Below are 115,343 nucleotides of genomic sequence, written 5' to 3'. Positions count from 1 at the left end.
CAACGCCTTGAGCACCGCAAATTCACCGGTAGTGAGCATGTGCACTTCGTCGCCGCGTTTGAGCTCGCGGGTCGCCAGGGACAGTTCGTAGTCACCGAAGGTCACGCTTTCGTCTTCGCTGCCCGGGGCGCCCGGCACCGGTGCCGCCTGACGACGCAGAACCGCTTTGACCCGAGCCATCAGCTCGTCCGGGTTGAACGGCTTGGCCAGGTAATCGTCGGCGCCCAGTTCCAGGCCCTTGATGCGGCTCAGCTCATCGCCCTTGGCGGTCAGCATGATGATTGGAATCTGGTTGTTCGCGGTGCGCAGGCGGCGGCAAGCGGTCAAGCCGTCTTCGCCGGGCAGCATCAGGTCGAGGACGACCAGGTTGAACACTTCACGCGCCAGCAGGCGATCCATTTGTTCCGTGTTCGGTACGGCGCGGGCGCGGTAGCCCTTGCTGACGAAAAAACGTTCCAGCAGGCTGCTCAGCCCTGGATCGTCATCAACAATAAGAATTTTTTCGCCTTCAGCAATGTTTGCAGTGCTGCTCATTAGATGCTCCTTTGATCTCGGCGCGCATTATGGCGTAGCTGCCGTTATACGCACCGTGTGCATTGTTAGCAGATTTTTCCTTGATCGCCAGAAATCCGGCCTTTATGCCTACAGCCTGCGATGCCCCCGAATGACAGAACGCTGGTTATAATGCGCGGCCTTTTGTGTCAGGCAACGTCTGATCATTTCTGTAGATGGCCGTTTTTTATTTTCACGGCACAGGCAGTAATTGTTCGATTTCACGGGTCAACGGGATACCTGTTGATCCAGGTAGCGGCGCAGGCCAGGCCGCTCAACCAGACTCGCCGAGCCCCTATCTCTGCGCCTGCGAGCCTGCTTTCACAATTTGTCAGGTGGTTTTATGGACAGCATCAACAGCCGCATCGCCGAGGAACTCGGCGTACGCCCACAACAGGTCGAAGCGGCCGTCGCGCTACTCGATGAAGGCTCTACCGTTCCCTTCATCGCCCGCTACCGGAAAGAAGTGACCGGCAGCCTCGATGACATCCAGTTGCGTCATCTGGAAGAGCGTCTGCGCTACCTGCGAGAACTCGACGAACGGCGCATCAGCATCCTTGCCAGCATCCAGGAACAAGGCAAGCTGACCCCGCAACTTGAACGCGACATCAAGCTCGCCGACACCAAAACCCGCCTCGAAGACTTGTACCTGCCGTACAAGCAGAAGCGCCGCACCAAGGGCCAGATCGCCCTGGAAGCCGGCCTCGGCGAGCTGGCCGACGGCCTGTTCAACGACCCGACCCTGACGCCAGACGCTGAAGCCGCGCGCTTCGTCGATGCCGAAAAAGGCGTGGCCGATGTGAAGGCAGCCCTCGAAGGCGCCAAGTACATCCTGATGGAACGCTTTGCCGAAGACGCCGGCCTGCTGGACAAGCTGCGCAGCTACCTCAAGCAGGAAGCCACCCTCAGCGCCCGCGTCATCGCCGGCAAAGAAGAGGAAGGCGCCAAGTTCCGCGACTACTTCGAACACGATGAACCGCTCAAAAGCATGCCGTCGCACCGCGCGCTGGCGATTTTCCGTGGCCGCAACGAAGGCATTCTGAGTTCGGCGCTGAAAGTCGGCGACGAACTGCCGGGCGCCATGCACCCATGCGAAGGCATGATCGGCCAGCAATTCGGCATCCAGAACCAGAACCGCGCCGCCGACAAATGGCTGGGCGAAGTGGTGCGCTGGACCTGGAAGGTCAAGCTCTACACCCACCTCGAAACCGACCTGCTGGGCGAACTGCGCGACGGCGCAGAAACCGAAGCGATCAACGTGTTCGCCCATAACCTGCACGACTTGCTGCTGTCGGCGCCGGCGGGTCCGCGCGCCACATTGGGTCTCGACCCGGGCTTGCGTACCGGTTGCAAGGTGGCCGTGGTCGATTCCACCGGCAAGCTGCTGGATCACGCCACGGTTTACCCGCACGTACCGCACAACAAATGGGACCAGACCATCGCGATTCTGGCGGCCCTGTGCGCCAAGCATGCCGTGGACCTGATCGCCATCGGCAACGGCACCGCCAGCCGTGAAACCGACAAGCTGGCCGCAGAACTGATCAAAAAATACCCAGCCATGAAGATGACCAAAGTCATGGTCTCCGAGGCCGGCGCATCGGTGTACTCGGCGTCGGAACTGGCCTCCAAGGAATTCCCGGACCTCGACGTATCGATCCGTGGCGCGGTATCGATTGCCCGTCGTTTGCAGGATCCGCTGGCCGAGCTGGTGAAGATCGATCCGAAATCCATCGGCGTCGGCCAGTACCAGCACGACGTGTCGCAGCTGAAACTGGCACGCGGCCTGGACGCGGTGGTCGAGGACTGCGTGAACGCCGTCGGCGTCGACGTCAACACTGCTTCCGTGGCGCTGCTGGCGCGCATCTCCGGCCTCAACGCGACCCTGGCGCAGAACATCGTCAGCCACCGCGATGAGCACGGCGCGTTCAAAACCCGTGCGGCGTTGAAGAAAGTCGCGCGTCTGGGTGAAAAAACCTTTGAACAGGCTGCGGGTTTCCTGCGTGTAATGAATGGCGACAACCCGCTGGATTCGTCCGCGGTTCACCCGGAAGCCTATCCGCTGGTGCAGCGCATTGCTGCTGAGACCGACCGCGACATTCGCTCGCTGATCGGCGACGCCAGCTTCCTCAAGCGTCTTGATCCGAAAAAGTACACCGACGAAACCTTCGGTCTGCCAACGGTCACCGACATCCTGCAAGAGCTGGAAAAACCTGGCCGCGATCCGCGTCCCGAGTTCAAGACTGCCGAGTTCCAGGAAGGCGTCGAAGACCTCAAGGACCTGGAGCTGGGGATGATCCTCGAAGGCGTGGTGACCAACGTGACCAACTTCGGTGCTTTCGTCGACATCGGCGTGCATCAGGACGGTTTGGTGCATATCTCTGCGCTTTCGGAGAAATTCATCAAGGATCCGCGTGAAGCGGTGAAGGCCGGTGACGTGGTGAAAGTGAAGGTCATGGAAGTCGACATCCCGCGCAAACGCGTTGGCCTGTCGATGCGCATGAGCGACACGCCGGGCGAGAAAATCGACGGTGCCCGTGGTGCACGTCCGGGTTCGGCGCCACGCCAGTCCCAGAACACCACACCGCGTAAAGAAACCACGGCGGCGGCCCCGGCCAACAACGCCATGGCTTCGCTGTTCGCCAATGCCAAGCAGTTGAAGAAACGCTGATGGAGATCCCGGCCGGGCTGACCGAAAGCGCTTTTTTCAAGTTGCTGGGGTGTCGCTTGCACAGTCTGGAGACCGGGGTGGCGCAAGTCGCCCTCGGGCTTGCGCCAGAGCTGCGCAATCGCGGCGGCAAGCTGCACGGCGGAGCCTTGTTCAGTCTGGTGGACATTGCCATGGGGCTGGCCTGTTCCAGCACCCATGGTTTTGACCAGCAGAGCGCGACCATCGAGTGCAAGATCAACTACATTCGCGCCGTCGCAGACGGTGAAGTGATGTGCACGGCGCGGGTGATCCACCCGGGCCGCCGCACGCTGGTGGTCGAAGCCGATGTGATGCAAGGCGACAAACTCGTCGCAAAAGCACAAGGCACGTTCGCTGTCCTGTAGATGAATGCCATCGATTTGAGTTAATTTCGGCGCAATGAATCCTGCGCCGGGATTTCCTGTGGGAGCGCCTGTGGCGAGGGGGCTTGCCCCCGTTTGAGTGCGTAGCACTCACAAAATCTTGAAAATCCAGAGATTTTGGGTCTGCTTCGCAGCCCAACGGGGGCAAGCCCCCTCGCCACAAGTTGCTCCCACAGGGGATTGCGCGGTTCTTACCGAATGGCATGAGGTCTGTGCTGCTCAAAAACCAGGCGAAAACGCCAGTTTCAACTTCACCCTTGTAGACCGTCTTGCCCACCCCCATATTGGGGCGACTGACGCGTGAAGGAATCCAACTTGAGCGAACTTCTCAACCGCCGCCTGGCTCTGCTCGGCGAGCGCGCTAACCTCTCTCTGCTCGAACAGTGCCTTCACGGCATCGAACGTGAATGCCTGCGCGTGACCGGCGAAGGTCGCCTGGCGCAAACGCCGCACCCGGAAGCATTGGGTTCCGCGCTGACCAACGAACAAATCACCACCGACTATTCCGAGTCGCTGCTGGAGTTCATCACGCCCGCCCTGCCCGACCCGGCGGATACGCTGGCGAGCCTGGACAAGATCCACCGTTTTGCCTACAGCAAGCTCGGCAACGAGTACCTGTGGAGTCCATCGATGCCGTGCCCTTTGCCGGCCGAGGAAGACATCCCGATTGCCTATTACGGCACCTCCAACATCGGTCAGCTCAAGTACGTCTACCGCAAGGGCCTGGCCCTGCGCTACGGCAAGACCATGCAGTGCATCGCCGGGATTCACTACAACTTTTCCTTGCCGGAAAAGCTCTGGCCGCTGCTCAAGGAAGCAGAAGGTTTTGTCGGCACCGACCGTGACTATCAGTCGTCGGCCTACATCGCGCTGATCCGTAACTTCCGCCGCTACAGCTGGCTGCTGATGTACCTGTTCGGTGCTTCGCCTGCGCTGGACGCCGGTTTCCTGCGCGGTCGTTCGCACCAGTTGGAACAACTGGACCCGGACACCTTGTACCTGCCGTACGCCACCAGCCTGCGCATGAGTGACCTGGGTTACCAGAGCAACGCCCAGGCCGGTTTGACGCCTTGCTACAACGATCTGGCCAGCTACACCGACAGCCTGCGCAAAGCGGTCGCCACGCCTTACCCGCCGTACGTCGAAATCGGCACGCATCAGGACGGTGAGTGGGTTCAGCTCAACACCAACATCCTGCAGATCGAAAACGAGTACTACTCCAACATCCGCCCGAAACGCGTGACCTACACCGGCGAACGGCCGATCCAGGCGCTGGTGGCTCGCGGCATTCAGTACGTCGAAGTGCGTTGCCTGGACATCAACCCGTTCCTGCCGATGGGCATCGATCTGCCGGAGTCGCGGTTCCTCGACGCATTCCTGCTGTATTGCGCGCTGAACGACAGCCCGCTGCTGACCAATACCTCGTGCGGCAACGCGACCTCGAACTTCCTCAGCGTGGTCAAGGAAGGTCGCCGTCCGGGCCTGCAACTGCAACGTGACGGTCATCCGGTGGACCTGAAAGAGTGGGCCAGCGAGTTGCTGGAGAAGATTGCACCCCTGGCGGCGATACTGGATCAGAGTCATGGCGGCGATGCGCATAGCAAGGCGCTGGATGCCCAACTGGCCAAGGTCAAGGATCCATCGCTGACACCATCGGCCCAGGTGCTGGCGGCGATGGCTGAGCACAAGGAGAGCTTTGCTCAGTTCTCCCTGCGTCAGAGCCAGGCGCATGCGGAGTTTTTCCGCAGTGAACCGCTTTCAAGCGAAGATCAGGCGAAATTTGAAGACCGGGCGCGTTCGTCGCTGGCCGAGCAGATTGAGCTGGAGCAGAACGAAGTCGGCGATTTCGATGTGTTTGTCGGGTCGTATCAGGCGAGCATTCTGGCCATTAGCAACTAACCTCAAGATCCACCCCTCACCCTAACCCTCCCGAAGCGTCGGACCGCCCCAAGGGGTAGAGGGGACTGACCGAGGCGTCTCACGTCATACATCGACCTGAAAGCCCGAGTCGAACTCAAGTTCCGAAAAGCATGAAGTTCGGCTCCCTCTCCCCTCTGGGGAGAGGGCTGGGGTGAGGGGTCGATCCACCTGACTGCACGCAATGCCAAAATATATGATCGTTCCCACGCTCTGAGTGGTAATGCCTCAAGGGACGCTCCGCGTCCAGGTGACGCGGAGCGTCACCGGCTGCATTCCCACGCAGAGCGTGGGAACGATCAGGGTACCTGCTTAGAATTTTCCGCTCATAAGCTCATTCTAAAAAGTTATTTATTTTCGGATTCTTAGATCATTTAGTCTTCTTTTCACGCCGGCTCTCGGTCGTCTGAAAAGGAGCTTCTCAATGAAACTGACTTTCCCCCTTCGCCTCCTGGCGGCCGCGTCTCTGGCTGCAGTGAGTTTCTTTGCCCAGGCGGCTGACGTCACCGTCGCCTACCAGACCACCGTAGACCCGGCGAAAGTCGCCCAGGCCGACGGCGCGTACGAGAAAGCCACCAACGCCAAGATCGACTGGCGCAAATTCGACAACGGCGCCGACATCATCGCCGCCATCGCTTCCGGCGACGTGCAAATCGGTTACCTCGGTTCCAGCCCCCTGACGGCGGCCATCACCCGCAAAGTCCCGGTAGAAACCTTCCTCATCGCCACGCAGATCGGCGCCGCTGAGGCTCTGGTTGTCCGTGACGGTTCCGGGATCAAAACCCCGCAGGACCTGATCGGCAAGAAAATCGCCGTGCCGTTCGTTTCCACCGGCCACTACAGCCTGCTGGCCGCGCTGAAGCACTGGAATATCGACCCCTCGAAAGTCACCGTCCTCAACCTCGCGCCGCCAGCCATTATTGCCGCGTGGAAACGCGGTGACATCGACGCCACCTACGTGTGGGACCCAGCCCTCGGAGTTGCCAAGGAAAACGGCAAAGTGCTGATCACCTCCGGCGAACTGGCCAAGTTCGGCGCGCCGACCTTCGATGCATGGATCGTGCGTAAAGACTTCGCCGAGAAGCACCCGGAAATCGTCACCGCGTTCGCCAAAGTGACCCTCGATGCCTACGCCGACTACCGCAAAGACCCAAAAGCCTGGCTCGCCAATCAATCCAACATCGACAAGCTGGTGAAACTCTCCGGCGCCAAGGCCAGCGACATTCCATTGCTGCTGCAAGGCAACGTCTTCCCGCTGGCGGCTGATCAGGTGATCACCCTCGGCGCGCCGACCACCAAGGCCATCACCGACACCGCCGCGTTCCTGAAAGAACAAGGCAAGGTTGAAGCCGTGCTGCCGGATTACGCCCCGTACGTCAGCGCCAAATACATCACCAACTGATCGGAGTTAATTGCGATGGCTTTGCTTCAGCTGGAGCGCATCAGCGCACAGTACCCAGGTAGCCCCGAACCGGTACTGGCGGATATTTCCCTGAGTCTTGGGCCCCAGCAATTGCTGGTCGCCCTCGGCCCGTCCGGCAGTGGCAAGACTTCGCTGTTGAACCTGATTGCCGGTTTCGTCGAGCCCAGCGCCGGGCGCATCACCCTCGATGGCGTCCCGGTCAGAGGTCCGAGCGCCGAACGCGGCGTGGTGTTTCAGGACGATGCCCTGCTGCCCTGGCAGGACGTGCTGGCCAACGTCGGTTTCGGTCTGGAATTGGCCGGTATTGCCCGGGAAAAACGTGAACTGCGCGCTCGGGAAATGCTCGCGTTAGTGGACCTTTCCGGCTTCGAAAACCGTCGGATCTGGCAACTCTCGGGCGGGCAGAAGCAACGTGTCGGCCTGGCCCGTGCCCTTGCTGCTGATCCGCGGGTTTTGCTGATGGACGAACCCTTCGGCGCCCTCGATGCCTTCACCCGCGAACAGATGCAGGAGTTGCTGCTGCAAGTCTGGCAGCGCACCGCAAAACCGGTATTTCTGATTACTCACGACATCGAAGAAGCGGTGTTTCTCGCCACGGACCTGATTCTGCTGGCGCCGAATCCAGGGCAAATCGTTGAGCGCCTGAGCCTGGATTTTGGTCAGCGTTACGCCGCCGGGGAGTCGGCTCGTTCGATCAAGTCAGACCCGCGCTTTATCGAAACCCGCGAACACGTGCTCGCCAAAGTGTTCTCCCAACGCAGCGCCGCCCAGCGGCAGGAGCGCGCATGAGCACCTATGAAATTCCCGCCGCGACGGTGAAACCGGGCTCGACGGTAATCCCGCTGCGTCGCAGTTTGAACACACGCTGGATCAGCGTGCTGACACTGGTCGCTCTCGTTGCCATTTGGTGGGCCGTCACCGCCACTGGAATGATCGAACCGCTGTTCCTGCCGCCACCGTCCGCGGTGCTGCAAAAAGGCTGGCTGCTGGTGACCACCGGCTACATGGATTCAACGTTGTGGCAGCACCTTGGCGCGAGCCTCAGCCGAATCGGTCTGGGCCTGGGCTTCGCGGTGCTGACCGCCGTGCCCGTTGGAATCGCCATCGGCCACAACCGCATTGCCCGCGGCGTTCTCGATCCGCTGATCGAGTTCTACCGCCCTATTCCACCGTTGGCTTATTTGCCGTTGATCGTGATCTGGTGCGGCATCGGTGAGCTGTCGAAAGTCTTGTTGATCTACCTGGCGATCTTCGCCCCGATCGCCATCGCTACGGCGACCGGCGTGCGTACCGTCGACCCGGCCAAATTGCGCGCGGCGCAGTCGTTGGGGGCGACCCGGGCGCAGTTGATTCGCCATGTGATTCTGCCGAGTGCGCTGCCGGATATTTTGACCGGTGTGCGTATTGGCTTGGGTGTGGGTTGGTCGACGCTGGTCGCCGCCGAATTGATCGCCGCCACCAGTGGTCTGGGTTTCATGGTGCAGTCGGCCGCGCAGTTCCTGGTCACCGATGTGGTGGTGCTGGGGATTCTGGTGATCGCGCTGATCGCCTTCGCCATGGAAATGGGCTTGCGCGCCCTGCAACGCAAACTGGTGCCGTGGCATGGCCAGGCGCACTAAAAAATCATCATGTGAAAAACCCTGTGGGAGCGAGACCGGCTTGCCGGCGATGGCGGCGTATCAGCCACAGCCATGTCGCCTGACACTCCGCTATCGCGAGCAGGCTCACTCCCACAAAAAGCTCGGCGCCCCGGATTAAAGAGAAGACCATGAGCAACCTGACCATCGTTCCCTTAAGCTATGCCCTCGGCGCGCAAATCAGCGGCGTCGACATCAGCCAACCGCTAAGCCTGGAACAGCGCGACGCCATCGAGCAGGCGCTGCTCAAACATCAAGTGTTGTTCTTCCGCGATCAGCCGATCACACCCCCGCAGCAAGCACGTTTCGCCGCCAATTTCGGCGACCTGCACATTCACCCGATCTACCCGAATGTGCCGGAACAACCCGAAGTGCTGATCCTAGATACAGCCGTCACCGACGTGCGCGACAACGCGATCTGGCACACCGACGTGACCTTCCTGCCGACCCCGGCTCTGGGCGCGGTACTCAGTGCCAAGTTGCTGCCGGAGTTCGGTGGCGACACGTTGTGGGCCAGCGGTATCGCGGCGTATGAAGCGCTGTCGACCCCGATGAAAACCTTGCTCGAAGGGCTGACCGCCACCCACGATTTCACCCGTTCGTTCCCGCTGGAGCGCTATGGCAACACGCCCGAAGCGCTGGCCCAGTGGGAAGAAGCGCGCAGGAAAAACCCGCCGCTGTCACACCCGGTGATTCGTACTCATCCAGTGAGCGGACGTCGGTCGTTGTTCGTCAATGAAGGCTTCACGTCGAAGATCAATGAGCTGTCGGAAACCGAAAGCGAGGTGATTCTGAAGTTTCTGTTTGCCCACGCGACACGGCCGGAATTTACCATTCGCTGGCGTTGGCAGAAGGACGACGTGGCGTTTTGGGATAACCGCGTGACGCAGCATTACGCCGTGGATGATTACCGGCCGGCGCGACGGGTGATGCAGCGGGCGACGGTGTTGGGGGATGTGCCGTTTTTCCGGTAATCCGATCACCCGATCGTTCCCACGCTCCGCGTGGGAATGCAGCCCGGGACGCTCCGCGCCCCATCAAGAGCCGAACGCGGAGCGTCCGTTGAGGCATTCCCACGCAGAGCGTGGGAACGATCAGTTAGAGGTCATTCAGCCGTCGAAGGCTTCTCCCAAAGATTGACCCCACCCTCTTGAGCAAACCGGTCAATCTCCGCCAGCTCTTCCACGCTGAAGCTCAAATTCTTCAACGCCCCGACGTTCTCGATAATCTGCTCCGGCCGGCTCGCACCAATCAACGCCGACGTCACACGCGGATCGCGTAACGTCCACGCCAAAGCCAACTGCGCCAGGCTCTGACCACGACGTTTGGCGATCTCATTCAGCGCACGCACATGAGCGATGTTGGCTTCGGACAGGTGCGCCGCCTGCAACGAACCACCTCCCGGACGATTGACCCGCGCGTCCGCCGGCACACCGTTGAGGTACTTGTCGGTCAACAACCCCTGAGCCAACGGCGTAAACGCAATCACGCCCGTACCGAGTTCGTCCGTCGTATCCAACAAGTCTTTTTCCACCCAACGATTGAGCAAGTTGTAAGCCGGCTGATGAATCAGCAACGGGACTTTCCACTCTTTCAGCAGCGCGGCCATTTCACGGGTTTTAACCCCCGAGTACGAGGAGATACCGATGTACAACGCCTTGCCCTGTTGCACCGCGGTGGCCAGTGCGCTGGCGGTTTCTTCCAGCGGCGTGTCCGGGTCGAAGCGGTGGGAATAGAAGATGTCCACGTAGTCCAGGCCCAGGCGCTGCAGGCTCTGATCAAGGCTGGCCAGCACGTATTTGCGCGAACCGCCGCCCTGGCCATAAGGGCCGGCCCACATGTCCCAACCGGCCTTGCTGGAGATGATCAGCTCGTCGCGATACGGCTTGAAGTCTTCACGCAGCAAACGACCGAAATTGATCTCGGCGCTGCCATACGGCGGGCCGTAGTTGTTGGCCAGGTCGAAATGGTTGATGCCAAGATCAAATGCGGTACGCAGCAACGAACGCTGGGTGTCGATCGGCGTGCTGTCGCCGAAGTTGTGCCACAGGCCCAGAGACAGCGCCGGCAGCACCAGCCCGCTGCGCCCCACGCGGCGGTAAGGGATGGAGTCGTAGCGGTTTTCGGCAGCGGTGTAGGTCATCGAATCCTCTCTTGTCTGTCTTGAAGTTGGTATCGACTGCTTCGCAAGTTGCCCAGCATACGCCCAGACAAACGCCGATAAACCTTGGACCCGAGAAAATGCTGAAACGTTTCACAACATTTAGGCCGACAACTCACGCAGGGCAGCAGCAGCCAAAAAGCCAGACCTTGAGCTGTACCGCTGATCCCGCCTGACTGTTTGATCGATACGCTCAAGCAACTGCTCAGGCAGTGTGGCATTGAAGCGCACCGACTTTCCGAAGTAAGGCGTGATATCAAATTCGACCACCCCCCACACGCCGCCCGCGTAATCAGGGTTATCAAGATGAGCGTCGATCTCATGCACCTGCGGCAGTGGATCGCCATCGGCCACCAAGCCTTCGTAGTGCAACGACAGCGCTTCCTTCACGTTTTCAAATGCCTGCGCAACAGTACCGCCTGCGGAGAAGCAACCCGGCACGTCCGGGATAATTACTCCGTATTCTGAGTCGGCATCCTTGTGCAGAACGACCGGGAATTTCATTTCGGTAAGTCCTTCCTGTGATGTGGCCCGCTCGGGGCTTTCGTATCCGGTGTCGGGTCTCATTTCAGACCCGCCTGTTTCAATATGCTGTTGATCGTTCCTTTTGGAAGATCCGAGTCCGGGTGCTTTATCGTCACCCTCCCTGGCTTGCATGGATGCTTGTACTGATGATGACTGCCTTTCACGGCCACCAGACACCAACCATCCTCCTCGATCATCCTGATCATTTCCCGACTTCGCATCACCTTCGTCCTTGTGGGCAGCATCTGCTGCGCACACTACGCGACGAAGCTCCACACCAATACACACCATACACACTCTGATAAATATTAGCCTATCGTGCAGAAGGCTGATTTCCTATAGACCAGCGGCTACTGAGCCCCCGCAAACACTTCCCCCAGCCAATCCACAAACACCCGAACCCGTGGCGACATGTGTCGGTTGTGCGGATACAACACCGAAACCGGCATCGGCGGTGGTGGCGTGTCGATCAGGACTTCCTGCACCAGGCCCAGGGAAATCTGCGTTTCCATTCGGTAATGCGGGCACTGGATCAGGCCCAGCCCGGCGATCGCCGATGCCGCATAAATTTCCGCGCCGAACACTGAAAGCGCCCCATCGATGGCGACTTCCTTCAGTTCGCCATCAACCATGAATTCGAAGGGGAATAACTTGGCAGTCGTGCGCGAGACGTAGTTAACGGCACGATGATGTTTGAGGTCGTCGAGGCTTTTCGGTTCGCCGTATTTGCGCAAATACGCGGGGCTGGCACAGGTGATTTGGCGCAAGTTGGCGACGCGACGGCCGATCAGCGCGGAGTCGCCCAAGGTGCCGGCGCGCAGCACGCAGTCGACGCCTTCGGCGATCAGGTCGACAAAGCGGTCGGCCTCGCTGATGGACAGTTCGATGTCCGGGTAGCGCGCCATGAACTGCGGCAACGCCGGGATGACGAAGTGCTTGGCCAGCGTGCCATGCACATCCACGCGCAACCGGCCCTTCGGTGCGACGCTACGGAATGCCAGTTCGGCTTCTTCCAGTTCCGCCAGCAGCTGCACGCAACGCAGGTAGTACGCCTCGCCGTCCAGCGTAGGCCGCACCTTGCGGGTGCTTCGCTCCAGTAAACGTGTACCGAGCCAGGCTTCGAATTGATTCAGCGTGTGGGTCAGCGTCGCCCGCGGCAGGTTCAGGTCGTCGGCCGCCCGCGTGAAGCTGCTGCGCTCGTAGATCCGCACGAAAACCTTCATCGCTTTGACTTGATCCACGTGGGTCTCCTGACGGTTGATTGTTGGCGATTATTGAACAGTCAAGGCAACTCTCGTGCATTTATCGGCCTGAGTAAACATGTGAATCTGGCTTCACCCCAAGCCATCCACTTCAAAGGATTCACCGCCATGACTACTCAGACTTCGAAAGTTGCCATCGTGACCGGCGCCTCCCGTGGCATCGGTGCAGTGATCGCCAAACAACTGGCCAAACAAGGTTTCGCCGTCGCCATCAACTACGCCAGCAGTGCCACCGAAGCTTCAAGACTGGTGGTCGAATTGCGTCAGGACGGCCACCAGGCCATAGCGATCAAGGCTGACGTGGCCAATGCCGACGACGTACGCCGGCTGTTCGACGAGACCGAAACGCAACTGGGCAAGGTCGATGTGCTGGTCAACAACGCCGGCATCCTCAAAGTCCTGCCGCTGGCGCAACACACGGATGAGCTGTTCGACCAGAACTTCAACATTCACGCTCGCGGCACGTTCAACACCCTGCGTGAAGCCGCCACTCGCCTGAACGCTGGTGGGCGGATCATCAACTTCTCCAGCAGCACCGTCGGCATGAACCTGCCGGGTTACGCGGTGTACATCGCCAGCAAAGCGGCGGTGGAATCCCTGACCCAGGTGTTCGCCAAGGAAATGCGCGGACGCAACATCACCGTCAACGCCGTCGCGCCGGGCCCGGTGGCGACCGACCTGTTCCTGCACGGCAAGAGCGAAGAGCAGATCCAGAATTTCGCCAAGATGGCCCCGCTGGAACGTCTGGCTCAGCCAGAAGACATCGCTCGCGTTGTGTCTTTCCTGGTCGGTCCTGATTCGGCGTGGGTCAACGGGCAAATCCTGCGCGTCAACGGTGGGTTGGTCTAAGGGCGGGCTCCACTCCACCGGGATGCCTGACCTATGCTCGATATGACGGTGGAGCTCTTCTCTTGATCGTTCCCACGCTCTGCGTGGGAATGCAGCCCGTGACGCTCCGCGTCACTGGACGCGGAGCGTCCCTTGAGGCGTTCCCACGCAGAGCGTGGGAACGATCATTTACTCAGGAGTACACACCCATGCACACCACGATCATCATCTCCTTCGGCCTGATCCTGCTGGCACTGATGCTGTTCATCGGCGAGAAAATCGGCTTCAGCCAACAGACACTGACTTACAGCTTCGTGGCCCTGTGGCTGGCGTTGACGTTGATCAACGGTGCCGTTGGTGTGGTCACGGCCGGCCAGTCACTGAGTACGGAACTGATGATCGGCACGGTGGTATTCAGTGTGCCGGTGGCGGCGCTGGTGCTGTTCATGGTGTTGAGCGCCGAGACCTGAAAAGGCCCGGCGCCACGGGTTCTCGATCAACGCACCAAATGCAGGAACTGCAGGTGCCGCTCGTACTGATCGAGGATGTCGTTGATGATCTGCTCCTTGCTGTAACCCACCAGATCGTAGTCCTGACTGCCCTCGCTCAAATGCACTTCGGCCCGATGATAACGACGGTTGTTGAGTTCCTTGGAACCCATACCGCCACGGGCGAAGGACGGTGTGAAGTAGCCGCGCATCTGCACCTGATAAATGAACGGACGCTCCTCGCCATGACCGATTTCCAGGCTGACGTTGTCGTTGGTCGGGTCCGGCTGAGTGACCACCTTCAAACCCTTCTCGACGAACACCGCCGAGACTTCTTCAATCGCCGGGCGCACCGCCGTATCGAGGAAGCGATAGACCTCATCCCGTGACGGGAAATGTACGGCCTGACTCAAACGCTGACGCCAGCCGCCACGCCGCGAGCCGGACACCGGGGCCAGCGAATGCAGTTGCGCGATCTGCTTCTGCGACTCCAGGTAGAACGCCTTGTGCAGCCCCCACATCATCAGCAGCAAGATCATCGAGAACGGCAACGAGGTCAGCACCACCGCTGACTTCAGCGCATCGATACTGCCGGAGAACAGCAGCGCACTGGTCACCAACGCGGTCATCGCGCCCCAGAACACCCGGAGCCATTTCGGCCCGTCTTCGTCGGGATTGCCGCCCTTGGCGGACAGTGTCGATAGCACCACGGTGCCGGAGTCGGCGGAGGTGACGAAGAACACGAAGCTGATGAACACCGTGACCGCGATCACGGTTTTGCTCCACGGGTAGGTTTCCAGCAGCAGGTAGAGAGTCATCGATGGGTTATCGATGGCCGACATGCCGAGGGCGCTCATGCCGTGGTTGAGGACTTGATCGATGGCGCTGTTGCCGAAGATCGACATCCACGCCAGGGTGAAGCCGAGCGGAATCAGCAGCACACCGAAGACGAATTCGCGGATGGTCCGGCCACGGGAAATCCGTGCGATGAACAGGCCCACGAACGGCGACCATGCGATCCACCAGGCCCAGTAGAACACCGTCCAGCCGCCCAGCCAGTCACTGGGTTTGTCGTAGGCGTAGAGGTCGAAACTCTTCATCGGCAAGGCGCCGAGGTAGTCGCCGATGTTCTGGATCAAGGTGTTGAGCAGGTGCTGAGTCGGGCCGGCGAACAACACGAACAGCAGCAGCGCGCAGGCCAGCAGCATGTTGATGTCGGACATCACGCGTACGCCTTTATCGACACCAGACACGGCAACGATGATCGCCGCGCCCATCATCAGCGTGATCAGGCCGACCTGAATCCATTGGGTGTGAGCGATGCCGAACAGGTAGTCCAGACCCGAGTTGAGGTGCAACACGCCAAAGCCCATGTCGGCACCAAGGCCGAACACCGTGGCGATGATGCCGAAGCCGTCCACCGCGTAACCGATCGGGCCGTTGATGCGTTTGCCGATCAGCGGATAGAGCGCCGAACGCAGGGCCAGCGGCAGGTTATGACGATAAGCGAAGTAGGCCAGCGCCATGCCGACGAAGGCGAACACGCCCCAGCCGTGCAGGCCCCAATGCAGAAACAGAATCTGCATCGCCTGACGCGCTGCATCCGCCGTGTTCGCGTCGCCTTGCGGCGGTTGCGCCAAATGGGTCAGCGGTTCGGACACGCAAAAGAAGAACAGCGTGATGCTGATCCCGGCGGCGAACAGCATGCCGGCCCAGGACAGGTAACTGAATTCGGGTTCGTCGTGGTCGGCACCGAGCTTGATCTTGCCGTAGCCGGACAAGGCGGTGACCACCACGAAGACCAGATACAGCGTCATTGCGAGCATGTAGTACCAGCCGACCGTGTTGGCCGCCCAGTTTTGCGCTTCCAGAAGCCAGGCGCCAGCCTGTTCAGGCATGGCGATGACGATGAGGCCGAACAGCAAAATGAACGTCGCCGAGAAGTAAAACACCGGCGGATTCATGCGGACCTGACCGCTGGCGGGGGTGGGCGATGCACTCATGAAAGGTGCACCTCAAGGGGGTGAAACAGGGCAATCAGTAACGGACTCGGCAAAGGCAAGCCTCCTGTTGTGAGCGGGCAGCAAACCGGCGGTTTAACTTGAATGAGCGTTCAAGTTAAACATGAATAGGGTGCTAAGGACTAATCGCAAGGCTCGGCGGTACTGTTCGTGCGCTAGCTCAAGGGTGGGTATGACGGGGGATTTGGAGGATTCGTTCAGTGAGAAATTAGCGGAATGCCAACATCTTGGTTCGCCTTGAAACCAATCGCGAGCAGGCTCACTCCTACAGTGGATTTGTGTCAGTCCACACCATTGCGAACACCATAAAAACCCTGTGGGAGCGAGCCTGCTCGCGATGAGGCCGGATCAGTCAGTCGAGATTCCGGATTTACTTCTGCGTCCCGTCATCATGCTGCAGATTCGCCTGAGTCAGGTTGCTCCCCGCCGGCACGCTGCGGGTCAGCCAGACATTGCCGCCAATGGTCGAGCCCTTGCCGATGGTGATCCGCCCCAGAATCGTCGCACCGGCATAGATCACCACGTCATCCTCGACAATCGGATGTCGCGGCTGCCCCTTCTGCAACTGACCGTCTTCATCCGCCGGGAAGCGCTTGGCGCCCAACGTCACGGCCTGATAAATCCGCACACGCTCGCCGATGATGGCGGTCTCGCCGATCACCACGCCCGTCCCGTGATCGATGAAGAAGCTGCGACCAATCTGCGCGCCAGGGTGAATGTCGATGCCGGTGGCCGAGTGGGCGATTTCCGCGCTGATACGTGCCAGCAGCGGCAATCCGGCGCGGTACAAATGATGGGCCAGGCGATGATGAATCACCGCCAGAATCCCCGGATAGCACAACAACACTTCATCGACGCTGCGAGCCGCCGGATCGCCGTGATAGGCCGCCAGCACGTCGGTGTCGAGCAGACTGCGCAGCCCCGGCAATGCGAGGGCGAAGTCCTGAATGATCTGAATCGTCTTGGCCTCGACCCCAGTGTCGGCCTGGGCACTGTGGCGAGCGGCGTAGCGCAGTTCGAGTCGCGCCTGAGCCAGCAACGCGTTCAACGCAACGTCCAGCGTGTGGCCGACGTAGAAGTCTTCACTTTCCTCGCGCAAATCCACCGGTCCCAGGCGCATCGGGAACAACGCGCCGCAGAGGGCTTCGAGAATCTCTGCCATGGCCGCTCGGGAAGGCAACTCGCGACCGCCCTGTTCGGTGCTGGCGCGGCCATTTTGTAGCCGCCACTGATCACGCGCCGTGCGCAGTTGACTGACGATGGTCTGCAGTTGCCAATGACTGGAACGCTCGCTCACGGTAAAAACTCCTCACGGGCGGCCGGACTGTCTGGCCGCGTTAACCGCGATTACTTTACGGCATGGTCTGGAAGCCGAATTAAGAACCGATTGTGCTGTGCTCAGCACTTTTTGGCATAAGGCCGATTGGCAGTTGCCCCGCTAAATAGGCGTGCCTATAGTCCTGTCATCTCCCTCCGCCAGTACGGACCCCATGATCAAACAACAGCTTGCCCGCTTTAATCGTCTCGACCTGCTCGGTCATCCCACTGCCCTGGAAAAACTCGAACGCCTGTCGGCCTGGTTGGGCCGCGATGTGTACGTCAAGCGTGATGACCTGACGCCGCTGGCGATGGGCGGCAACAAGCTGCGCAAACTCGAATACCTGGCGGCCGATGCACTGGCACAAGGCGCCGACACGTTGATCACCGCTGGCGCGCTTCAGTCCAACCACGTGCGCCAGACCGCCGCCATTGCGGCCAAGCTTGGCCTGGGCTGCGTAGCCCTGCTGGAAAACCCTCTCGGCACCGACGACGCTAACTATGTCGGTAACGGCAATCGACTGTTGCTGGACCTGTTCGACGCCAAGGTCGAACTGGTGGAAAACCTCGACAACGCCGACGAGCAATTACAGGCCCTGGCCGATCGCCTGCGCAACAACGGCAAGAAGCCGTATCTGGTGCCGATTGGTGGCTCCAACGCATTGGGCGCTTTGGGTTATGTGCGCGCCGGGCTGGAATTGGCCGAGCAGATCAAGGACACCGGGCTGACATTCGCGGCCGTGGTTTTGGCTTCGGGCAGTGCCGGGACCCATAGCGGTCTGGCGTTGGCGTTGAGTGAAGCACTGCCGGATTTGCCAGTGATTGGTGTCACGGTTTCTCGCAGCGACGAAGACCAGCGCCCGAAAGTCCAGGGCCTCGCCGAACGCACTGCCGAGTTGCTGGGCGTGAGCTTGCCAGCGAGTTTCAAGGTCGAGTTGTGGGACGAATATTTCGGCCCGCGCTACGGCGAACCGAATGCCGGGACGTTGGCCGCCGTGAAGCTGGTGGCGAGCCAGGAAGGTTTGCTGCTGGACCCGGTTTATACCGGCAAGGCCATGGCGGGTTTGCTCGATGGCATCGGCCGCCAGCGCTTCAATGACGGCCCGGTCATCTTCCTGCACACCGGCGGGGCGCCGGCACTGTTCGCCTACAAAGACTTTCTGTAAATGATCGTTCCCACGCTCTGCGTGGGAATGCCTCAAAGGACGCTCCGCGTCCAGTGAGGCGGAGCGTCACGGGCTGCATTCCCACGCAGAGCGTAGGAACGATCACTTAGCTTGAAAAGGAATAACAAACTTATTATTCATTATTTTCCAATCTAAAGGCGCCATCATATAGTCACGCCGCAGGCGAATTTGCAGCGAGACGCATACGATGCTTTAGGGCAGGATATCGCAGTCGTTCAAATCCCGAATTTGCCAACATTCCTAAAAGCGTCTTCATAAGAAAACACAGGGGCTTGTCATGAATTTTTCCGCATTACGTCGAAACCTGCTGGTTGGTTCGCTGGGCCTGGCGCTGAGCGCCGGTCTGCTGGGGCAAGCGGTTGCCGGTGAGCAGCTGCAAAAAATCAAAGACGCTGGCGTGATCAACGTGGGTCTGGAAGGCACTTACCCACCGTTCAGTTTCGTCGACGCCGACGGCAAGCTGACGGGCTTCGAAGTCGAGTTTTCCGAAGCCCTGGCCAAAGAGCTGGGCGTGAAGGTCAAACTGCAGCCGACCAAATGGGACGGCATCCTTGCAGCCCTGGAATCCAAGCGTCTGGACGCCGTGATCAACCAGGTGACCATCTCCGAAGAGCGCAAGAAGAAGTATGACTTCTCCGAGCCGTACACCGTTTCCGGGATTCAGGCGCTGACCCTGACCAAGAACAAAGACACCATCAAGACCGCTGCCGATCTGGCCGGCAAGAAAGTGGGCGTAGGCCTGGGCACCAACTACGAGCAATGGGTGAAAGAGAATGTGCCTAAGGCTGACATCCGCACCTACGAAGATGACCCGACCAAGTTCCAGGATCTGCGCGTTGGCCGCATCGACGCCATTCTGATCGACCGCCTCGCCGCACTGGAATACGCCAAGAAGGCCAAGGACACTGCCGCCGCCGGCGAAGCGTTCTCCCGCCAGGAAGCCGGTGTCGCCCTGCGCAAAGGCGAGCCAGAGCTGCTGGCCGCGGTGAACAAAGCCATCGACAAGCTGCGTGCCGACGGTACGCTGAAAAAGCTTTCGGAAAAATACTTCAGCGCTGACGTCACTAAATAATGGAAGAAGCTTTCCAACTCGCGCTGGATTCCGCGCCCTTCCTGTTGAAGGGCGCGTACTACACAGTGATCTTGAGCCTGGGCGGGATGTTCTTCGGCCTGGTGATGGGCTTCGGCCTGGCGTTGATGCGCCTGTCGCGCTTCAAACTGGTGAGCTGGATCGCCCGCATCTACGTGTCGTTCTTTCGCGGCACGCCGTTGCTGGTGCAACTGTTCGTGATCTATTACGGCTTGCCGCAATTGGGCATCGAACTTGATCCGCTGCCGGCGGCCCTGATCGGCTTCTCGCTGAACATGGCGGCCTATGCCTGCGAAATCCTCCGCGCCGCGATCAGCTCTATCGAGCGCGGCCAGTGGGAAGCCGCTGCGAGTATCGGCATGACCCGCGCGCAGACCCTGCGCCGGGCCATCCTGCCGCAAGCGATGCGCACAGCCCTGCCACCATTGGGCAACAGCTTCATTTCGCTTGTGAAGGACACCGCGCTGGCAGCCACTATTCAGGTGCCGGAACTGTTCCGTCAGGCGCAGCTGATTACCGCCCGTACCTTTGAAATTTTCACCATGTACCTTGCCGCCGCGCTGATCTACTGGGTTCTGGCCACGGTGCTTTCGCACCTGCAGAACCAGTTGGAAGCACGGGTCAATCGGCACGATCTGGAGTCCTGACCCAATGATTGTCGTGGAAAAACTGACAAAGCAGTTCAAGGGTCAAGTGGTGCTCAACGGCATCGATCTGCAAGTGAAGGAAGGTGAGGTGGTGGCGATCATCGGGCCTAGCGGCTCGGGAAAAACCACGTTCCTGCGCTGCCTGAATTTCCTGGAAGAACCCACCAGCGGCCGGATCAAGGTCGGTGACATCGAGATCGATGGCAGCCGTCCGCTGAACCAGCAGCAAGGCCTGGTGCGACGTTTGCGCCAGCACGTGGGTTTCGTGTTCCAGAACTTCAACCTGTTCCCTCATCGCACCGCCCTGGAAAACGTTATCGAAGGCCCGATCATCGTAAAGAAGATCCCGCACGCCGAAGCCGTTGCCCTGGGTAAAAAGCTGATGGCCAGGGTCGGCCTGGCGGGCAAGGAAGACGCGTACCCGCGACGCCTTTCCGGTGGTCAGCAACAGCGTGTGGCGATTGCCCGCGCACTGGCGATGGAGCCGGAAGTGATTCTGTTCGATGAGCCGACCTCAGCCCTCGACCCGGAGCTGGTGGGTGAAGTGCTGGCAACCATCCGTAGCCTCGCCGAAGAGCGACGCACCATGGTCATCGTCACCCACGAAATGGGCTTTGCCCGGGACGTGGCGAACCGCGTGGTGTTTTTCGACAAAGGTGTGATCGTCGAACAAGGCGAAGCCAAGGCCTTGTTTGCCAATCCGAAAGAAGAGCGGACGAAGCAGTTTTTGAGCAAGTTCCTGAATAACGCTCAGCACTGAAACATCGCCTCACTACTTGTTAACTTCCACGGATGGAAGTAACAACCACTCCCACCAACAAAACCCTCGATATATGCTCTTCGCTTATTCACCTCTTTGAACAATAGATAAATTTTTATAGCCGCAGGCGGTACATATATATCTCCTGCAACAGAATAACCTCGCTTAAAATCCAGCCAAGACCCGCACCCTCGCCGTACCGGGCTTCGCCGTCAGCACCCCGCCAAAAGCCCGTAGAACAAGGTCAAATTCGACAGCACGGTGCAGCTTATTAACTCCACCGCGTAGGATTTTTCTGAATAACGCTAGATCCAATACTTAACTAACAAACACTATTGACACCTATCCAAGCGCACTCTTATCTAGTCTCCAACAGGCATTTAACCTCGCACTCATTCACTCTTTAATTTCACACACAGTGAACAGTTTTGTTGCTCGGTAATTCACGCCTTTCGAACTTTCAGAAACGGACTTTCGCTGCAAGGCTTCAAGGAGAAACCCCATGACAAGCATTTCGAACAAACCCGAACTTGCGGCCCCGACCCTGGCGCAATCTCACAAGACCTGCATCAACATCACCTCGGCGGCGCACCTGCTGATCGAGGTGGCGCCCTACTCCGGCATGGACGAAGGCGACCTGATCGAACTGTTCTGGGATAACTGCTACGTGGCCTCCAGAGTGCTGACGGCTGACGATGTCGGCCAACCGGTCCAGCTGCGTGTGCCCGAGAGCTTCATCGCCAATGGCACCTCGCACGTTCACTACCGGGTCATGCAGATCGGGCAAGGGCCAACCCTTTCGGCCACCAGACGGGTGCAGATCAAACTCGACTGCCCCGGCGGCCAACCGTCGGCACTGTGCGGCGATGAAAACCAGAGTCTGGAGCCGGTGAACATCCCCGAGACCATTCGCCGTCAGGGCGTCAACCCGAACCAGATCAAGCGCGGTGTTCCGTTGACCATCGAGCCTTACCTGAACATGGCCGCCGACGACGAAATCACCTTGCGCTGGGGCGATGTGCGCATGGATCTGCCACGACTCAAGGCCGGCGATGTCGGTCAGCCGATCCAGGTCTGGGTGCCGCCGGCGATCATTCTCGAAGCCGGCGAAGACCTGCGGCTGGAAGTGACTTACTGCATCCTCGACCGGGTGGGTAACAACTCCCGCTGGGCACCACCGCGCAGGCTGAAGATCGGTTGCGCCAATCCCTATCTGCAGGTCCGGCCAAAAGAGATACTCATGGCCGCCGAACCCCGCAACCACTGAGATCCCATGTAGCAGCTGGCGAAGCCTGCGTTCGGCTGCGTAGCAGTCGTGAAATCAGACACTGCGGTCATTCAGTTAAACCGCGAGCTCAGGTTTGACGACTGCTACGCAGCCGAACGCAGGCTTCGCCAGCTGCTACATGAATCTGTGGCACCGCCTTCTATGCATATTCCTAAAAGTTAGTTTATTAATTTTTTATACACGCTTAGGGTATATGCACCGGACCACCGGACATTCTTGTTTTCGTTCGTCGCAACCCTCGCGGCGTTTTCATGAGATGTGAGGTAGGTATGGTCCGGAACACAATCACCCCAGTGCAGATCGCCAGGGCATTGCGTGCAGCCAAGGAGCGGCACTGATGTCCAGTCTGGCAGATGCAATCGTCCAGAGTGATCTGGACGTCGCCCCATTATTGTTGCCCGCGCAGGTCTTGCGTAACGACACACAAGCCATCAAGGCCGCCCATGAGCTGGCGCAAGTCGCCCGTCTGCAAGCAGCCAAACGCGACCAGCAGCGCAAGCTGCCGTGGTCGGAAATCGAACAGTTCACCCGCAGCGGCCTGGGCAGCATTTCTATCCCGCGTGATTACGGTGGCCCGCAGGTTTCGTTCGTCACGTTGGCCGACGTCTTCGCGATCATTTCCGCGGCCGACCCGGCACTGGGACAGATCCCGCAAAACCAGTTCGGCATTCTCAACCTGGTGCTTGGCAGCGCCACTGAATCGCAGAAAAAGCAGCTGTTCAAAAGCGTGCTCGACGGCTGGCGAATCGGTAATGGGGGACCAGAACGCGGCACCAAAAACACCCTTGAACTCAAGGCGCGAATCACCGCCAGCGGCGACGGCTTCGTCCTCAACGGGCAGAAGTTCTATTCCACCGGCGCCCTGTTCGCCCACTGGGTCGCCGTCAAGGCGCTGAACGACGACGGCAAGCAGGTTCTGGCCTTCGTTCGTCGCGGCACTCCGGGCCTGCGCATCGTGGATGACTGGTCGGGCTTCGGCCAACGCACCACCGCCAGCGGCACCATTTTGCTCAACAACGTGCAGGTCGACGCCGAGCTGGTGGTGGATAACTGGAAGATCAACGACAGCCCGAACATTCAGGGTGCCGTGTCGCAGTTGATTCAAGCCGCCATTGACGCCGGCATCGCCCGGGGCGCCATCGACGACGCTATCGAGTTCGTGAAAACCCGTGCACGGCCGTGGATCGACGCCAAGGTCGAACGGGCCAGCGACGATCTCTATGTGATCGCCGACATCGGCAAACTGAAAATCGAACTGCACGCCGCCGAAGCGCTGTTGCGCAAGGCCGGGCAAGTGCTCGATCAGGTCAATACCGCGCCACTCACCGCCGAGTCCGCTGCCCGCGCCTCGATTGCCGTGGCCGAAGCCAAAGTGCTGACCACCGAGATCTCGCTGCTGGCCAGCGAAAAGCTTTTCGAACTGGCCGGCAGCCGCGCCACCCTCGCCGAATTCAACCTCGACCGTCACTGGCGCAACGCCCGCGTGCACACGCTGCACGACCCGGTGCGCTGGAAATATCACGCCGTCGGCACCTATCACCTGAACGGCACGCTGCCCGCACGGCACTCCTGGATCTAACGACCAGAACACTTTTGACCAGATCTCTGGAGAAACACATGACCATTTCTCACCACGTCGCGGTCATCACCAGCGATGAGCAAGCCCTGATCGTCGCCAGTGACCTGGCCGAAGATTTCAAACGCGACAGCGCCCTGCGCGACTGCGAACGCCGTTTGCCATACCCGGAACTGGAAGTGTTTTCCCGTTCGGGTCTTTGGGGCATCAGCGTGCCAAAAGAATACGGCGGCGCCGGTGTTTCCAACGTCACCCTGGCCAAAGTGATTGCGCTGATCGCCCAGGCTGACGGCTCCCTGGGCCAGATCCCGCAGAACCACTTCTACGCGCTCGAAGTATTGCGGGTGAACGGCACCGATGAGCAGAAAAAACGCCTCTACGCAGAAGTATTGGCCGGCCAGCGCTTCGGCAATGCCCTCGCGGAACTGGGCACCAAAACCGCCCATGACCGCGTCACCAGCCTGACCCCTGATCGGCATGGAGAACGTGACGGCTATCGCATCAACGGCCGCAAGTTTTACGCCACGGGCGCGATTTATGCCCAGCGCATCCCGACGTCGGTCGTGGACGAAAACGGTGTTCAGCAACTCGCTTTCGTCCCTCGTCATGCCAAGGGTCTGACGGTCATCGACGACTGGAGCGGCTTTGGCCAGCGCACCACCGGCAGCGGTTCGGTGGTGTTTGAAGATGTTTACGTCGCCGCCGAAGACGTGATCCCGTTTCAAAGTGCGTTCGAACGCCCGACCACCGTCGGCCCGTTGGCGCAGATTCTTCATGCCGCCATCGACACCGGTATCGCCCGCGCCGCCTATGAAGATGCGCTGCATTTCGTGCGCACCAAGACCCGGCCGTGGATCGATTCCAGGAACGACAAAGCCACCGAGGACCCGCTGACCATCAAGAGCTTCGGCCACTTGAGCATTCGTCTGCACGCCGCCGAAGCCTTGCTGGAACGCTCCGGCGAATTCCTCGACAAGGCTCAGGCCGACACCAACGCCGAGACCGTCGCCGCCGCGTCGATTGCCGTCGCCGAAGCCCGCGCCATCAGCACCGAGATTTCCCTCGCCGCGGGCAGCACGCTGTTTGAACTGGCAGGCAGCCAGGCAACCTTGATTGAACACGGCCTGGATCGCCACTGGCGCAACGCCCGGGTGCACACCCTGCACGACCCGGTGCGCTGGAAGTATCACGCGGTCGGCAATTACTACCTCAATGATGAAAACCCGCCACTGCGGGGGACCATCTGATGGCCGATGCGAAAAAGAAGATCCTGCTCAACGCGTTCAACATGAACTGCATCGGGCACATCAACCATGGTCTGTGGACGCATCCTCGGGACACCTCCACTCAGTACAAAACCATCGAATACTGGACCGAACTGGCGCAATTGCTGGAGCGTGGACTGTTTGACGGTTTGTTCATCGCTGACATCGTCGGGGTTTACGACGTCTACCAAAACTCGGTGGATGTACCGCTCAAAGAATCAATCCAACTTCCGGTCAACGACCCGCTGCTGCTGGTTTCGGCCATGGCTGCGGTCACCAAAAACCTTGGCTTCGGCCTCACCGCCAACCTGACGTACGAACCGCCGTATCTGTTCGCCCGACGCATGTCCACGCTCGATCACCTGAGCCGTGGCCGGGTCGGCTGGAACATCGTCACCGGCTACCTCGACAGTGCCGCCAAAGCCATGGGTTTGAGCGAACAGGTGGAGCACGACCGTCGTTACGACCAGGCCGATGAATACCTGCAAGTGCTCTACAAACTCTGGGAAGGCAGCTGGGAAAACGGCGCGGTGCTTAACGATCCGCAACAGCGGATCTACGCGCAGCCCGAGAAAGTGCACAAGGTCGAGCACAAGGGCGAGTTCTATCAGGTCGAGGGTTATCACCTCTGCGAACCCTCGCCGCAGCGCACACCGGTGCTGTTCCAGGCCGGCAGTTCGGATCGCGGTTTGCTGTTCGCCGGGCGGCATGCCGAGTGCGTGTTCATCAGCGGCCAGAACAAACCGTCGACCAAGGTTCAAGTGGACAAGGTGCGCGCCAGTGCCGTCGAGGCCGGGCGCAACCCCGAGGACATCAAAGTGTTCATGGGGCTGAACGTGATAGTCGGCGCCACCGAAGCGCTGGCCTGGGCCAAGCACGCCGAGTACTTGAGCTACGCCAGCGCCGAGGCCGGCGTGGCGCATTTCTCGGCCTCCACCGGGATCGATTTTTCCGAGTACGACATCGATGAACCGATCCAGTACGTGAAGAGCAACGCGATCCAGTCCGCCACCAAGAACCTGCAAAACAACGACTGGACTCGCCGCAAATTACTCGAGCAACACGCCCTCGGTGGTCGCTACATCACCGTGGTGGGCTCGCCTGAGCAGGTCGCCGATGAGCTGGAATCGTGGATCGCCGAGACCGGGCTGGATGGCTTCAACCTGACGCGAATAGTCACGCCGGAGAGCTATGTGGATTTCATCGACCTGGTGATTCCGCAGTTGCAACGGCGCGGGTCGTACAAGACCGCTTACGACAGCGGCAGCCTGCGGGAAAAACTGTTTCACGCAGAGGCGCATTTGCCTGAGCAACATACCGGATCCCATTACCGACACTAACCCCCAACCCTGATCGTTCCCACGCTCTGCGTGGGAATGCAGCCAGTGACGCTCTGCGTCACCGCCGCAGGGACGCGGAGCGTCCCGGGAGGCATTCCCACGCGGAGCGTGGGAACGATCGCCTTAACTTGACTGGAAAACTCATCATGACCAGGAAACTTCTCTCCCACCCAGTCAAAGCACTGGCCCTGGCCCTCGGCCTTTTCAGCTCCGTCACATTCGCCGCCGACGCGCCGCTGAAAGTCGGCACCACCGCCGCTTTCGCCATTCCCCTGGAAGCCGCCGTCGAAGAAGCCAGGAAACAAGGCCTGCAAGTCGATCTGGTGGAGTTCAGCGACTGGATCGCGCCCAACGTCAGCCTCGCTGCCGGCGACATCGACGTGAACTACTTCCAGCACGTCCCGTTCCTGGAAAACGCCAAGGCCGCCGCCGGTTTTGACCTGGTGCCGTTCGCACCGGGAATCATCAACAACGTCGGCCTCTACTCGAAGAAATACAAAAGCTTCGACGAACTGCCGGAAGGCGCCAGCGTGGCGATCGCCAACGACCCGATCAACAGCGGTCGTGGCTTGCAACTGCTGGCCAAGGCCGGGCTGATCACCCTCAAACCGGGTGTCGGCTACAAGGCCACCGAAGAAGACATCATTGCCAATCCGAAGAAGATCAAAATCCTGCAGGTCGAAGCCGTGCAACTGGTACGCGCCTATGACGACGCCGATCTGGTCCAGGGCTACCCGGCCTACATCCGCTTGTCGAAGACCTTCGATGCCGGCTCCGCCCTGCTGTTCGACGGCCTGGATCACAAGGAATACGTGATTCAGTTCGTGATCCAGCCGAAAAGCAAAACCGACCCGCGCCTGATCAAATTCGTCGACGTCTACCAGCATTCGCCGGCCGTTCGTGCAGCGCTGGATAAAGCCCACGGCAAGCTCTACCAAGCCGGTTGGGAAAGCTGAATATGATGGCAGCCACGCAACTGCGACTGGAGATTCCAGAGCTCAAAAACGCTGAACAAACGGAACTGCACCCGAACCTGAACCGTGCTCACGTGCGCTTCATTGGCCTGGGCAAAACCTACAACGGTCAGCAAGGTCCGGTCGCCGCGCTGCACGGCATCGACCTGGCGATTCAACGCGGCGAGGTGTTCGGCATCATCGGTCGCAGCGGCGCCGGCAAGTCGTCGCTGATCCGCACCATCAACCGCCTGGAACAACCGAGCACGGGCCGCGTGCTGATCGATCAGGTCGATATCGGCGAGTTCGATGAAGACCGCCTGGTGGCGCTGCGTCGGCGCATCGGCATGATCTTCCAGCACTTCAACCTGATGTCGGCCAAGACGGTTTGGCAGAACGTCGAATTGCCGCTGAAAGTCGCCGGTGTGCCAAAGGAAAAACGCGAACAGAAAGTCCGCCAATTGCTGGAACTGGTAGGCCTGCAAGAGAAACACAAGGCTTACCCGGCGCAGCTGTCCGGTGGTCAGAAACAGCGCGTCGGCATCGCTCGCGCCTTGGTGCATGACCCGGCGATTCTGCTGTGCGACGAAGCCACTTCGGCACTGGACCCGGAAACCACCCAATCAATCCTCGGCCTGCTGCGCGAGATCAATCAGCGCCTGGGCCTGACGATCGTGCTGATCACCCACGAGATGGCGGTAATCCGCGATATCTGCGACCGAGTCGTGGTGCTGGAACACGGGCGAATCGTCGAACAAGGGCCGGTCTGGGAAGTCTTCGGCAACCCGCAGCACGAGGTCAGCAAAACCTTGCTGGCGCCGTTGCAACACGGTTTGCCGCAAGAACTGCAAAGCCGCTTGCAGGCACATCCACAGTCCTCGGACGCCGCTGTTGTGCTGCGTTTGCAGTTCACCGGCAGCGCCAGCGACGAGCCCGACCTGGCCGCGTTGTTCAGTGCCCTCGGCGGTCGCGTGCGCTTGCTGCAAGGTGGCGTGGAACGGATTCAGGGCCATGCTCTCGGGCAATTGCTGCTGGCGGTGACCGGTTCGTCCCTCGGCGCAGAGGAATTGCGTCAACGCGCCGGCAACTGGGCGCAACAGGTGGAGGTGCTGGGTTATGTGGTTTGATCGCTTGCTGCAAGGCTTCATCGACACCTTCCTGATGGTCGGCGTGTCGTCATTGATCGCACTGCTGGCGGGCATTCCGCTGGCGGTGATTCTGGTCACCAGCTCCAAGGGCGGGATCTACGAAGCACCTGCGCTGAACCGCGCGTTGGGCGCATTCGTGAACCTGTTCCGCTCGATTCCGTTTCTGATTTTGATGGTGGCGCTGATTCCGTTTACCCGGTTGATCGTCGGCACCACATACGGCGTTTGGGCGGCGGTGGTGCCGCTGACCATCGCCGCCACGCCTTTTTTTGCGCGCATTGCCGAAGTCAGTTTGCGGGAGGTGGACCACGGGTTGATCGAAGCGGCGCAGGCGATGGGTTGCCGGCGCTGGCATATCGTTTGGCATGTGTTGCTGCCTGAGGCGCTGCCGGGGATTGTCGGGGGTTTCACGATTACGTTGGTGACGATGATCAACTCGTCGGCCATGGCCGGGGCGATTGGTGCGGGTGGACTGGGGGACATCGCCTACCGGTACGGGTATCAGCGGTTTGATAGCCAGATCATGTTGACGGTGATTGTGTTGCTGGTGGTGTTGGTGGCGGTGATTCAGTTGGGCGGGGATCGGTTGGCTCGGGGGTTGAACAAGCGTTGAGTCTTGCTCAAGTCATTGGTTGTCAGCGATACCGCTTTCGCGAGCAAGCCCGCTCCCACAATGATCGCGTCGTACACAAATCTTGTGTTCACTGCAGGTCAACTGTGGGAGCGGGCTTGCTCGCGAATGGCTGCGAAGCAGTCACCGGCTTCATGGCGTATATTCGGCAAATCCCAATTGCCTGCGCAGCCGACCATGAAACAGACCCCCACCGACCTCGAGCAGATCACCTCCACCACCCTGGGCCATTACAACTCGGTGGCTGAAAGTTTTCGCGAAGGGACTCGCGATCATGATGTCAGCCAGAACATCGATGCGTTGCTGCGGCATATTCAGGGTGAGGCGCCGTTCGACATTCTCGATTTTGGCTGCGGGCCGGGTCGTGATTTGCAAACCTTCACGCGCATGGGCCATACCGCCGTCGGGCTTGATGGCTCGGAGAAGTTTGCGCAGATGGCCCTACAGGACAGCGGTTGTGAAGTCTGGCAGCAGGATTTCCTGAAGCTGGATTTGCCGGCCGAGCGCTTTGACGGGATCTTTGCCAATGCGGCACTGTTTCATATCCCGACTCAAGAGCTGCCCCGGGTGTTGAAGGCATTACACGGGGCTTTGAAACCGGGTGGTGTGTTGTTCAGCTCAAACCCTCGTGGCGAGAATCAGGAGGGCTGGAACGGGCCGCGTTATGGGGCGTACCACGATCTTGAGACATGGCAGCAATTGCTGACGGCGGCGGGGTTTGTGGAACTGGAGCATTACTACCGGCCGGCGGGGCTGCCGCGCGAGCAGCAGCCTTGGCTGGCGAGTGTCTGGCGTAAGCCGGCGTAGCCTGTCAGGACGCAAATCGCGAGCAGGTTCGCGACGGTTTTCTAACGTTGCACAGCGACTTGATAGGTTGTCACTCCCCCGTTCGCGTCAAACGCGGTGATGCTTCGATTGGCCAACTGTCGCCCATCAATCTCTCGTTCGCGCACATCAAAATTCGCCACCAGCCTGGTGCCATCGGCGAACGTTGTCTGCTGCACCTGACGATCCTCAGTCAGCCAACGGAAACCTGTCATCGCCTGAGTCGCCAGACGCTCATGCAGCGGGCGGAAGAACACATCCTGACGCGCAATCGCCGGTAACCGCTGCTTCAGCGTCGCCGCACTCAGGTGATACAGCGGCGGCACGTTGTAGAGCAATTGAGTCAGCTCATTCTCGGCGCGCACATTGCTCAACTTAAGGCTGTCGAACAGCCAATGATGGGTGGTGATCACCGAGCCATGGAACACCGCCTGATAAAGCGGCAAGCGTGTTTGCGGAGCAAAGTGAACCGTGCGGTAGGGTTCCTTGAGCGGCACGGTCTTGAAGAAAACCTGCGGCTGTTCATCAGGAAACCAGGGGCCAAGGTAATAGGGCGACTTCGGATTCTTGCTCATATCCGAATCACCCCAGCCGATCACCGGTGTCTGCATTCCATGGGCAAACAGTACCCCTTGGGCCATGGTGGCGTTGCCATCCTCGGAGCCGGTCGGTAGCTTCAACGTCTCGTTGACCCAGCGCGAGGCGTCGATGTTGCCTTCGGCATTTTGCACCTGAGTCATGGTCGCTCCCACACGGTAGCTGTCGAACAGCATGCCGGTGGCGTAGGCGTCCAGAAACCAGCTATTGAACCCGGCCTTGCTCTGTACAGCCTTGATGCGCGCCTCAAGCAATGGCCGAACACAACGCGGATCGGTGTAATGCCCCGATTGCTGAAACCCGCTTTTGAACGTCCCGGTTTCCAGCACGACCGCACATTCCTGATTGGCTCTGGAGCCCAGATGCGCAGTGGTCCAGTCCGGGTTTTCAGTGATGGTCAGCGCCGTCTCATAGGAATCATAGGGTGCCACCAGGTAACCTGCGGCAACGCCTTGACGCACCGTTTCAGGGTGCCAGAGACCACCTTCCCAACCCTCGCCAAGGCCTAACCATAATCGCGACAAGCCCGCAGCTTTCAGTTGTTCGATCGTCGTGAGTGACAAGGTATTGCCCCAGCGTTCCGGGGTTGCCGTCAAAGCATCGGAGAACGCCACTGCCAGCTCTGCACGTAAGACGCCGTAGCCGTCAGCCAGTTTTTGCATGTCCGGTTCGACCACAGACTGCCAGCCGCTGCGTGCCTTCTTGTTGAGCGCAGCATTGAGGCTGCGTAGCAACGTGATTTGCTGGTAACGATCAAGCGGTGGCTCAGCCCGGGCCAGCAACTGCGAGCTTTCAGCGTCAAAACTGGAACGTAACTCGCTGGCCAGCACGCCATTACCGCGCAACTCTTTCAGCAAAGCTGGCCAGCTTCGAACATCTTCCGGTCCGAGCAGGTCGCTACCCCACAGATAAACATGACTGGCGCCCAGGAGCTTTTTGGCTTCGGGAGTCTTCAGCAGTTTGTCGCTCAAGGTTTCGTATTGCCCGCTGTCGACCAACCATTTCCGATAGCGCCTGGCACCCGCCAACAGATCGACATCACCCAACGACAGCTTGAAAGTCAGCGGTGCATTGGGCTCAAGGGAGGTGAATTGATGATGGACAGTCAGAGCAAGGGTGTTGTTTTCGGCGCTGAAGATCAGGCGATTGTTATAAGGGTTGGTCATCAGCCAGTTCAGCGTGAAGCCACCGTGATCAACGCCCCACAGCGGCAAACTCAGGTCTTGGGTGGTATTGAACGCCCCCTGATCGAGCAGAAAAGTTTGCCACAGCGGATCACCGGCAGGCACGTAACGCCCCTCGGCCAGCGGCCAGATCAGCCCTTTTCCCATAGAACTGCCAGGCTGTTTCAGAAAGCTCAGCTCCCCGGAATCACGGGCGATGATGGACAGGGACAGGTCACGCTGATCGAGGGCGGCACTGAGCGTCCAGGCGCCGTCATCCCACTGCCAGTCCATGCGATTGGCGCTTTGCTTGAGGTTGCTGACCTTATACCCGGTAACGCCCGACGAGGCTTGCACTGGCGAATGTTGTGCGGGGGTGACGCGAATCGCCAGCGTGGCGGGATCGAGTTCGACACGCCACAGCGAATTTTCCAGCACATTGCCGGCCAGCGTCGGGGGTGAACACAACAGAGCGCCGAGCAACAGCACATAGCGCAGACAATAGGTCATCGGTGACATCGAAGCCCCTCCTCCATTTGAAAAGGGACCGTACAGCAACACACCGGCCATGTAAGTAGGACCGTTCCCAAACGTCACTCGGGAACGATCAACGCATAATTACTGCGCTTCTTTTTTCGGTTCGCGAATTTTGTACCAGGCCACATACAGCGCCGGTAAAAACAGCAACGTCAGCAATGTCGCAATAATAATCCCGCCAATCATCGCGTAGGCCATCGGCCCCCAGAACACTTCCCGGGCGATCGGAATCATCCCCAGGCTCGCTGCCGCTGCCGTCAGCAGAATCGGCCGGCGGCGATGCTCCGTGGCTTGCACCACCGCATCCCACGGTGCATGACCGTCCTTCTCCAGGGCATCGATCTGTGTCACCAGAATCACCGAGTTGCGGATGATGATGCCGATCAGCGCCAGAATCCCGAGGATCGCCACAAAGCCCATCGGCGTGCCCGTCGGGATCAGCGCCAGCACCACGCCGATCAAGCCGAGCGGCGCGACGCTGGCCACCAGGAACAGCTTCTGCACGCTGTGCAACTGGATCATCAGGAAGGTCGCCATCAAAAACAGCATCAACGGCACGACCTTGGCAATCGGCCCCTGGGCCTTGCCGCTTTCCTCGACGGTGCCGCCGGTGGCGACCTTGTAGCCCACCGGCAAACTGGCGGCGAATTTATCGATGTCGGGTTGGAGTTGTTTCACCAGGTCGGTCGGCTGAATCTCATCGCGCACCGCCGCCTTGATGGTGATGGTCGGTTTGCGGTCGCGACGCCAGACCAGCGGCTGCTCAAGCTCATAACGCACGGAAGCGAATGCCAGCAGCGGAATCGACGTGCCGCCCGGCGTGACGATCTGCAAATTCTGCAGGGTTTCCGGGGTGCCGCGTTCGGCGTCTTCCGCACGCCCCACCACGTTGATCAGGTAGATATCGTCATCGACCTGAGTCACTGGCGCACCGACCACAATGCTGTTCATCAGATTGGCCACGTCTTCTGACGACAGTCCCAATTGCCGCGCCTTGTCTTGCGCGATGTCGATGCGCAGGACTTTGCCCGGTTCGTTCCAGTCGTAAATGATCTCACCGATGTGGGTGTTTTTATCCAGTTCGGTGGCCAGGGCGATGGCGTGTTTGCGCACCTGATCGATGTCCTTGCCGCTGACCCGGTACTGAATCGGCCGACCCACCGGCGGGCCCATTTCCAGCGCCTGGACGTAGCTGCCGATACCGACAAAATCCTTGCGCAGGCGCTCGCGCAAGCGTTGGCTAAGTGCGTTACGCGATTCCAGGCCTTTGCTGACGATCACCAATTGCGCGTAGTACGGGTTCTGCAATTGTTGGTCGAGGGGCAGGTAGAAACGGATCGCACCTTCGCCGATGTAGGTGCTCCAGCGCACGATGTCCGGGTCGTCCTTGAGCGTCGCCTCCAGCTTGTCCACAGCCTTGCGGGTTTCGGCGATCGAAGCGTTTTGCGGCAGGTTCAGGTCGACGAGAATTTCCGGGCGGTCCGAAGACGGGAAGAACTGGTTCTGCACGAACTGCATGGAAAACACCGACGCCACAAACAGTGCAACGGTGATGCCGATCGCCCACCAGCGATTGCGCATGGCCCAAAGCAAGCCGTAATTGAACGACCGACCGATGCGCCCCGGTTCTGCGTCGTGAGGCTTCACGTTGGCGCTGAGGATGTGCACGCCGATCACCGGGGCGAACAGCACCGCGACAATCCACGACACGATCATGGCCACCGCGATCACCGCGAACAGCGTAAAGGTGTACTCGCCGGCCGAACTGGCATTCAGGCCGATGGGCACGAAACCGGCCACCGTCACCAACGTACCGGTGAGCATCGGGAACGCGGTCGAGGTGTAGGCGAACGTAGCGGCCTGCTCCTTGGTATCGCCCATTTCCAGGCGCGTGACCATCATTTCGACGGTGATCATCGCGTCATCCACCAGCAGCCCGAGCGCAATGATCAGCGCGCCGAGGGAAATCCGCTGCATGGTGATGCCGCTGTATTCCATGAAGACGAAGACCATCGCCAGCACCAGCGGAATCGAACAGGCCACCACCAATCCGGCGCGGACGCCGAGGCTGATAAAGCTGACGATCAGCACGATCACCACCGCTTCGAACAGCGCGCTGGTAAAGCCGCCGACGGCTTTTTCCACCACTTCGGCCTGGTCGGAAACGTTGTGCACGCCGACACCCACCGGCAGGTCGGCGGTCAGGTCATTCATGCGCTGGTGCAACGCCTCGCCGAACACCTGGATGTTGCCGCCCTTCTTCATCGCAATGGCGAGGCCAATGGCAGGATGGCCGTTAAAGCGGAATTCCGGCGTCGCCGGATCGACATAGCCACGGCTGATCTCGGCGACGTCGGCCAAGCGGTAGAAGCGATCGTTGAGCCGCAGGTTGACGTTTTCCAGGTCCTTCTCGGAAGCAAACTGCCCGGACGTGCGCACGGAAATCCGCTCGGGACCGGCCTCGATGACACCGGCCGGGGTCACCGCGTTTTGCGATTGCAGGCTCTGCACCACCTGACGCTGATCGATGCCCAACGCCGCCAGTTTGCGGGTGGAGAAGTTCAGGTAGAGGACTTCATCCTGCTCGCCGACCATCTCGACCTTGCCCAGCCCCGGCACTTCGCGGATCTCGGCGCGGACTTGCTCGACGTAATCGCGCAATTGGCGCATCGACAAACCGTCGGCGGTAAAGGCGTACACCGAGCCGAACACGTCACCGAACTCATCGTTGAATCCCGGCCCTTGCAGGCCTTGAGGGAAGTCGCCGCGAATGTCGTTGATCTTCTTGCGCACCTGGTACCAGATTTCCGGGATGTCCTTGGCGCTGGTGGTATCACGCAAGTTTACGAAGACCGTCGACTCGCCGGGGCGGGTGTAGCTTTTCACGTAGTCGAGCGAGTCGAGCTCTTCGAGTTTTTTCTCGATCCGGTCAGTGACCTGCTTGAGGGTTTCTTCCTGGGTCGCGCCCGGCCAACGGGTCTGGATCACCATGGTTTTGATGGTGAACGACGGGTCTTCCTCGCGGCCCAGGTTCAGGTACGAGAAGACGCCCATCAGCAGCGCGACGAACATCAAATACCAGACAAACGACTGATGCTTGAGGGCCCATTCGGATAAGTTGAAACTCCCTTTCATTGCGGGCTGTCCTCATCGTTTTTCACTTTCTGCCCCGGTTTCAGGCTGTTCACGCCAGCACTGACCACCCGCTCGCCGGACTTCACGCCGTTGGCCAGGACCATCGTTGAGTCAGTGCGGCTGACCAGGCTGACATCTCGCGGGGAAACGGTTTGGGTCTGCGGATCGATGACCCAGATCCGCGGTTTGCCATCGACCTCCTGGAGCGCGGTCAGGGGCAGTTCGATGCGCGGTTTGATCGCGGAGCTGAGGATCACGCTGATCGCCGTGCCCAGGCGAAACCCCGGTGGCGTGTCGGTCAGTGTCAGGCGGGCGCGACGGGTGCGGGTCGCGCTTTGCGCCTGGGGTTCGATTTCGCGAATGATGGCGGTGGTGGTGATGCTCGGGTCGAGTTGGACGGCCACCTGAAACACCACGTCTTCCGGCAACTGGTCGACCAGGGTGTCCGGCAGGTCGATCACCGCTTCCTTGATGTCCGGCTGCGCCAGAGTCACCACTTGCTGGCCGGCGCTGACGACTTGCCCGGCTTCGGCGTTCCACGCGGTGACGATGGCTTTGTGATCGGCGCGCAGTTCGACGTAGTTGAGCTGGTCCTTGGCCTGATCGACCGCAGCCTTCGCTTGATCGAGAGAGGCCTGGGTGGTTTTGAGGTCGGTTTGTGCGATGTCGAGTTGCGCCTGGGCGCCCACGCCGCGATCGAACAACTCTTGCTGACGCCGGGCATTGGCCTGGGCGTTGATGAGCTGCGCCTGGACGCTGGCCAGATCACCCTGAGCGGAGCGCAACTGGTTCTGCTGATCGGTGGGGTCGAGGGTGGCGAGCAACGCGCCCTTTTCGACTTCGGCACCGACATCGACATGACGGCTGGCAATGCGCCCCGGCACCCGGAACCCGACATTGCTTTCATACCGCGCCTGGATACTGCCGGCGAAGCGGCCCAGGCTTTCTTCGTCCAGGGACTGGACCTTGATGGACAGGACCGGACGCACAGGCTCCGGCGGCGGTTCCTTTTTCGAGCAGGCCACCAGCATCACACTGGCGCATACCAGTAACAGACGCTTCATGGCTGGGCTCCCGCGGCTAAATCCTTATAGGTGTTTTCGGCGATTTCCACCTTCACGCCAGGGTGCAGCAACTGGCCGCCGGCGATGACCACTTTTTCGCCACCCTTCAGGCCGGCGCTGATGATCACTTTGCCCGTCAAGTAGCGACCGACGGTGACGGTGTGCAGCTGTGCCTTGCCCTCGTCGTCCACCAGCCACACCGCCGACTCGCTGAGATTTTTTGTCAGTGCCGACCAGGGCAGTTCGACCGCCGATTTACCTGGCGTCTTGGCCGTGGCACTCACCACCGAACCGAGCTGCATGCCTTCCGGCAGTCCGTTGAGCGTGACTTTGACCTGCACCGTGCCGGTCTGCGCGGAGACGGCCGGGGTGATTTCCCGAACGGTGCCGGTGGTTTTGATCGCGGGGTTGTCGAGCAGGCTGACGACCACCGTTTTACCCTCTGGTGGCTCTGTCAGCAGCGATTCGTAGACGTTGAACACGGCGTCGCGCTCACCGTCCCGGGCCAGGCTGAAAATCGGCACGGTGGCCTGCACCACCTGGCCGACCTCGGCCTGACGCGCGGTAATCACCCCCGGCGCGTCGGCAATCAGCGCGGTGTAGCCCATTTGTTCCCGGGCGTTGGCCAGTTGCGCCTGGGCAGCCGTCAAGGCGCTTTGGCTGCTGCGCAAGGCGGCTTGGGCGGAATCGAACTCGCTTTGGCTGGTATAGCCCTTGGGCAGGAGTTTTTGCTGGCGAACGAATGCGGCGGCGGTCTGCTTGACCCGGGCCTGTTCGGCAACAACCTGCGCCTGGGCCGAGTCGACGCTGGTTTGCAGGTCCTTGGGATCGAGCTTGGCCAGAACCTGTTTGGCCGAAATACGATCACCGACATCGACTGTGCGCTGGATGATCTTGCCGCCAACGCGGAACGACAGGTCGGTCTGGACCCGCGCCTGAACATCACCGGTCAGGGTCACCGTCGCTGCGTAATCCGCAGGTTTTACCTCTTGTACGAATACCCGCGGACGGTCCTTTTCGACCGGTTTTTTATCGTCACAGGCGCTCAGCAGAACAAGGAGGCTCAGGCCAACCACTGTTTTCAATCCGGGACCCACCATGCAGACTCCTTTGCGTTGCACGAACGTGCCAATGGCGATACGACTGTGAGCGTAGAACAGGGTTCCAAGGGTGCGCCTCACAGTTTGAAATAAAGCCTGGCGCACGATGACGTCGACAATAAGGCAGAATCGCGCAACTCAGCAGGAAGCTCCCCATGCTCAAAACCCTCGCGGTGGCCAATTACCGCTCGATCAATAAATTGGTGATTCCGCTGGGTCGCTTGAACCTGATCACCGGCCCCAACGGCAGCGGCAAATCCAACCTCTACCGCGCGCTGCGCCTGCTGGCGGAAACCGCTCAGGGCGGCGTGGTCAATGCGTTGGCCCGCGAGGGTGGGCTGGATTCGACCTTTTGGGCCGGCCCGGAAAACATCAGCCGACGGATGCGTAACGGCGAAGTCCCGATCGAGGCGAGCATACGGCACGGCGCCAAACGCCTGCGCCTGGGGTTTACCGGGGAGGACTTCGGATACTCGATCAGCCTCGGACTACCCGACTCCAACGGCCACTTCATGCTACCCGGGCACAGTTCACCCATTGCGTCACGTTTCAGCCTGGACCCGCAAATCAAACGCGAATGCGTCTGGGCCGGGCCGTTTTATCGTCCGGCGAGCCTGCTGGTGGATCGCGACGGGCCTATGATCCGCGCCCGAGCCAACCGCAGCTGGGAGGTGCTGGCCCAGCACACACCGACTTTTGACAGCCTGTTCGACCAGGTCGGCAGCTTGCGTACTTCGCCAGAGGTTCTGGAAATGCGCGAGTTCATCCGTCGCTGGCGCTTCTACGATCACTTTCGCAGTGACGCCGATGCCCCCGTGCGCCAACCGCAACTCGGCACCCGCACGCCGGTGCTGCACCACGACGGTCGCGACCTGGCGGCAGCCTTGCAGACCATCATCGAAATCGGCGACCCCGAGGCGCTGCAAGCGGCCATCAGCGACGCCTTCCCCGGCGCGAGACTGAACATCGAATCGCTGCCCGGTGGACGCTTTGCCATCGAGTTTTATCAGGAAGGCTTGTTGAGGCCCTTGTCGGCGGCCGAGTTGTCGGACGGGACGCTGCGCTATTTGCTGCTGGTCGCAGCGCTGCTGACGCCCAGGCCGCCGACGCTGATGGTGTTGAACGAGCCGGAGACCAGTTTGCACCCGGATCTGTTGCCGGCGTTGGCGCGGTTGATTATTCACGCTTCCGAGCAGTGTCAGGTGTGGGTGGTTTCTCATGCCCGGCGGCTGATTTCGGCGGTGCAGGAGGACCCGGAGTGCAATTGCATTGTGTTGGAGAAGACATTGGGACAGACGGGGATTGTCGGGCAGCGGATGCTGGATGAACCGGCATGGTATTGGCCGGATTGATCTGCGCCTGACAAAAAGCATTCGCGAGCAAGCCCGCTCCCACATTTGATCGGGGACGGACACAAATCTTGACGCAAAAAACTATCCTCCGCATTTGCTGCGGCAACGGAAGACGACTATTTTTCTTTGCGCTGTAGGAAGGATCTTTTTTTCGGATTACCCCTCCAAGGATGCACAGCTTTTGGCCAGACTCCCCGGCCGAACCATCACAAGGAAGAGAAAAATGGCTGACGTAAAAATGCCACAGCGGCTGGATCCGCAGGACATCGTGAAGTTGTTGATGGCGTTGCGCAGGGCGTTGAATACGCGGGGGTAATTAGAACCTCCCCCAACCCTAACTCTCTCCCAAGGGGCGAGGGGACTGACCGATGTGTTTGTTCGAAATTCTGCGACCTGCAATTCCGGGTCGAACTCAGGCTTTGAAAAGCACAAAGATCGGCTCCCTTTCCCCCTCTCCCCCGTGGGGAGAGGGCTGGGGTGAGGGGTGGTTCTAAAGCCAGACCAATGCTCGAAAATTTCCGTCCTCAAACAAAAAAACGCCGACGCTGTGTCAGCCGTCGGCGTTTGAAACCTTGAAGGGTTTGATGCTGCGTCGAATCAGAACGCCGGCAATACCGCGCCGCTGTACTTCTTCTCGATGAATGCTTTCACTTCCGGGCTGGTCAACGCTTTGGCCAGTTTCTGGATCGCAGCGCTGTCCTTGTTGTCCGGACGAGCCACCAGGAAGTTCACGTAAGGCGAATCTGCACCTTCGATCACCAGCGCGTCTTTAGCCGGGTTCAGACCTGCTTCCAGCGCGTAGTTGGTATTGATCATGTCCAGGTCGACCTGGTCCAGAACACGCGGCAGCATGGCCGATTCCAGTTCCTTGAACTTGAAGTTGTGGGGGTTCTTGGCGATGTCTTTCGGGGTGGCCAAGGCGTTTTTCGGGTCTTTCAACTCGATCAGGCCAGCTTTCTGCAGCAAGATCAGGGCGCGGCCGCTGTTGCTGCCTTCGTTCGGGATCGCGATGGTTGCGCCGTCTTTCAGCTCAGCCAGGGTTTTGACTTTCTTCGAGTAGCCGCCAAAGGGTTCGACGTGCACGCCGATCACGGTCACCAGGTTGGTGCCTTTGCCTTCGTTGAAGCTTTTCAGGTACGGCAGGGTCTGGAAGTAGTTGGCATCCAGACGCTTCTGGTCGACCTGTACGTTCGGCTGAACGTAGTCGGTGAAGACTTTGATTTCCAGGTCCACGCCTTCTTTGGCGAGGGTTGGCTTGATCAGTTCCAGAATCTCGGCGTGTGGAACCGGGGTCGCCGCCACCACCAGTTTCTCGCCAGCCTGGGCCAGGCCCGCGGTCAGGGCAGCCGCCAATGCGGTGAACAACAGAACCTTTTTCATGCAGTGTCCTTATCGAAAATCACGGTCGTCATCGACGACGGCTTGTTTAGTACAGGTGCCAGTGAAGTGCTATCGCTGGCGTGACGCGGACGATACCGGGATTTTTTATTCCCGAACAATATCTTTTATTCACTTTCATATTCCATTTTGTTCATACAGCTCTAACTCACGCATCTACCCGTAGGAGCAAAGCTTGCTCGCGATTCTGGCGACGCGGTCTGTCTGGAGAACGCTATCGCGGGCAAGCCTTGCTCCTACAAGAGCGCGGTGTTTTTGAGGAGTTGTTTCAAGGCTTCTTTCTCTGCGATGGAACCATTGCCGAGGATTTGCTTCAGTTGCCGCTCAATCTGCACCAATGACGCCGGCGCTTCAGGCAGATTCAAATGCTCGGGCAAAATCTCATCGCCGGTGCTGACCAGCAACGCAAAGTGAATGACGTTTTCCAGCTCCCGGGTGTTGCCCGGCCAACTGTGTTGCTCTAACAGATGCTGCGCGGCTTCGCTGATCAGCGGCACTGGCAGGTCCAGGCGCTGGCTATAGATGCCGAGGAAATATTCGGACAGCGACAGAATATCGCCCACTCGTTCACGCAAGGCTGGCAGTTCAAGCTGGCCTTCGCTGAGGTAGTGATAGAGCCGCTCATGGAATTTTCCGGCGGCCACCGCTTGGGCCAGGTCGATGCTGGTAGCCGCCACCAGGCGTACGTCCACCGGGCTGGGTTGGTGAGCGCCGACACGGGTGACTTCGTGGTTTTCCAGCGCCGCGAGCAATTTGATCTGGATCGGCAGCGGCAAGTCGCCGATCTCATCCAGGTAGAGCGTCCCGCCGTTGGCAGAACCGAACCAGCCCGCGCGACTGCTGGCCGAACCGCTGTAACTGCCAGCGGCATAACCGAACAATTCCGCATCGGCGTAGGTCGGACTGATCGCGCCGCAGTTGACCGAGACAAACAACCCGCCACGATCACTCGCACGATGGATGTGCCGCGCGAGCAACTCCTTGCCGCTGCCGGTTTCGCCACGGATCAACACCGAGATCGAGCGCGGCGCCAATAGCTCCAGCTCCTGGCGTAACTGACGGGAACGCGGATCGACAAACACCAGCGCCTTGGCGCGAATGCTCAGGGGACTTTTTTCGGCGTCGGGGAAAGTCAGCAATGGCTGACCGAAGGCTTCAAAACTCATGACAGACTCCCGCCCTAAACCGCCGGGAGACGGTGGGCGTATTTAAAAAACAAAAGCAAAAAAGAAAAGGTTCAAGCGCGGCGCAAAGCGTGGTGTTCCATTCGGTTTTGCAAGCGATAGAGATAAGCAAAACCCTGCTCCCAGCGTTGGTGACCGGACTTCACATTGATGTGCCCGGCACCCGACAAAATCCCCGCCTCGGCACCCCAGTTGCGCGCCAGCTCCATCGCACGCGGCGTGCTGACGGCGCTGTCGTTGTCGGAGCTGACAACCTGACTCGGGAACGGCAGCAGGTGGGTTGGAATCGGTGCGAAATTGCGCAGGGCCGGTGCGCAGGCCGCACGCTCGACGTCCGCCGGGGCGACCAGCAAGGCGCCGCGAACCTGACGCAAATACTGCACGGGCGCCGTGGCGGCCCAATGCGCGACAGTGATGCAACCCAGGCTATGGGCGATCAGGATCACCGGGGTGCTGTCGGCGGCAATCGCCTCAGCCAGTGCCGCGACCCAGTCTTCACGACGCGGCGTCAGCCAGTCGGCCTGTTCCACCCGCGCGCTATTCGGCAGGCTGTTCTGCCAATGGCTTTGCCAATGATCTTCTGGCGATCCTTGCCAGCCCGGCACAATCAGGTAGCGAATTGATTCGTTGCGCATGGGGGAACTCTCCTGCTGCGTGTCTGTTCCTGAGCAAGTATAGGGAGGAGAGTTATATCCGTTAAGGAATAAGAAGCTATTTATTAAGACCTATATGGAATATTAACTCTTCACTGATCGTTCCCATGCTCCGCGTGGGAATGCCTCAACGGACGCTCCGCGTTCGGCTCTAGATGGGACGCAGAGCGTCCCGGGCTGCATTCCCACGCAGGAGCGTGGGAACGATCACTTTACTGAGGACAAAAAAAAGGGACCGCACCCTGCCAAGGAGACGGCCCCGGAAACTCAACATTTGATAGCGCGATGATTGGCTGAAATGGTTATCTAATAAAGGAATATTTAATTACTTTGTTAGATCCAAAACACATATAACAATCAACAATACTGTAACCACCAAGCACCCTGCTTGCGTCATAACGTACCGCCCTTTTGGGTCAGATTGATGACGGGCGCCTTTGCCGTTTTGAGTTTCCGGACACATCGATCAAGCCTGAGCGGCACACACCTCCTGCGCCTCTGTTGCTTCCTTGCGCACAAATCGATTCGCACGCCCAAACGTCCCGAAATCATTGAACCGCACGCCCATCTCGCGCATCACTTTATGCGCCACCGACACGGTCATCTGACGGATGTAAAACGGTTCCTTCACCACAAAATGATGAATCCCGTGCGTGCTGCCGAAGTTGAAGCAGAACGCCTGCAACGGCCACATCCACCACGGGTTCAGCACCTGGGTCTGCTGGATCACATTGCCCGGCTCCACGTCACCGTAGTAGTGCATGTTCGAGCTGACGAAATGCAGGCAAAAGGTACGCAACACGTTCGGGCCGATGATCACCACGGCAGCGATATCGATCACCTGCATCACCGCCAAAGTAGTCGCCGACCATTGGATGGGCGCCCCTAGCAGATGCGCAATGCCGTTGGCGGTGTGAAAACCGAGGAACACGTACCAGGCTCCCCAATGCGCCAACGCCAGCGGTGCGTAAACCCTCAGAAAACGTTTGATGATGCTGAATTTATGCGCCCAGGTCCTGGCCCGCAGCATACGAATGAACGCCGACATCACGTTGTCGCCGACCATCAACAGCCGCGCAAAACCCCAAGGTTCGCCGTTGGTAATGGCGCGCTCTTCCATGTCGGATTCTGTGCCGGAGACTTTGTGATGATTGAGGTGCAGATGCCGACGAATCCACGGATTGATCGTACTCGGCCGCGCCAGCCACACCAGTCCCATCATCAGGTTGTGCGGCACGCGCTGTTTGCGGAAGTACATGCTATGAATCAGGTCGTGTTCCAGCTCGTGGGTCAACGAGGCAAAAAATGCATTGAGCAACAGGCATGCCCACCATGCCATGTGCCCGGTCATGTAGAGCGTCGCCGAGCCCATCATGCCGACCAGCGCGAAGGCCAGAATGCCCGCGCCCAAGGCGTCCTGATGGTTGAGAATCGGGTAGCGCTGACGCAGTTCGACCCCCTTGGCCAGCACCACTTGGCGAATATGCGCTGATCGCTGAGCAACATTCAGTCGCTGGGGACTTGCAGAAGTACCATGCATGCTTCCATCCTCTGGTTATTGATGTTCGCATCCTGCCTTGTGAGCCCTCGCAAAGCGGTAGCCGTGAACGCCAACCTGTTGACCGGAAGCGCCAATCAGCATGACTGAACCGACCTCCCTCGCCAGCTGGACCCGCGCCCTGCGCAAGCAACTCGATGCGCTGGGCCTCGACAGCACTGCCCTGTGCCAACAGGCGGGGCTCGACCCGCAACTGATGGACGACCCGAACGCCCGTTACCCGTTGTCCGGTACCACGCGCCTGTGGGAAATCGCGGTGCAAGTCAGCGGCGACCCGGCGATTGGTTTGCGGGTATCGCGCTTCGTCAGCCCCACCACGTTTCACGCACTCGGTTATGCGCTGGTAGCCAGCGGCAGTCTGCGAGAAGTGTTCGAGCGCATCGTGCGTTATCACCAGGTGGTCAGCGATGCCCTGGACCTGGAACTGACTCGCGCCGAAGACCGCTACCGTTTCCGCCTGAAAATCCCGCCAGGCAATCCGGCCCCGGCCTTCGAAGCCATCGACGCCTTCACGGCGATTTACGTACGCACCTGCCGCAACCGCCTGGGCCGCGATTACGCCCCGCTGGCGGTGTACCTGCGGCGTCCGGAACCGGCGGACCCGCATCAATGGCACAAAGTCTTCCGCTCACCGGTGTACTTCGCCGCCGATGAAGACCGACTGGAATTCGCCGTCGTGGACTTCGACAGCCACCTGGACGACGCCAACCCGGAACTGGCCGAGCACAACGAAACCGTGCTCAAACGCACCCTCGCCCAACTCAAACCCCTGACCTGGGAACGCAAGGTTCGCGACGCCATTGAGGAGCAATTGCCTGAAGGCGAGCCCAGCGCCGAACACATCGCCCAAGCCCTGCACCTGAGTTTGCGCAGCCTGCAACGGCATCTGGCGGACGAAGGTTGCAGGTTCGATACGCTGCTCAACGAGAGTCGCGAGAACCTGGCGCTGCTGCATTTGCGCGATCCGCAATGCTCATTGAGCGAGATCAGCTATCTGCTGGGATTTGCCGACACGAGCAGCTTCAGCCGCGCGTTCAAGCGCTGGACCGGGATGACACCGGGGCAGTTTCGGGATGGGTTGCGGTGATCAGCTTTTGACCAAGCTGCGGACTACACCTGATTCCCACTGCTCGATCATCGCTTCGCCAACCCTGGCAAAGGCGCCATTTCCCCTGATGTAATCAACCATTTCCGCCTTCGCGACATCCATTCCATGAGCGACTTGCTGCAGCAGTTCATTGCACCGTCCCTCGGTCAGGTTGCAAGCCGACCGACCAAAACGCATCAGCATTTTGTATTTGGGCCACGCCTTTGATCCGCCTAACAGCAACGCCATACTGTCTGCCTTGATGTAGACCGAAGTCGTGACGATGTCATAGGCCGGAGCCAGTCTGATTTGCGCATCAGCCCCGCAATGTTCGTACAGCACACCGAAGTTCTTGAGGTGAGCATCGCCATTCTTCAGAGCGGACGACAACGCCACTATTTTGAAAAAAGATTCCAGGGCGTCATTGAGCAATGGCGGGGAGACAAACTCCTTGATCTGCCTCGCGGCACCTTCGTACGAACCATCGTATTTGGCCTTCGAAGGCCAGGCATTGAGCACGCAGAAATCCTCAAAGCCCAGATAACCTCTTTCATTCAGATCGAAACGTTCGACGACCAGAAATTTACCGTGATCGCTCAGTTCGAAAACCGGCACTTCAAGACCCGAATGCAGCGCAGCCCTCATGCAGAAGTATTCGTTGGCAGCAAGTTCCGGGTATTCATCTGGCCGAAACGATTTGACCAGATGCGTTGCTCCTCGATGGGTCAATCGATCGACAGTTGTTGCACTGTCACGGATAAGCACCTTCGGCTGCACACCGGAAACGCCCGAATATTGGCCATAAGTGTGTAGCAAGTCTTCGAACAAACCTTGCGCACCGTCATGAACCAGCAGATCCGCAAGGCTGGTTTCTGGTAGCCGGTAACTCGCCTCTTGCGCGTTTTTAATCCCCACTCGCCCAAGCTGGTGCGGGCCGACGATCGCCAACATCGCGAAGTCGTCAAACCCTCGAATCGCCTTGCTGAAGCGACGAGTCAATTCATCGCGCAGAGAACCTTCCGGTAGATTCATTTCAAAAACCGGCGGTACACCTCGCTCCCACGTGTAGCTCTCGAGGCGAGCGGGCATGGTCAACGAGACCGCGTTTTCTTCCAGCGCGTCTTCGGCGTAGGCAAACACTGAATCAACGCGAGACTGACCACGGCCCAGGGTTCCGACCGTTGTGCCGGAAACACTGATGTGCAGCCTGTCCTTTTCCTGCTGCTCATCCATGGAAGTTCACCTTTTTGAGGGTGTCCAGCGTAGGACGCGTCGACCGCCGCGGCATGGCCGTCAGTTCGTACCCGAAGCCATTGAGGATCGCTTCAACCTTGCGCAGGCCAATTTCGGAAATAGTGTTGTTCTCGATACCCGAAATCGTGGAACGGCTCATGCCGTACTGCTTGGCCAGGTCTTGTTGAGACATCTTTCGTTCTTTGCGCAGCAACCTGATCAGTTCGCCGAGGTTTTCCATCTCACCCACCTGCATCATATACAGTGCATATTTACTGAAATTACCTATTTGCATTGTATTTAATGCATAAACAAGTCGAAGTCTAGCTCATTGATTGATCGGAACCGGTCTCAGCGCCCCCGATCCCGCCGCAACAACTTGCGCACCCGCTTCACCAGTTCACTCACGGCAAATGGCTTGAGCAGGTAATCATCCTCATGCAACTCCAGATCGCGCAGGCGATCCTCAATGCCGTCCCTGGTGGTCAGGAACAGCACCGGCGTGTCACCGAGCTTGCGGATCTGCTGCAGCAACTGCCAGCCATTGAGCCCGGGCAGCATCACGTCGAGGATGATCAGCTCGTATTCGCCAGACTCGATGAAACGGCGGCCATCCATACCGTTGACTGCCACATCGACTGAGTAACTTGCCTCGTTCAGACCTTTAGCCAGGAGTTTGGCGGTCTCCGGTTCGTCTTCTACTAACAGCACTCGCATGGCACACCTCGATTGTCGTCATCACAGGCTAGGCGCCTTCGCGTCCAAAGCCCACCCCTAATGCCGGGTTTCAGATAATCGCCAACATTCGCAACCGTTGTGCATCCAGAATCTCGATCTCGCCGTACCTGAGATTCACAATCCCCTGCCCCTGCAAGTCCTTGAGAATCTGGTTGGTGGTCTGGCGCGACAGCGAGAGCATCGACGCCAATTGTTCCTGGGGCAGTTGCAACACCCGTCGCGGCGGGTCGATTTCGCCGTAACCCTCGGCGATCATCAGCAAGCGATGAGCCAGTCGAGCGGCGGTTGGCATCAGGCTCAGCTGTTCGAGATTGATGAAGGTCAGGCGCAGTTTCTGGCTCATCAGCAACGCCAGTTGCCGCCAGTACGCCGGTTGCTCATCAAGCAACCTCAGCAGCACGGTTTGCGGGATGTGCAACAGGACGCAATGACCCAGACCGAACGCATCATGAGTGCGCGGCTGACTATCAAACAGACAGATTTCGCCGAACCAGTGGGGCGACTCCACCAGGCTCAACAGCGCCTCCTTGCCCTGCTCGCTCACTGCGCCGATGCGCACCGAACCTTCGATTACCGCGTACAGCCCGCATGGTGGATCGCCGCGTTTGAACAGCCGCTGGCCTGGCGACAACCGCCGCACCCTGGCGGCGGCCAGCAGACTATCCTGTAAAGGAACAGGTAAATGGCTGAACCACTGCCCTTTGTCCAGCCGCGAACGCCAAACCTGCATGTCCATGAAAACTCCTGGAGATTGTCGCCTGCCTGACAGAGCAAAATGTGGACCCGGGGCATGATCCATCACCCAACAGGAGGAACAACAATGAAAAGCCTCGTCGACCATCTCAGTCAATACGCCGCCTACCACCGTGACCCGCGCAATATTGCCAGCCACTTTATCGGTATTCCGCTCATTGTGGTGGCGGTTGCGGTGTTGCTCTCGCGACCCCAATGGGTCGGAGGCTGGGTTTCACCGGCGGTGCTGATTGCGCTGGCGTCGGCGTGGTTTTACTTGCGCCTGGAATTGCGCCTCGGGGTGTTGATGACCGTGTTGCTCGGCCTGTGCATTTGGGCAGGTCAGGTTCTTGCGCAGCAAAGCACGCTGATCTGGCTGGCAAGCGGCATCGGGATGTTTGTGGTGGGTTGGGCGATTCAGTTTGTCGGTCATCACTACGAAGGACGCAAACCGGCGTTCGTCGATGATGTGACGGGGTTGATTGTCGGGCCGTTGTTTGTGGTGGTTGAGCTGGCGTTTTTGCTGGGGTTGCGGCGGGAGCTGAAAGAGCAGATCGAGGCGCGGGTTGGGGGCGTGCGGGTCAATCCGAATCGCGCGGCGGTTTAGACCGCAATCGCCAGCAGGCTGGCTCCCACAGGGTATTTGTGTCGATCACAGATCCAATGTGGGAGCCAGCCTGCTGGCGATGCTTTTTGCTTTAGAGGTTGGCGAGTTTCTGCCAGACCTTCGGCTTGAAGAACAGCGTCTCGCCCTTCGCCAACCCGATCAGGCTGTCGTGATCTTTCACCACTTCAGCTTCGATCAATTCGCTCTGGCCTTCGACCTTCAGCGTCACCCGTGTCGTCGCGCCCAACGGGCGAATATCCCGCACCTCGGCGGCGTGGTGATCCTCCAGCTCATGACGCGACAGCGACACTTCGTGAGGACGGAACAGCACATGGTTGTCGTCACCCAGATGCAACCGGTTCGAGTCACCCAGGAAGTGATAAACGAAATCGCTGGCCGGGTTTTCGTAGACGTCGCCCGGTGAGCCGATCTGCTCGATCACGCCCTTGTTCATCACCACGATGCGGTCGGCGACTTCCATCGCTTCTTCCTGGTCGTGGGTCACGAACACCGAGGTCAGGTTGATGTCCTCGTGCAGGCGTGCCAACCAGCGACGCAGTTCTTTACGGACCTTGGCATCAAGGGCGCCGAAGGGTTCGTCGAGCAGCAGGACCTTCGGTTCCACCGCCAAGGCACGAGCCAAGGCAATACGCTGGCGCTGACCGCCAGAGAGTTGTTCCGGGTAGCGATCCGACAGCCAATCCAGTTGCACCATGTTCAGCAGCTCGTGGACTTTCACCGCGATCTGGCTTTCGCTCGGGCGCTGGTTTTTCGGCTTCATGCGCAGGCCGAACGCGACGTTGTCGAACACGGTCATGTGGCGGAACAGCGCGTAGTGCTGGAACACGAAACCGACGTTGCGATCACGCACATCGTGGCCGGAGACGTCTTCACCGTGGAACACGATGTTGCCCTGATCCGGGGTTTCCAGACCGGCGATGATCCGCAGCAGCGTGGTTTTACCGCAACCCGAGGGGCCAAGCAGCGCCACGAGTTCGCCGCTTTGAATGTCCAGGCTGATGTTGTCCAGCGCCTTGAACGCGTGAAAATTCTTGCTGACGTTACGCACTTCAATCGACATGACTTATTCCTCCGCGGCGCTGGCGCGCAGGCGGTTAATACGGTTTTCGCTCCACTGCTTGAGCAGCAGGATGAAGAGCGCCAGGATCAGCAACAGGCTCGCCACAGCGAACGCGGCCACGTGGTTGTATTCGTTGTAGAGGATCTCGACGTGCAGCGGCAGGGTGTTGGTCACCCCGCGAATGTGCCCAGAAACCACCGACACCGCACCGAACTCACCCATGGCCCGCGCCGTACACAGCACCACGCCGTAGATCAGACCCCATTTGATGTTAGGAACGGTGACGTGCCAGAACATCTGCCAGCCATTGGCGCCGAGCAGGCGCGCGGCCTCTTCTTCCTGTGTGCCTTGTTCCTGCATCAGCGGAATCAGCTCGCGCGCCACGAACGGCACGGTGACGAAGATCGTCGCCAGTACGATACCCGGCAAGGCGAAGACGATCTGGATGTCGTGATCCTGCAGCCACGGCCCGAACAGGCCCTGGGCGCCGAACATCAACACATAGACCAGACCGGCGATCACTGGCGAAACCGAGAACGGCAGGTCGATCAGCGTGACCAGCATACTTTTGCCACGGAACGAGTACTTGCTCACGCACCATGCAGCGCTGACGCCAAACACCAGGTTAAGCGGCACCGAAATCAGCACGGCGATCACCGTGAGTTTCAGGGCCGACAAAGCGTCGGGTTCGAAGATCGCGGTGAAGAACGCACCGATTCCGAGCTTCAGGCCCTGAGACACCACGATCACCAGGGGCAGCAACAGGAACAGGGTGAACACCAGCCAGCCAAGGCCGATCAGGATTCGCCGCGATGAAGCACTGCCACGGCGGGCGGCGTTCGAGGAAGCAGCAGCAATAGACGATTGGGACATTTCTGCGCCTCCTTATGGGGTTTCGATGCGTCGTTGCAGCAAGTTGATCAGCAGCAACAGGACGAAGGAAACCACCAGCATCAGTACACCAATGGACGTGGCGCCGGTGTAATCGTACTGGTCGAGTTTGACCATGATCAGCAACGGCAAAATCTCGGTTTTCATCGGCATGTTGCCAGCAATGAAAATCACCGAACCGTACTCGCCGACCCCGCGGGCAAAGGCCAACGCGAAACCGGTCAGCCAGGCTGGCAACAGCGCGGGCACCAGAATATGGCGGAAAACCTGCAACGGTTTTGCACCCAGGCATGCCGCCGCTTCTTCCACTTCACGCGGGATATCGGCCAATACTGGCTGTACGGTACGTACTACGAATGGAAGTGTCACAAAAGTGAGGGCAAGGGTGATGCCGAGGGGGGTATACGCGATCTTGAAACCCAGGTCCGCTGCAAACTGACCCACCCAACCATTGGGCGCGTATAGCGCAGTCAGCGCGATACCGGCCACGGCGGTGGGCAATGCGAAGGGTAAGTCGATCATCGCATCGATGACTTTGCGTCCAGGGAAGGTATAGCGCACCAGCACCCAGGCCAGCAGCGTGCCGATGATGCCGTTGATGATCGCGGCATAGAGCGCGGTGCCGAAGCTGAGCTTCAACGCCGCCAGCACCCGTGGCGCCGAGATAATTGCCCAGAACTGGTCCCAGGTGAGTTGAGCGGCATGCACGAACATCGCCGCCAGTGGAATGAGCACAATCAGGCTGAGGTACACCAAGGTGTAGCCCAGCGTCAGCCCGAAGCCGGGTATGACGGGGGAGATACGACGCGACATAAAAGTCCTTGGTTGATAACGCGCTAAGCCCCGACAACAAGATCGGGGCCGTTGGCTTATGCCTGGCAGTCAAGGACTGAACACTGCAACCCCTGTGGGAGCGAGCCTGCTCGCGATAGCGCCTGGTCAGCCAACATTGATGTTGAATGTACCGCCGTCATCGCGAGCAGGCTCGCTCCCACAAGTTGCCCCCCCTAACTGACCGTTGGCATATCTATTTCAGGTTATTGCGCCTGATAAATCTGGTCGAACACGCCACCGTCGTTGAAGAATTTCGGTTGAGCGGTTTTCCAGCCGCCGAAGTCCTTGTCGATGGTCACCAGGTCCAGTGTCGGGAACTGTTTGGCGTACTTGGCGGCAACATCCTTGTCACGTGGACGATAGAAGTTTTTTGCCGCGATTTCCTGGCCGGCCGGGCTGTACAGGTGCTTGAGGTACGCTTCGGCGATCTCGGCGTTGCCCTTTTTCTCGGCGTTCTTGTCGACCACGGCGACCGGAGGTTCGGCGAGGATCGACAGCGAAGGCACGACAATGTCGAACTTGTCAGCGCCACCGTCTTCTTTCAGGGCCAGGAAGGCTTCGTTTTCCCAGGCCAGCAACACGTCGCCCTGACCGTTGTTGACGAAGGTAATGGTCGAACCGCGGGCACCGGTGTCCAGCACAGGAACGTGTTTGAACAGGGTTTGCACGTATTCCTTGGCTTTCGCTTCGTTACCGCCATTGGCTTTCAGGCCATAGGCCCACGCCGCGAGGAAGTTCCAGCGTGCGCCGCCGGAAGTTTTCGGGTTTGGGGTGATGACTTCCACGCCGTTCTTGGTCAGGTCGCCCCAGTCCTTGATGCCTTTAGGGTTGCCCTTGCGCACCAGGAACACGATGGTCGAGGTGTAAGGCGTACTCGCTTGCGGCAGACGCTTCTGCCAATCCGCTGGCAGGGTCTTGCCGAGTTTGGCGATTTCGTCGATGTCACCGGCCAGGGCCAGGGTCACCACGTCGGCACGCAGACCGTCGATCACTGCCCGACCTTGCTTGCCCGAACCACCGTGGGACTGCTGGATTTTCACGCTGTCGCCGGCGTGGTCTTTCTGCCAGAACTTGACGAATTCGGCGTTGTAGTCCTGATACAGCTCGCGAGTCGGGTCGTACGACACGTTAAGCAGTTCGTAATCCTTGGCAACCGCGGAACCCGCAAAAAGGGCACTGGCCAGGGCGGCCAAAGCGAAATGACGAATCGACGACATGGTGAAAGCTCCTGGGAATTCTGATTGTGTTGGCTTTTTATGGTCTGGAATCGGGGTTGCCTGCCAAAGATCGCAGCCTTCGGCAGCTCCTACACAAAGCCCCCCAGGAGCTGCCGCAGGCTGCGATCTTTGATCTTTGATTCAGCTCGGTTTGTTGCTTGGGTTCTGCAACCGGAATTTCTCTTTGCGTTCGATCTGGACCACCTGGGCGTTGTGCACGGTGATTTCCACTGCGCCAAAACGCAGATCGCGCAAGGCGCTCTGGATCTCACGCAAAATGGTTGCTTCGTCCTGGCCGTCAACGCTACGTAGGGATGCGCTCATGGTGCTGCTCCTTCAACTAGAGGTTGCCTGGCAGTGGCGGGACTGCTTGCGGCGTGAGACCAATAGTAGATAAGCGCAGATATTCTTAAAAAGACTATTTAAGAATTTTAATATAACCAAAAGAATGCCCGAAGACTGATCGTTCCCACGCTTTCTGCGTGGGAATGCATCCTGTGACGCTCTGCGTCAGGCTTGAGAAGGAACGCGGAGCGTCCCGGGCGGCATTACCACGCAGCGTGGGAACGATCAGTGCTGCAGAATCTGTGGAGTCCGGTACCAATCCAGCTGCCCGGCCGGCACCGGCCGTCCAAACCAGTACCCCTGCCCCAGATCGCAGCCGTGTTCGAGCAGGAAACCCGCCTGCTCGACCTGCTCGATCCCCTCGGCATGAACCTGCATCCCCATGCTCTGGGCCAGCGCAATGATCACCCGCACAATCGCCGCGTCATCCTCATCCCACGGCAACCCCGCCACGAAGCCCTGATCGATCTTGAGTTTCTGTACCGGCATTCGCTTGAGGCGCAGCAACGACGAATAGCCTGTACCGAAGTCATCAATGGCCAGCCGAACGCCTAATTCACGCAACCTGTGCATCTGCTCCAGCGCGACTTCCGGGTCATCCATCACAGCGCTCTCAGTGACTTCCAGCTCCAGACAGCCAGGGTCCAGCCCGGTTTCGTGCAGCACCTTCGCCACCTGCCCAAACAGCTCACGGCGGGCGAACAGCCGAGAAGAAACATTCACCGCGACAAACGACACCACGACCCCGGCCTGCTGCCACTGGCACATCTGCTCACACGCCTGACGCATCACCCAGGCATCAATTTCGGCGATCAGACCAGTGCGCTCGGCAATGGGAATGAATTCTGCCGGCGACACCAACCCTCGCTGCGGATGCTCCCAGCGCACCAATGCCTCGACGCCGATCAGGCGCCTGGTCTTGAGGTCGTGAACCGGCTGGTAATAAACCCGCAACTCCTGCTGTTCCAGCGCACGGCGCAATTCGAATGCCGTCTCGACCCGTTGCTGGGCATGGGCGGTCAATTCTTCGGTATAGAGGGCGTAGCCGTTGCGGCCGGCACTCTTGGCCTTGAACAGCGCCGAGTCGGAGTTGCGCAACAGCTGCTCGGCGCTCAAGGCGTCGCCGGGGAACAGGCTGATGCCGACGCTGATATTGACGAACAACTGATGCCCGTCGATCTGGAACGGCTCTTTGAGGCCATCGATGATCCGCTGAGCCAACGCCGCTGCGTGCACCATTTGCGGACAGCTTTCAGCCAGCACGGCGAACTCGTCACCGCCAAGGCGCGCCAGGGTGATTCCCGGACCGACCATCGCGCTCAAACGCTCGGCCACGCCCTTGAGCAGCTGGTCCCCAATGCTATGCCCGAGGCTGTCGTTGATCATCTTGAAGTGATCAAGATCGATCATCAGTAACGCGCAGCCGCGCTTGTGGGTCTGCGCCGAAGCCAGGGCCTGTTCGGCGCGGTCGGTGAACAGCAAGCGGTTGGGCAGATCGGTCAGCGGATCGTAGTGAGCCAGGTGCGTCAGCTCATGTTCGGAGTTCTTGATTGCGCTTATGTCGGAAAACACTGCCACGTAATGGCTGCGCCGCCCCTCCTCGTCGTCGATGACGCGGATGGTCTGCCATTGCGGATAGATCTCGCCGCTTTTGCGACGATTCCAGATTTCCCCGCTCCACTCGCCGGTGCTGTTGAGTGTCGCGAACATCGCCTGGTAGAAAGCCGGCGGGTGATGACCGGACTTGAATAGACTGGGGCGCTGGCCGAGCACCTCCTCGCTCTGATAGCCGGTGATTTGCATGAAGGCCCGGTTCACATGAACGATCAGGCCCTGGTTATCAGTGACCAGCACCCCTTCACGGGTGCAATCGAATACCGCCGCCGCCTGACGCAAGCGCTCACGGTCTTCAGCACGCTCACGCAACTTGGCGCCGATCCCCAGGCAACGGAACAATCGCGCCCGGGCAAAAAAAATCAAACCGGCACTGAACACCACCCAGGCATAACCGTTGATCAGTTGCCATCGCATTAGCTCGCCAGAGCTATCGAAGAAACTGTTCAATAAATGGCCACTGAACTGCAGCCAACCGACAGAAACCAGAAGATAAAGCAGCGCTGCACGCAGAGCATCGCGATAGGTAGCAGCCATTAGGTCGTCCATGTCCCTTAAAAGTGGATGGAATTATAGTTTAAAGAAACATCCGGCCACTCTTATCTGAAAGGGCGACTGGTTTTATCTGTGGGCTCAGTGATAATGCAACGGCTGTTTTTTCTTTATCGAGGGCCCAATAGCCTATGTGGTACGAAGGTTTTCTCGGCTTGTCGCCCTGGTCACTGGTGGCAGTCACCCTGCTGATGACCCACGTGACGATCATCGGCGTCACGGTCTATCTGCATCGTTATTCAGCCCATCGCTCGCTTGAGCTCAATGCCGGCCTGAAACATTTCTTCCGCTTCTGGCTGTGGCTGACCACGGCACAGAACACCCGCGAGTGGACCGCTATCCACCGCAAGCACCACGCCAAATGCGAAACCGTCGATGACCCGCACAGCCCGGTCATCAAGGGCCTGTCCACCGTTCTGCGCAAAGGCGCCGAGCTGTACCGTGCCGAGGCGGAAAACCCCGAGACCCTGCGCATCTACGGCAAGAACTGCCCCGAAGACTGGATCGAACGCAACCTGTACAGCCGTTTTCCGCTGCTGGGCGTGGCGATCATGGGCGTCATCGACCTGCTGCTGTTCGGCACCATCGGCATCACCATCTGGGCGATCCAGATGATGTGGATCCCGGTCTGGGCCGCCGGCGTGGTCAATGGCCTGGGCCATGCCGTCGGCTACCGCAACTTCGAATGCCGCGATGCGGCGACCAATCTGGTGCCGTGGGGCATCCTGATCGGCGGCGAAGAACTGCATAACAACCATCACACCTACCCTAATTCGGCAAAACTGTCGGTGAAGAAGTGGGAATTCGATCTCGGCTGGGCCTGGATCCAGGTCTTCAGCTTCCTGCGTCTGGCCAAGGTTCAGCGGGTCGCGCCCATCGCCCATCGGGTCGAAGGCAAAGGCAACCTGGACATGGACACCGCCATGGCGATCCTCAACAACCGCTTCCAGATCATGGCCCAGTACCGCAAATTGGTGATCGCACCGCTGGTCAAACAAGAGCTGGAAAAGGTCGATCACTCGGTCCGTCACCAGTTCCATCGCGCCAAGCGCCTGCTCTCGCGGGAAACCAGCCTGCTGGATGACAAACACCACATTCGCATCCAGACCATGCTCGAGCACAGTCAGGCGCTGAAGGTAATTTACGAGAAACGCCTGGCCTTGCAGCAGATCTGGGTCAAGACCAGCTCAAATGGTCACGACATGCTGGCCGCCATCAAGGATTGGGTACACGAAGCCGAAGCCAGCGGGATTCAATCCCTGCGCGACTTCGCCGATCAGTTGAAAACCTACTCCCTGCGCCCCGCCGCTGCAGTCTGACTGTGGCGAGGGAGCTAGCTCCCGCTCGACTTCGCAGCAGTCGCAAAACCTGACGACGCGTTCTTTCATTGAAAAACGCGTCGCCAGTACCGCCCGGCGGGAGCAAGCTCCCTCACCACATAAGGCGGGAACTAAGCTCCAAATCCCCTATCTCAAAGACACTTCGCCAGGCCGCTTTCGAACCTCGAGCGGCACATGCCCTTTGAGATTTTGTGTCGATGGTCAGTAAAAACCTACAAGACTCATCCCTCCCGCAGTGGCCCGAGGCCGCGCAAACCCTCCTGGCGCTGATGCATGCACAAGGCGAAGTGGCGCGCCTGAGCGAACGCGAACAACTGTTCAGCGCTCTACTGGTGAGCGTCAATGCGGTGCTTTGGGCCTTCGACTGGGAATCCCGTCGGGTGCTCTATGTCAGCCCCGCGTATGAACGGATTTTCGGCCGCTCCGCAGGCTTGTTGCTGTCCGACTACAACCAATGGCGCGACAGCATTTACCCCGACGATCTGGACTATGCCGAACGCAGTCTGGCCGAAGTACTGGTCAAAGGCGCCGATGAAGACCGCGAATACCGAATCATTGCCGCCGATGGCCAGGTCCGCTGGCTCAGAGACAAGTGCTTCATCAACCGTCAGGCCGAGCCCGGGCAACCGGTGATCATCGTCGGCATTGCCGAAGACATTACTGACAAGAAGCAGATTGAAACCGAGCTGCAACGCCTGGCCACTACCGACGTGCTGACCCAGAGCAGCAACCGCCGACACTTCTTCGAATGCGCCCACCGTGAATTCGAACAGGCACGGCACCAACGCACGCCGCTGGCCTTTCTGCTACTGGACATCGATGACTTCAAAGTCATCAACGATACCTACGGCCACCAGGAAGGCGACAACGTGCTGCAACGAATCGCCGAGTGCGGTCGCGCGACGTTGCGGCGAGGTGATGTGTTCGGACGAGTGGGCGGTGAGGAATTCGCAGCGGTGTTTCCCGGCTGTGCGCCAGACATGGCTATGCAAGTGGCCGAGCGCCTGCAACGGGAGATTCAGCGATTGAGTTTCAGCCATGGCGACCAGACGTTCGGCATCACCGTCAGCCAGGGCCTGACCAGCCTCACCGCCGAGGACGAAAGCATCGACAGCCTGTTTGCCCGCGCAGATGCGGCAATGTACAAAGCCAAACACCAGGGCAAGAACCGCATCGTCTCCGGCTGACAGGTCCAACACAGACCCCATGTGGGAGCGGGCTTGCTCGCGAAGGCGTCGGGTCAGGCAACTCAATGTCGACTGGATGCCCGCCTTCGCGAGCAAGCCCGCTCCCACATGGGGATTTGTGTGAAGCCTATTTCTTGCGCAAACGCATCAATTCCGGCAACCCGATCTTGAGCAACCGCGCCGTCCGGCTCTTCGCCAGGTCCTCAATGCCCTCATGCTCGGTCAGTCGCGCCAGTTGCGCAGCCATGTTCATCACCAACGCTTCACGGGAATAAACCCCGCCACCGAACTGGTAGACCGCCGCAATCAGCTCTCGCAGCTCCAGTGGCAGGCGCCAGCGAGTGCGAAGCGCCGAGCCATAAGCCGCGCCGAACTCAGCCAGCGCCTCGCCGACCTCCTCCCATTCATCCAGCTCGCCTCCGGCCTGCTTCCATTCCTGCAAACACCGCAACAGCGCGAGGTCGCCGAGGCGATGCAACATGCCGGCGCAATAACAGCGCTCCTGATCCAGATCCAGCAAACGCGCCAGGGTCCGGCCATACTCGGCAGTGCGCAGCGACAGCTCCCAATAGCGCTCGGCATAATCGGCCAGAAACGGATCGCTGAGTCGGGCACTGCGCTTGAGGGCCAGCCCCAGAATCAGGTTCATGCTTTGCCCGGTGCCGAGGCGGTGCAGCGCCTGTGACAGGGTTTGTACGGCGGCGCCATGGTGCTGGGCCGCGCTGTTGGCAGCGGCGATCAGCACAGCGGTGACTTGCGGATCGGTACGGATCTCGTCATGCAGCAGTGTCAGGTCGAGGCCATTGGGATTGAGGCTGCGTTTGACCGCCAACTGTACGTCGGTCATCAGTGGTGCACCGTCGGTCAACTCACGTCGACGCTCCAGGTAAACCGCCAACGTCATGCCTGGCGACAGTGAAGGCGTTTCGCAAGACACCTCTTCACCGGCGTTCAACAGCAAATCCTGCAGGCGCTGGGTCAAGCTTTCCATGTTAAGGGGCTTGGTCAGGTACGCCGCAGGCGCCAGCGGCAGAGCTTCGCGAACGCTGGCGCTGTCGTTACGGCTGCTCATCAGAATGAACGGCAGCGGCGGGTTGCGTTTGCGCTGACGGACATTGCGCAAGACATTCAAACCATCGACGCCGGGCAGCTCCCAGTCGACGATCACCAGGTCGTAAGGATTTTCCGCCAACAGGTGCAACGCTTCCTGACCATCGGCACACAGATCCAGCCGTGCGTCGCAGCGCACATTCAACAAAACTTGCTTGAGCAGGTCGCGGGACCAGGGGTCGGCCTCGGCAATCAGCACACGCGGCGCAGCGGGTAACACCACAGCAGTCATTTACACACTCCAAAGTAGTGCTTGCACCTTAGTCAATGCTGGCCATTCGATACAGCGCATTTGCCATCGATGGGTCCCAGGGACACAAAAAAACCCGCCGAAGCGGGTTTTTTTGTCGATCAGTTCACACATTCATCAGAGCTTGGAGATCACAGCTCGGAGAAGCACTCTTCGATGATCGCCAGACCTTTGTCCAGTTGCTCGTCCGGCGCAGTCAGCGGTACCAGGACGCGCAGAACGTTGCCGTAAGTGCCGCAGGACAGCAGGATCAGACCCTTGTCGCGAGCCTTGGCCACAACAGCGGCTACCGCTGGAGCGTTCGGCTTGTGGCTGTCGCCATCAACGAACAGTTCGACCGCGATCATCGCGCCCAGGGCACGGACTTCGCCGATCACCGGGTATTTGGCCTGAATGGCTTTCAGGCCAGTGACCAGACGCTCGCCGACAGCTTTGCAGCGGTCCAGCAGGTGCTCTTCTTCGAACACTTCCATCACGGCCAGGGCCGCGGCGCAAGCAATCGGGCTACCGGCGTAAGTGCCGCCCAGGCCGCCTGGAGCAATGGCGTCCATGTATTCGGCCTTGCCGCACACACCGGCCAACGGGAAGCCGCCAGCGATGGATTTGGCGAAGGTGGTCAGGTCGGCAGCAACGCCCATCTGTTCCATGGCGAAGAAAGTGCCGGTACGACCAGCGCCGGTTTGTACTTCGTCAGCGATCAGCAGGATGCCGTGCTGGTCGCACAGTGCGCGCAGACGCTTCATGAACTCTTTAGGCGCGACGTAGAAACCGCCTTCGCCCTGAACCGGCTCGATGATGATTGCAGCGATGTCACGCGGCTCGGCGTCGTTCTTGAAGATGCGTTCGATGCTGGCGATCGAATCGTCGATGCTCACACCGTGCAGTTCGTTCGGGTACAGCGCGCGGAAGATGCCGCCTGGCATCAGGCCCATGCCGGCCGAGTAAGGCACGACTTTACCGGTCAGGCCCAGGGTCATCATGGTGCGGCCGTGGTAAGCGCCGGTGAACGCGATCACGCCGGCACGGCCAGTGGCGGCACGTGCGATCTTGATGGAGTTTTCCACGGCTTCGGAGCCGGTGGTCACCAGCAGGGTTTTCTTGGCGAAATCACCCGGCACCTTGGCGTTGATTTTTTCGCACACTTCTACGTACGGTTCGTAAGCCAGCACCTGGAAGCACGTGTGGGTCAGCTTGTTCAGCTGCTCGGTCACGGCGGCGATGATTTTCGGGTGCACGTGGCCGGTGTTCAGCACGGCGATACCGCCGGCGAAGTCGATGAACTCGCGACCTTCAACGTCGGTCACGGTGGCGTTCTTCGCGGACTCGGCGAAGATCGGGTGAATCTGGCCAACACCGCGTGGTACAGCGGCTTCGCGGCGTTTCATCAGGGATGCGTTAGTCTTGCTCATAAAGTCCTCATTCACCGCTCATCGGGCGGCGTGGTTCAAGGAAAATGCGGCGGGGAGGCAACTACGGCAGCATGCGATGATCGACTGCCACAGCTTTCCCGACCACAGAGAAAATTCCGTTTGAAGCACGCAAAGGGACAGCGCTCTCGTGCCCTTTGCGTTTGAAGCAATGCCCTGCCGGGCTTATCCCTTCGAGCTTAGATGCCCAGGCAGAGGTATTTGATTTCCAGGTAATCTTCGATGCCGTACTTGGAACCTTCACGGCCCAGGCCCGACGCCTTGATGCCGCCGAACGGCGCGACTTCATTGGAGATCAACCCGGTATTGACGCCGACCATCCCGTATTCCAAGGCTTCAGCCACACGGAACACACGACCCAGGTCGCGAGCATAGAAGTACGAGGCCAGACCGAACTCGGTGTCGTTGGACATCGCGATCACGTCGGCTTCGTCTTTGAAGCGGAACAGCGGCGCCAATGGACCGAAGGTTTCTTCCTTGGCCACGGCTGCGTTTTTCGGCACGTTGGTCAGGATGGTCGGCTCGAAGAAGTTGCCTTCCATGACCTTGCCACCGGCCAGAACGGTTGCGCCTTTGCTGATCGCGTCAGCAATGTGCTCTTGAACCTTGGCCACGGCTTTTCCGTCGATCAGCGGGCCAGTGGTGGTGCCGTCATCCAGACCGTTACCGATCTTGAGTTTGGCCACGGCCACTTTCAGCTTCTCGGCGAACGCGTCGTAGACCGAATCCTGAATGTACAGACGGTTGGCGCAGACGCAGGTCTGGCCGTTGTTGCGGTACTTGGAAATGATCGCGCCTTCGACGGCCTTATCCAGGTCCGCGTCGTCGAACACGATGAACGGCGCGTTACCGCCCAATTCCAGAGACACTTTCTTGATGTCCTTTGCGCATTCAGCCATCAGCTGGCGACCGATTTCGGTCGAGCCGGTGAAGGACAGTTTGCGCACGATCGGGTTACTGGTCAGCTCGCTGCCGATGTCGCCGGCACTGCCAGTCACCACGCTGAACACACCGGCAGGAATGCCGGCACGCTGGGCCAGTTCAGCCAAAGCGAATGCGGAAAACGGAGTTTGCGAAGCTGGCTTGAGCACCATGGTGCAACCGGCGGCCAGGGCCGGGCCGGCTTTACGGGTGATCATCGCGGCCGGGAAGTTCCACGGAGTGATTGCAGCGGTCACGCCGATTGGCTGCTTGATCACGATCAGGCGCTTGTCTGGCTGGTGACCCGGAATCACGTCACCGTAGATGCGCTTGGCTTCTTCGGCGAACCACTCGATAAAGGAAGCGGCGTAAACGATTTCGCCCTTGGCTTCGGCCAATGGCTTGCCTTGTTCGAGGGTCATCAGGCGAGCCAGGTCGTCCTGGTTCTCGATGATCAGTTCGAACCAGCGACGCAGCTTGTTCGCGCGGTCCTTGGCGGTCAGTGCACGCCAGGCCGGCAGCGCTTTGTCAGCGGCTTCGATTGCACGGCGGGTTTCGGCAGCGCCCATTTTCGGCACGGTGCCCAGAATTTCGCCCGTTGCCGGGTTGTTGACCTTGATCGTCTGACCATTGTCCGCATCAACCCAAGCGCCATCGATGAAGGCTTGCTGGCGGAACAACTGGGTGTCTTTAAGCTGCATGTCGGCTTTCCTTAACAGCACCGCGGCAAGCGCGGAGCGAATTATGATTGTAGAAAGGCGCCTTATAGGCTGCCGTCAGGGAAATCATTCACCGGGCTGAAGCACATAAATAGCGCACTGATTGAAACTCGTGCGGTTCAGCACCCAGACAAGAGCGTTTGAAATCTCAAACGAATCCTAGGATCAAAGGGGGTAAAGGACAATAGCCTGTTCGAAAAAAAGAACGAAAACGCCGCATTTGCCTAATTTTTCTGATCAACGTAGCAACCGCAGGTTACGCTTTGGAAAACCGCAGGCGATTCAGCAGCATGGACGCCCGCAGTGCATATGAGTATCATGGCGCCCGCATTGCACCAGTAGCTCAGCTGGATAGAGTACTGCCCTCCGAAGGCAGTGGTCGTGGGTTCGAATCCCGCCTGGTGCACCATACGTAGAAACGAGAAAGCCTCAGATCTTAGGGTCTGGGGCTTTTTTGTGTCCGTCGTTAAAGCCTCAGGACGCGCGCTGGAAGCAGTTGTTCGGTTTAACCGAACAACTGAGCCTGAAAAAAAACCGCCGAAGCGGTTTTTTCATTCAGTCGTCCAATCAAACTCGTCGTATTCATCATCCTCGTCGTCCTCGACCACTTCATCATCAAGAACGTCGTCCTCTACCGCCTCTTCTGCCTGCTTCGCCAGCAGAAACTCCTTACGACTCTCAGTCACCGCGCGCCGCAATTCCTGACCCTTCACCGGGCAGTTGAGCATTTGGGCGATGCGGTCGATTTTTTTTGCCATGGCTTCCTCCAACGCATCGGCTATGGGCCGATAGTGCGCGCTTTCGGGTGTCGATGCCAAATGACTGACCGCTCTGCGGCTCAGTTTTTCTGCAAATCCTTGAGTCTGGCCGTGAGATTTTCCTTGGGAAAGCGTTTGTGCAATGTCGCCATCAGGTCAGCAGCCGCTTGAGCCTGACCAGCCTTTTGCAGGCGGATCACTTCCCTTAATTGATCGTCGATAGACTTTGCCGGAGCTATCGCCGAGCGTTTGCTGACCTTCGCTTCGTCAGCCATTTCAGCGCTGATCGATTCGCTCTGCGCGGGGGCAGCAAAATCGGCCATTGGGGCCGCAGGCGCGGGGGCGGACATCGCGCCGGGCGGGGCAGCCAGAGAACGCGCAACTGATGACGATGCTTCTTTTTTGGCGACTGGCGCAGACACGTCGGGTGCAGGCGCGAAGTCGTAACTCGGCAGTTGTTCCTCCGTGCGTTGCACCAGTGCAAGCATCAGGGCCACGCCGACGAGGCTGGCAAATGCAACTTGCCAACGGGGTTTCTGGCAGGCCTGGACCCAGCGTTTCCACAGACTTGGCTTCTGCATCGGGACTTCACGGTGTGCGGCAGCCAGGAGGAACACGTCGAGATGGGCCGGTGGTTCGCCGGTCGCGTGTTCACGATAGTGCTTCAACACTTCGTCTTCTGGCGTAGGACGGGCGTCAGTCATGTCAGTACCTCCTCGGCCAGCAGCCGACGCAGTTTTTGCTGGGCGTAGCGCAAGCGGCTTTTGACGGTTTCCAGCGGTGTTTCGGTGAGGGTGGCGATCTGCGGCAGGTCGAGATCGCCGTGGGCGCGCAGCAGGAACACTTCGCGCTGGTCAGCGGGCAGGTTTTGCAGGGCCGCATCGAGGCGCTGGCTGTCGCGGCTCAGGCTCAGCAGTTGTTCGGGATCAGCAGCGTCATCGCTCAGCGCGTGGATCTGTTCGTCATAGCTGTCGTGCAAGGGGTTGTGGATTCCGTGTTTGCGCCAGTGATCGATCAGTCGATTGCGGGCAATCTGGTAGAGCCAGGTACGAAAATTCGCCCGGCCTTGTGGCTGACTGGTGCTGCGGATCAGGCTCAGCCAGGTGTCCTGGTAAACCTCTTCGGCCAGCTCGGACTTGCCGCTCAGGCCGAGCAGGAATCGGTAGAGTCCTTGGCGGTGACGGGCGTACAGAATCTCGAACGCCGGCCCGTCGCCTGCGCGATAACGGGCCAGCAGCGATTCATCGCTCGATTCAGGAGCAGACATTTCAGTTGTAGCCTCCTTTAAGCGGCTCACTGTTCGACGCCGTCGTGGTTCGCAGACTTTGCGCCAACTCCACCAATTGCACGAACTCTGCCCGCAGACCAAATCGATCTTCACCCCGCGCACCGCGCGCCAAAGCCTCGGTGTCCTTCAGGCTGAAATCGCCGGTATAACGCCCGTCCTTGAGCTGCTGGGAAAACGCCGCCACGGCCGCGGCAAATCGCAGGTCTTCACTGGCTGGCGCAGCACTGTCAGTAATCGGCCGCTCGATCAAGCGACTGTTCCCACCTTCGGGCAACTGATAGCGCACGCGCAGTATGGCCATTTCCCCAGATTTCCCGGAAGCAACTGCCCCGGAGTTGCCATACCGCAGCGGCTCCAGCCAGCCCTTCTCGCCCTTGGGCACAATTTCGTACAACGCCGTCACCGTATGCCCTGCGCCTATTTCACCGGCATCGACCTTATCGTTGCTGAAATCCTCACGTTTCAACGCACGATTCTCATACCCCAACAGCCGATATTCACTGACCTGTGCCGGGTTGAACTCCACTTGCAGCTTCACGTTTTTCGCCACGACCGCGAGGGTCGAGCCGAGTTGATCCACCAGCACTTTGCGCGCCTCGCGCAGGTTGTCGATGTAGGCATAGTTGCCATCGCCGGCATCGGCCAACTGTTCCATCAGGTGTTCATTGTAGTTATCCACACCAAAACCCAATGTGGTCAGGGAAACGCCGGTCTTGCGTTTATCCACAGCCATTTGCTTGAGGCTGTCGAAGTCGCTGATACCGACGTTGAAGTCACCGTCAGTGGCCAGCAGGATGCGGTTGATGCCCTTGGGAATTAACGCCTGCTGCGCCATTTGATAAGCCAATTCGATGCCTGACGCCCCGGCGGTGGAGCCGCCGGCGGTTAATTGATCGATGGCTGTACGAATTTTCGCTTTTTCGCGTCCGGACGTTGGCTCCAGCACTACACGCGAATCGCCGGCATAGACGACCAATGAAACCCGGTCCTGCTCGCGCAATTGATCGACCAGCAATTTCAGGGTGCTTTTGACCAGCGGTAAACCCTCGCGTCTGTCCATCGAACCGGACACGTCCACCAGAAACACCAGGTTCGCCGGGGCCAGTTGCGCAACCGCGCGATCCGAGGCCTTGATGCCAATGCGCAGCAATCGGGTATGCGGGTTCCACGGCGACGGCGCCAGCTCTGTGGTCACGCCGAAGGGCGAGCCATCGGTGGGCAATGCGTAATCGTAGGGGAAGTAATTGACCATTTCCTCCAGTCGTACCGCACCTTCCGGTGGCAGGCGCCCTTGATTGAGCAGGCGACGGACGTTGGCGTAAGCACCGGTGTCGACGTCGGCGCTGAAAGTCGAGACGGGCGCTTCGGCCACGCTGTGAATCGGGTTATCCGCCAGCGCTTGATACTGCTCCCGCTGCTCATCCCGATAGCCCTGCGGAGATGCCTCGCCCGCCAGCATCGGCGCATAGCTCGTCGCCGGTGCCGCACCGAGGCTGCGCTTGGCCATCGAAGTGTCCGCCATGACAGCCTCGCTACGCACCAGTACTTCAGCCGGCAGCGCACCTTGAGCCGGCGGCGCAGCCGAGGCGGTATCAGGCTTGGATGAAACGCCACAACCGGCAATGGCCAGCAGCAACCCGGCGGCGAAACCCTGGGCGGCCGGGCGGAGGAAATGCAGAGGGAGGGACATGGGGGCTGACCTCAGGAGGAAATTGATCCATTCATCCTCTGAGACGAGCCCCTCTTCAGGTTCGGGTTAAACCGCAGTGAAAAGAATCTTCAGCGGTGATAACGCCGCACTACGCTGCTGTTTCTCAGCACATGGTCTTTGATTTTTTCCAGTAGCTGTGCGCGGGTAAGGCCAGCAGGCAAGGCGTCCGGTGCCAGGTCCAGGGCATAAATCTGGATGATGTAGTGGTGCGCGCTATCGCCGACCGGCGGACAAGGACCGACATAACCTGTGGTCCCTTTGACGTTCATGCCCCCGACGCCTTCCAGGGCGGATTTGGCGCCGACACCTGCCGGGATCTGGTGGGTGGTCGGTTTGATGCCGTAATGCACCCAGTGATCGACACCCTGGCCTTTCGCGCCATCGGGGTCATGCATGACGATAGCGTAACTGAGGGTGCCCGCCGGGCCGGCGTTCCAGTTCAAGGCCGGTGACTGGTTGTGCCCACCACAATTGGGCGCATCGCTGGCGGCAGCCGAGGTAAACAGTCGATCGTCGGTGACACCTGGGATGTTCAGGGTAAAACGCTCCTGGGCCTGCGCCGGCAATTGCACGCAAAGGGCGACTGCAACGGCCGCCAGCCAAGGGTTCAGAGAGGTCAATCGGGTCATACCGGAGCACCTTGTGCGGGTGGGGCCGTCGTCGGCGTGCAAACTATAGCCGGACCGTTCACTCGCTGGCACTCAGAATTGGCTGAACCTCCAGATAAGCGCCAAACTCTTAAGTGAAACGCTTGCCTGGAGAGTGATCATGGCACTGCACCGTGTCGCCCGTTTCGCCGATGTGCCCGAAAACCGGGGCCTTGAAGTCCAGATCGCGGACACGAAAATTGTCCTGCTGCGGGTGGGCGATCATCTGCGTGCTTTCCAGGGTGAATGCCCCCATGCCGGGGCGCCGCTGGCCGAAGGCGCTCTGTGCCACGGACGTTTGATCTGCCCCTGGCACAAGGCTGCGTATCGGATCGAGGACGGTGCGCTGTGCGAACCGCCGGCCCTGGACAGTCTCAAGCGCTATCGGCTGGAAGTACGCGATGACGAAGTCTGGGTCGACGATCAGCCAATGTCCGACGCTCACACCCCACCGGCGGACGACGAGCGAACGTTTGTGATCATCGGCGCTGGCGCCGCAGGCACGGCGTGCGCGGCAGCATTGCGCGAAAAGGGCTTCGGTGGCCGGGTGCTGTTGATCGACCGTGAAACTGGCGCCGGTTACGACCGCACGGTCCTGAGCAAATTCGTGATTGCCGGGGAGATGCCGCCGGAAGAAGTCCCGCCGCTGCGTGATGAAGATTTTTACCGCGAACAGCGCATTGAGCGGATGAACGCTGAAGTGACGAGCCTGGACGCCGCGAACAAGACGTTGCGCCTGGCTGATGGTCAATCGCTGAGCTACGACGCTGCCCTGCTCGCCACCGGTGGCACACCCAATCCGCTTACGCTGCCTGGCGCCGACCTGCCGCAAGTGTTCGTGCTGCGTTCGAAAGATCAGGCGCAGCGGATTCTGGGCTCGGCAAAACCTGGCCAACGAGCGGTGATCATCGGCGACAGTTTCATCGCCATGGAATCCGCGTCCTCCCTGCGTCAATACGGCCTGGACGTCACCGTGCTGGCCCGCCACGCCGTGCCTTTCGCCAAACAGTTTGGCGACGCCGTCGGCAAGGCGATTCGTGCCCTGCACGAGGCCAATGGCGTGGTGTTTCATACGGATGGCAACGCAACGCACATCGAAGGAACCGCCAGCGTCGAAGCGGTGCGCCTGGACAACGGTCAACGTTTACCGGCGGATCTGGTATTGGTCGGCATTGGCGTCAGCCCGGCAACCGGCGCATTTACCGGCCTTCCCCTGGAAAAAGACCAGTCACTGAAGGTCGACGGCGGGATGCGCGTGACCGATGGGCTTTGGGCCGCCGGCGATATCGCAACCTTCCCGCTCAACGGCCAGCCCCAACGGATCGAACATTGGCGCCTGGCACAGCAACAGGCACGGATCGCGGCGATGAACATGCTCGGCGGCGACGAACATTACCTCGACGTGCCCTATTTCTGGACCTGGCACTTCGGTAAAAACTACGACTACATTGGCCACGCCGCGACCTGGGACGAGGTCGAGTTCAAAGGCGACCCTGACCACCCTCCCTTTATCGGCCTGTTCGGCAAGGAGGGATTGCTGGTCGCCGCAGTGGCTTGCGATGAAGAACGTGCGATAGCGCTGCTCGCCGAACGGATGAAACAGCCGTTGCCGGTGGATGAGGCGTGGCGGTTGATTCGGGACTTGAATTAACGGCTGCTCTCCCCACTTCAAACGCCAGACAGCAAAACGCCCGGCGTCTGCGTTGCGCAGAGGCCGGGCGTCGGTCTGTAAGCCCTGGTGTTACTCGACGGCGACATTCCCGCCGAGTTTGCTCATGACAAACCCGACAAACTCTTCGACGGTCATCTTCTGGCCGTTGAATTCCACCTGATTATTGGCGTAGTGCAGTTTGGAGACGATGTTGTTGTCGTCCAGTTTTGCCAACTGCGTACCGACTGCCATGCTGCCAAACATGTCGGCGGTGGCGGTCGCCTGATCGGCGATGAGTTTCGCGTCGGTCTGACCTTCGATTTGCGACTGCACGCTCAGCAGGTCAACGAGCATTGGCTTGGACACTTTCACGTTAACGTCCAGCAGCGCGATCAGTTGTTGGGTCAACTGGTCCGGCGGCAGGTCCATGGATTGTGGTTTGGTCAGGTCGAGCACCAGGTTGGCGCGGCTTTCACCATTGGCGGTGTTGAACGACAGATTCTCCAGGGCGACCTGCGGGCCGGCAGCCAGCAGTTTCTCCAGGCCGGTTTTGACCTGCGCCTCTTCGGCCGGGGTCAGGACCAGCTGTGGCGCCGGTTCACCCGCAGCGGCGGCCTCAGCGGCGGCCCTCTCGTACGGTTGCAGTTTGGTCTGGTAAATCTGCATCAACGACATGGTTGCCGGGATGTCGAGGTTCTTCAGGCTCATGGCCATCTGCGCAGACCCGACAGCCTTGCCGTTCAAGGACACTTCACCCACCTTGTAATCGGCACGCCCCGAAGCGCTGGTGCCGGACTCCTCGGTCTGGTTCTTCATTTCAAATTTCTTGAAACCCAAAACCGACTGCTTGGCGCCGAAGGTGGTCTTGCTGTCGGTCAGCTCGACGGTGTTCTCGCCGGTGTAGTAGCCGTAGGTACTTTTTGTCAGGTTGCTGGCCACAGTCAGGCCATTCAGTTCGACCTTCACTGGCGTCTGATCTTCAGCCACCGTGCTCAGGGTCAGGCTGTCCATGTAACCGTCGGCCTTGAGCTTCTGCGCTTGAGCGCTGGCGGCGACATCGAGGTTCAGCCCGGAGAATTTCAGGTTGGACTTGTCGTCAAGTGCCACGTCCAGCGGCAGCAATTGCAGGGTGCCGTTGGTGGCATTGTCGTAACCGATATTGACCACGCCCGTGATTGGCGATTTGTCCTTGGCAGCGGCGAACCATTTCTCGGTGTTAGGCGTTCTTTCCAGTTCGTAGTGACTGGTGGCCAGGACCGGCAGCCACTTCAGCGACATCAGGCGCGAAAACGGCAGCGGACCGTGCTCGATGCGATCGACGAACAGCAACTCCACCGGTGCTTCACCGAACATCTCGCCTTCGCCTTTGAGGCGGTAGTGCGCGGTGCTGCTGAACACATGGCGCTCCAGCGACACCAGCTCCAGCGACGCTGTGCCGTTGGAACCGACCAGCGCAGCTTGCAACTCTTTGTTGGCGTCGGCGATCGAGTTGTTCAGCACACCTTCGAGCTTGGTGCCGGTGTACCAGGCACCGCCAGCGCTGATTGCGCCGATGGCAACGACGATTCCAAGAAGCACGCCTGCTGATTTATTCATGAATTACCCGATCAATGTCCGTTGTTTGAAGGTGTGGTCGTCTTCCCTGAACCCGACGGGTTACGGTCACGACTGCGTTAAAAGTGCGATGGAGATTAGCATCAGGCGCACCGGGCGACCCAATGATTAAAGGTGAAAGAGTGTCTATGGACCATACGCAGGGGTTGAGAGTTTCGGCGGATATGAAATCGCCATCGCGAGCAGGCTCGCTCCCACAGGGTGTTGTGATCGACACATAACCCATGTGGGAGCGAGCCTGCTCGCGATGGCGTAAGTCCCGCCAACACAGAATCAGGAATACTGAACCTCGATCTCATCAAGCTGATGATCAAAACTCTTGAGCCGTGCGGTCCATGTATAGACCAGCACTTCGAAGTCGCGATTGATCACCGCCGTGCCGCTGGGGGATTCCGAGCGCGGATCGCAGAAGTCCAGTTGATAACGTTCACGGGCCATGGCGGTGGCGACATCGGAGAGTTCACGGGCGTTATTGAGCCAGTGCCAGCCCTCCTCGGCCACTTGCTTGTCCAGCGCCTGGCATTGTTTTTTCAGGGTTTCGAGGCTTTTTTCCAGCGGGGTTCCGGTGAGTTCGCCCATGACTTCCTGGAACGTACGCCCCGGTTGCCAGTAACTGCCCCAAAAATACCGATCGAACACCGTTTCGACACGGCGCAGCGCGACCTTGGTGTCCCAGATCAGCACCAGGGTCTTGCCTTGTTCGAGCTGTCTTTTTTTGATGCGCGTGCCCTGGACTGAAGCCCAGGCCACCACCACGATTGCCATCACGGCAATCAATGCCGCGGCGCTGTCGAGGAACACCAGTGCCTTGTCGATCTGGTGGGCGAGCATGATGCCGTAGAAATAGGTGGCCGACAGCAACACCAATGCCGCTATAGCGCACCAGAAGCCGGGAGCATAAGGGTTTTTCATTATTGGAATCCCCATGACCAACGCGAGCCTTGATTGATGAGTTCGACGCGCGACCTCATCAAATCAAAGCATAGCAACGGCCTCAGGGTTTGCCGGAGTTCGTGCCTTGCGTTCGTCCGCTTTCCCAGCCACCGCCCAATGCCAGGAACAAATCGATCTGGCTCATGGCAACCTGCGTGCTGGCGGAAGCCAGTTGCGCCCGCACGTCGGTGTAGGTGCGGGTCGCCTGCAAGTCCGCCAGGAACGACGCGCGGCCAGCCTGGAAGAAGCGGTGGGTCTGGTCTGCGGCCAATTGCGCCGATTGCTCGGCGTCGGCCAACGCATCGCGGCGCTGCAACAGCGCGGAGTACTGGGCCAGACCGGTTTGGGTTTCGCGGATGGCGTTGAGCACCACGCCATCGAAATGTGCCAGCGCGCCTTGGGTGGTGGCTTCGGCCTCGCGGATTCGCGCTCGGGAGCCGTTGGACGGCACGGTCCAGGTCAGCAACGGCCCGAAGCCCCAGCGATTGGTCGCCGGTTTGCCGAGGTTTTCCAGGATGCCAACGGTACCGACGGTCGCGCCGATGCTGATGTCCGGGTACAACTCGCCCGTGGCGATGCCGATACCGGCGGTCGCGGCAGCCAGCCGTCGCTCGGCCTGCCGCACATCGGGACGGCGCTTGAGCAACGTCGCGCCGTCACCGACCGGCAACAATTGCGCAATCTTTGGCAGCTGCGCGCAGCGGTCGGTGCCGGCTGGCAGTTGATCCAGCGGTTTGGCCAACAGCATCGACAAGCGGAACAACCCGGCCTGACGCGCGGCCTCATAACGCGGCATGTCGGCGCGCAGGGATTTGAATTGGGTTTGCGAGCGGGTGACCTGGGTTTCATCACCGCGCCCGGCGTCACGCAAGCGCTGGATCAGCGTGGTGCTCTGGGCTTGCAGGTCGAGAGAATGCTGGGCGATTTCCTGCTCTTCGTTAGCTGCGCAGACTTGGGTGTAGGCCCGAACAACGTCGGCGACCAAGGTAATTCGCGCCGTATCCGCCGCCGCTTGAGTCGCATCGGCATTAGCCTTGGCCGCTTCGATGCCGCGCTGTAAAACGCCAAACAGGTCGAACTGATACGAGGTGGTAATGCCAATGTCGCCGACGTTGGCCACCGGCACTTTCTCCGGCAGCAGGAATGCTTCGCCGGACTCCTGCAAACGCTGGGCGCCCATCTTCACCCCGCCGCTCCAGCCACCTGCCGCTTGAGCTTCATCGACCTGCGCGCGCGCTCGGGAAAGGTTCGCCGCCGCCACCCGTAAATCGGTGTTGGAGGCCATGGCCTGCTCGACCAATTGATCGAGGCGCGGATCCTGATACAAACGCCACCAATCGCTGGGCACCGGTGCCGAGACGACATTTTTGCCGTTCACCGCCAAGTCGCCCTGCAAGTCTTCACGGTGTACGGCGGCCTCGTCCGGCACGTGATAATCCGGCCCGACCACCTGACAGGCCGACAGCAACAGGCCTAACCCGGCGATAGCCAAACCCGAGGCCCTGCTCATTTCGCGGGCTCCTGCGGGTGGTCATCCATGATAGAAACCGTCGCCGTGCGACCGGCAATCATGCGGAAATCCGCCGGCACGTCATCGAAAGCGATCCGCACCGGAATCCGCTGGGCCAGCCGCACCCAGCTGAACGCCGGGTTGACGTTGGGCAGCAAGTTGCTGCCGCTGCTGCGGTCGCGGTCTTCGATGCCGGCGACGATGCTTTCCACATGCCCGCGCAGGCGAGCGCGGTCGCCGATCACCCGAATATCGACGCTCTGGCCGACATGAATGCCGTCCAGCTTGGTCTCTTCGAAATAACCGTCGATGTGGAATGAATTGCTGTCCACCACTGACAACACTGGCCGCCCAGCCGTGACGAATTCCTGGTTGCGCGGTGCACGGTCGTTGACGTAGCCGTCCACCGGGCTGCGGATGGTCGAGCGGTCGAGGTTGAGCTGGGCGCTGTCCACCGCCACCTGGGCTTCCATCAACGCCACTTCGGCGCGGGCCACCCGGGACTGGCTCTCTTCCAGCTGCTCGCCCGGCACCAGATTGCCGAGGCCGCGGTTACGTTTGGCTTCGCGTTGCGCCTGCGCCAGGGTTTCCTGACGGTCGGCGACCGCCGCCTTGGCCTGACGCAGGGCCAGTTTGAAACGGTCCTGATCAATGCTGAACAGCACCTGGCCACGTTTCACCAGTTGGTTGTCACGCACGTCGACCTGCTGGATCAGCCCGGACACGTCCGGCGCGATCTGCACGATGTCAGCACGGATGTGGCCGTCGCGGGTCCAGGGCGCGAACATGTAATACATCACCATGCGCCAGACCACGACAACGGCGAAGCTCACGATCAGCAGGGTCAGCACCACGCGACCGAGGGTCAAAAAAGGTTTTTTCATGTCATCAGGTATCGACTGAGTGAGTCCACGGCGCCGAGCAGCAAAGCGTAGAGAGCCACGTTAAACAATGCCCGGTGCCAGACCAGACGGTAAAAGTGCAGACGCGTCAGCAATCCGTGCACCAGCAGGAACAACACGTACGTAATGCCCATCAGCACCAGCAGCGTGGGCAGAAACACCCCGCTGATATCCAGATCACCGATCATAAAGGCGCTCCATCGATGCCATGGGGAAGCGGTTCTTCGAGCTCGCCACTGCCGACGAATTCCACCCCTGGCAGCAGCGACAGACGCAGGCCGCTCAAGGCATGCAGCAGATGCAGACGGGCGCCCTCATCGCACTCCGTGTTGAGGGCACGGCGGGTGCGGTCCAGGGTCATCAACAACGGACTCGGCGCCGGCAAACGTTCGCCAGCCTTGAGGCAGGCCTTGAAATACTCGCCGACCTCGGCCACCACCTGATGCAGCAGCACTTGCGGTGCGCCGAGGACTCGTGGTGTATAGGCGAGCAAATCCAGCAGGTTCAGCGCCACGCGCACTTCCCGCAGGGCGATGCCGGTGTCCTGGCCGGTCATGGCCAGGCGCGGCAAATGCTGCATCAGGCGATCGAGCATTTGCACGCCCAAGTGCCGGTGATCGGCCAGCGACGCCGGTTCTGTGAGGCTGACAATGTCGTGCCAGCTGAAACGGGTCAGGCGCTTGGCCGCCAGTTCGGCGCCGAACGGCCGGGCGATCAGGGTCCAGACGAAGGCGAACAACAAGCCCACGGGACCGGCTAGGTTGGAGTTGGCGAAGCTGAGAAAGTCCGCGTCGTAGGCGCCCTGAATACTGATGAAAGACGAGGTGTTGACCAGAGTCAGCAGCATACCCAGATAGAACTGCGGCTTGACCGTCAGGGTGCCGATGCAAATGAACGGCACGGCAAACGCCAGCACCAGCATCGGGAAGTCATGCAGGTTGGGCAGGACCAGAAACAAATAAAGACTGGCGAACAATACCGACATTGCCGTCCAGAAAAAGAACCGGTAAATCTGCGGCGCCGGGTCGTCCATCGAAGCGAAAAAGCTGCACGCCACCGCCGCCAGAATCACCGCGGCGCCGCCGTCGGTCCAGCCGAGCAGAATCCACAGCACCGACGCGACGATGATCGCGGTGACGGTGGACGCCGCCGAATAGAGCATCAGCCCACGGTCGAGAAACGGCGACAGCCGACCCAGTCGCCAGTGCCGATAGACCGCGCGCCAGCTGTCCTGGCTTTCGCACTGGATGGCGTACTGCAGGCTGCGGCAGTCCTGCCACACATCGACCCACTCGCCGAGGCGATACAGGGCGTTGGAGAACAGCAGCTGCTTGCGATCATCCAACGCTTCGGCGGACGGTTGCAGGGCTTCAAGTTGATCTTTCAGCGCTTGCCAGCGCTCGAGGTCGGCGTCTTTATGGCCGAGCCATTCGGTAGTCGCGGCCAGCAGCGGCGCGAACTTATCCACAAGCTCGGGCGTGCGCCGTTCAAGGGCATACAGCGCGTCGTCGAGGGCGTCGATCACTGGCAGCAGGTGAATCATGCGACCGCGCAGTTCCTTGGTATTGCGCACCGTTTGCGGCCGCGCGCCTTCGTGGGGCAACTGGCCGATCATCAATTCCAGCGTGTTGAAGGTTGCGACCATCGACGAACGCAGCGCGCTGACTTCGTCCGGCTGCACGTTGCGGCTAAGGAAACGCAGGCTGTAAGTCGAGGCATCGGCAAACCATTTGCTCACCGAATCGTTGAACACCGGCGCCAGCCGCCGGGGCCAGAACATCGCGCCGACCACCGCGGCTACGGCGATGCCGAGGAAGATTTCTTCCGTCCGCGCCTCTGCGATGTCCCATACCGCTAACGGGTTATCCACCACGGGCAAGGCAATCAGCGGCAAGGTGTACCCGGCGAGCATCAGCGCGTAATTGTTGGCGGTGCGCAGGTGCATTGAGAGGAACAGCAGAGTTCCGGTCCACAGCGCGATGACCATCACCAGCACATAGGGGCTCTGAACAAACATCGGCACGAAAAAAACCGCCGCGGCGGCACCGAGAAGGGTGCCGACCGCGCGGTACAGCGCCTTGGAACTGGTAGGGCCGACAAACGGACTGGAAACGATGTAGACCGTGGCCATCGCCCAATAAGGCCGGGGCATTTGCATGAGCATGGCGATGTACAGCGCGATCATCGACGCCGCGAACGTTCGCACACCGTAGAACCAGTCCCGCGCCGGGGGCATGCCGGTAAAAAATCCGCTCAAGGGTTGATCACCGGCAGATGATTGGCCGATTCAAAAGCCCTCAGCACCCGCAACGCTGCTTCCAGATCACTCTGCTCGATCCCTTCGAGCACTTCATGGCGCAAGCGCACCAGCTCGATTTCGACGGCTTGCACCAACTCACGACCCGTCGCGGTCAGGCTCAGGCATTTGGCGCGACGGTCATGGGCATCTTCGGTACGGCACACGTAGCCGGCATGACACAACTGATCCAGCAGGCGCACCAGCGACGGGCTCTCCATCCCGGCCGCCTGCGCCACCGTCACCTGCCGCACACCCTCGCCCAAACGCCCGATCATCAACAACGGAACGGCGCAGGCTTCGGAGATTCCATAGTTGACCAGCGTGGTCTGGCAGATCCTGCGCCAATGCCTGGCGGCCACCACCATGGAGCTGCTGATGTTCATCTGGAGAGCGTCGAGGTTCTTCGGCACGAGGGGAAACACACACTGTTAGTTTGCTAACTATCAATATGGCATTTGAGGGGAAAGTTGGTCAAGTTTTGAAACAATTCTCAGGCGGACGGACAGCTTTTTACGATCCATCAGGACGCCAGATTGAAATCACCTAGACGCACCAGCATCGCTTCATAAAGATCTGCCGAAACCAGATAGGCCTTGATCTTATTGTTTTCCAGCACCGCAATAGGCCCGTCTTGCGCCTCGCGTACCGCAGCACCTGCGTTTTTCGCGAGCTCAGAGATGCTCATGACTCTTTCTGCCAAAACACATTGCATGACTCGGTCTCATAGTCGGACTAAACGCATGAAAGCTACTGCAGCGCAGGTAACACCTTTCAGAAAAGCTGTGACAAGGTTTTGCGCTCAAATTTTTTACACCCCCCGCCCCTTCCGCAACAGCACATCCAGCTGATCCACCACCTCCGCCCAATCGGCGTCATCCAGAATGTCGTCACGCAGGAAATCCGCCTGGCTCTTGGTCCAGAAGAACGCATCCGCCAGGTGCAATTCGGGTTTGAGCGGTGAATGGGTGGCGATGAATTTGTCGATGCTTTCGGCGTCGTCAGGCAGGCCGAGTTGTTTGAACAGGTTGGGGAGGCTGTGGGTTGGGGATTCCATGTTGGGCTCCTTTTTCATGGCAAATGATTGGGTGACTGCTGCGCAGTCAATCGCGAGCAGGCTCGCTCCCACATGGAATCGCGCTCAACTGTGGGAGCGAGCCTGCTCGCGATGGCGATGTAACTGACGCCGAGAATCTACTGACTCAACTCGCACACTTCAGCATGCGGCACCATTTTCAGGAATTCCGGCACGCTCATGTGCACCAGGTTGTTGTGGTTACCCGCCTCCAGGTAGATGTCTTTTTGCCGGGTCAGCAGTGGGTCGATGACCATGTCCAGGCCATAGGATTCGCCCAACGCCGGCACGGCGCCGCGTTCGCAATCCTGGAACAGATGCGCCAGGGTGCTTTCCCGGGTGATCTGCCATTCGCCACTGCCACGTACTTTGCTCAGGTCCAGGTGACGGCTCGCTGGCAGCACAGCCATCAGGTAATGGCCGTGGTGGTCGTCGAGGATCACCGATTTGGCCACCCGTTCGGCAGGAATGCCTGCGACCCGCGCCGTTTCAAGGCTGCTGGCCGAGTGCGGATGGGTGACGACGTCAAATTCGCATTGAGCCTTGTTAAGGCTGTCCTGCACAGTTCTTGCCATACGCATGATGCACCTCGGTGTCCGCAACAACGTTTCGCGGACGATGGTTAAACCTTTCTCACCACTAAAAGTCTAGGCCCGCTGGCGCCATCGCGCGGGAAATCTGCCCGCCGGAACAACGTCAGCAACTGATCAAAATTCGTACAATTCAGAGCTCAGCTAGACTGTATAAAGAACCATCAATGACTCTCCCGGAGGGTCACGTGAACATTCGTTGTTGCGCAGTAGCGTTGCTGTTGGCCTTGAGCGGATCGGTTTTCGCGGCGGACACCGTCGTCCTGCTGGTGCCCAACCCCATCGGGATCTGGCTGATCACGTTCGGCATCGCGTTTCTGATCGCCGAGGCAGCCCTGCCCAATTACGGCGTGATCGGTCTGGGCGGCATTGTGATGTTCGTGATCGGCGCGGTGATTCTGACCAACACCGAGGTGCCGGTTCCGTTGATGATCGGCCTGGGACTGATCAGTGCCCTGTTGCTGATTTTCCTGCTGATCCGCGCCCTGAAAACCCGACCGCGCCACAACGTCAGTGGCGATGCCGAACTCATTGGCAGCGTGACCTCGGTGATGTCGTTACAAGCCGACAACGCCTATAACGGCTGGGTGCACCTGCAAGGCGAACAGTGGCAAGTACTCAGCGCCACGCCACTGCGCCCCGGGCAACAGGTCCGGGTGGTGGCACGCAAGGGATTATTGCTGCAAGTGGCCGCGGCTGACGCGGCGCCGGGTGGAGAATAACCATGGGCCTGCAACTGGGTTTTGCCGCGCTGCTGTTACTGGTGATTGCGCTGGCGGGGTCGACCTTCCGCATCCTGCGCGAATACGAGCGCGGGGTGGTGTTCCAGCTCGGGCGCTTCTGGCAGGTCAAAGGCCCTGGCCTGATCCTGCTGATTCCGGTGGTGCAGCAAATGGTTCGCGTCGATTTGCGTACCGTGGTCCTCGACGTGCCGCCACAAGACGTGATCACCCGCGACAACGTCTCGGTCAAGGTCAACGCGGTGCTGTATTTCCGTGTCCTCGATCCGCAGAAAGCGATTATCCAGGTCGAAGACTTTCTCATGGCCACCAGCCAACTGGCCCAGACCACGTTGCGGGCGGTACTCGGTAAACATGAACTCGATGAGCTGCTGGCCGAACGTGAGCGGTTGAACATCGACATCCAGCAAGTGCTCGACGCCCAGACCGATGCGTGGGGCATCAAGGTCGCTAACGTCGAGATCAAGCACGTGGACCTTAACGAATCGATGATCCGCGCCATCGCCAAACAGGCCGAAGCCGAACGGGAACGCCGGGCCAAGGTGATCCACGCCGAAGGCGAATTGCAGGCCTCGGAAAAACTCATGCAGGCCGCCGAAATGCTCGGGCGCCAGCCTGGGGCCATGCAGCTGCGGTATATGCAGACATTGAGTTCGATTGCCGGGGACAAGAGTTCGACGATTGTCTTTCCGCTGCCGATCGAGTTGCTCAAGGGGATGGCGGATTTGTCGTCCAAACCCTGACCTTTCCTACAGGCACCAACGTCCGGTAACCGCGTCGGAGATTTCCTTCAAGTTGTAGCGGCGTTGGTGAACTTGTTCCGGTCCGAAGCCGGGTCTAGTCTGGCTTTGTCACTGAATAAACGGTGACACGGACGTGCAAGTCCGACGAAACTGTTTAGGTCGCAATTGCCATATATCTCAATGAGCATTAATAGGCTCGCTGCTTTATGGCGGCTGCGCGCAGGAGATCCTCGGATCTGCTGGGTGTCCTAAACAGTCCCGGTCTTGCACACCTGCGCTCAGCTGCCACCCCATTCGCGTGCAAACGAACGGTGGCGGTTCCAACTTACTGTTTAGGGAGTTTTATATGTTCAAGGTATCTCCAAATCCGCCAGACAACTCTGGCACCCCCTCCGAAGATCCACTCGAAGCCGAAAAACTCAAAGAAGCCGCCGACCGCGCCTTCGCCCACTACTTCCCCCCGACCACCGAAAAGCCGCCCAGGCACCGCAAAGGCCACCTCTTCACTGTTGCCCCCGAGGTCAACACCGAAACCCTGCTGGCCAACGCCGCCGAAGACCTGCTGTCCATCAGCGCCATCGCGGCCAATCTGGCAGACGAAGTGGACGGGACACGGCGCTCGGTAGCCCTGGCGCTCAGCCGCATGGCCGATGGCGTGCAGTTGCTCGTAGAGCGAGTGCAGGATCATTGGGATGAATCGGAGATCATGCAGGCTCGGGTCAAGGTTTAGCCGGGTAGATTTGTGGTGAATTGACCACCGCTTTCGCGAGCAGGCTCGCTCCCACAGGGGAATGCATTCCCCTGTGGGAGATCATGCAGGCTCGGGTCAAGGTTTAGCCGGGTAGATTTGTGGTGAATTGACCACCGCCATCGTCGGAACGCCGCCCGGAGCCGGCTCGCTCCCACATTTGGAATGCATTCCCCTGTGGGAGATCATGCAGGCTCGGGTCAAGGTTTAGCCGGTAGATTTGTGGTGAATTGACCACCGTCATCGCGAGCAGGCTCACTCCCACAGTTGATCTTCGGTGAACACAACCTCTGTGTACGACTGAGATCCAATGTGGGAGTGAGCCTGCTCGCGATGGCGTCAGTGCGGTCAATACATGTCTCGGCACTTAGCGCTTCATAAGGCCCTCGCGCCCAACGTTCCACACACTCACGCAAAAGCGCCGAAGCCTCACGACGCTTGTCATCGCTATCCCCCACAAACACCTCTGAAGGCCGTTTGGCATGCTGCCCCACCGCCGCAAACACTTGCTCACGCTGTCGGGCATCCAACCCGAAAAACTCAGCTAATCGCCCCGCCATGGCATCTGGCAATTCACTGTAATTCACCGCCAACCCACCAAACTCCCGACAGTGCGCCAACCCCGACGCCAGCAACCGCCCCAACCGCCGTGCGATGAAGTCCTCTCGGCCTTCAAACGGCAATTCGTCATCCAGCACACTCGCGCCGATCATCCACGGCACCATGTGCATGCCCGGGCGGCGTAGATGTGAAACGGCAATTTCCAGCGGATCGCGATAAAGAAACAGCCACGGTGTTTCGGCAAAACACTCACGCAGCAGCGGCAGTTCACCGATGTTCCAGGCATCGAGTTTGATCACCAAACGTTGCTCGACACCGAGCCGACGCTGTCCGTAGGCCGACATCAACCCTTCGATGGCAGCGCGACGCTCGACGGCGGGCAAGTCGCTGCGCAATAGCGCATCCAGTGGCGGCGGTTCGCTGATCACGATGTGGTTATCGAGTTGTGCAAGCATCTGACTGATGAGGGTCGAGCCGCAACGAGACGCGTGAAAGATGAACGCGCTCGGGGCCAGACCGGGACTGCAGGTTTGCCAGTCAACGAGGGTCGACAATGGCGTTTCCCGGCGAAACGCCTGATTGAACGGCAACCTCAGCGCCTCTTCCACGGCATCGCGAAAAAACGGCTGATGCAGTGGCGTATCGCCGAACCAGCACCAGTCGACGCGCCATTGCCCAGCCTCTTGCCAGACCCGGATCGGCAACCAGCCTTCGAGGTTCATGCCTTTCATTGTTGGTTCCATCGTCGCCGGCCGTCGCGCATGGCTGCGCGCAGTTCTTCGCGGGAGAGCGGCAAGCCTCGCGCCGCCGCCATTTCCAGGGCTCGGGTGATAAAAGCTTCGCTGTCCTGCAAACCCTGCAAGGTTTTGCACAGCGGCGGATCGCTTTCCACCAGTGCCTTGAACTGTGCAAGGCATCCATGAAAAACATCGGTATTTGGCGTGGTCAATTCGCCGTCGATAATCGTCTGCTCCAGCCAGGCGCCGGGTCGACAATCGAGTACCAGATGAATGCGCGCCCGAGTACCACGATTGTCCACACGATGCGGTCGTGACAGGTCGAGAAACCAGCATTCACCAGCAGCCATCGGCATACGCTGGCCGTCCAGTAGAAAGTCCACTTGAGGCGCGCTGACCAGCGGGATGTGCAGACGCAGATCGGCGTCCGGTTCGCCCAGGTCGTAGTCGCGATGTTCGTGAATCTGCCCACCCGGCCCGAGCCGCAACAAGCGCGCGCTGACGATCTCCAGCGGCAGATCGCGCAAACCTTGCTGCCATCGGACATCCCGCAACCAAGGCGCGCGCAGCAGCGGTTTGCCGCGACCCGGCGACAGTTCAGTCAACGCATCCGCCGCCGAAATCAGCGCAACACCGCTCCAGTCGCCAGCGTAATAAGCGTTGTTGAAATGCCCCTGCCAGCTGTCCTCGTCAACGGCGGCCAACGCCTGCAACAGCAGCGGCAAATCCACGGCCACCGGCAAGCGGGAGAACGCCGGTCGGCTCATCGTTTCGGCAACACCGCGCACTCGCCGAGCCAGGTCAGCAAGTGATCAAGACTGGCCTCCACCGATTGCACGCCGGTATCGAGCACCAAAGAGGCGGACGGCGGCGGTTCATACGGTGCAGACACGCCAGTAAAACCTGGCAAATCACCCCGGCGTGCACGGGCGTAATGACCTTTCGGATCGCGCTGTTCGCAGACGGCGAGGGAAGCGCTGCACCAGACTTCGCGGTAATCCTCGCCCAGTCGCCGGGCGAACACCTCACGCAACTCCATCAGCGGCGCGATCATCGCCAGGATGACGATCTGCCCGTTCTCCACCAGCAGCGCCGCGACTTCGCTGGCGCGACGGATGTTCTCCAGACGATCACTGTCGGTAAAACCGAGATCACGATTGAGCCCGACCCGCAGCCCGTCGCCATCGAGCACGAGGCTCTGTACGCCGTGCTCGAACAGCTCGGCGTGCAGCGCCTGGGCCAGGGTCGATTTGCCCGCCGCCGGCAAACCGGTCAGCAAAATCGCCGTGCCGCGATGGCCGTTGCGCGCCTCCCGTTGTGCGCGGCTGATGCTCGCCGTCGGCGCCAGCAGGTTATTGGGCATGGGCCACCGGCGTCGTGATGTTCCCGGCCGCCCACGCCGATTCGCGGTTGGCCAACGCGGTGGCAATGGATTGCACTTCGGTGGATTGCACCTGATCTGGCAGCGGGTCGAGCCCCGCACTGGCAAAGATCTGGCCGTAAGCATTACGCAGATCGGCGTACGACAGGTCGCGACGCAAATCGGCCTGCAAAGTGTTCAACTCGCCCTGGATGAGGTCCAGCTCACCCAGCCCAGCCGCCTGATAACGGTTGCGCAGCTGGCCAACGATCTGCCCGTCGATGTCCGACAGTTGCTGATTGGTCTTGAACTGTCGCAACGCCTCGCGGTAGTTGGCGTTGGCCACATAAAGCTGCGCCAGCACCGCGATCGACATCGCCTGGCGGCGCGCCGCGGCGACTTCTTCGCCGGCCTTGGCAACGTTGATCGCCGCCGGGGCGGAGATCACGTTGAACAGATTCCACGTCACTTTCACGCCGTAGTCGGCCCAACCCTGCTCCACCAGGAACGAGTTGCTGTCGTAATGCCCGCCGGCCGAGAACTCCAGCCCCGGCAGCAGCCGCAACATGGCTTTGCGGGTTTCGGCCGCGCTGATGCGGCTTTGGTAATCCTGTTCGCGCAGCTCGGGACGACTGGTCAGGGCTTCCTGTTCCAGGCTGGCGAGGTCAACTTTCAGTTCCGGAATGTCATAGTCGTCCTGGGTCGCCAGGGTCAGCTGAGTGCCCAACGGCAGGTTGATCAACGTCGCCAGTTCGGTTTTCGCCAGCGACAACGCACGACGCTGTTCTTCCAGTTGGCGCGTGGCTTCGATCAGCGAGCGTTGATAACCCAGCGCCTGAACCGGATCGCCGATTCGCTGCTGGCTCATGCTTTGACTGTTGCCGCGCGCGGTGTCGACCCGGGCCATGAGGCTGTCGATCTGCTTGAGCAAACGCTCAGCGGCCATGGCCCGCCAATAGGCCGAGCGCACGTCCTGAACGATGGTGTTGATCACCTTGCGCCGACGCTCCTGAACGATCAGTCGCTGGTCGCCTTGTTGCTTGGCGCTGATGTAGCTGACGCCAAAATCGAGCACGTTCCAGACCATGGTCAGGTCGGCGACGTCACGGTCGCGGTCCTGAGAGGTCGATGGCTCCAGAGACTGGGTGCCGGTCCGTACGCTCTGGCTGCTGGAGGCGTTGACGTTGTTGCGGCCGACGTACCCGGCGTCCAGCGCCATGCGCGGCAGCATGTCGAAACTGGCGAGGTCGAGTTGGCGCTTGGCCAGGGCCTCTTCCATGATCTTGAGCCGGCCTTCGAGGTTGTACTTCACCGCGCGGGCCATGGCTTGATGCAGGGTCAGCGGACCGCTGAGGGGCTCCTGATCCTTGTACATGTTTTGCAGATCGCTCCTGGCGCGCTGTTGGCTGACGCTGCGTTCGATCGGTTCACTGGTGACTGCACATCCGCTGACTGCAAGCGCCAGCAGGCTGGCGCCGAACAACTTAGAACTTCTATTCATCCTTGACTGCCCCTGGGCACAGCATTGTTTTAGGTGTTTTTTCAGGCCTGCATTTCGCTGATGCCGACCTGTCGCAAAGCCGCGGCCAGGCTGTCGACCTGCCGTTGCTCGGTGTCTTTGAGCTGTTGCAATTGCTGGACGAGACTCGGCGCGCCAAACACGCCGCGCAGCCCCTGTGAAACATCCCCGGCCTTGATCGAATGACTGCCGAATGAGTTCAGCGAGTCTCGTTCGTTGCCGACGTCCTGATTGAACAGGCTCGACAACGTGCTGGTGCCGAACACCCCGCCATCGCCACCGCCGAAGCCGAGGAAGCCGTTGCCCGAGCCATCGCCACCGCTGTCACTGCTGCTGAACACCTGGGCGATGAAGCTGGGCGCCAGCGCACCGTGGTTCATGAAGATGTCGCCCAGCGGCCGGATGCCATTGCCGATCACGCGGCTTTCGAACAACGGGGTAAAGGTCAGCGGTGAGCCGAGATCGCCGGTCGGGGGCGTGAAAATGATCGGTTGCAGCGGTACGTTGGGCTGATCGGAAACGGTGACCGGTGGCGGGATCCGGGCCAGTGGGTCAGGCGTTACGACCACGGCAGGCGTCTGCACCGGCACGGTGTCGATCACGTAATTGTTGGAGACCGCCACGCTGCTACCGGCATTGCCCGAAAGGTCGCTGACGTTGCTGGTGTCCAGCGCGATGAAATTGCTCGGGTCGGTGATGCTCGCGGTCGGCGTGAAGGTCGCCGTCCACGTCTTGCCGCCGTCGCTGCTGGCCAGGTGGGTCAGCTCGCCGTTGGTGACGCTGAGGTCCGACAGGTCGAAATCGCTGACCACTTCGCTGAAGGTGATCGTCACCAGCGTGGTTTGACCCACGCCCAGGTTCGGGTTGGCGACCACGATGGTTGCCGTCGGCCGGGTGGCATCGAGCGCGTAGTTGTTGGAGATCGCGATCCCGGCACCGACGTTGCCCGCGGCGTCCGCCACATTGCTGCTGTCGAGCAGGATCAGGTTGGTGGTGTCGTTGATGTTGGCGGTCGGGGTCAGCGTGGCGGTCCAGGTCTTGCCGCCATCGCTGCTGAGCAGGTTGGACAAGGTGCCATTGGCGACGCTGAGGTCCGACAGGTCGAAACCTGAAACCGCCTCGGTGAAGGTGATGGTAACCGTGGTCGTCTCGCCGATGCCCAAGCGGTTATCCGCCACTACGATGGTCGCCGTCGGCCGCGCTGTGTCGATGGCGTAGTTGTTGGAATCGGTCACGCCCACGCCACTGTTGCCCGACACGTTGGTCACACCGCTGTTGTCGAGACTGATCAGGTTGGTGGTGTCCGTCACGTTGACGGTTGGCGTGAACGTCGCGGTCCAGGTGATGCCGCCGTCACTGCTGCTGACGTTGCTCAAGGTACCGTTGGCAATGCTCAGGTCCGCGTTGGTGAAACCGCTGACCGCTTCGCTGAAGGTGATGGTCACCCCTGAGGTTTCACCGGCCTTGAGGGCGTTGTCGGCCACCACGATGGTTGCGGTCGGCACTTGAGTTTCCACCACATAGTTGGCGGAGTTGGTCGTGCCCGTCCCGGCGTTGCCGGCCAGGTCCGTGACACCAGTGTTGTTCAGGGTGATGAGATTGGTGGCGTCGGTAATCCCGATAGTCGGGGTGAAGGTCCCGGTCCAGGTGATGCCGCCATCGCTGCTGCTGACATTGCTCAGCGTACCGTTGGCGACGCTCAAATCGCTGTTGTCGAAACCGCTCACCGCCTCGCTGAAGGTGATGGTCACCAGCGCGGTTTCGCCCGGTTTCAGGGTTGTATCGCTCAACACAATGGTCGCGGTCGGGCGTTGGCTGTCGATGGCGTAGTTGTTGGAGTCCGTCGTGCCGCTGCCAGTGTTGCCCGCCCCATCGATCACTCCGGTGTTGTCGAGGGTAATCAGGTTGGTCGAATCGGTGACGCTCGCTATCGGCGTCAGGGTGGCGGTCCAGGTGATGTTATCGCTGGTGCTCAGATTGCTCAGAGTACCGTTGCTCACCGTCAGGTCGGCTGTAGTAAAACCGGTTACCGCCTCGGAGAAGGTGATGGTCACCATCGATGTTTGACCCACACCCAGCGCCGCGTCCGTCACCACGATGGTCGCGGTTGGGCGCTGTGTGTCGATGGCGTAGTTGTTGGAGTCGGTGGTGCCGCTGCCGGTGTTGCCCGAGACGTTTTGCACGCCAGTGTTGTCCAGGGTGATCAGGTTGCTGGTGTCGGTAATGCTGGCCGTCGGCGTGAACGTTGCTGTCCAGGTAATGCCGCCATCGCTGCTGCTCACCGCCGTCAACGTGCCGTTGGCGATGGTCAGGTCGGCGTTGCTGAAACCGCTGACCGCTTCGCTGAAGGTAATGGTGACCAGCGACGTTTCACCGACGCTCAGCGCATTGTCGGCGACGACGATGGTGGCGGTCGGCCGCACGGTGTCGATGGTGAAGTTGGCCGAATTGGTGATGCCGCTGCCTGCGTTGCCGGCAATGTCGGCCACGCCGCTGTTGTTCAGGGTGATCAGGTTGGAAGTGTCCCTGACGCCGACTGTCGGGGTGAAGGTCGCCGTCCAGGTGATGCCGCCGTCGCTGCTGCTCACCGCGCTCAAGGTGCCGTTTGGAATGCTCAGATCACTGTTGTCGAAACCGCTGACCGCCTCGCTGAAGGTGATGGTTACCAACGACGTTTCGCCGGCACTCAGGGTTGGGTCGGCGACGACAATGGTGGCGTTCGGACGCAGACTGTCGATTGCGTAGTTGTTGGAATCGGTAGTGCCCGCGCCAGTGTTGCCGGCCGCGTCCGCCATGCCGGTGTTGTTCAGCGTGATGATATTGGTTGCATCGTTGATGCTCGCCGTCGGCGTGAAGGTCGCGGTGTAGGTGATGTTATCGCTGGTGCTCAGGCCGGTCAGGGCGCCGTTGGCGACCGTGAGGTCGGCGGTGGTGAAACCGGTCACCGCCTCGGAGAAGGTGATGGTTACCACCGTGGTTTGACCCAGCGCCAAGGCGGTATCCGTCACGACGATGGTCGCGGTTGGGCGCACGGTGTCGATCGCGTAGTTGTTGGAATCGGTGGTGCCGCTGCCGGCGTTGCCCGAGGCATTTTGCACACCGCTGTTGTCCAGGGTGATCAGGTTGGTTGCGTCGGTAATGCTGGCCGTCGGCGTGAAGGTCGCTGTCCAGGTGATGCCGCCATCGCTGCTGCTCACTGCCGTCAACGTGCCGTTGGCGATGGTCAGGTCGGCGTTGCTGAAACCGCTGACCGCTTCGCTGAAGGTAATGGTCACCAGCGACGTTTCACCGATTTTCAGCGCGTTATCGGCGAGCACGATAGTGGCCGTCGGAGCGACGGTGTCGATGGTGTAGTTGCCGGAGTTGGTCGTGCCGCTGCCCGTGTTGCCAGCCAGATCGGCCACGCCGGTATTGTTCAGGGTGATGACGTTGCTCGGGTCACTCACACCGACGGTTGGCGTGAAGGTCGCGGTCCAGGTAATGCCGCCGTCGCTGCTGCTCACCGCCGTCAATGTGCCGTTGGCGATGGACAGGTCGGCATTGGTGAAACCGCTCACTGCTTCGCTGAAGGTAATGGTGACCAGCGAAGTTTCCCCGGCACTCAGAGTCGGGTCGGCCAGAACGATGGTCGCCGTAGGGCGAACCGTGTCGATCGCGTAGTTGTTGGAATCGGTGGTGCCGCTACCGGCGTTACCCGCCAGGTCGGCGACGCCGGTGTTGTCCAGGGTGATCAGGTTGGTCGTGTCGTTGGTGCTGGCGCTCGGCGTGAAGGTCGCCGTCCAGGTGATGCCGCCGTCGCTGCTGCTCACCGCCGTCAAGGTGCCGTTGGCAATGGTCAGGTCGGCGTTGGTGAAACCGCTGACCGCTTCACTGAAAGTGATTGTCACCAGCGAGGTTTCGCCGATTCTCAGCGCCGTGTCCGCGACCACGATGGTTGCCGTCGGGCGCACGGTGTCGATGGCGTAGTTGTTGGAATCGGTGGTGCCGCTGCCCACGTTGCCGGTGGCGGCAGCCTGCACGCCGCTATTGTCCAGGGTGATCAGGTTGGTCGCATCGGTGGTGCTGGCCGTCGGGGTGAAGGTGGCGGTCCAGGTGATGCCGCCGTCACTGCTGCTGACCGCGCTCAACGTGCCGTTGGCGATGGTCAGGTCGGCGTTGGTGAAACCGCTCACGGCCTGGCTGAAGGTGATGGTCACCAGCGAGGTTTCACCGATTTTCAGGGCGTTGTCCGCTACCACGATGGTCGCGGTCGGCGGGGCGGTGTCGATGGTGTAGTTGCCCGAAGAACTGGTCCCGCTGCCGGTGTTGCCCGCGATGTCGGCCACGCCGGTATTGGCCAGAGTAATTACGTTGGTGGTGTCGTTAATGCCTGCGGTCGGCGTGAAGGTCGCCGTCCAGGTAATGCCGCCGTCGCTGCTGCTGACCGCCGTCAGGGTGCCGTTGGCAATGGTCAGGTCGGCATTGGTGAAACCGCTCACCGCCTCGCTGAAGGTGATGGTCACCAGCGAGGTTTCACCCTGTGTCAGCGTCGAATCGGCCAACACAATCGTGGCGGTCGGGCGCACGGTGTCGATCGCGTAGTTGTTGGAATCGGTAGTGCCGCTGCCGGCGTTACCGGCCAGGTCGGCGACGCCGGTGTTGTCCAGGGTGATCAGGTTGGTCGTGTCGTTGATGCTGGCGGAAGGTGTGAACGTCGCGGTCCAGGTGATGCCGCCATCACTGCTGCTCACCGCCGACAAGGTGCCGTTGGCAATGGTCAGGTCGGCGTTGGTGAAACCGCTGACCGCTTCGCTGAAGGTGATCGTCACCAGCGAAGTTTCGCCGATTCTCAACGCCGTGTCCGTCACCACGATGGTTGCCGTTGGCCGCACCGTGTCGATGGCGTAGTTGTTGGAATCGGTGGTGCCGCTGCCGGCGTTGCCCGCCACGTCGCTGACCCCGGTGTTGTCCAGGGTGATCAGGTTGGTCGTGTCGGTGATGCTGGCGGTCGGGGTAAACGTTGCCGTCCAGGTGATACCGCCGTCGCTGCTGCTCACCGCCGTCAAGGTGCCGTTGGCGATGGTCAGGTCGGCGTTGGTGAAACCGGTCACCGCCTCGGCGAAGGTGATGGTCACCAGTGAGGTTTCGCCGATTTTCAGCGCATTGTCCGCCACCACAATGGTTGCGGTTGGACGAAGTGTATCGATCGCATAGTTGTTCGAATCGGTGGTGCCGCTGCCGGTGTTGCCGGCCAGATCCGCTATGCCGGTGTTGTTCAGGGTGATCAGGTTGGTCGTGTCGTTGGTGCTCGCGGAGGGTGTGAAGGTCGCGGTCCAGGTGATGCCGCCGTCGCCGCTGCTCACGGTGGTCAAGGTGCCGTTGGCGATGGTCAGGTCGGCGTTGGTGAAACCGCTGACCGCTTCACTGAAGGTGATCGTCACCAGTGAGGTTTCGCCGATTTTCAGCGCATTGTCTGTCACCACGAGGGTCGCCGTTGGCCGCACGGTATCGATGGCGTAGTTGCCCGAATCGGTAGTGCCGCTGCCGGCGTTACCGGCCAGATCTGTGACGCCGGTGTTGTCCAGGGTGATCAGGTTGGTCGCGTCAGTGATGCTGGCGGTCGGTGTGAAGGTCCCCGTCCAAGTGATGCCGCCGTCGCTGCTGCTCACCGCCGTCAAGGTGCCGTTGGCAATGGTCAGGTCGGCGTTGGTGAGATCGGTGACCGCTTCGTTGAAGGTGATGGTTACCAGCGAGGTTTCGCCGATTCTCAGCGCCGTGTCGGTAAACACGATACTGGCGGTCGGGCGTACGGTGTCGACCGTGTAGTTGTTGGAGTTGGTGGTGCCGACGCCGGCGGTGCCCAGAATGTTGATCACCCCGGTGTTGTCCAGGGTGATGACGTTGGTCGTATCGGAAATACTGGCGGACGGCGTAAACGTTGCCGTCCAGGTGATGCCGCCATCGCCGCTGCTCACCGAGGTCAACGTGCCGTTGGCGATGGTCAGGTCCGCATTGGTGAGACCGGTCACGGCTTCGGAGAAGGTGATGGTCACCAGGGACGTTTCGCCGATGCTCAGTGTGGTATCAGCGACCACAATGGTCGCGGTCGGTGGTGGTGAATACGCGGTGTTGAGTATGCCACCGTCGTTGTAGATGGTCGCGACGGAGGTTGGTGAGGTGCCGGTGCTGCCTCCGCCCTGCGCGGTACCGCCTGCACCACTGGCCGCGGCATTACCGGCCAGGGCCGCGAAGTTGGCAGCGGTGATCAGCAGCGTGCCTTTGTTCCAGATCGCACCGACGCCCCGGCCACCAATGCCGCCATTGCTGGCATTGCTGCCTTGGCCACCACCACCGCCGCCACCGCCGCCGGCACCAATGTTGTTGCTGATGGTGGAGGTGCCGACAATGGTGATGGTGCCGCTGCTGGCGTTGTAGATCCCGCCCACCGCGTTGCCGCCGGCGCCACCCACCTTGTCCCAACCGGCCCCGCCGCCACCGCCGCCAATGGAAATCGTGCCATTGGTGGCCGTCGAACCGTTACCGCCGTTGCTGTAATCGAAAGCGCCCAGCCCGCCAGCTCCGCCAGTGCTGGTGCCACCGTGACCGCCCATGTCGATCCCGTTATAATAACCGCCGTTACCACCGATACCACCGCTGCCCGCCTGACCCTCCATGGTGCCAGTGCCCGGCCCTACCGAACCACCATGCCCGCCGCCCTGGCCGCCCAAGCCGCCGCCGCCACCACCACCGCCGCCGTACCAAGCGCCCGTGACCCCGCCGCCGCCACCGCCACCGGAAGCGCCGTTGGAGGTTACGCTAACGTTGTTCAGGGTCAGAATCCCTGCGTTGAAAATGCCCCCGGCCATCGCGCCCGTGGCACCGTAGCCACCGTTGCCGCCCGTGCCCGACACCAGGCCACGGGTGATCACCAGGCCATCGAGCGTCACGATGCTGCCAGACGACACTTCAATCACTCGGGTCCGGTACTGACCGTCGAGAATCACGTCAGCCGCGCCGTCGTTGTTCAAGTCGCCATCAACGGTGATGTTCTTGTTGATCAGCAGTTCGGACGTCAGCTGCACCGTCATGCCGGTGCTGAAGGTGACGAGATCGCCGTTCTGCGCCGAGGCGATCGCCGCGCGCAACGAACCGACGCCCGTGTTGGCGTTGTTGGTGGCCGTCCAGGTCGCCAGGCCCCACTGATACTCGCTCATGGCCGTGGTCGAGAGGACGTTGGCGCTTTCGATGTTGCCGGTGGCAATTTCCAGATTCCAGTCGCCACCGATCCCGGTGCGATTACTGGAAGCAGCCACATCGCGGCCGGTCAATTGAGCCAGCGAGTCGACAAAACTCAAGCCGCGCTCACCTTCGGCGGTGTAGCAGCCGTAGATCAAAATGTCGCCGCCGACGTTCATGTCCTTGCCGATTTCCGCCAGCACGGCACTGCGGGCCGCGACGTTGTCGGCGGACAGGTAACTGTCGCCCAACCACAAGTCACCCGCGTTACCGTGGGCAATGATCTGCACCGAACTGATGCCCTGATGTGTGTCCAGATAGGCGGCAATTTGCTGCAAGCCGTCCTTGCTCGCGTCCAGCTGGACCACTTGGGTGCCAGGCGCCACGCCCTTGAGCAGGCTATCGGCATCCTTGACCCGCGAATCGACGAACACCACGCTCTGGCCCGGCACTGCAACGGGGGCTGGTGCAGGTGTGGCATCGGCCTGGCCGTGGGTGTCCTTGCTGGCGACCGGTTGGTCGGCCGTTGGCGTCTTGGCGGCATCAGCCGTGGTGTGGCTGTCCGCCTGAGCGGCATCGGCCACCGTGGCCGCCACCGCGCCGTCGAACAGCATTCGCGGTTCCAGGGACATGATCATGGGCGAGGCCAGCGCCCGTGCGCCTTCGGTAACTCGCGACTTGCCGTTGCTCCACCACATGCTGCTCACCCGGACTCGAACTTGCTTGACGCGTCAATGAAAACGCCGCGATCAACTGATCGCGGCGTCGGCCTTCATACGAATGACATTGGCGGCGCTGGCTGAGCCATCGAGCCAAAAGGATAATTCTGCGTATTGCTTGAACAAATCCGGCGGCAGGATCGTGCGCCGCGATTGCAGCTCGACCTTGGGTTTGACTTTGTGCAGACCGGAGACGCCGAGTGCTTGATCGAACTCTGGCGCATCGTAGGCGAGGTTGTTGAAGTCATGCTCGAACCACGGCTCGCCAATGAAGTCGTAGACCAGCCGCATGACCCGATCGGGGGCCTGGGTCAGCAAGTCGTAATCGACAATCAGCAATGAGTCGGCGTGTTCGCCGTAATAGGCTTCCTTGAGCGCTGCCCAGGCAAACCCCACCAGACGATTGCGCTGCGCCAGGGTTTCGCAACGGCTGTAGACCGTGTTGCGCTCGACCGCGTCGCCGAACAGCTTGGTGTTTTCAAAGGGATTGGCGCGATACAAACGCTCGATGCTGTCCATGACCCAGGCAACATTGCGCACGCAGGCAATGACCTTGGCTTGCGGGAACAGATCGCTGATGGCGGGCAGGCGCGAGCTCCATAACCGATTGGTGTCGAACACCACCGGTTTGTCGGCCTTGTCGGCGTAGAAGGAGTCGAACAGTCCGCGAAGCAAACGGCGGCGCAGATCGGTATCGATCACCGCACCGAACTCGCTGCCGGCACTGCACTGTTCCAGAACACCGGAAAACAGGGCGCCAACGGGGCTGGTCATGCCGGCATGAAAGCGCGGGTTCTGCAAAAGGATCGCAGAAAGCAGGGTCGAGCCTGAGCGCGGCAAGCCGGAAATAAAATGGAACTGTGACAATCCCTTCACCCTGATCAGAAATCCTTTATCTACGACGGAGCGTAGACCATGAACAGCCTTATGGGTAATGGTGTTTTGATATCAAATCGAAATTAATCGTCTGAAAAACGCGATTTTGGTTACAGGCTCAATGCAACACGAACAAGCGCGCATTGGCACCACCCGCCTGTGTTTCGCCAACGTTCTGCCAGCCTGCGGGCAACGGCGCGAATTCGTCCGGCACATCGACGGTACCGATCAACCACACTCGGCCAGTGCCTTTGGGTAAATCGCCGAGGCTGTCGAGGTAAATGTCCTGGGTCACCAGCGTGCCGAAACCATAGGCATTCGGCCGACTCGAAACACCCTTGGCCGACGGTGGCGTGTACAGCAGCGGTTTGGCGTCGGTGCGGTTGTAATAGACGTAACTGAGGTACCAGAGCAAGTCGCTGGTGACGATCCGGTCACCGGCAACGAAGTGCTGATTCACGTAGTCGACCATGACGCTGATCTGATCGTTGGTATCGACCGTGGCGTTGTTGTTCAGGCCCACCAGTTCGACACCGACAAACAACACCAACACCGTCAACGCCAACACCCGGAAGACCGCGTACAGGCGATCGATGGCCAATGCGGCAATCATCGGCAGGCCGAGGGCATACGCGGTGAGGTAACGCTCGATGAACACCGGCGAGATGAACGACACCAAAAACACCAGCAACAACGGCAAAACGGTATAGATCACCATCAATGCACTGCCACGAATGACACTGCGATCCCGCGCCAGCGCCACCCACACCAAGGCCAGCGACGCCAAGGGCAACGTGCTGAACATCGGTGTAGTCAGGGACTCGCCATCGTCCTGGATCAGGAACGACCAGATCATCGAAGGCAACGAGGCGAACGTCACCGGTGTCTCCCACCCCACATCGCCATTGGCTTTGAGTAGATCCATGTGTTGAATCAGATCGATCAGGCTGGGCACCCACGGCAAGTACACCAACACAATCGCCACGTTCGCCCACCACCAGCCGGGCTGCTGGATATGCCGCAAACGATAGCCAGGCTGTACGCGGATCAGCCCCAGATACAGCCAGTGACACAGCACGCACAGGGCGGTGAAGTAATGGGTGTAGAACGCCGCACTCATCAGCAGTGCGTAAATCACCAGATAGCGCTTACGTCCGGGGTGTTTGATCCAGTAGACCAGGGCAATCGTGGCACCGATCAGCCACAGCCCCAGCAACGAATACATGCGCACTTCCTGGCTGTAACGCACGGCGGTAGGCAGCAGCGCCAACAGGACACCGGCCAACAACGCGGCGCGGCGAGTGGCGAGCAAGTCCACCAGCCAGACGCCCAACGCCACGGTGGCAATCCCCGGTAGCGCGCTCAGGCTTCGAATCGAAAAAATGCCATCGCCGAACAGCTCGATCCAGCCATGCAGCAGCATGAAATACAGCGGCGGATGCACATCATGGGCGGCATGCAACCAGATCCCGGCCAGCGAATACTGGCTCAGCAGCAGACTGGAACCTTCATCGCCCCATATAGCCGCCGCGGTCAGGTCATAAAAACGTACCAGCGCGGCCAATGCCAGGATCGGCAGCAGCCAATGTTCGCGCACCCATCGCAGCAAGCGCTGAACACTCGCCCAGGCGCCGGGTGCCGCGTGGGAGCCTTGGGTGCCGTCAATCGGCGTTTCTCTTCGCGCCTCCATTGCCCCCCCTCGAGACTGCCGGTGAAAAATCTTGAAGCTTGCAATCACTGTAGGACAGCGACAGCGCCGTCGTCGATGCTGGCTTTGCGACCAACGACATTCGGCAGCCATGTGGATCTACTACGCTCTGGCTTGGCGTGACCCAGCCACGGAGATGAAAGGAATCGGCTGTTCGCAACGATCTGCCCGGGGGCCCGGGCCACCCGCGTGGCGCGCCAGACAACTAACCCTGAGGGATGAGGAACTATGGAAGTATTCATGGGCACTGTTCAGTCTTTCGCCTTTAACTTTGCCCCCAACGGCTGGGCCCTGTGCAACGGCCAGACACTGGGGATCTCGCAATACCAGGCGCTTTTCTCACTGCTGGGAACCTACTATGGAGGCAATGGCACCACCAATTTCATGCTACCCAACCTGCAAGGCCGTCTGCCGATGGCACAGGGCAACGGCCTGGGCCTGACCCCGCGCGTCATCGGTGAATTCTCCGGGACCGAAAACGTCACCGCCACCATCACCAACCTGCCCAATCACACCCACGCCTTGTCCGGGCTCACGGCCGCCACCACCCTGCAACTGGCCAGCCCGGCGAGCAACCCGGTCACCAACCCGACCGCGACCAACTCGTACATCGGAGCCTCGGGCGGCGGCCCGGGTTCGGCGAGCATCTACTCCGACGCGCAAGGCGCTTCAGCCGTGCCACTCAAAGGCGTGGCCACCACGGTCACGGGAGAAATTTCGTCCGCCGGTAACGGCCTGCCCATGGAAACGATGAACCCCTTCCTGGTGCTCAACTTCAGCATCGCCTTGAACGGGTTGTTCCCTTCGCGCAACTGAGGAGCCGCCGGGGGATTCAAATCCCCCGGCCACTTTCAATTCTGGAGTAACACCATGCTGCATCAGGTTCAAAGCCAACACTTTCAGGCGCTGCTGGGCAAGACGGGGATGCTGCGGCTACCGGATGGAAGTGAATTGCCGATCCATATCGACAGCCTTGAAGAAACACCCCGCTCGCGGATGCCCAACAACGAGCGCATGCCGTTCAGCGTCGAGTTCAATAGCTTGAAACCCACAGAGTTTGTCGATGGGTTGTGTTCGCTGGAATTGCCGGAACTGGGTCAGGTGGAAAACATCTTTGTCTCCCGGGTGCCGGCCATGGGTCGTGACCCGGGCTTGGGGTATTTCTACATCGCGTTCAACTGAACACACATAATCTGAAAATGTGGGAGCGAGCCTGCTCCGGGCGGCGTTCCGACGATTGCGGTGGATCATTCAAAGTTGATGTTGAATGTGATGGCCCTATCGCGAGCAGGTTCACTCCCACAGGGGTTTAGTGGTGTTTTCAAACTATCGGATACCACACCAACCGCTCCGCCGCCGGGTTGCGCTCTTCGACCTGAAACCCCAGCGCCAGGTAATGCTGGCGCGCGTGGGGATTGTTAGCCCAAACCACCGTCGCTACCGGGCAACGAACCTGTTGCGCGGCTTTCTGCACACCTTGCAGCACCTTGCGGCCATAGCCCTGGCCGCGAGCCTTTGGAATGAACGCCAGGTACAGCACACGAATTTCATTCGGGCCAAAATCGGTGGTCAGCGCACCGATGGCCGTGTCGAGCTTCTCGATCACGTAATGCATGGCGTTGGGGAAGTGGTCCCCCAGACCTTGCTCCTGCACTCGAAACTGCTGGGCCACCACCTGCTCAACCACCTCTTGCTCACCATCAATCCATTGCAGATCCGGCCGCGCCGACTGATAGAGGCCGTGCAGAAAAGCCCCATCGCTGGCCCGTGAAGGCCGAACCACCAAGCCATCGGCCGCCACTGAATCGGTATTCGCCATCGCAGCGCTCCTTAAAAACCGCTTTCCCTTACGCCCAGCGCCGCCAGACGCCGCCAAGCGACACCCAGCAACGACTCGCCTCGCCCCTGCAGCACCACAATGCCGCGCAAGGGTTGCACCGGCGTCGGTACCTCTTCGAGGACGCTCAACCGTGCCCCATATTGAGCCTGTACCGGCTCCGCTCTTTGATGCTGATCCCGGCGCACGGCAATCGGCCCATGGTGATCGGAGGTCAACGCTTCCTGATCGACAAATTCCGCGCCGTTGGTGTCGATTTCGCTCAGTTGCACGGCGATCGCCGGGTGCATCGGATCGTCGGCGATGAAGCGTCCGCTGGCGCCCGTGGCGACGCGCCAGAGCTCGACTTCGGCCAGATAACCACGCAACCGCGCGCCGTCTTCGACCACCCGCGCCAGCGGATCTTTGCTCGACAACCAGCGACCGACTGCCAACTGCGGCAACAGATCGCGCGCCTTGCCCGCGTGGGGCGCCCGCAGCAGCAGGCGCTCACGCTGGGCGGCCAGGCCTCGGTATTCGGCGACCGCTTCGGCCAGGCGCTGTTCGACGATACCGGCGTCGGCGGCGGTTTCACTGCGGCTGGCCTGGCGGCGCATCTGCAACTGCTGGATCTGGATTTCGCGACGGACGATGGCCTGGCGCGAATCCAGGTCCGGGGATTCCAGTTCGATTAGCACCTGGCCCTGGGTAACCGCTTCACCATCGTGAACATTCACCGTTTTGACCCGCGCCGCGACGGGCGCGTGCAAGGCACTGGCGCGGCCCGCCTCCAGCATCGTCGGCAACTCCACGGCGCTGCGCCACGGCACCACCAGCATCAGCAACAGCCCAAGCAAGGCCAGGCCGCTGAGCAGCACCCGAGGCGCATGCGCCTGTTCGCGGCGCGTCCACCATTGCCGCCACTCATTCATGATCGGCAGGAAAATGAACCACACCAGTTCCACCAGCATCAGGAAAATCCCCAACACCTTGAAGAACAGGTGGTAGACCGCCAGCGCAATTCCGAAAAACAACGCGGCGCGCCACAGCCACGAACCGTAACCCCAGATCAGCAAACGCCGTTGCATCTTCGGCGACCAGGGCTCCGGCGCCGGCGCACCATAACCAAATAAAAACTCACGCAAGCGCCAGCGACAAAGGGCAAACGCACGCCCTTGAAGGTTGTCGACTTGCCAATAGTCGCTGAGCAAAAAATAGCCATCAAAGCGCATGAACGGGTTGAGATTGATCACCAACGTGGTCATCCAGGTAGCACTGGCGAGCATGAAAGCCGCCGTGCGTCCGGGACCGTCTGGCAGCAGCGACCAAGCGAGCAGCGCGAGGCTCGCCAAAAGCAATTCCGCCAGCACGCCACCGGCGCCAATCAGTAGCCGCGCACGGCGATCATTGACCCGCCAGGCGTCGCTGACATCGGTGTAAAACATCGGCAGCAACACCATGAACGCCACGCCCATGCTCTGCACTCGACAACCGGCGCGCTTGGCCATGAAAGCGTGACCGAACTCGTGACAGAGCTTGGCAAAGAACAGCGCCACGCCGAACGCCAGCGCGCCGCCGAGGCTGAACAAATGCGGGAAGGTCGCGATAAAGCGCTGCCAGTCCCGGGACACCAGAAACACGCCGAGCCCCAGGGTTGCTGGCAATCCGTAGCGTAATGCTCGCGGGCCGAAGCGCTCCAGCCATGGCCGGGCGCGATTGAGAAAAGCGTCCGGGCGCCACAGCGGAATACGAAAAAACAGGTATTGGTGCAGCAAGATCTGCCACAGCGACTGGCGTTGAGCGGCCGCTTTGAGGCTGTAACTGGCGCGCTGTTGCGGATCGAGGGCGGTGATCAGGTCGTGGCTGCGCAGAAAGCCCAGCAATTGCTCAAGCTCCGCGCTATCGAGCGGCAAACCTGGCTCGCGGTTGGCGGCACGCAGCACCTGTTCGGGATCACCCAAGGACCAATGGCGCAGCAGGCGCATCGCCGCCACGCCGAGTTTGAAGTATCGACCGCGCACCGGATCGGCCAGGGTCCAGCGCGGCGAGCCATCGAGCGCCGGTGATGCAGGCGTCAGCTGCAAATCTGCGCGCAGGTTCGGCAGGCTCATCTAAAGCCCCACGCTCTGGCGCAAACCGGCCAGGGGTTTACGTAACAGGTACAGCGCCAGCGGCGCACGGTCACCGAAGACTTTCGCCGTCCCGCGCAACCCGATACGCGGTGGCGTCTGCTGGAAACTGGCGTCGAGACGATAAGCCAGCTGACCGCCGGCCGTGGGTTGTGCTTCATAAGCTGCGCGTTCGAGCCGGGCCAGATGCCGTTGCAACGGATCACTGTCGAGAAACAGCGCGACCTGCGCGCCCGGCTCCAGCGAAATCGCATCGCCCACCGCCAGTTCGATGCGCAACTCAGCCTGGGTCGGGTCGGCGATTTCCATCAGCCGCTCGCCGGTCTGCACCGGTTTACCGGTCCAGCGTTCCGCGTCGGCGAACACCGCAATACCGTCCCGTTCGGCGCGTACTTCGCTGCGCTTGAGCAGTTCGCGGGCGTAATCCCGTTCAGCGCGTTTTTGCTCGACTCGCGCGGCCAGCAGATCGATTCGCGAGCTCGATTCAGCATCAGCGAACGAGCGTTGGGAATTGGCCTTGAGCTCAGCTTCTGCAACGCCCAAGGCGCGCTCAGCCACGTCGGCCTGGGCCCTGAGCGTGGTGCTTTCAAAGCGCAACAACAGGTCGCCGGCTTTCACCGTCTGATTGGGTTTGACCAGGAATTCGGCGATCACCCCGTCCAGCGGCGCCGCAACGACTCGACCACCCAGCGGAACGACTTCGGCCGGTGCCAGCACTGATTGGCGCACCGGAATCAGCAGCCCGAGCAACACCACCGCGACCAGCGCCACCTGCCGTTTTCGCGTCCAGCGCAGTCGCCACGGTTTGCGTGGTTGCAGCGCCAGCCAGGCATGGCTGTAGGTGTCACCCAATTGCGACAGCAACACTTGCTCGGAAGGGTTCCACGGCAGATCCCGCGCCAGCCACAGACCGCCAAACACCTCACCTTGGTGATCGATCAGTGGCAGCCAGAACACCTGAGCCGCGCAAAGACTTTGCCAGTCCGCCTGAATCGATTCGCTGAGAATATTCGCCGGAATCACCCGCGCCTGTTTCAGCACCTCGAGCTTGAACAACTGCGCCGCTGCCTGCTCGACAAACGCCACGAACGGCGCATTGGGCTCCACCGCACTGACGCCCGTCACGGCCTGCACCTTGCCGGCGATCAACAGCGCCGCGTGGCGAAAGCCGAACAGCGCCTGACCGTCATTGACCAGGCTGTAGGCCAGTTGCGCAGGCGTGCGAGCAGCGCGGGTCAGGCGTTCGAGATCCAGAAACCTTGCGAACACCTGTTCGGCGCCACCTGTGACCGGAGCGTTCACTTGAACTCCGCGAAACGCGCCGTGCCACTCATGCCGGCCAACAAACCGTTGGCGCTGGGAAGCGTCGCCACCAGCAGCAAGGTCTGACTGCCTTCGTCAATCCGCGCGCCGAGGCGTTTGACCGTGGCATCCAGTGGCTGACCGGTTTCATCGGGAACAAAACTGAAGGTCTGGCCAGGCTTGAGCCGGGCCATCCAGCGTGACGGCACCAGCAGGTGGATTTCCAGGGTGCGGTTGTCGACCACGTCCAGTAACGGCGTGCCGGCAGCGACGCTTTCATAACGCTTGACCTTGCGCTCGACGACCTGACCATCGAACGGCGCCAGTACGCTGCAGCGTTTGACCTGAACCTGATAAACCTGGGATTGCGCCTGAGTCTCGCTGACCTTGGCCTCGGCCCGCGCCACTTCAAAACGCCCGACCGAATTCAACGCCGCCAACTGCTTGTTGTGGGACAGCTCTTCACCGGCGCCACGGCTGGCAGCCTGGGCCGCATTGAGCTGGGCCTGATAAGCCGAACAATCAAAACGCGCCAGGATGTCGCCCTTCTTGAACGACTCGCCCTCACTGAACGGCAACTCGACAATACGCCCGGACAACTCACTGGCGAGCACCGCCTGATCCCGGGCACGCAGCACACCACGGGCCTCGCTGCTGGCGTTTGCACTGGCGCTGCTGTCCAGCAGCGGATCATCGGGCGCAGACGTTTGCGCCTGTACTACGCACGTTACAAAGGTCAATCCAATAACCCACAAACAAACACGCCGCATAACCGTAACTCCCTGACGGATGAGCGGAGTCTATGACAGCGTGGGTGGACGTCAAGCGGATGGGTGTCATTGGATAGAAATGTGATGTTTCAAAAAGGACAAAATTTTCAGAGTGCTGAATTGTTCTTCCCGTTATGTGGTGTGGGTACTAAATCCCACACGAAATCGGGAACAACCGTTCAGTCGAAATTGAAGAGAGTGATAGACGTTTGCGCTGTTGCTTGCCCTGCATCACGTCTTACCTTCTGTCGTAACAATCATTAACAGATGAGGCTATTCACACCTTGACCCTCGCCCCGGTAACTGCACAAAACTGGCTCGCCGGAGCTGGAAAAGATCCAGTTGAGCGGAGCCTTGATGAGTCGATGGTTGACGTGCGTAACGCACTCAATTTAGGATCAGCGCACTACTCAACCCCGTACGCAGAGATTCAGTTCTCTGGCAGTTGGGGTGAAAAAACCGGCTTCGGCCGGTTTTTTCGTTTCTGAGGATTGGATTTGTGCGTACTGCGTTCTTCGTTGATGGCTACAACGTGTTCTACGGGCTACTGGCAGACACACCTTACAAATGGCTGAATCTGCCGCAGTTACTGGTGTACATCGCTCGTATTGAAAATCCTCAGAGCTCGCTAGTCTCAATTGACTACTTCACATCCTCGGTTAAACCGCATCGGCGGATGCGAAACAACAGCGCGGCCTGTTCCACCGCGTCACGCACCTGCTCTCGCAACGCCAGCGCCTTGGGCGTCGGCACCAAACCACGACCGGCGCGCACCAGGATCGGATCGCCGATGGCCTCGCGAATGCGCGTCAGCGTCCGGCTCATCGCCGCCGGGATGAGGTTCATCCGCCGTGCGGCGCCCACCACACTGCCCTCGTCGAGCAAGGCGTCGAGGGCGACCAACAGGTTCATGTCCGGGAGTTGCATGCTGAGCACTCGTGTCTGATCTGGATTGATGCAGACGCAATGCTAGCAAACATACCCGAACCACGTGGTGGCAGGTCTGGCCTCATCGCGAGCAGGCTCGCTCCCACAGGGTTATGTGTCGAATACATGGTCTGCATCCACTGAAGATCACTGTGGGAGTGAGCCTGCTCGCGATGGCGTCAGACCTGTCACCGCAAATCTTACCGCTGCATCCCCCACCGCTTCACGGTAACCCGCTCCAGCGTGCTGAACACCAGATTTTCCACCAGCAAACCGATCAGGATCACCACCGCCAACCCGGCAAACACCTTGTCGGTGTACAACTCATTGCGGTTCTGGAAGATGTACCAGCCCAAGCCGCCCTTGCCGCTGGTGGCGCCGAACACCAATTCAGCGGCGATCAGCGTGCGCCAGGCGAAGGCCCAACCGATTTTCAGCCCCGCGAGAATCGATGGCAGTGCTGCCGGGATCAGAATGAACAGCACGAAACGCATGCCCTTGAGGCCGTAATTGCGCCCGGCCATGCGCAGGGTTTCCGAGACACCTAGGAACCCGGCATAAGTGTTCAACGCCAATGCCCAAAGCACCGAATGCACCAACACGAAAATCAGACTGTTCTGCCCGAGGCCGAACCACAGCAGCGCCAACGGCAACAGCGCAATCGCCGGCAGTGGGTTGAACATCGAGGTCAACGTACTCAGCAGGTCGCGGCCGAACTGCGTCGACACCGCCAGCGTGGTCAGGGCAAACGCCAGGACGATGCCGATCAGGTAACCCTTGAGCAACACCACCAGCGAAATCCACACCTTGCCCAGCAACTCGCCGCTGAGCAAACCTTCATACAGCGCGCTCCCGGTTTGCAGAAAACTCGGCAGCAGCAGGTCGTTGTTCTGAACGCGGGCAACCACCTCCCACAGGACCGCGAGCAAAATCAGGATCAGGCTTTTACGTAACCAGCCTTGTTGCCACAGACGCTGAGCGAGGGGTAATTCACGCTGCAGCGGCACACTCGTCAGCGGCTGCAACACCGTTTCAAATTCTTCACGCGGGGATGATAAAAGGCTCATCGGGCACTCCTCTCAATGGCTCAATAAGCGATGCGGATGTCGGAGAAGTCCAGCTCACGCCCGGTTTCCGGGGACTGACCTTCATCGAACAATAACCGATGAATGCGCCGCGCCGACTCCTGAAAGGCCACGCCGCCGAGGCTGTGCAAGTCGTATTGATGGCTGTGGACTTCCGCCCGCACCCGCCCCGGATGCGGCGACAGCAGCAGGATTCGATTACCCACCACCAGCGCTTCCTCAATGGAGTGCGTGACGAACAACAGTGTGAAACGCACCTCTTCCCAGAGCAGCAGCAATTCTTCCTGCATCTTGCGGCGGGTCAGTGCATCGAGGGCGGCGAAGGGTTCGTCCATCAAGAGGATTTTCGGCTGCATGGCCAGTGCACGAGCAATCGCCACCCGCGCCTTCATGCCGCCGGACAAGGTATGCGGGTAGGCGTCGGCAAACGCCGCCAGACCGACCTTGTCCAGGTAGTGCAGCGCTCGTTCCTCGGCTTCTTTGCGCTTGAGGGTTTTCGAGGCCAGCAGCGCAAACATCACGTTCTGTTTGACGGTTTTCCACGGCGGCAGTTGATCGAATTCCTGGAACACCACGATCCGGTCCGGCCCCGGGGCATGAACGGTTTGCCCCTGGAGACGAATTTCCCCCTCACACGGCTGGATGAACCCGGCAACCGCCTTGAGCAACGTTGATTTGCCGCAACCGGATGGGCCGAGCAGCACAAAGCGGTCTGCCGGATCGATTTCAAAGCTGACCTGATGGGTTGCACGAACCACCCGCTGAGGCGTGCGGTATTCCAGGCTGACATTGTCGACCGACAGCAGCGCTTGGGCTGCCGCGATCGGTTTGCTGACCGTGTGGCCTTGCAAAGGGGCGTTCATCTCGGTCAGCTCCCTTGCAGCGGTTTGGCGTCCTGGAAGAAGTAGTCCTTCCACGAATCCGGTTTGTTTTTGATCGCGCCGACGCGATAGAGAAATTCGGCCAGCGGGTAAGTATTTTTCGGCGTGACGCTGAATTCGAACTGCGGGTTATCGATGATTTTCAGCAACGCGGCACGGTCGATTTTGGCCTTGGTGACGCGGATGTACGTATCAGCCGCCGCGCCTTTGTCGTTCTGGGCAAACTCGGCCGCCTCAGTCAGCGCCTGGACGAACGCCTGATAGGTTTTCGGGTTCTCGTCACGGAATTTCTCGGTAGCGAACAGCACCGTCGGCGAGTTCGGGCCGAGCACTTCATTGGAATTCAGCACAACGTGGACGTTAGGGTTGGCCAGCTCTTGATCCTGGAACGGCGGGTTGGAAAAGTGCCCGGTCAACTCGGTGCCGCCGGCAATCAGCGCCGCCGTGGCGTCGGGGTGCGGAACGGCGATGGTGTACTTGTCGAGGCGATTGAACTCCTTGTCGCCCCACTGCTTGGCGGCCGCATATTGCAGGATGCGCGACTGCACCGACACGCCGACCGCCGGCACCGCGATGCGGTCCTTCTCGGTGAAGTCGGCGATGGTTTTGACCTTGGGATTGTTGCTCACCAGGTAGTACGGGAAGTTGCCGAGGGAAGCCACGGCTTTGACGTTTTGCTTGCCGTGGGTGCGGTCCCAGATGGTCAGCAGCGGACCGACGCCTGCACCGGCAATATCAATGGAACCGGAGAGCAACGCATCGTTGACCGCCGCCCCGCCGGAGAGCTGGGTCCAGTCGACCTTGATGTCGATGCCTTCCTGCTTGCCGTACTTCTCGATCAGGTTTTGATCTCGCACAACATTGAGCAACAGATAAACAATGCCGAACTGCTCGGCGATACGGATTTCACCTTCAGCGTGGGCCACGGTCGGCGCCACCAGGCTGCCGGCGATCAGGCTGAAACCCAGGCCGATGGCCGCGGCCAGCGGTGCAAATGGAAGACGTTTGGACATGAGAGTTTCTCCGACAAATCAGAAAGGCGCGTCGCCCTGGATGGTGGTGCGATACAACTTGCGGCGCAGGTAGCTTGGGCATCCGGCGGCGAGATGAATCAGCGAACGGTTGTCCCAGAACACCAGGTCGTGGGCCTGCCATTGATGGCGGTAGATGTTTTGCGGCAGCACGCTGTGGGCGTAGAGCTCATCGAGCAGTTGCTTGCTCTCGTCTTCCGGCAAACCAACGATGCGGGTGGTGAAACCCTCGCTGACGAACAACGCCTTGCGGCCGTTTTCCGGGTGAGTCCGAACGATCGGGTGGACGACTTCTGCGACCTGAGCGAGCTGCTCAGGCGTCAGCGTCGGGCGCCAGTTACCTTCGAATTTGGTTTCGCTGTACCGCGCCGTGTAGGAGTGCGCGGCCGAGCGGCCTTCGACGGCTTTGCGCAGCGCTTCAGGCAGGTTGTCCCAGGCTTTGTGCATGTCGGCGAAGAGCGTGTCGCCGCCCTCGGACGGCAGCTCCTGGGCGTGCAGCATCGAACCCAGGCTTGGCAGCTCTTTATAGGAAAGGTCGGAATGCCAGAACTTGCCGGCGTCGCCGAGGCCGATGGACTGGCCGTTTTCGATGATGTTGGAAACGATGAGGATTTCCGGATGCCCGGCCAGCAGGAATTGCTTGAGCACGTGGATCTGCAACACGCCAAAGCGGCGGCTGAAGGCAATGTGTTGCTCGGGGGTAATGCGCTGGTCGCGGAACACCACGACGTGATGATCCAGGTGCGCGCGGTGGATGCGGGCGAAGTCCTGATCATTGATCGGGCGGGACAGGTCGAGGCCGATGATTTCGGCACCGACGGCGCCACTGAACGGGCGGATGTCGAAGGTTTGCGGCGCGATGTTCGCGGCGCTTGGGGAAGCCGTTGCTGCAGACATAAATCACTCCCACGCACGGCACGCTCAAGGGCGCGCGCGTCGATCAAGAAACTCACGGAGGTCCCGTGTTGGTTCGTGTCGTGCGGCGCGCCGATTGGTCGGCAGGTACGCAGGAGAGTGACTTTATAGATATAAGAACTGAAATTTAAATACCGTTAGCGAATAACGATATGGCTTTTGGCGTACTCAGACGAACGCATAGCGTTTTTCCAGCCAACAACCCAAATCCTCCGCCGCCAAGGGTCTGGAGATCAGGAATCCTTGCGCGATCCGGTAACCCTGATTTTGCAGAATGCGCTGTTGCTCGAATGTCTCGATCCCCTCAGCCACTACTCTTAATTGCAAACTTTCGCCGATGCGAATGACGGCCTCGCTCAGTGCCTGACTGGTTGCGTCGCTTTCCAGGTCATGCACAAAACTACGATCAAGCTTAAGTTCCTGAATCGGCAAACGACGCAAGTAACTCAGGCTGGAATAACCCGTACCGAAATCATCCATCGCCAGGCTGATACCCAGCGCATGCACCTCTTCAATCGTGGTCAGGGTGTCGGGGTTGGTGTCCATCAGAACACTTTCGGTAATCTCCAGCGTCAGGTCCTTTGCCAGCAAACCATGTTGTTCAAGTGTCCTGGCGATGATGCTCGACAGATTGCGATTATGGAAATTGGTCGGCGACATGTTCACCGACACGGTCGGCACCCGCAGCCCTTGCTGCCGCCACGTCGCCAATTGACGGCAGGCTTCACGCAATACCCATAAGCCGAACTCACCGATCAAGCCGCATTCTTCCGCCAGCGGAATAAAACACGCGGGCGAGACTTCCCCTAATTGAGGATGAGTCCATCGCGCGAGGGCCTCAATGCCATAAAGCTCGGATCCGCCAAGGTCGATCTGCGGCTGATAAACCAAATGCAGGGCTTCGCCATCAATGGCTTCACGTAAAGCTGCCTCCAGACGCAAACGCCCTTGGGCCAGTTGATCCAATCCGTCGCTGAAAAAACAGACACGCCCGCGGCCGCTGGTCTTGGCTTGATACATCGCCATATCGGCACGATGCAGCAACACCTCCATCGTACGACCGTCATCCGGAAACATACTGACGCCGATACTCACCGACGGTTTGAGGGTCACACCTGAGATCTGGCACGGAGCGCTCAGTTGCCCTCTCATCTGTTCTATCAAGTCGGTGGCATGCGCCAACGTGCACTGCGGCAGGACCAGAACGAATTCATCACCTGATAGCCGGCTGACAATATCGCTTCCTCGCCGACGTTCGGACAATCGTTGAGCAATGACGCGCAAGAACTCATCCCCGGCGGGGTGTCCAAGGGAGTCGTTGACCTGCTTGAATCGATCCAGATCGATAAACACCACAGCCAGACTCGATTGATGCCGCGAAGCTTGAGCAATGGCCTGTTCCGCCCGGGCATGCAACAAGTTGCGATTGGCCAACCCCGTCAGGTCGTCATAGAACGCCAATTGGCGTATGTGCAGGCGCGACTCCTCACGCTCCAACGCCAGGGCGCACAAATGGATGCACGCATCGACCAACAAATAGTGAAGTGGGCTCGGCTCGCGCGAGTCGCGGTAATAAAACGCGAACGTGCCCAACACTCGTCCGTCGCTGGATTTTATCGGCGTTGACCAACAGGCCTTCAAACCGAGTGGCAGCGCCAGATCACGGAATTGCTCCCAGAACGGGTGAGAAGCGATATCGCTGACCATGACCGATTCGCCACTGAACGCCGCCGCCCCGCAAGAACCGGACTCGGGCCCGACTACCGTCCCATCCAGCGCCTTGGAATAAGCGACCGGAAGACCAGGAGCCGCCAACGTATGCAGCAACCCCTGCCCATCGACCCGCAATACCGTCGCAATCACTTCCGGTGCAATTCGCTGCACCTCCACACACGCCAGGTTCATCAAGGCTACCAGCGACTCTTCACGAACCATCGCTTCCAACATTTTATGGCGCAGTACTTCATGCATCCGTGTGTGGGTCACATCAATCATCACACTCACGGTATTGGTCAGTTGCCCGTGAGGGTCGTGAACCGGGTAGGTGGTGACGTTACACCACACGCGTTGGCCGCCCCGGTCATAACCGAATTCCTGCCCATGATAAGCATCATTCTTGACGAGCTGACGGCGGATCGCTGCAATGCGCGAAGGCGTGAAGTACGGCGCCAACACTTCGGTTGGCGTCCTGCCGACAACTTCTTGCGCGCTGTAACCGAACATTTGCGTGAAGCCATCGTTGACGTAAATGATCGCTCCTGACGCGTCAGTAATGATGATCGCGTTCTCGGTGGTATCGACCACCAATGACAACAGGTACAAGCGGCGCTGCTCTTCATGTTGCCGGGTAATGTCTTTGATAAACGCGGCGTAGAGGATCTGCCCCTGAGTGTCGATCCTGGAAATGGACATTGACCCCCATCGCCGGGAGCCGTCCTTGCACTCGATCAACACATCGCGACTGGTGCCGACGATTTTGTTGATGCCGGTACGGCGGTTCGCTTCGATATAACCGTCGTGCAGGGGGCGAATCAGTTTCGGGACCAGTTGCTCGACATTTCGGCCCAAGACCTCGTCACGGCCGTATCCCCAGAGCTTTTCCGAGGCCTCATTAAACAAAATGATCCGGTTTTGACTGTCGATGACCACGACACTGTCAACGCTTTGCTCCAGGGTCTGGATGAAGACTTGCGAGAGATCCTTACGGTTCGACATGGCGGTGATCTACTGAATGGGAAGCGATGAAGGGCTGGGATCCTTCCCAAATATCAGGCGCTCGGCGAGGCAAACCCAGCCGATTTCCGTATGCGGTCGAGTAATCGAAATGAGGGGTCAATAACTGGCTGGATGAAATCGCAACGGCCCGCAGAAAGGGTTGAAGCGTGCAGCAGGATGTTGCGAAGACATTTGAAATATCTGCATGCGGCCTGTCTCTTTATTAGTAGAAGTATCGGTCTTATGCCGATATCAATATGCCGCTACTGCGCCTTTGCATGCTTGATTCAAATCAATGGGCAAGTCGAAAAGGGATATGACTTTTTCACAAACGACGCCATTTGGCGCCGCTTGCTCGCGAAAAAGGGCCGTCAGCCCCAGACAGAAATTACCGCTCGTGCAACGCCTCGGCCCGCGCACGAATAATCGGCTTGAGCAGGTAGCTGAGAATGGTCTTCTTGCCCGTGATGATATCCACCGAAGCCACCATCCCCGGGATGATCAGCAACGGCTTTTCATCCGTCCCCAAGTGACTGCGATCAGTGCGCAGCTTGATGATGTAGTAAGTGGTTTTCTTGTCTTCATCGGTAATGGTGTCCGCGCCGATCTGCTCAAGCTTGGCCTTCAGCCCACCATAAATGGTGTAGTCATACGCCGTGAACTTCACCGTCGCTTCCTGGCCCGGATGCAGGAAGGCGATGTCTTGCGGGCGAATTTTCGCTTCCACCAGCAAGGTGTCGTCCAGCGGCACGATTTCCACCAGATCGCTGCCCGGCTGGATCACACCGCCAATGGTGTTCACCAGCAATTTGTTGACGATGCCGCGCACCGGCGATGTCACCAGCGTCCGGCTGACCCGATCTTCCAGCGCCTTGCCGGTGGCCTGAGCCTTGTTCAGATCAGTGCGTGCTTCATTGAGTTGAGTCAGTGCTTCGCTGCGGAATTTGCCACGAGTCTCGTCGATCTTGCGCTGCACTTCCTTGATCGCCGATTGGGCGCGAGGAATGGCCAGGGTGGTCGCGTCCAGTTGCCCGCGGGTTTCAACCTCGGCGCGCTTGAGTCGCAGCACTTCAACCGGCGATACCGCGCCCTGGGCCACCAACGGCTCGGACATGTTGATTTCCTGACGCTGCAACGCGAGACCGCTACGGTACTGCGACTGTTTGGAGGTGAACTCGCGCAGCTCTTGCTGACGCTGGATCAACTGCTCCTCCAAACCACCAATCTCATCGTGCAACTGCTGACGGCGGCTGATGTACAGCGACTCTTCGCTGGCTGCCTGACCGGGCACAGCCTTGAGCACATCCGCCGGGAAATTCAGCGGACGGTCGTCGACTTCCGCGCTCAAGCGCTCGACTCGCAGCAGCATCGACAGCCGATCGGCCTCGGTTTCGCCGACATTGGAGGCGAATCGCGTGTCGTCCAGGCGAATCAGCGGTGCGCCGGCCTCGACGATCTGCCCTTCGGTCACGAACAACTCGGAGACGATACCGCCCTCAAGGTTCTGGATTTTCTGGATCTTGGACGAGGGAATCGCCTTGCCGTCGCCCTTGGTGACTTCGTCGATCACGGCGAAGTTGGCCCAGAGCAGCAGGAACACGAAGAAGCCGATGATCGCCCAGATGGTCAGCCGCACCACACGGGGGGCGTCTTCGATCAGCGCTTTGTTGACCTCGGGAAGTGGCTGGCCATGCAGCGAATCGGAGCCTTTGAAATAACGGCCGATCGAATTTTTGAAACCCGACTTAAGCAACACTGATCTGCCCCTTCTTCAACGCTTCCATCACCGCGGCTTTCGGGCCGTCGGCGAGTATCTGCCCGCGGTCGATGACGATCAGACGATCCACCAGCGACAACAGCGAAGCCCGGTGCGTCACCAGCACCACGGTTTTGTTTTCAACCACCGCCGCGAGGCGTTGCTTGAGGCGTTCTTCGCCGGTGTTGTCCATGGCGCTGGTCGGTTCGTCGAGCAGCAGGATCGGCGGGTTGAGCAGCAACGCACGGGCTAGGGCAACGTTCTGGCGCTGACCGCCCGACAGGTTCTGCCCACGCTCGCCGACTTGCAGCTCATAACCCTGTGGGTGCAGACGGGCGAATTCGTGGACACCGGCCAGTTCGGCCGCTTGCAAAACCATTTCGTCTTCGACATAGCGCGCGCCCGACACCAGGTTGTCGCGCAGGGTCCCGGCCAGCAGCTGGATGTCCTGGGCCACGTAGCCAATGTTGTGGCGCAATTCGCTGACATCGATCTGACGGATATCGACGCCATCCACCAACAGCGCGCCATCGTCCGGCTGGTAGAGGCCTACGAGCAGTTTGGCCAGAGAGCTTTTCCCCGAGCCGCTGCGCCCGATGATGCCGATCTTTTCGCCAGGCTTGATGATCAGGTTGATGTTCTTCAGCGCTGCGTTCTGTTGGTTCGGGTAGGTGAAGTTCATCTGCCGGCATTCGATGGCCCCTTGCAGCACATTGCGGCTCAGTGGGCGTTCATCGAAGTTGCGCTCTTGCGGCAGCTCCATCATCTGATCGACCGAGGTCATGGTTACCCGCGCTTGCTGGTAACGCGTCAGCAGGCCAGACAGCGAGGCCAGCGGGCTGAGTGCGCGGCCACTGAGCATGTAGCAGGCGATCAAGCCGCCCATGCTCAGGTGACCGTCGATGATCTGGTACACGCCGAAGACGATCATGATCACCCCGGCCAGTTGCTGGATCAGCAAGGTGATGTTCATCGCCAGACCGGAGAGCATTTTCACCCGCAGCTCGAGGCGGCTGAGGGTGCCGATGGTTTGCTCCCACTGATATTGGCGTTCGCTTTCGGCGTTGTTGACCTTTACTGCATCGAGACCGGCGAGGGTTTCGATCAGGCTCGACTGCCGCTCGGCGCCCAGGGCCATGGTTCGCTCCATGGTCGCCACCAGCGGCTTCTGCAAGGCATAGCCGATCAGCAGGGCAATCGGGAACGCCAGCACCGGAATCCACACCAGATGCCCGCCGAGAATGGCGATGACCATGAAGATCAGCAGCGTAAACGGCAGGTCGATCAGGCTGGTGAGGGTCAGCGAAGCCAGGAAATCGCGCAGGCTCTGAAACTCATGGATGTTCTGGGCGAAGCTGCCGACCCGCGCCGGGCGGTACTTCATGGCCATGCCGACAATGCGCTCGAACAACGTGGCCGAGATGATCAGGTCGGTTTTCTTCCCGGCCAGGTCCAGGCAGAGGCTGCGCAGGCTCTTGAGGATCAGGTCGAACAGGTACGCCCCGGTGATGCCGATGGCCAACACCCACAGGGTCGATTCGGCCTGGTTCGGCACGACGCGGTCGTAGACATTCATCACGAACAGCGGCGCGGCCATGGCAATGATGTTGATCAGGAAACTGGCGGCGATGGCGTCGGCGTACAGCCAGCGCGAACGCTTGAGGGTGTCGCGGAACCACGAGCGCGCGCGCGGAATCAGCGTGCCGTGATTGACGTCGAATTTGTGCTGGGGTTGAGCGAAGAACACTTTGCCGATGTAGTCATCGGCCAGCAGTTCGCGGCTGACGACACTTTCGCCACCATCGCTTTCGCTGAGCAGCAGGCGCGCCTGGTCTTCACCGTGCCAACCAATAAGGACGGCACTGCGACCATCCTTGAGCAGCAACAGCGCCGGCATGGCAATCGCCGGAATCTGCTCCAGTTTGCGCACCAGCACCCGCCCTTGCAGGCCGGCGCGAGCGGCTGCGCGGGGCAGCAGTTCAACAGTCAGGCGCTGCTTGGGCAACGGCAGGCCGGTGGTCAACATCGCGGCGCTGGCCGGTTTCTGATGCAGGATGCAAAGAGCCAGCAAGCCGTCCAGTAACGGATCGTCGTGCAGCGCGCGTGGATCATGAATGAGTTGAACTCGACTGACTTCTGATTCCACGCTCGGCACTCTTGGCTAACAATTGAACAATGAAGGTTCTGCTCAGTTCAGACCGGGCAGTTGAACCTTGGGCTTCACGTCGTTTTGCACAACGGATGCCAACGGTGCGACCACTCCCTGGCTTTTGAGCAACTCGCCCATGGTCGCCTTGATTCGGTATTGAGTAAATAACTGAATGTTCTTGATCTCCGCCAGACGACGAGAAGCCGAGAATAGCTCGTTTTCACTGTCGAGCAGGTCGAGCAAGGTGCGCTCACCGAGACTGAACTGCCTCTGATAGGCGGTGCGCACGCGGGTGCTGTGATCGACATATTGCTGGGCGATCGGCACTTGGGCATTGGCGTTGTTCAAGGCATTCCAGGCCAGGCCCAGATCTTCGTTCAACACGCGCAAGGCATTGTTGCGAATATCCAGTGCCTGGTTGGACAGGTAAGACTTGGCTTCCAGATCAGCCTTGTTGCTGCCGCCGGAATACAGATTGAAGCGCATGCGCAACATGGCCTGCCATTCATTGCTGTGACCGTTCTGGCCGTCGATATCGTTGTCGGCAGTGCGACCCAATTCAGCATCGAAGCGCGGGTAGAAGGTCGACTTGGCGGCTGCGTACTGTTTCTCGGCAGCGGCAATGTCGGATTCGGCGGAACGCAGGATCGGGCTGTTTTCCAGCATCTGCGCCCGGGCTTCATTCAGGCTGGCCGGCAACAGCGCCATGAAATCGGAAGGACGCTCCAGTTGATCGGGCATCTGGCCAACGGCGCTGAGGAAGTTGGTCTCGGCGTCAGCCAGGTTGGTCTGTTCGGTAATCAGGTTGTTGCGGGCCTGGGCCATACGCGCTTCGGCCTGATCGAGGTCGGCGCCGCTGCCCACGCCACGCTGGGTGCGCAACTTGATCTGGTCGAAAGTCCGTTCGTGGTTCTTCAGGTTATCGGTCGCCAGACGCACGAACTCACGGCGGGTCAGTACGTCGAGGTACACCTGAGCGACAGTGAGCGCGGTGCGTTCGGACGTGCCCAGCAAGGAGTAAGCGCGGGAATTAACGGTGGCTTGTTGACGCCCCACTTCACTCGACGTCGCAAAACCGTCGAAAACCATTTGCGACAACCGCACGCTCGACTCGCTGCGATTCAGGTTTTCCCAGTGATTGTTGTTGCCGGCGCCACGGGTGGTGACGTTGTCAGTGCCTTCGCGACCGTAGCCGCCCAGCAGATCGACCCGCGGGAGGTATCCACCTTTTGCGGCCTTTAACTGATAATCCGCGGCCAATCGACTGTTAACGCCTGCCTGGATCTCCGGATGGACATCCAATGCCTGTTGCATGGCTTCCGGTAGGGATTGCGCCTGAACGAAACTGGCGGCAAGGGCGAAGGGTAAAGCCTTGAGCAGGTGCAAACGCATGGTTGGAATTTCCAGGATTTACTTGTCTTGAGTCACTGCAGATCGTGCCGCTGCATCGGATGATGACATCCGGAATGACCGTATGTCGGAAAGTTGCATTTTGGAACTGCATCACACTCTCTGGCACGGGCCAGCACTTAAATATCAATGTGACATTACGGAGGGGAGTGTTTAGGATGGCGTGCACAAGGTCAATAGTTTGGCATAAAGTTTATATCGAAAAAATATAGCCAATTTATTGACTAATACCCGCGTCAAAGTTGTGCCTCTAATCTTGAAAGAACGTCCAGACTGTATGGCAAACACGCCGCCAGGTTCATGGAAGTCAAACTGAATGCGACACCCGGAGAGTCTTATGAGCAGTGTTGTGGCCATCGTCAAAAGCATTGTCGGTCAGGTTTTCGCGGTGTCCCCAGAGGGCATTCGGCGCGTACTCGTTGAAGGCGATCGGTTGTTTGTCGGCGATCAGGTAGACACCGGCGCGGCGGGCGCCGTTACGCTTGAACTGGCTGACGGCCGAACCCTGGACCTGGGCCGCGACACTCAGTGGAGCGGCAGCGCGCCGGATTCCAGCGCTGACCTTGCCCAAGCCACTGAACAAGCCGCGCCATCGGTTAAAGAGCTGCAGCAAGCCATCGTTGCCGGCGCCGACCCGACCACCGATCTTGAAGCCACTGCGGCCGGCCCGACGGCCGCCGGCACAGGCGGCGCGGCAGGTGGCGGCCACAGCTTCGTGATGCTGGATGCAACCGCTGGCCGGGTCGACCCGACCATTGGCTTCCCAACCAACGGTCCTGATTCCACTGCCACAGCCAACACACTCAATATCGGCAATCAGAACACGACGGCCACCAACGCTCCGGGCGTACTGACCGCGGATACTGGCACACAGGCCGAAGACAGCGTCGCGACCGGCAATGTACTGAACAACGATAGCGATGCCGACACGCCACTCAGCGTCGCCAGCTTCACCGTCGCCGGCATGGCCGGCAGTTTCACCGCAGGCCAGACCGCAACCATCGTCGGCGTCGGTACGTTGACCATCGGCACCAATGGCGACTACAGCTTTACTCCGGACGCCAACTACAACGGCGCTGTACCGCAAGTCAGCTACACCACCAACACCGGCTTGACCAGCACGCTGGATCTCACCGTGACGGCGGTCGATGATCCGAGCGTTTTGACTGCAGACACACAAACCATCGCAGAAGACACCCCTGCGATCGGCAATGTGCTGAGTAACGACAGCGACATAGACAACGTCCTGAGCGTGTCCACCTTCAGCATCGCCGGCGTCAATGGCACCTTCACAGCCGGCCAGACCGCCACCATTGCCAATGTCGGCACCCTGGTCATTGCGGCCGATGGCGCCTACACCTTTACCCCGGCGGCCAACTACAACGGCACGGTGCCGACGGTTAGCTATACCGTCATTGACGGCTCTGGCTCTGGCGTCACGTCGACCTTGAACATTGATGTTACCCCTGTGGATGACAGCTTCATCGACGTCAGCGAAACCGTGACCACCAGCGAAGACGCTCCAGTCAGTGGCAGTGTGCTGGCGGGTACTTCCAGCGTCGACGGTGCGGTCAGCGTGGTCAACTTCACCGTCGGTGAGACCACCTATGCCGCTGGCAGCACCGCGACTATTGCCAACGTTGGCACCCTGGTCATCGGAGCTAACGGCGCTTACACCTTCACTCCGGCGGCCAACTACAACGGTGCGGTGCCGACGGTCAGCTACACCGTCACCGACGGTTCCGGTTCTGACGTCACCTCGACCCTCAACATCAGCGTCACCCCGGTCGACGACAGCTTTACCGATGCCAGCGAAACCGTGACCACCAGCGAAGACGCTCTGGTGACCGGCAGCGTCCTCACCGGGACCTCGAGCGTCGACGGTCCGGTCAGCGTGCTCAACTTCACGGTTGGTGAAACCACCTATGCCGCTGGCAGCACCGCGACTATTGCCAACGTTGGCACCCTGGTCATCGGAGCTAACGGCGCCTACACCTTCACCCCGGCGGCCAACTACAACGGTGCGGTGCCAACGGTCAGCTATACCGTCACCGACGGTTCCGGTTCTGACGTCACCTCGACCCTCAACATCAGCGTCACCCCGGTTGATGACAGCTTCACCGACATCAGCGAAACCGTGACCACCAGCGAAGACGCTCTGGTGACCGGCAGCGTCCTCACCGGGACCTCGAGCGTCGACGGTCCGGTCAGCGTGCTCAACTTCACGGTTGGTGAAACCACCTATGCCGCTGGCAGCACCGCGACTATTGCCAACGTTGGCACCCTGGTCATCGGAGCTAACGGCGCCTACACCTTCACCCCGGCGGCCAACTACAACGGTGCGGTGCCAACGGTCAGCTACACCGTCACCGATGGTTCCGGTTCTGACGTCACCTCGACCCTGAACATCAGCGTCACCCCGGTCGACGACAGCTTTACCGATGCCAGCGAAACCGTGACCACCAGCGAAGACGCCCCAGTGACCGGCAGCGTCCTCACCGATACGTCGAGCGTTGATGGCCCGGTCAGCGTAGTTAATTTCACGGTCGGCGGTACTCAGTACCAGGCCGGTGACACCGCGACTATCGCCAACGTCGGCACCCTGGTGCTTGCGGCCAATGGTGCCTACACCTTCACCCCGGCGGCCAACTACAACGGCACGGTGCCGACGGTCAGCTACACCGTCACCGACGGTTCCGGCGCTGACGTCACCTCGACCCTGAATATCAGCGTCACCCCGGTCGACGACAGCTTCACCGACATCAGCGAAACCGTGACCACCAGCGAAGACGCCCCAGTGACCGGCAGCGTGCTTACCGATACGTCGAGCGTTGATGGCCCGGTCAGCGTGGTCAATTTCACGGTCGGCGGTACTCAGTACCAGGCCGGTGAAACCGCGACCCTCGCCAATGTCGGCACCTTGGTGATCGGAACGAACGGCGCTTACACCTTCACTCCGGCGGCCAACTACAACGGTGCGGTGCCGACGGTCAGCTACACCGTCACCGACGGTTCAGGTT

At 59.9% G+C, this 115,343-nt stretch carries 95 protein-coding genes, 1 tRNA gene and 2 pseudogenes (1 of these 98 running past the window's edge); 35 read left to right on the top strand and 63 right to left on the bottom strand.

What is annotated here, in order from left to right; translation table 11 throughout:
- Positions 1-534: the 5' portion of a two-component system response regulator OmpR gene (gene ompR, locus IB252_RS18235; protein WP_007903084.1), read on the bottom strand. It extends 207 nt beyond the left edge of the window; 534 of the gene's 741 nt are visible here — the first part of the coding sequence; the start codon lies at positions 532-534; the stop codon falls past the left edge of the window.
- Positions 535-895: 361 nt separating this feature from the next.
- Between ompR and IB252_RS18230 the strand changes: the two genes are divergently transcribed.
- The 7 genes from IB252_RS18230 to tauD all read left to right on the top strand — a co-directional run bounded on the left by IB252_RS18230 (position 896) and on the right by tauD (position 9,572).
- Positions 896-3,220, top strand: a complete 2,325-nt coding sequence (locus IB252_RS18230; protein WP_192409816.1) for a Tex family protein — start codon at positions 896-898, stop codon at positions 3,218-3,220.
- A complete protein-coding gene (locus IB252_RS18225; RefSeq protein ID WP_007903088.1) occupies positions 3,220-3,603 on the top strand; it encodes a PaaI family thioesterase in 384 nt (127 codons plus the stop codon). The genes IB252_RS18230 and IB252_RS18225 overlap by 1 nt, the downstream gene beginning before the upstream one ends.
- Before the next feature lie 333 nt (positions 3,604-3,936).
- Positions 3,937-5,520, top strand: coding sequence for a glutamate--cysteine ligase (gene gshA, locus IB252_RS18220; RefSeq protein ID WP_192409815.1), 1,584 nt, complete (start codon positions 3,937-3,939; stop codon positions 5,518-5,520).
- Between the two features lie 442 nt (positions 5,521-5,962).
- Positions 5,963-6,940, top strand: coding sequence for a taurine ABC transporter substrate-binding protein (gene tauA / locus IB252_RS18215; RefSeq protein ID WP_192409814.1), 978 nt, complete (start codon positions 5,963-5,965; stop codon positions 6,938-6,940).
- 15 nt (positions 6,941-6,955) lie between these two features.
- Positions 6,956-7,750 (top strand): taurine ABC transporter ATP-binding subunit, encoded by a 795-nt coding sequence (tauB, locus tag IB252_RS18210; protein WP_192409813.1) that lies wholly within the window; start codon positions 6,956-6,958, stop codon positions 7,748-7,750.
- Entirely contained in the window at positions 7,747-8,580 is an 834-nt protein-coding gene (gene tauC, locus IB252_RS18205; RefSeq protein ID WP_192409812.1) for a taurine ABC transporter permease TauC, read from the top strand. Before tauB ends, tauC begins: the two co-directional genes overlap by 4 nt.
- Positions 8,581-8,729: 149 nt before the next feature.
- Positions 8,730-9,572, top strand: coding sequence for a taurine dioxygenase (gene tauD / locus IB252_RS18200; RefSeq protein WP_192409811.1), 843 nt, complete (start codon positions 8,730-8,732; stop codon positions 9,570-9,572).
- A 131-nt stretch (positions 9,573-9,703) separates the two neighbouring features.
- Here tauD and mgrA read toward each other — a convergent pair whose 3' ends face one another.
- The 4 genes from mgrA to IB252_RS18180 form a co-directional block, all read right to left on the bottom strand.
- Entirely contained in the window at positions 9,704-10,741 is a 1,038-nt protein-coding gene (gene mgrA / locus IB252_RS18195) for an L-glyceraldehyde 3-phosphate reductase (protein ID WP_192409810.1), read from the bottom strand.
- A gap of 120 nt (positions 10,742-10,861) precedes the next feature.
- Positions 10,862-11,326 carry a type II toxin-antitoxin system HicB family antitoxin gene (locus IB252_RS18190; RefSeq protein WP_192409809.1) on the bottom strand — a complete coding sequence of 155 codons (465 nt, stop codon included), beginning with the start codon at positions 11,324-11,326 and terminating at the stop codon, positions 10,862-10,864.
- Complete coding sequence (locus IB252_RS18185; protein WP_192409808.1) at positions 11,323-11,505, bottom strand: type II toxin-antitoxin system HicA family toxin; 183 nt, start codon at positions 11,503-11,505, stop codon at positions 11,323-11,325. Before IB252_RS18185 ends, IB252_RS18190 begins: the two co-directional genes overlap by 4 nt.
- Before the next feature lie 129 nt (positions 11,506-11,634).
- Positions 11,635-12,525 carry a LysR family transcriptional regulator gene (locus tag IB252_RS18180; protein ID WP_192409807.1) on the bottom strand — a complete coding sequence of 297 codons (891 nt, stop codon included), beginning with the start codon at positions 12,523-12,525 and terminating at the stop codon, positions 11,635-11,637.
- Positions 12,526-12,654: 129 nt separating this feature from the next.
- Between IB252_RS18180 and IB252_RS18175 the strand changes: the two genes are divergently transcribed.
- The gene (locus IB252_RS18175; protein WP_192409806.1) at positions 12,655-13,395 is read left to right on the top strand and encodes an SDR family oxidoreductase; all 741 of its coding nucleotides are present in this window, start codon (positions 12,655-12,657) and stop codon (positions 13,393-13,395) included.
- Between the two features lie 188 nt (positions 13,396-13,583).
- Positions 13,584-13,844: a hypothetical protein gene (locus IB252_RS18170; protein WP_192409805.1), complete on the top strand. Its 261-nt coding sequence runs from the start codon at positions 13,584-13,586 to the stop codon at positions 13,842-13,844.
- 26 nt (positions 13,845-13,870) lie between these two features.
- Here IB252_RS18170 and betT read toward each other — a convergent pair whose 3' ends face one another.
- Together betT and epsC are read right to left on the bottom strand one after the other, a co-directional pair.
- Positions 13,871-15,826: a choline transporter BetT gene (gene betT, locus IB252_RS18165; RefSeq protein ID WP_192410077.1), complete on the bottom strand. Its 1,956-nt coding sequence runs from the start codon at positions 15,824-15,826 to the stop codon at positions 13,871-13,873.
- A gap of 427 nt (positions 15,827-16,253) precedes the next feature.
- Positions 16,254-17,180, bottom strand: coding sequence for a serine O-acetyltransferase EpsC (epsC, locus tag IB252_RS18160; RefSeq protein ID WP_111449488.1), 927 nt, complete (start codon positions 17,178-17,180; stop codon positions 16,254-16,256).
- Positions 17,181-17,373: 193 nt separating this feature from the next.
- Between epsC and IB252_RS18155 the strand changes: the two genes are divergently transcribed.
- From IB252_RS18155 to IB252_RS18100, 12 genes are all read left to right on the top strand, one after another.
- Positions 17,374-18,366, top strand: a complete 993-nt coding sequence (locus IB252_RS18155; RefSeq protein WP_192409804.1) for a D-cysteine desulfhydrase — start codon at positions 17,374-17,376, stop codon at positions 18,364-18,366.
- Between the two features lie 298 nt (positions 18,367-18,664).
- Positions 18,665-19,459 (top strand): cystine ABC transporter substrate-binding protein, encoded by a 795-nt coding sequence (gene tcyJ, locus IB252_RS18150; RefSeq protein ID WP_192409803.1) that lies wholly within the window; start codon positions 18,665-18,667, stop codon positions 19,457-19,459.
- On the top strand, positions 19,459-20,124 hold the full coding sequence (gene tcyL / locus IB252_RS18145) for a cystine ABC transporter permease (RefSeq protein ID WP_008148276.1): 666 nt from the start codon (positions 19,459-19,461) through the stop codon (positions 20,122-20,124). Before tcyJ ends, tcyL begins: the two co-directional genes overlap by 1 nt.
- 4 nt (positions 20,125-20,128) lie before the next feature.
- Positions 20,129-20,884, top strand: a complete 756-nt coding sequence (tcyN, locus tag IB252_RS18140; protein WP_008148274.1) for an L-cystine ABC transporter ATP-binding protein TcyN — start codon at positions 20,129-20,131, stop codon at positions 20,882-20,884.
- A 502-nt stretch (positions 20,885-21,386) separates the two neighbouring features.
- A complete protein-coding gene (locus IB252_RS18135) occupies positions 21,387-22,151 on the top strand; it encodes a hypothetical protein (protein ID WP_192409802.1) in 765 nt (254 codons plus the stop codon).
- Positions 22,152-22,509: 358 nt separating this feature from the next.
- Positions 22,510-23,751: an SfnB family sulfur acquisition oxidoreductase gene (locus tag IB252_RS18130; protein WP_192409801.1), complete on the top strand. Its 1,242-nt coding sequence runs from the start codon at positions 22,510-22,512 to the stop codon at positions 23,749-23,751.
- Between the two features lie 38 nt (positions 23,752-23,789).
- Entirely contained in the window at positions 23,790-24,995 is a 1,206-nt protein-coding gene (locus IB252_RS18125) for an SfnB family sulfur acquisition oxidoreductase (RefSeq protein ID WP_192409800.1), read from the top strand.
- Entirely contained in the window at positions 24,995-26,353 is a 1,359-nt protein-coding gene (locus IB252_RS18120) for an LLM class flavin-dependent oxidoreductase (RefSeq protein ID WP_192409799.1), read from the top strand. Before IB252_RS18125 ends, IB252_RS18120 begins: the two co-directional genes overlap by 1 nt.
- A gap of 146 nt (positions 26,354-26,499) precedes the next feature.
- Complete coding sequence (locus IB252_RS18115) at positions 26,500-27,309, top strand: MetQ/NlpA family ABC transporter substrate-binding protein (RefSeq protein ID WP_192409798.1); 810 nt, start codon at positions 26,500-26,502, stop codon at positions 27,307-27,309.
- 2 nt (positions 27,310-27,311) lie between these two features.
- Positions 27,312-28,433: a methionine ABC transporter ATP-binding protein gene (locus IB252_RS18110; RefSeq protein WP_111449496.1), complete on the top strand. Its 1,122-nt coding sequence runs from the start codon at positions 27,312-27,314 to the stop codon at positions 28,431-28,433.
- Positions 28,423-29,067 (top strand): methionine ABC transporter permease, encoded by a 645-nt coding sequence (locus tag IB252_RS18105; RefSeq protein ID WP_030128490.1) that lies wholly within the window; start codon positions 28,423-28,425, stop codon positions 29,065-29,067. The genes IB252_RS18110 and IB252_RS18105 overlap by 11 nt, the downstream gene beginning before the upstream one ends.
- Positions 29,068-29,262: 195 nt before the next feature.
- Entirely contained in the window at positions 29,263-29,892 is a 630-nt protein-coding gene (locus IB252_RS18100; RefSeq protein ID WP_192409797.1) for a class I SAM-dependent methyltransferase, read from the top strand.
- A 41-nt stretch (positions 29,893-29,933) separates the two neighbouring features.
- On the opposite strand, the gene IB252_RS18095 is transcribed toward IB252_RS18100, so the two are convergent.
- The 4 genes from IB252_RS18095 to IB252_RS18080 all read right to left on the bottom strand — a co-directional run bounded on the left by IB252_RS18095 (position 29,934) and on the right by IB252_RS18080 (position 37,506).
- Positions 29,934-32,189, bottom strand: a complete 2,256-nt coding sequence (locus IB252_RS18095; RefSeq protein WP_412548174.1) for a glycoside hydrolase — start codon at positions 32,187-32,189, stop codon at positions 29,934-29,936.
- 99 nt (positions 32,190-32,288) lie between these two features.
- Complete coding sequence (locus IB252_RS18090; RefSeq protein WP_192409796.1) at positions 32,289-35,342, bottom strand: efflux RND transporter permease subunit; 3,054 nt, start codon at positions 35,340-35,342, stop codon at positions 32,289-32,291.
- Positions 35,339-36,406, bottom strand: a complete 1,068-nt coding sequence (locus IB252_RS18085) for an efflux RND transporter periplasmic adaptor subunit (protein ID WP_192409795.1) — start codon at positions 36,404-36,406, stop codon at positions 35,339-35,341. Before IB252_RS18085 ends, IB252_RS18090 begins: the two co-directional genes overlap by 4 nt.
- Complete coding sequence (locus IB252_RS18080) at positions 36,403-37,506, bottom strand: efflux RND transporter periplasmic adaptor subunit (RefSeq protein ID WP_192409794.1); 1,104 nt, start codon at positions 37,504-37,506, stop codon at positions 36,403-36,405. The genes IB252_RS18085 and IB252_RS18080 overlap by 4 nt, the downstream gene beginning before the upstream one ends.
- A gap of 155 nt (positions 37,507-37,661) precedes the next feature.
- On the opposite strand from IB252_RS18080, the gene IB252_RS18075 reads away from it, so the two are divergent.
- Complete coding sequence (locus IB252_RS18075; RefSeq protein WP_192409793.1) at positions 37,662-38,858, top strand: AAA family ATPase; 1,197 nt, start codon at positions 37,662-37,664, stop codon at positions 38,856-38,858.
- 597 nt (positions 38,859-39,455) lie between these two features.
- Here the strand turns inward: IB252_RS18075 and IB252_RS18070 are convergent.
- The 4 genes from IB252_RS18070 to IB252_RS18055 all read right to left on the bottom strand — a co-directional run bounded on the left by IB252_RS18070 (position 39,456) and on the right by IB252_RS18055 (position 43,633).
- Complete coding sequence (locus IB252_RS18070) at positions 39,456-40,238, bottom strand: MetQ/NlpA family ABC transporter substrate-binding protein (protein WP_034148439.1); 783 nt, start codon at positions 40,236-40,238, stop codon at positions 39,456-39,458.
- Between the two features lie 254 nt (positions 40,239-40,492).
- Positions 40,493-41,422 (bottom strand): sigma 54-interacting transcriptional regulator, encoded by a 930-nt coding sequence (locus tag IB252_RS18065; protein WP_192409792.1) that lies wholly within the window; start codon positions 41,420-41,422, stop codon positions 40,493-40,495.
- A gap of 71 nt (positions 41,423-41,493) precedes the next feature.
- Positions 41,494-42,075 carry an alpha/beta hydrolase gene (locus tag IB252_RS18060; RefSeq protein WP_192409791.1) on the bottom strand — a complete coding sequence of 194 codons (582 nt, stop codon included), beginning with the start codon at positions 42,073-42,075 and terminating at the stop codon, positions 41,494-41,496.
- Positions 42,076-42,559: 484 nt separating this feature from the next.
- On the bottom strand, positions 42,560-43,633 hold the full coding sequence (locus IB252_RS18055) for a fatty acid desaturase (protein ID WP_192409790.1): 1,074 nt from the start codon (positions 43,631-43,633) through the stop codon (positions 42,560-42,562).
- 100 nt (positions 43,634-43,733) lie between these two features.
- On the opposite strand from IB252_RS18055, the gene IB252_RS18050 reads away from it, so the two are divergent.
- Positions 43,734-44,738, top strand: coding sequence for an AraC family transcriptional regulator (locus IB252_RS18050; RefSeq protein WP_046052273.1), 1,005 nt, complete (start codon positions 43,734-43,736; stop codon positions 44,736-44,738).
- On the opposite strand, the gene IB252_RS18045 is transcribed toward IB252_RS18050, so the two are convergent.
- From IB252_RS18045 to IB252_RS18030, 4 genes are all read right to left on the bottom strand, one after another.
- Positions 44,739-45,971, bottom strand: a complete 1,233-nt coding sequence (locus IB252_RS18045) for a type II toxin-antitoxin system HipA family toxin (RefSeq protein ID WP_192409789.1) — start codon at positions 45,969-45,971, stop codon at positions 44,739-44,741.
- Entirely contained in the window at positions 45,964-46,212 is a 249-nt protein-coding gene (locus IB252_RS18040; protein ID WP_192409788.1) for a helix-turn-helix domain-containing protein, read from the bottom strand. Before IB252_RS18040 ends, IB252_RS18045 begins: the two co-directional genes overlap by 8 nt.
- A gap of 110 nt (positions 46,213-46,322) precedes the next feature.
- The gene (locus IB252_RS18035; protein WP_111449508.1) at positions 46,323-46,688 is read right to left on the bottom strand and encodes a response regulator; all 366 of its coding nucleotides are present in this window, start codon (positions 46,686-46,688) and stop codon (positions 46,323-46,325) included.
- Between the two features lie 70 nt (positions 46,689-46,758).
- Positions 46,759-47,445 (bottom strand): Crp/Fnr family transcriptional regulator, encoded by a 687-nt coding sequence (locus tag IB252_RS18030; protein ID WP_192409787.1) that lies wholly within the window; start codon positions 47,443-47,445, stop codon positions 46,759-46,761.
- 84 nt (positions 47,446-47,529) lie between these two features.
- Here IB252_RS18030 and IB252_RS18025 point away from each other — a divergent pair, with 84 nt between their 5' ends.
- Positions 47,530-48,048: a DUF962 domain-containing protein gene (locus IB252_RS18025; protein ID WP_192409786.1), complete on the top strand. Its 519-nt coding sequence runs from the start codon at positions 47,530-47,532 to the stop codon at positions 48,046-48,048.
- A 91-nt stretch (positions 48,049-48,139) separates the two neighbouring features.
- On the opposite strand, the gene IB252_RS18020 is transcribed toward IB252_RS18025, so the two are convergent.
- The 6 genes from IB252_RS18020 to dibA form a co-directional block, all read right to left on the bottom strand.
- The gene (locus IB252_RS18020) at positions 48,140-49,129 is read right to left on the bottom strand and encodes a sulfate/molybdate ABC transporter ATP-binding protein (protein ID WP_102616212.1); all 990 of its coding nucleotides are present in this window, start codon (positions 49,127-49,129) and stop codon (positions 48,140-48,142) included.
- Between the two features lie 3 nt (positions 49,130-49,132).
- The gene (gene cysW / locus IB252_RS18015; RefSeq protein WP_111449511.1) at positions 49,133-50,002 is read right to left on the bottom strand and encodes a sulfate ABC transporter permease subunit CysW; all 870 of its coding nucleotides are present in this window, start codon (positions 50,000-50,002) and stop codon (positions 49,133-49,135) included.
- A gap of 12 nt (positions 50,003-50,014) precedes the next feature.
- Positions 50,015-50,833 (bottom strand): sulfate ABC transporter permease subunit CysT, encoded by an 819-nt coding sequence (gene cysT, locus IB252_RS18010; RefSeq protein ID WP_007899634.1) that lies wholly within the window; start codon positions 50,831-50,833, stop codon positions 50,015-50,017.
- 224 nt (positions 50,834-51,057) lie between these two features.
- Positions 51,058-52,071, bottom strand: a complete 1,014-nt coding sequence (locus IB252_RS18005; RefSeq protein ID WP_192409785.1) for a sulfate ABC transporter substrate-binding protein — start codon at positions 52,069-52,071, stop codon at positions 51,058-51,060.
- Positions 52,072-52,212: 141 nt separating this feature from the next.
- Positions 52,213-52,395 (bottom strand): sulfur starvation response protein OscA, encoded by a 183-nt coding sequence (gene oscA, locus IB252_RS18000; RefSeq protein ID WP_007945260.1) that lies wholly within the window; start codon positions 52,393-52,395, stop codon positions 52,213-52,215.
- Positions 52,396-52,641: 246 nt separating this feature from the next.
- A complete protein-coding gene (gene dibA, locus IB252_RS17995; protein ID WP_192409784.1) occupies positions 52,642-54,567 on the bottom strand; it encodes a phosphodiesterase DibA in 1,926 nt (641 codons plus the stop codon).
- A gap of 146 nt (positions 54,568-54,713) precedes the next feature.
- Between dibA and desA the strand changes: the two genes are divergently transcribed.
- The gene (gene desA / locus IB252_RS17990; RefSeq protein WP_111449515.1) at positions 54,714-55,901 is read left to right on the top strand and encodes a delta-9 fatty acid desaturase DesA; all 1,188 of its coding nucleotides are present in this window, start codon (positions 54,714-54,716) and stop codon (positions 55,899-55,901) included.
- Positions 55,902-56,119: 218 nt separating this feature from the next.
- Positions 56,120-57,109, top strand: a complete 990-nt coding sequence (locus IB252_RS17985) for a GGDEF domain-containing protein (RefSeq protein ID WP_111449516.1) — start codon at positions 56,120-56,122, stop codon at positions 57,107-57,109.
- Between the two features lie 127 nt (positions 57,110-57,236).
- Here IB252_RS17985 and IB252_RS17980 read toward each other — a convergent pair whose 3' ends face one another.
- The 3 genes from IB252_RS17980 to gabD all read right to left on the bottom strand — a co-directional run bounded on the left by IB252_RS17980 (position 57,237) and on the right by gabD (position 61,518).
- Positions 57,237-58,451: a response regulator gene (locus IB252_RS17980; protein WP_111449517.1), complete on the bottom strand. Its 1,215-nt coding sequence runs from the start codon at positions 58,449-58,451 to the stop codon at positions 57,237-57,239.
- Between the two features lie 149 nt (positions 58,452-58,600).
- Positions 58,601-59,878 (bottom strand): 4-aminobutyrate--2-oxoglutarate transaminase, encoded by a 1,278-nt coding sequence (gene gabT, locus IB252_RS17975; RefSeq protein WP_192409783.1) that lies wholly within the window; start codon positions 59,876-59,878, stop codon positions 58,601-58,603.
- Between the two features lie 197 nt (positions 59,879-60,075).
- Positions 60,076-61,518 (bottom strand): NADP-dependent succinate-semialdehyde dehydrogenase, encoded by a 1,443-nt coding sequence (gabD, locus tag IB252_RS17970; RefSeq protein WP_192409782.1) that lies wholly within the window; start codon positions 61,516-61,518, stop codon positions 60,076-60,078.
- Between the two features lie 350 nt (positions 61,519-61,868).
- Between gabD and IB252_RS17965 the strand changes: the two genes are divergently transcribed.
- Positions 61,869-61,945 (top strand) — tRNA-Arg (locus tag IB252_RS17965).
- A 142-nt stretch (positions 61,946-62,087) separates the two neighbouring features.
- Here IB252_RS17965 and IB252_RS17960 read toward each other — a convergent pair.
- The 5 genes from IB252_RS17960 to IB252_RS17940 form a co-directional block, all read right to left on the bottom strand.
- Complete coding sequence (locus tag IB252_RS17960; protein WP_225607492.1) at positions 62,088-62,354, bottom strand: hypothetical protein; 267 nt, start codon at positions 62,352-62,354, stop codon at positions 62,088-62,090.
- Between the two features lie 20 nt (positions 62,355-62,374).
- Positions 62,375-62,998, bottom strand: a complete 624-nt coding sequence (locus tag IB252_RS17955; protein WP_192409780.1) for a hypothetical protein — start codon at positions 62,996-62,998, stop codon at positions 62,375-62,377.
- Positions 62,995-63,561, bottom strand: coding sequence for an RNA polymerase sigma factor (locus IB252_RS17950; protein WP_192409779.1), 567 nt, complete (start codon positions 63,559-63,561; stop codon positions 62,995-62,997). The genes IB252_RS17955 and IB252_RS17950 overlap by 4 nt, the downstream gene beginning before the upstream one ends.
- A gap of 1 nt (position 63,562) precedes the next feature.
- The gene (locus IB252_RS17945; protein ID WP_192409778.1) at positions 63,563-65,272 is read right to left on the bottom strand and encodes a vWA domain-containing protein; all 1,710 of its coding nucleotides are present in this window, start codon (positions 65,270-65,272) and stop codon (positions 63,563-63,565) included.
- An 89-nt stretch (positions 65,273-65,361) separates the two neighbouring features.
- Positions 65,362-65,922 (bottom strand): YbhB/YbcL family Raf kinase inhibitor-like protein, encoded by a 561-nt coding sequence (locus IB252_RS17940; protein ID WP_111449527.1) that lies wholly within the window; start codon positions 65,920-65,922, stop codon positions 65,362-65,364.
- A gap of 139 nt (positions 65,923-66,061) precedes the next feature.
- On the opposite strand from IB252_RS17940, the gene IB252_RS17935 reads away from it, so the two are divergent.
- The gene (locus IB252_RS17935; RefSeq protein ID WP_192409777.1) at positions 66,062-67,591 is read left to right on the top strand and encodes an apoptosis inducing factor family protein; all 1,530 of its coding nucleotides are present in this window, start codon (positions 66,062-66,064) and stop codon (positions 67,589-67,591) included.
- Positions 67,592-67,681: 90 nt separating this feature from the next.
- Here IB252_RS17935 and IB252_RS17930 read toward each other — a convergent pair whose 3' ends face one another.
- The 10 genes from IB252_RS17930 to IB252_RS17885 all read right to left on the bottom strand — a co-directional run bounded on the left by IB252_RS17930 (position 67,682) and on the right by IB252_RS17885 (position 76,502).
- Positions 67,682-69,187 (bottom strand): YdgA family protein, encoded by a 1,506-nt coding sequence (locus tag IB252_RS17930; RefSeq protein ID WP_192409776.1) that lies wholly within the window; start codon positions 69,185-69,187, stop codon positions 67,682-67,684.
- Between the two features lie 291 nt (positions 69,188-69,478).
- The gene (locus tag IB252_RS17925; protein WP_123369099.1) at positions 69,479-70,117 is read right to left on the bottom strand and encodes an NADH:ubiquinone oxidoreductase subunit N; all 639 of its coding nucleotides are present in this window, start codon (positions 70,115-70,117) and stop codon (positions 69,479-69,481) included.
- Between the two features lie 82 nt (positions 70,118-70,199).
- Complete coding sequence (locus IB252_RS17920; RefSeq protein WP_192409775.1) at positions 70,200-71,648, bottom strand: efflux transporter outer membrane subunit; 1,449 nt, start codon at positions 71,646-71,648, stop codon at positions 70,200-70,202.
- The gene (locus IB252_RS17915) at positions 71,645-72,532 is read right to left on the bottom strand and encodes an HlyD family secretion protein (protein ID WP_192409774.1); all 888 of its coding nucleotides are present in this window, start codon (positions 72,530-72,532) and stop codon (positions 71,645-71,647) included. Before IB252_RS17915 ends, IB252_RS17920 begins: the two co-directional genes overlap by 4 nt.
- Positions 72,529-72,738, bottom strand: coding sequence for a DUF1656 domain-containing protein (locus IB252_RS17910; protein WP_008148151.1), 210 nt, complete (start codon positions 72,736-72,738; stop codon positions 72,529-72,531). The genes IB252_RS17915 and IB252_RS17910 overlap by 4 nt, the downstream gene beginning before the upstream one ends.
- Positions 72,735-74,807, bottom strand: coding sequence for an FUSC family protein (locus IB252_RS17905; RefSeq protein ID WP_192409773.1), 2,073 nt, complete (start codon positions 74,805-74,807; stop codon positions 72,735-72,737). The genes IB252_RS17910 and IB252_RS17905 overlap by 4 nt, the downstream gene beginning before the upstream one ends.
- Complete coding sequence (locus tag IB252_RS17900) at positions 74,804-75,232, bottom strand: MarR family winged helix-turn-helix transcriptional regulator (RefSeq protein WP_192409772.1); 429 nt, start codon at positions 75,230-75,232, stop codon at positions 74,804-74,806. Before IB252_RS17900 ends, IB252_RS17905 begins: the two co-directional genes overlap by 4 nt.
- A gap of 137 nt (positions 75,233-75,369) precedes the next feature.
- Positions 75,370-75,534: a type II toxin-antitoxin system Phd/YefM family antitoxin gene (locus IB252_RS17895; RefSeq protein ID WP_225607491.1), complete on the bottom strand. Its 165-nt coding sequence runs from the start codon at positions 75,532-75,534 to the stop codon at positions 75,370-75,372.
- A gap of 123 nt (positions 75,535-75,657) precedes the next feature.
- The gene (locus tag IB252_RS17890) at positions 75,658-75,903 is read right to left on the bottom strand and encodes a DUF2789 domain-containing protein (RefSeq protein ID WP_008148139.1); all 246 of its coding nucleotides are present in this window, start codon (positions 75,901-75,903) and stop codon (positions 75,658-75,660) included.
- A gap of 137 nt (positions 75,904-76,040) precedes the next feature.
- On the bottom strand, positions 76,041-76,502 hold the full coding sequence (locus IB252_RS17885) for an aminoacyl-tRNA deacylase (RefSeq protein ID WP_033058638.1): 462 nt from the start codon (positions 76,500-76,502) through the stop codon (positions 76,041-76,043).
- A 197-nt stretch (positions 76,503-76,699) separates the two neighbouring features.
- Here IB252_RS17885 and IB252_RS17880 point away from each other — a divergent pair, with 197 nt between their 5' ends.
- From IB252_RS17880 to IB252_RS17870, 3 genes are all read left to right on the top strand, one after another.
- The gene (locus IB252_RS17880; protein ID WP_111449568.1) at positions 76,700-77,233 is read left to right on the top strand and encodes an NfeD family protein; all 534 of its coding nucleotides are present in this window, start codon (positions 76,700-76,702) and stop codon (positions 77,231-77,233) included.
- A 2-nt stretch (positions 77,234-77,235) separates the two neighbouring features.
- Complete coding sequence (locus IB252_RS17875; protein ID WP_129439535.1) at positions 77,236-77,994, top strand: slipin family protein; 759 nt, start codon at positions 77,236-77,238, stop codon at positions 77,992-77,994.
- A 346-nt stretch (positions 77,995-78,340) separates the two neighbouring features.
- Positions 78,341-78,724 carry a DUF6124 family protein gene (locus tag IB252_RS17870; protein ID WP_192409771.1) on the top strand — a complete coding sequence of 128 codons (384 nt, stop codon included), beginning with the start codon at positions 78,341-78,343 and terminating at the stop codon, positions 78,722-78,724.
- Positions 78,725-78,942: 218 nt separating this feature from the next.
- Here IB252_RS17870 and IB252_RS17865 read toward each other — a convergent pair whose 3' ends face one another.
- The 7 genes from IB252_RS17865 to IB252_RS17835 form a co-directional block, all read right to left on the bottom strand.
- The gene (locus IB252_RS17865; protein ID WP_192409770.1) at positions 78,943-80,034 is read right to left on the bottom strand and encodes a sulfotransferase family protein; all 1,092 of its coding nucleotides are present in this window, start codon (positions 80,032-80,034) and stop codon (positions 78,943-78,945) included.
- The gene (locus IB252_RS17860) at positions 80,031-80,807 is read right to left on the bottom strand and encodes an aspartyl/asparaginyl beta-hydroxylase domain-containing protein (protein WP_192409769.1); all 777 of its coding nucleotides are present in this window, start codon (positions 80,805-80,807) and stop codon (positions 80,031-80,033) included. The genes IB252_RS17865 and IB252_RS17860 overlap by 4 nt, the downstream gene beginning before the upstream one ends.
- Entirely contained in the window at positions 80,804-81,403 is a 600-nt protein-coding gene (cysC, locus tag IB252_RS17855; RefSeq protein ID WP_192409768.1) for an adenylyl-sulfate kinase, read from the bottom strand. Before cysC ends, IB252_RS17860 begins: the two co-directional genes overlap by 4 nt.
- Entirely contained in the window at positions 81,393-82,901 is a 1,509-nt protein-coding gene (locus IB252_RS17850; RefSeq protein ID WP_192409767.1) for a TolC family protein, read from the bottom strand. The genes cysC and IB252_RS17850 overlap by 11 nt, the downstream gene beginning before the upstream one ends.
- A gap of 41 nt (positions 82,902-82,942) precedes the next feature.
- Positions 82,943-90,832 (bottom strand): Ig-like domain-containing protein, encoded by a 7,890-nt coding sequence (locus IB252_RS17845; protein ID WP_225607489.1) that lies wholly within the window; start codon positions 90,830-90,832, stop codon positions 82,943-82,945.
- Positions 90,833-90,883: 51 nt separating this feature from the next.
- The gene (locus IB252_RS17840) at positions 90,884-91,729 is read right to left on the bottom strand and encodes a sulfotransferase family protein (protein ID WP_033053006.1); all 846 of its coding nucleotides are present in this window, start codon (positions 91,727-91,729) and stop codon (positions 90,884-90,886) included.
- 118 nt (positions 91,730-91,847) lie between these two features.
- The gene (locus tag IB252_RS17835; RefSeq protein WP_192409766.1) at positions 91,848-93,419 is read right to left on the bottom strand and encodes a glycosyltransferase family 39 protein; all 1,572 of its coding nucleotides are present in this window, start codon (positions 93,417-93,419) and stop codon (positions 91,848-91,850) included.
- A gap of 246 nt (positions 93,420-93,665) precedes the next feature.
- Here IB252_RS17835 and IB252_RS17830 point away from each other — a divergent pair, with 246 nt between their 5' ends.
- Together IB252_RS17830 and IB252_RS17825 are read left to right on the top strand one after the other, a co-directional pair.
- Positions 93,666-94,253 (top strand): phage tail protein, encoded by a 588-nt coding sequence (locus IB252_RS17830; RefSeq protein WP_111449543.1) that lies wholly within the window; start codon positions 93,666-93,668, stop codon positions 94,251-94,253.
- A gap of 54 nt (positions 94,254-94,307) precedes the next feature.
- A complete protein-coding gene (locus tag IB252_RS17825) occupies positions 94,308-94,619 on the top strand; it encodes a DUF6916 family protein (RefSeq protein WP_192409765.1) in 312 nt (103 codons plus the stop codon).
- Between the two features lie 139 nt (positions 94,620-94,758).
- On the opposite strand, the gene IB252_RS17820 is transcribed toward IB252_RS17825, so the two are convergent.
- Genes IB252_RS17820 through IB252_RS17805 form a run of 4 tightly spaced genes read right to left on the bottom strand, consistent with a single transcriptional unit; the run spans position 94,759 to position 99,454 of the window.
- The gene (locus IB252_RS17820) at positions 94,759-95,256 is read right to left on the bottom strand and encodes a GNAT family N-acetyltransferase (protein WP_192409764.1); all 498 of its coding nucleotides are present in this window, start codon (positions 95,254-95,256) and stop codon (positions 94,759-94,761) included.
- Between the two features lie 11 nt (positions 95,257-95,267).
- Positions 95,268-97,364: a biotin/lipoyl-binding protein gene (locus IB252_RS17815; RefSeq protein WP_192409763.1), complete on the bottom strand. Its 2,097-nt coding sequence runs from the start codon at positions 97,362-97,364 to the stop codon at positions 95,268-95,270.
- Complete coding sequence (locus tag IB252_RS17810; protein ID WP_192409762.1) at positions 97,365-98,684, bottom strand: efflux RND transporter periplasmic adaptor subunit; 1,320 nt, start codon at positions 98,682-98,684, stop codon at positions 97,365-97,367.
- Entirely contained in the window at positions 98,681-99,454 is a 774-nt protein-coding gene (locus tag IB252_RS17805; RefSeq protein WP_192409761.1) for an efflux RND transporter periplasmic adaptor subunit, read from the bottom strand. Before IB252_RS17805 ends, IB252_RS17810 begins: the two co-directional genes overlap by 4 nt.
- 499 nt (positions 99,455-99,953) lie before the next feature.
- On the opposite strand from IB252_RS17805, the pseudogene IB252_RS30175 reads away from it, so the two are divergent.
- Positions 99,954-100,136: pseudogene (locus IB252_RS30175) on the top strand (NYN domain-containing protein); the annotation flags it as partial.
- Here the strand turns inward: IB252_RS30175 and IB252_RS17800 are convergent.
- The 9 genes and pseudogenes from IB252_RS17800 to IB252_RS17760 all read right to left on the bottom strand — a co-directional run.
- Positions 100,133-100,381: pseudogene (locus IB252_RS17800) on the bottom strand (LysR family transcriptional regulator); the annotation flags it as partial. The pseudogenes IB252_RS30175 and IB252_RS17800 sit on opposite strands and share 4 nt — an antisense overlap.
- A 200-nt stretch (positions 100,382-100,581) precedes the next feature.
- Positions 100,582-101,448, bottom strand: coding sequence for an ABC transporter permease (locus IB252_RS17795; RefSeq protein ID WP_192409760.1), 867 nt, complete (start codon positions 101,446-101,448; stop codon positions 100,582-100,584).
- Positions 101,449-101,468: 20 nt separating this feature from the next.
- Positions 101,469-102,329, bottom strand: coding sequence for an ABC transporter ATP-binding protein (locus tag IB252_RS17790; protein ID WP_192409759.1), 861 nt, complete (start codon positions 102,327-102,329; stop codon positions 101,469-101,471).
- Between the two features lie 5 nt (positions 102,330-102,334).
- Positions 102,335-103,360, bottom strand: a complete 1,026-nt coding sequence (locus IB252_RS17785; RefSeq protein ID WP_192409758.1) for an ABC transporter substrate-binding protein — start codon at positions 103,358-103,360, stop codon at positions 102,335-102,337.
- An 18-nt stretch (positions 103,361-103,378) separates the two neighbouring features.
- The gene (locus tag IB252_RS17780; protein ID WP_192409757.1) at positions 103,379-104,275 is read right to left on the bottom strand and encodes a TauD/TfdA dioxygenase family protein; all 897 of its coding nucleotides are present in this window, start codon (positions 104,273-104,275) and stop codon (positions 103,379-103,381) included.
- Positions 104,276-104,461: 186 nt separating this feature from the next.
- Complete coding sequence (locus tag IB252_RS17775; RefSeq protein WP_192409756.1) at positions 104,462-107,008, bottom strand: EAL domain-containing protein; 2,547 nt, start codon at positions 107,006-107,008, stop codon at positions 104,462-104,464.
- 388 nt (positions 107,009-107,396) lie between these two features.
- A complete protein-coding gene (locus IB252_RS17770; protein WP_192409755.1) occupies positions 107,397-108,764 on the bottom strand; it encodes an HlyD family type I secretion periplasmic adaptor subunit in 1,368 nt (455 codons plus the stop codon).
- Positions 108,754-110,910, bottom strand: a complete 2,157-nt coding sequence (locus tag IB252_RS17765) for a type I secretion system permease/ATPase (RefSeq protein WP_192409754.1) — start codon at positions 110,908-110,910, stop codon at positions 108,754-108,756. Before IB252_RS17765 ends, IB252_RS17770 begins: the two co-directional genes overlap by 11 nt.
- 42 nt (positions 110,911-110,952) lie before the next feature.
- Positions 110,953-112,305: a TolC family outer membrane protein gene (locus IB252_RS17760; protein ID WP_192409753.1), complete on the bottom strand. Its 1,353-nt coding sequence runs from the start codon at positions 112,303-112,305 to the stop codon at positions 110,953-110,955.
- A 355-nt stretch (positions 112,306-112,660) separates the two neighbouring features.
- On the opposite strand from IB252_RS17760, the gene IB252_RS17755 reads away from it, so the two are divergent.
- A partial coding sequence (locus IB252_RS17755) for a retention module-containing protein (protein WP_192409752.1) occupies positions 112,661-115,343 on the top strand: 2,683 nt, incomplete at its 3' end.

This window comes from Pseudomonas sp. PDM10 (assembly GCF_014852295.1).
GTDB lineage: Bacteria > Pseudomonadota > Gammaproteobacteria > Pseudomonadales > Pseudomonadaceae > Aquipseudomonas.
This window is presented reverse-complemented; position numbering and strand designations above follow the sequence as displayed.

Coding starts and splice junctions, on each gene's coding strand:
- IB252_RS18175 (WP_192409806.1), top strand. CDS start 12,655: ATGACTACTCAGACTTCGAAAGTTGCCATCGTGACCGGCGCCTCCCGT.
- IB252_RS18120 (WP_192409799.1), top strand. CDS start 24,995: ATGGCCGATGCGAAAAAGAAGATCCTGCTCAACGCGTTCAACATGAAC.
- IB252_RS17890 (WP_008148139.1), bottom strand. CDS start 75,903: ATGGAATCCCCAACCCACAGCCTCCCCAACCTGTTCAAACAACTCGGC.
- IB252_RS17860 (WP_192409769.1), bottom strand. CDS start 80,807: ATGAGCCGACCGGCGTTCTCCCGCTTGCCGGTGGCCGTGGATTTGCCG.
- IB252_RS17940 (WP_111449527.1), bottom strand. CDS start 65,922: ATGACCCGATTGACCTCTCTGAACCCTTGGCTGGCGGCCGTTGCAGTC.
- IB252_RS17845 (WP_225607489.1), bottom strand. CDS start 90,832: ATGTGGTGGAGCAACGGCAAGTCGCGAGTTACCGAAGGCGCACGGGCG.
- cysC (WP_192409768.1), bottom strand. CDS start 81,403: ATGCCCAATAACCTGCTGGCGCCGACGGCGAGCATCAGCCGCGCACAA.
- IB252_RS18065 (WP_192409792.1), bottom strand. CDS start 41,422: ATGAGTTTTGAAGCCTTCGGTCAGCCATTGCTGACTTTCCCCGACGCC.
- tauD (WP_192409811.1), top strand. CDS start 8,730: ATGAGCAACCTGACCATCGTTCCCTTAAGCTATGCCCTCGGCGCGCAA.
- IB252_RS17775 (WP_192409756.1), bottom strand. CDS start 107,008: ATGTCGAACCGTAAGGATCTCTCGCAAGTCTTCATCCAGACCCTGGAG.
- IB252_RS18070 (WP_034148439.1), bottom strand. CDS start 40,238: ATGAAAAAGGTTCTGTTGTTCACCGCATTGGCGGCTGCCCTGACCGCG.
- mgrA (WP_192409810.1), bottom strand. CDS start 10,741: ATGACCTACACCGCTGCCGAAAACCGCTACGACTCCATCCCTTACCGC.
- oscA (WP_007945260.1), bottom strand. CDS start 52,395: ATGAGCGCATCCCTACGTAGCGTTGACGGCCAGGACGAAGCAACCATT.
- cysW (WP_111449511.1), bottom strand. CDS start 50,002: ATGTCCCAATCGTCTATTGCTGCTGCTTCCTCGAACGCCGCCCGCCGT.
- IB252_RS17910 (WP_008148151.1), bottom strand. CDS start 72,738: ATGATCGGTGATCTGGATATCAGCGGGGTGTTTCTGCCCACGCTGCTG.
- IB252_RS18125 (WP_192409800.1), top strand. CDS start 23,790: ATGACCATTTCTCACCACGTCGCGGTCATCACCAGCGATGAGCAAGCC.
- IB252_RS18020 (WP_102616212.1), bottom strand. CDS start 49,129: ATGTCGATTGAAGTGCGTAACGTCAGCAAGAATTTTCACGCGTTCAAG.
- IB252_RS17780 (WP_192409757.1), bottom strand. CDS start 104,275: ATGTCTGCAGCAACGGCTTCCCCAAGCGCCGCGAACATCGCGCCGCAA.
- IB252_RS17935 (WP_192409777.1), top strand. CDS start 66,062: ATGGCACTGCACCGTGTCGCCCGTTTCGCCGATGTGCCCGAAAACCGG.
- cysT (WP_007899634.1), bottom strand. CDS start 50,833: ATGTCGCGTCGTATCTCCCCCGTCATACCCGGCTTCGGGCTGACGCTG.
- IB252_RS17895 (WP_225607491.1), bottom strand. CDS start 75,534: ATGAGCATCTCTGAGCTCGCGAAAAACGCAGGTGCTGCGGTACGCGAG.
- IB252_RS17900 (WP_192409772.1), bottom strand. CDS start 75,232: ATGAACATCAGCAGCTCCATGGTGGTGGCCGCCAGGCATTGGCGCAGG.
- IB252_RS18110 (WP_111449496.1), top strand. CDS start 27,312: ATGATGGCAGCCACGCAACTGCGACTGGAGATTCCAGAGCTCAAAAAC.
- tcyN (WP_008148274.1), top strand. CDS start 20,129: ATGATTGTCGTGGAAAAACTGACAAAGCAGTTCAAGGGTCAAGTGGTG.
- IB252_RS18130 (WP_192409801.1), top strand. CDS start 22,510: ATGTCCAGTCTGGCAGATGCAATCGTCCAGAGTGATCTGGACGTCGCC.
- IB252_RS17785 (WP_192409758.1), bottom strand. CDS start 103,360: ATGTCCAAACGTCTTCCATTTGCACCGCTGGCCGCGGCCATCGGCCTG.
- IB252_RS18080 (WP_192409794.1), bottom strand. CDS start 37,506: ATGGTGGGTCCCGGATTGAAAACAGTGGTTGGCCTGAGCCTCCTTGTT.
- IB252_RS18025 (WP_192409786.1), top strand. CDS start 47,530: ATGAAAAGCCTCGTCGACCATCTCAGTCAATACGCCGCCTACCACCGT.
- IB252_RS18135 (WP_192409802.1), top strand. CDS start 21,387: ATGACAAGCATTTCGAACAAACCCGAACTTGCGGCCCCGACCCTGGCG.
- IB252_RS17915 (WP_192409774.1), bottom strand. CDS start 72,532: ATGAAAAAACCTTTTTTGACCCTCGGTCGCGTGGTGCTGACCCTGCTG.
- IB252_RS18185 (WP_192409808.1), bottom strand. CDS start 11,505: ATGCGAAGTCGGGAAATGATCAGGATGATCGAGGAGGATGGTTGGTGT.
- IB252_RS17925 (WP_123369099.1), bottom strand. CDS start 70,117: ATGAAAAACCCTTATGCTCCCGGCTTCTGGTGCGCTATAGCGGCATTG.
- IB252_RS18100 (WP_192409797.1), top strand. CDS start 29,263: ATGAAACAGACCCCCACCGACCTCGAGCAGATCACCTCCACCACCCTG.
- IB252_RS17805 (WP_192409761.1), bottom strand. CDS start 99,454: ATGCGGCGTGTTTGTTTGTGGGTTATTGGATTGACCTTTGTAACGTGC.
- IB252_RS18085 (WP_192409795.1), bottom strand. CDS start 36,406: ATGAAGCGTCTGTTACTGGTATGCGCCAGTGTGATGCTGGTGGCCTGC.
- IB252_RS18170 (WP_192409805.1), top strand. CDS start 13,584: ATGCACACCACGATCATCATCTCCTTCGGCCTGATCCTGCTGGCACTG.
- tcyJ (WP_192409803.1), top strand. CDS start 18,665: ATGAATTTTTCCGCATTACGTCGAAACCTGCTGGTTGGTTCGCTGGGC.
- IB252_RS17820 (WP_192409764.1), bottom strand. CDS start 95,256: ATGGCGAATACCGATTCAGTGGCGGCCGATGGCTTGGTGGTTCGGCCT.
- IB252_RS17760 (WP_192409753.1), bottom strand. CDS start 112,305: ATGCGTTTGCACCTGCTCAAGGCTTTACCCTTCGCCCTTGCCGCCAGT.
- IB252_RS18230 (WP_192409816.1), top strand. CDS start 896: ATGGACAGCATCAACAGCCGCATCGCCGAGGAACTCGGCGTACGCCCA.
- IB252_RS17985 (WP_111449516.1), top strand. CDS start 56,120: ATGGTCAGTAAAAACCTACAAGACTCATCCCTCCCGCAGTGGCCCGAG.
- dibA (WP_192409784.1), bottom strand. CDS start 54,567: ATGGCTGCTACCTATCGCGATGCTCTGCGTGCAGCGCTGCTTTATCTT.
- betT (WP_192410077.1), bottom strand. CDS start 15,826: ATGAATCCGCCGGTGTTTTACTTCTCGGCGACGTTCATTTTGCTGTTC.
- IB252_RS18075 (WP_192409793.1), top strand. CDS start 37,662: ATGCTCAAAACCCTCGCGGTGGCCAATTACCGCTCGATCAATAAATTG.
- desA (WP_111449515.1), top strand. CDS start 54,714: ATGTGGTACGAAGGTTTTCTCGGCTTGTCGCCCTGGTCACTGGTGGCA.
- tauA (WP_192409814.1), top strand. CDS start 5,963: ATGAAACTGACTTTCCCCCTTCGCCTCCTGGCGGCCGCGTCTCTGGCT.
- IB252_RS18040 (WP_192409788.1), bottom strand. CDS start 46,212: ATGGAAAACCTCGGCGAACTGATCAGGTTGCTGCGCAAAGAACGAAAG.
- IB252_RS17930 (WP_192409776.1), bottom strand. CDS start 69,187: ATGAATAAATCAGCAGGCGTGCTTCTTGGAATCGTCGTTGCCATCGGC.
- IB252_RS17920 (WP_192409775.1), bottom strand. CDS start 71,648: ATGAGCAGGGCCTCGGGTTTGGCTATCGCCGGGTTAGGCCTGTTGCTG.
- IB252_RS17955 (WP_192409780.1), bottom strand. CDS start 62,998: ATGACTGACGCCCGTCCTACGCCAGAAGACGAAGTGTTGAAGCACTAT.
- IB252_RS18055 (WP_192409790.1), bottom strand. CDS start 43,633: ATGCATGGTACTTCTGCAAGTCCCCAGCGACTGAATGTTGCTCAGCGA.
- IB252_RS18035 (WP_111449508.1), bottom strand. CDS start 46,688: ATGCGAGTGCTGTTAGTAGAAGACGAACCGGAGACCGCCAAACTCCTG.
- IB252_RS18155 (WP_192409804.1), top strand. CDS start 17,374: ATGATCAAACAACAGCTTGCCCGCTTTAATCGTCTCGACCTGCTCGGT.
- IB252_RS18060 (WP_192409791.1), bottom strand. CDS start 42,075: ATGCGCAACGAATCAATTCGCTACCTGATTGTGCCGGGCTGGCAAGGA.
- IB252_RS17875 (WP_129439535.1), top strand. CDS start 77,236: ATGGGCCTGCAACTGGGTTTTGCCGCGCTGCTGTTACTGGTGATTGCG.
- IB252_RS17850 (WP_192409767.1), bottom strand. CDS start 82,901: ATGAATAGAAGTTCTAAGTTGTTCGGCGCCAGCCTGCTGGCGCTTGCA.
- IB252_RS17870 (WP_192409771.1), top strand. CDS start 78,341: ATGTTCAAGGTATCTCCAAATCCGCCAGACAACTCTGGCACCCCCTCC.
- IB252_RS18030 (WP_192409787.1), bottom strand. CDS start 47,445: ATGGACATGCAGGTTTGGCGTTCGCGGCTGGACAAAGGGCAGTGGTTC.
- IB252_RS18005 (WP_192409785.1), bottom strand. CDS start 52,071: ATGTCGTCGATTCGTCATTTCGCTTTGGCCGCCCTGGCCAGTGCCCTT.
- IB252_RS18115 (WP_192409798.1), top strand. CDS start 26,500: ATGACCAGGAAACTTCTCTCCCACCCAGTCAAAGCACTGGCCCTGGCC.
- IB252_RS17980 (WP_111449517.1), bottom strand. CDS start 58,451: ATGACTGCTGTGGTGTTACCCGCTGCGCCGCGTGTGCTGATTGCCGAG.
- IB252_RS17945 (WP_192409778.1), bottom strand. CDS start 65,272: ATGTCCCTCCCTCTGCATTTCCTCCGCCCGGCCGCCCAGGGTTTCGCC.
- tcyL (WP_008148276.1), top strand. CDS start 19,459: ATGGAAGAAGCTTTCCAACTCGCGCTGGATTCCGCGCCCTTCCTGTTG.
- IB252_RS18090 (WP_192409796.1), bottom strand. CDS start 35,342: ATGAAAGGGAGTTTCAACTTATCCGAATGGGCCCTCAAGCATCAGTCG.
- IB252_RS18105 (WP_030128490.1), top strand. CDS start 28,423: ATGTGGTTTGATCGCTTGCTGCAAGGCTTCATCGACACCTTCCTGATG.
- IB252_RS17825 (WP_192409765.1), top strand. CDS start 94,308: ATGCTGCATCAGGTTCAAAGCCAACACTTTCAGGCGCTGCTGGGCAAG.
- IB252_RS18045 (WP_192409789.1), bottom strand. CDS start 45,971: ATGGATGAGCAGCAGGAAAAGGACAGGCTGCACATCAGTGTTTCCGGC.
- IB252_RS18225 (WP_007903088.1), top strand. CDS start 3,220: ATGGAGATCCCGGCCGGGCTGACCGAAAGCGCTTTTTTCAAGTTGCTG.
- IB252_RS17830 (WP_111449543.1), top strand. CDS start 93,666: ATGGAAGTATTCATGGGCACTGTTCAGTCTTTCGCCTTTAACTTTGCC.
- IB252_RS18095 (WP_412548174.1), bottom strand. CDS start 32,189: ATGTCACCGATGACCTATTGTCTGCGCTATGTGCTGTTGCTCGGCGCT.
- IB252_RS17815 (WP_192409763.1), bottom strand. CDS start 97,364: ATGAGCCTGCCGAACCTGCGCGCAGATTTGCAGCTGACGCCTGCATCA.
- IB252_RS17865 (WP_192409770.1), bottom strand. CDS start 80,034: ATGAAAGGCATGAACCTCGAAGGCTGGTTGCCGATCCGGGTCTGGCAA.
- tauB (WP_192409813.1), top strand. CDS start 6,956: ATGGCTTTGCTTCAGCTGGAGCGCATCAGCGCACAGTACCCAGGTAGC.
- IB252_RS18050 (WP_046052273.1), top strand. CDS start 43,734: ATGACTGAACCGACCTCCCTCGCCAGCTGGACCCGCGCCCTGCGCAAG.
- IB252_RS17885 (WP_033058638.1), bottom strand. CDS start 76,502: ATGCGTATGGCAAGAACTGTGCAGGACAGCCTTAACAAGGCTCAATGC.
- IB252_RS18190 (WP_192409809.1), bottom strand. CDS start 11,326: ATGAGACCCGACACCGGATACGAAAGCCCCGAGCGGGCCACATCACAG.
- IB252_RS17795 (WP_192409760.1), bottom strand. CDS start 101,448: ATGAGCCTTTTATCATCCCCGCGTGAAGAATTTGAAACGGTGTTGCAG.
- IB252_RS17790 (WP_192409759.1), bottom strand. CDS start 102,329: ATGAACGCCCCTTTGCAAGGCCACACGGTCAGCAAACCGATCGCGGCA.
- IB252_RS17950 (WP_192409779.1), bottom strand. CDS start 63,561: ATGTCTGCTCCTGAATCGAGCGATGAATCGCTGCTGGCCCGTTATCGC.
- gabT (WP_192409783.1), bottom strand. CDS start 59,878: ATGAGCAAGACTAACGCATCCCTGATGAAACGCCGCGAAGCCGCTGTA.
- tauC (WP_192409812.1), top strand. CDS start 7,747: ATGAGCACCTATGAAATTCCCGCCGCGACGGTGAAACCGGGCTCGACG.
- IB252_RS17835 (WP_192409766.1), bottom strand. CDS start 93,419: ATGGAGGCGCGAAGAGAAACGCCGATTGACGGCACCCAAGGCTCCCAC.
- gabD (WP_192409782.1), bottom strand. CDS start 61,518: ATGCAGCTTAAAGACACCCAGTTGTTCCGCCAGCAAGCCTTCATCGAT.